We start from the raw sequence: 115,011 nt of genomic DNA, 5'->3' as shown, positions 1-115,011 counted from the left end.
CGATGATGCCACCCCCGATCACCACCACATCAGCCGCGGCCGGCAGCGTGGGCGAGGTTTGAATGTGTTGCAACGGAGGGGACATGATCAGTTTCGCTCGATCGGAGCCTGGAGGTTTTGAATCGCGTAAAACTTCGCCACGCGCTCGCGGCTTTCCCATCCGATCGGTGCGCCTTGCGGTACGAAGAGCGCGTCGCCGGCCCCGAGCGACAGCACGCTGCCATCAGGCGCCGCGAACCTCACGCTGCCGGCCAGCAGATGCATGAACTCGTTCACGCGATGCGGGCGAACGATCCGATGGTAGGGCGTCGAATCCCACGTGCCCGCGAGGTACTCTGCGCCATCGTCGGTGAAGACATTGTCGCTACGGCATTGCGGCGCGGGGCCCAGCAGTATTTCCGCCGGTAGCGACGCGGAGGGCTTGAAGTCGGCCTCGGCCCGCAAAGGGATGAGTCCGCGCTTGGTCGGTTTCTCGCAAGCGGCCGCGCAATACACGAAACGCACGCGGGACTCGGCCTGGACGCGAAGCGCTGTACCGGCCGCGATGACTGCACCCGCCTGCGGACCGAGCACCAGCGGGGCTTCTCCGGCGGCGTGTAGCGTGAGATTTCCTTCGACTACGACGAGAGTTTCGATATGAGGAAACCTTGCGACGTCGAGCTCGCCAATGAAGCTGACGCGACCCGCGACCATCGAGTCCGGTCCTTCCCACGCGATCTCGCGATGTCGTGCAAAGGGGTCGTCGTTGCCGAACGCCGCCCTGCGGAACGAGGTTGAAAGCGGTGCGCCGTCCCCACGGTGCAGCACGAGTGCCACGGTCATTTTTGCTCCTCTGTATTGCGCGATTTCCGGACCTTGCTAGCCTGATCTAGCTCGTATCTGTAAAGCGAAGTCAATTTATCGCGTAACAGGCGGGACGTGCGGTTGTTCGCGGCGAACAAACCGCATGGACATTACGTTTTTGCCGGTGCATGCGGAATTTTGTGCTGCGCCGCCGTCGGTGCCCCGGCTCGCGGGGGAACCGCTCCGAGTCGGGGATCGGATGAAGAACGAAATAGCAAATTTCGGAGCGTGGGCAGCGCGCCCGAGCGTTACATTGAATCCTTCCGGCAATTCTTGGAGGCTGCATTGGCCACGCCACCGTACACGCCCGCCGCTGCCGTGGCAGCGCTGGATGCCGACGACAAAGTTCCCGGCGAATGCCCCGCAACGCAATTGCGCATCCAAACGCTCGACTGGCCCGCACTTTCGGAAACGCTCGACGAAGCGGGTGTTGCAGTCGTCCCCCGCCTGCTGTCGCCGTCGCAATGCGAGGCGTTACGTGGCCTATATGACAACGCGGCGCACTTCAGAAGTCGTGTCGTGATGACGCGCCATGGGTTCGGTCGCGGCGAATATCAGTATTTCAGCTACCCGTTGCCCCCTCTCCTCCAGATGTTGCGCGAGACGCTTTACGCCTTTTTGGCCCCGATCGCGAACCGCTGGAACGAGCGGCTCGGAATCGACACCCGTTATCCTCGCACGCACGCGGCGTTCATCGGTCGCTGCCACCACGCGGGTCAAGTGCGCCCCACTCCCTTGCTACTGCAATATGCCGAGGGCGACTACAATTGTCTGCATCAGGATCTCTATGGCGAGCATGTTTTTCCGCTTCAGGTTGCGATTCTGTTGTCGCAGCCCGGGCGAGATTTCACCGGCGGAGAGTTTGTGCTGACCGAACAGCGTCCGCGCATGCAGTCGCGCGTCGAGGTCGCTCCGCTCGCGCAGGGCGACGCCGCAATATTCGCTGTCAGCCATCGCCCTGCAAACGGCTCCCGCGGCGCTTATCGGGTCAATATGCGTCACGGGGTAAGCCGCTTGCGATCGGGGCACCGGCATACGGTCGGCATCATCTTTCATGACGCGCTCTGAGCGTCATGCGTTCATGCTGCAAAAGCCGATCGACGGATGGTCCGATGTTCATGCACGCTTTGTTCAAAAATCGCGCCGAAGCCGGCCGTATGTTGGCCGATCGTTTGAAAGGCAATACGGCCCACGACGCGGTGGTGCTCGCCCTGCCGCGCGGCGGCGTGCCAGTCGGCGCCGAGATTGCTCGCGCGCTCGGCCTTGAACTCGACGTGATGCCCGTGCGCAAATTGGGCGTGCCAGGGCAACGCGAACTCGCGATGGGCGCGATTGCGCCTGGTGGCGCGCAGTTCGTCGATCGCGAGATCATGCACTCGGCGCACGTGTCGCACGCTGCATTCGAAAAGGTGTTGGAAGAAGAACGGGTAGAACTCGCTCGCCGGGAAACGCACTATCGCGAGCATCGCCCGCCCGCTTCCGTGGAAGGAAGAACCGTCATCCTCGTGGATGACGGCATGGCGACCGGCGCCACGATGCGAGCCGCCTTGAGCGCCCTGCGGCAACGCAACCCGGCCCATGTGATCGTTGCGCTGCCCGTTGCGCCGCCGGGCGCCGAGTCGGAGTTGACCGATCTCGCGGACGAATTCGTCTGCATTGCCCAGCCGGCTCTCTTTTTCAGCGTCGGGCAACACTACGACGAATTCGATCAAACGAGCGACGAGGAGGTCCGCCGGCTCCTCGTCGATGCCAACGAGCGCATGTCAGACAGTTAGTCCGTCGCGTTCCGGAAATGAGCGGCCATCAGAGCCTGAGCTCCGGCGCCGTATATCGGCACTCGTACCGTTTGCGCACGGTCCCGTTCTCGTCGACGCTTTCCAGATAGACGTCGAACTGCCAAAGCCGGGCCATGTGTCTGAGCACTTCCTCGCTGTCCCCGGACAAGTGCCGGTTATCGCTCATGAAGTGTCGCAGCGTCAAACTCCGGTCTCCCCGGGTGTTGACCGACCAAACCTGGATGTTCGGCTCGCGGTGGTGCATGTCGTATTGCCGCGACAATGACTGGCGCACGTGTTGATAGCCGCTCTCGTCGTGAATCGCCGACACTTCCAGCGTCTCGCGCGTATCGTCGTCGAGCACCGAGAAGAGCCGCATATCGCGGATCAGTTGCGGCGAGAGGTATTGCGCGATGAAACTCTCGTCCTTGAAATTGCGCATCGCGTAGTGCAGCGTCTGCAGCCACGGCGATCCGGCGATGTCCGGAAACCACTTGCGGTCTTCTTCGGTGGGCGACTCGCAGATGCGGCGTATGTCGCTCATCATCGAGAAACCCAGTGCGTAAGGGTTGATCCCGCTGTAATACGGTTTCGTGACCGGGGGCTGATAGATGACGTTGCTATGCGAATGGAGGAACTCCATCATGAAGCCGTCTTCGAGCAACCCCTGGTTGTACATCGTGTTGAGCAGCGTGTAGTGCCAAAACGTGGCCCAGCCCTCGTTCATGACCTGGGTTTGACGCTGCGGGTAGAAGTACTGCCCGATCTTGCGCACGATGCGGATCACTTCCCGCTCCCACGGTTCGAGCAGCGGCGCGTTCTTTTCGGCGAAATAGAGCAGATTCTCCTGCGGCTCAGGCGGATAGCGCTCCTCTTCTTCCGCTGCAAGCGGCGTGTGATGCGCGGGCAGCGTCCGCCACAGCTCGTTCACCTGCGATTGCAAGTACGCTTCGCGATCGCGGCGCAATTCGGCTTCCTTCGCAAGCGAGGGTTTCTGGGGCCGTTTATAGCGATCGACGCCATAGTTCATCAGTGCATGGCACGAATCGAGCAGCTCCTCCACGCGGTCGAGCCCGTAACGCTCTTCGCACTCGGCGATGTAGTTCTTCGCGTAGACGAGGTAATCGATGATCGCGTGCGCGTCGGTCCAGAGCTTGAAGAGGTAGTTGCCCTTGAAGAACGAGTTGTGCCCGTAGGCGGCGTGGGCGATCACGAGCGCCTGCATCGTCATCGTGTTCTCTTCCATCAGATACGCGATGCAAGGGTTCGAATTGATGACGATCTCGTAGGCAAGCCCCATCTGTCCCCGGCGATAGCTCTTTTCCGTCGAGAGGAAGTGCTTGCCGAACGACCAATGGCGATAATTGACCGGCATGCCGACGGACGCGTAGGCGTCCATCATCTGCTCGGCGCTGATGAGCTCCAACTGGATCGGATAGACATCGAGCTGATACTGCTCGGCGACCTGCGCAATATGCGTGTCGTACTCTTCGATCAGCTCGAACGTCCAATCGGACGGCCACGGCAGAGGTCTGCGGTCGGCAACGTTCATGCGAGGTTCCTTCGGCTGCACAACGGGCGCCTCGACCGGGCGGCGCGCCGGCTCGGTCTCGGCGTGCTGCTTGCCTTGCTCGTGCGACCCGCTTGCATGCGAGCCTTTGCGGCGACGCTCCGGCTGATATCCGCGCGATTCGTTATGCAGATGCTTAGTAGTCATGCGATGCCACCTGCTTTTCGAACAGCTCCCTGAACACAGGATAGATATCGGCGGCGGCATCCACCTTCTTCATTGCAAGATGCGGCTGCGTCATGGCCAGCTGCGCATACTCCACCCAGAGATTCTGCTCTTCGGGTGCGACTTGAATATACGCGAAGTAGCGGACCTTTTGCAGGATGTCGTCCTGCAAAATTCGACGGCATTTCGGCGAATCGTCCGTCCAATTGTCGCCGTCCGACGCCTGTGCGCCGTAAATGTTCCATTCGGTCGGCGAATAGCGCTCGTCCATGATCTTGCGCATGAGCTCGAGCGCGCTCGATACGACGGTGCCGCCGCTTTCCGTCGAATGGAAGAACGTGTCCTCATCGACTTCTTCCGCCCGTGTATGGTGCCGGATGAAGACGACTTCGATCTTTTCGTAGTTCCGCTTCAAGAAGAGGTAAAGCAGGATGAAGAACCGTTTGGCGAGATCCTTGCGCTGCTCGTCCATCGACCCGGAGACATCCATGAGGCAAAACATGACCGCCTGACTCGAGGGCTGCGGCTGTTTGACGCGATTGATATAACGCAGGTCGAACGGATCGATGAACGGGATGCGCCAGATGCGGCCCCGCAAATGATGGACCGCTTCCTCGAGGAGCTGGATTTCCTCGCTGTTGTCTCCCGGCTCGTTCTTCAGCGCTTCGAGCTGCTGCTCGAGCTCGCGGAGCTGATTGACGAGCGGTGCGCCAAGGGCAATGCGGCGCCCGAGCGCACTGCGCAGCGAGCGAACGACATCGATGTTGTTCGGCGTTCCCTCCGCCGCCCAGCCCGCGCGGATGTTCTTCCACGTGGGCACGGCAAGCAGATGCGTTTTGACGAGCCGCGGCAGCTCGAGATCGTCGAAGAAGTACTGCATGAATTCTTCTCGCGAAAGCTCGAAGACGAAGTCGTCCTGCCCCTCGCCCTCGTTGCTGGCCTGGCTGCCACCGCCTCCGCTGCCGCCGTTCGGGCGCGGAATCTTGTCGCCGCGCACATAGTCTTCATTGCCGGGATGCACGAGCTCGCGCTTGCCGGCCGAGCCGTGCCGGAACATGGGTTCGGCGATATCCTTGCGCGGAATCGTGATGCTCTGCGTGCTTTGAATATCCTTGATGCTGCGATCGCGCACCGCCTCCGAAACAGCTCGCCGAATGTAGTTCTTTACACGGCGCAAAAAGCGTTCGCGGTTCGCAATGCTCTTGTTCTTTCCTGCCAGCCTGCGGTCGATGATTTGGTGAAGCACATCCAGTCTCCCGCTTCAATTCCTCAAAGCGGTGCGCGCACCCGCCGGGCAGACCGCATGCCTGCCCACCGCGCGTACCGCGAAACGCCCGGCCGACGTCGGCCCGCCGGGCGCTGCGCCCTTCGTTACGAGGACTTGCGCACCCGCAAGTACCAGTCGCACAACAGGCGTACTTGTTTCGGCGTATAGCCTTTCGCAACCATCCGATTGACGAAGTCTTCGTGCTTGCGCTGCTCCTCGGCCGAGCCCTTTGCATTGAACGAAATGACCGGCAACAGTTCCTCGGTGTTCGAGAACATTTTCTTCTCGATCACCACGCGCAGCTTCTCGTAGCTGATCCACGCCGGATTCTTGCCGCCGTTTGCCGCCCGTGCCCGCAACACGAAATTGACGATTTCGTTGCGGAAATCTTTCGGATTGCTGATGCCGGCCGGCTTTTCGATCTTTTCCAGCTCGGCGTTCAGCGCGGCGCGATCGAAGCTTTCGCCCGTGTCGTGATCGCGGAATTCCTGATCCTGAATCCAGAAGTCGGCATACGTGACGTAGCGGTCGAAGATGTTCTGACCGTACTCCGAATACGATTCGAGGTATGCGGTCTGAATCTCTTTGCCGATGAATTCCGCGTAGCGCGACGCCAGCACGTCCTTCACGAACGACAGATATTTCTGTTCGGTCTCCGGTGGGAACTGCTCCCGCTCGACCTGCTGCTCGAGCACGTACATGAGGTGAACGGGGTTCGCCGCGACCTCGGTCGTATCGAAGTTGAACACGCGCGAGAGAATCTTGAATGCAAAGCGCGTGGACACCCCTGTCATCCCTTCGTCGACCCCGGCGTAGTCCCGGTATTCCTGATAGGACTTCGCCTTCGGGTCGGTGTCCTTCAGGTTCTCGCCGTCGTAGACCTGCATCTTCGAGAAGAGATTCGAGTTCTCGGGCTCCTGCAAGCGCGTCAGCACGGAGAACTGCGCCATCATCTTCAGCGTGCCGGGCGCGCATACGGCGTCGGCCAGCGAGGAGTTGCGAATCAGCTTCTCGTAAATCTTGATCTCTTCCGACACCCGCAGGCAATACGGCACCTTCACGACGAAAATCCGGTCGAGCAATGCCTCGTTGTTGCGGTTGTTCCTGAACGCCTTCCATTCGGACTCGTTCGAGTGCGCCAGAATGATGCCGTCGAACGGTATCGCCCCGAAGCCTTCCGTACCCTTGAAGTTGCCTTCTTGAGTCGCAGTCAGCAGCGGGTGCAGCACTTTGATCGGCGCCTTGAACATTTCGACGAATTCAAGCAACCCTTGATTCGCGAGACACAGACCGCCCGAGTAGCTGTAGGCGTCTGCATCGTCCTGCGCATACTGCTCGAGCTTGCGGATGTCCACTTTGCCGACGAGCGAGGAGATATCCTGGTTGTTCTCGTCGCCCGGCTCGGTCTTCGCGATGCCGATCTGGCGGAGCACCGACGGATACCGGCGTACGACGCGGAACTTGCGGATGTCCCCGTTGTACTCGTGCAGGCGCTTGACCGCCCACGGGCTCAGAATGCTTTTGAGGTAGCGGCGAGGAATGCCGTACTGCTCTTCGAGGATCGGGCCGTCCTCGTCGTAGTCGAAGAGCCCGAGCGGCGACTCGTTAACCGGCGAGCCCTTGATCGAATAGAACGGCACGCGTTCCATCAGTTGCTTGAGCCGCTCGGCGATGGACGATTTGCCGCCGCCCACCGGCCCGAGCAAGTACAGAATCTGCTTTTTCTCTTCGAGGCCTTGTGCCGCGTGACGGAAGTACGCGACGACCTGCTCGATCACATCCTCCATCCCGTAGAACTCCCGGAATGCCGGATAGACCTTGATGACCTTGTTCGCGAAGATCCGCGACAGCCGCGGGTCGTTGCGTGTATCGACCTGCTCCGGCTCCCCGATAGCCGTCAACATGCGTTCGCTGGCAGTGGCGTACGCGGCGGGATTGTCTTTGCAGAGCGCGAGGTACTCCTCAAGCGAGAACTCTTCCTCTCGCGTTTTTTCGAAGCGGTTCGCGAAACTGCTGTAAATATCCATGCTCCCTCCTCGCCAAGTATGCGGTCGATGTCGTCTCCAGGCCACTATACCGAAACGACCTCGCTCGAATTCATCCTAAACCCTTTTAAATTATTTTTCACGGCTTACGTTGTTCACGTGACTACTAACTTGGAGATGCGACCGCGCTCGCCTACAATCTACGTCCGCGATGTGCGTGCCTCTCGTTCCTCTTTCTCCCCCACCTTCGTATACGTTGCAGGTGTCGCGTTCGTCGACACGTGTACGCTTCCGTTACAACTTTTCGCGTTGGAGCACCATCCGCAAAAATGGCGGGCGGTGCCGCGCTGCTTGCGTCCCCATTTAGAGCGGACGCGAAATGCGAAAGCGTCGTGTGGCGGTGTGAGCCAACAGGTTTCGTGCTGCCTGCGCGTGCGTTGCACTATCTGATTTAACGGCCGGCGCGAACCAGCGCTTGAGCGATTTCCGAGGACGCGCCCCCCCGGAGGAAACCCGCGGCGGGGCGGTATTGGCGAGGGGGAATCAGCAAGCCGCTGCGTCGAGCTCGGCGCGCGTTGGAATCGACGGCTGGGCGCCCGCGCGTGTCACGGAGATCGCAGCGGCGCGTTGGGCAAAACGCAGTGCTGCATCCGTGCTGGCGCCTTGCGCGAGCTGCGCGGCGAATGCGCCGATGAATGTGTCGCCCGCCGCCGTGGTGTCGACCGCGGCCACCCGCGGCGCCGGTACGTGCACCGGCTCCTCGCCGCCGACTGCCGCCACCACGCCCGCGGAACCCAGGGTGATCAATACATTGCGCGCACCTTGCGCCACGAGCGCCTGCGCCGCCACGACCGCGTCGTGAGGCGAGCCGATCGGCAAGCCCGTGAGGGTTGCCGCCTCCAGCTCGTTCGGAACGAGGTAATCGACGAGTGGCAGCCACTGCGCCGGCAAAGGCCCGGTGACGGGCGCGGGATTCAGAATGACCGTCTTGCCGAGCCGGCGAGCTGCCGCAAGGGCGGCCAAGACGGTGGCAGGCGGAGTTTCGAGTTGGCACATGACGACATCCGCCTGGGCCAGCACCGCTTCGTGCCGGGCAATATCGTCGGGCGTCAGCGCGCCGTTGCTGCCGGCCACGATGACGATCGAATTGCGGCCGTCATCGTCGACCAGAATCAGCGCGACGCCGGTAGGCGTCGAAGGCGTCTCGGCAAGTGCGGCGCAGTCGATTCCTTCGGATTCGAGGCCCGCGCGCAGCGTGGCGCCATTCGCATCGCCGCCGATTCGCCCGATCATCGAAACCTGCGCGCCGAGTCGCGCCGCCGCGACGGCCTGGTTGCCGCCCTTGCCGCCCGGGACCTGCGCGAACGTCTGTCCGGCGAGCGTTTCGCCCGGGAGCGGCATGCGCGCAACCCGGGCGACCAGATCCATATTGAGGCTGCCGACCACCGCCACGCGCGCCGTGGCGCGCGCCTGGCCCGGCAAAACGCCTGCGCTCGCCGGCCCGTTCGCTGCTGTCATCCTGTTGTTCTCCGTCGAGATTGGCGGGGCTATACGTACTGCGCCGCGCCCGCATAGACCGCGGTCGATTCGCGCAGCACGAGGCGAGGCGAAACGACGCGACGCTGAATCGGCCCCGACATCGAACCGTTGATCCGAGCAATCAGCATCTTGGACGCGGCCTCGCCGAGCGCACGCACCGAATGCCCCACCGTCGAAAGCGACGGATAAGTATAAGCGGCGAGTTCGATATCATCGAAGCCGATGATCGAGCATTGCCGCGGCACCGCAATACCGCGTTCCGCCGCGACACGCAATGCGCCGATGCCCATCATGTCATTACAGGCGAAGATCGCGCTCGGCCGCACGGTATCGAAAAGCCGCCCCGCCGCATCTTGGCCGCCCGGGCCCGAGAAATCGCTTTCGACGATGGCCGAAGGCTCGATATCGATACCGCGCTCGGACATCGCCCGAATGAAGCCATGCACACGCATGGCGCTGACCGCCGTCGAAACCGGCCCCGAGATGCATCCAATCCTGACGTGTCCGAGTTCGAGCAAGTGACGGGTCGCGAGATAGGCACCGCGTTCGTGATCGATCTGGACGAGATCGGCGGCGAGCCCCTGGATGTTCCGATCGACGATGACGAGCGGCTCGCGCGCGTCGGCAAGACTCGCCGCCAGCACCGCATCTTCGCCGGCCGATGCGATGATGAGTCCGTCGATGCGCTTTTCCTGCAACACGCGCAGATAGTTGCGCTGTTTGGCCGGATCGTCGTCCGAATTGCAGAAGAACATGCAGTAGCCTTCGCGCGCGCAGCCGTCCTGGATTCCGCGCGCCAGTTCGGCAAAGTACGGATCGCTGCTGTTGGGCACGACGAGCCCGATCGTGGCGGTGGTCTTGGCCTTCAGGGAACGCGCCACGGCAGAGGGCACGTAGTTGAGTTGGCTGATCGCGCGCTCCACTTTCGCGCGCACATCCGCGGACACCGGCCGCGTGTTGTTGACCACGTGCGATACCGTGGTGAACGACACGCCGGCGATGGCCGCCACATCCTTGATCGTTGCCATAACCCGTTTCTCTCTCGCTTGTTTTTCTTCGCCGCGGCCAAACCGCTTTTGTGCCCTGTTCCGTTCGCTCCGCCGCGCATCGCCTGCCGCGGCAGAACACGCGCTCTCAACTGCGTTTGCGGCTTCGGTAGGTGTCGAGCACGACCGCAACCACGATGACGGCCCCCGTGATGATCCGCTTCGTCGGCTCGTTCGCACCCACTTGCGCGAGACCGGCCGCCAGCACCGAAATGATCAGCACGCCGAAGAACGTGCTGATAACGGAACCGCGTCCGCCCATCAGGCTCGTGCCGCCTATCACCACGGCCGCGATGACCTGCAACTCCGCGCCGGCGCCCGCATTGGGATCGGCCGCTTCCAGCCGGGACACCTGAAAGAGCGCGGCCAGCCCGGAAAGTGCGCCCATCAGCGCAAACACCGCGACCTTGTAGGGCCGCGGATCGACGCCGGCCAGCCGCACCGCCTCCTCGTTCGTGCCGATGCCCACGAGGTGGCGGCCGAAAACAGTGCGCGTGAGCACGACCTGCGCGGCGATCATCACCGCCACCGCGATCAGGAACGCCGGCGATATGCCGACGGCGATCGGGTTCGACAGGAAATCGAACGCATCGCCGATATACGCCGTGCGCGAATTCGTCATCTGATAAGCCAGGCCGCGCGCCGCTTCCAGCACGCCGAGCGAGACGATGAACGACGGAATCCGCCAGCCGACCGTCACCCCGCCGGTGACCGCGCCTGTCAATGCCGCGGCCGCCATACCGGCGAGCGCGGCCGGCACTGGCGGCCAGTGCCATTGGAGCGCGGCGACGCTGACGACCGATGCGGACAGCGCCAGCACCGAGCCGACCGACAAATCGATGCCCGCGACGATCAGCACGAACGTCATACCGACCGACATGACGACGAGGTCGGGAATCTGGTTGGCGATCGTGCTGAACGTATCGTATGTCAGGAAGTGCGAGCTCAGCAGCGAAAAGAGCGCAACCATCACGGCTAGCGCACCCGCCAGGCCGAGGTAATTCGAAAGTCCGAGCCGAGTGCCGCCCGGCTTTACGCTCGGCGTCTCGTCGGCAAGGACAGGCGCACCATCGGGGCGCGCGGATGGATCGGTCATGAAGCACTCCGTGCGTTTGGTTCATGATCGGGGGCCGTTGGACGAGTCCCCTTCATATGTCCTGCGAACGCTGCGGCGAGCAGCGCGTCCTGGCTCCATTCGTCGCGCTCGAATACGCCGGTCAAGCGCCCCGCCGACATGACGGCGATTCGGTCGCAGATCAGCATCAATTCGCGCAGATCGCTCGAAACGACGACGAGCGCGCGACCTTCGCGCGCGAGCGCCCCCATCAAGCCGTAGATATCGAACTTCGCGCCGACGTCGATGCCCCGCGTCGGTTCGTCGAAAAGCAGCACATCCGCCTCGCGCGCGAGCCAGCGCCCGATCACGACCTTTTGCTGATTGCCGCCCGAGAGCTCGCCCACGGGCTGCGTCGGCCCGCTCGCGCGCACGCGAAGCGCATCCATCTGGGTGCGCGCGAGCGCCTGCTCGCGCCGCGCGTCGATGAAACCCCAGCGTGCCACGCTTCCAATATTGCCGAGCGACACATTGGCGGCGATCGAATGCGGCAGCAGCAGGCCCTCGCCCTTGCGGTCCTCGGTGATCAGCGCAATGCCGTGCCGTACCGCGTCGGCTGGCGAACCGATATGCACGGGTGTCGGGGGCCGCCCCACGGCGATCGTGCCGGAATCGGCCCGGTCCGCGCCGTAGATGAGCCGCATGAGCTCCGTCCGGCCGGCACCGATCAGGCCGCTCACGCCCAGGATCTCGCCTTCCCGGACCTCGAACGACACGTCGTGCACGACGTCGCCGCGTCCGAGCCCTTGCACCTTCAAGAGCGGCGCGCCGATCCGGCGCTCGCCGAGGTCGATGCGCTCGCCGATGACCCGCCCGACCATCAGCGTCACGAGCCGCTCGCTCGAGACGTCGGCCATCCGGGCGGTATGGACAAGTCTGCCATCGCGCAGCACCGCCACGCGATCGGCAATGCGCGCGAGCTCTTCGAGCCTATGCGAAATGTAGACGATCGCGACGCCATTCGCCTTCAGCCGCGCAATCTGATCGAACAGCAGGTCGACTTCGCGATCCGTCAGCATGGCGGTCGGCTCGTCGAAGATCAGCACACGCGTGTCGCCGATCAGATTGCGCGCGATCTCGACCATTTGCTGGTGGCCGATGCCGAGCGCGCCCACGGGCGTGTCGGGATCGATCGAATCGAGTCCGACTCGCGCCATCGCGCGGTGTGCGTCCCCAGCCAGGCGCCGGCGGTCGATCCAGCCGAGGGCACGCGGCCCGCGGCGCGGCAAGTTGTCGAAAAAGAGGTTCTCGGCAACCGTCAGCGTCGGCAGCAGGTTCAACTCCTGCATGACCATACGCACGCCGAGCGCCTCGGCTTCGCCGCGGCTTGCCGGCGCATAGGGCTTGCCGCCGAGCCGCATGACTCCGCCCGTAGGGGCGACGAGCCCACCGATGATTTTCGAGAGCGTGCTTTTACCGGCACCGTTCTCGCCGGTCAAGGCCAAGACCTCGCCCGAGCGAAGCGCAAGCGTCACATCGGACAGCACCGGCTCGGCATAGGTCTTGCCGATGCCGCTCACCGCAAGCACTGCATCCGTATCGTCTGCGTCGGTCGAATCCATCGCGATCCTGTTCTCGAGGCCGCCCATCCCATTCCGGCGACATCGCACGCCGCGCTGGCCTGTCGCATCACGCCTATTCTCACGGATAACGGCACCGGCGCGCGATACTTGAATATTCGACTGAGGAGTGGGCCGGGCCGCGACGGCGGCCCGCTGAGGCTTGCGCTGCTTTACTGTTACTTGACGACGCCGGCTTTGGTCACCAGGTCGACCGGCGTTTCGACGACGCTCGAGAGGTCGGCCTGCTTCTTGTGCTCGGCAATCGCCTTGAGCGCCGTGTCGATGCCGAATACGGCCTGCTTGGCGGCGTATTGGTCGGCAGTCGCGAGGATCCGGCCATCCTTGAGCATCGGCTTGATGGCGCCGATGTTGTCGTAGCCCACCACGTAGACCTTGCCTTGCTTGCCTGCCGCGCGCACGGCCGAGACGGCCCCGATCGCCATGTTGTCGTTGCCGCACAGCAGCGCTTTCAGATTCGGATACTGATTCAGCATGGCCGACGCGATGGCGTTGCCCTTGTCGATCTCCCATTCGCCGGACTGGACCGAGACGACCTTGGCGCCCACTTTTTGCATCGCGGCCTTGAACCCTGCGGTGCGTTGCTGAGCGTTGGTGGTCGTCGAAACGCCTTCGACGATGCCGACTTCGTCACCCGCCTTGAGTTTCTTCGCGAGTTCGTCGCCGACCTTCTCGGCGCCCTTCGCGTTGTCCGGACCGACGAACGGTACATTCAGGTCCTTGGACTTCAGTACGTCGGGATCGAGCCGATTATCGATATTGACGACGATGATTCCCGCGTCGACGGCCTTTTTGACAACCGGCACGAGCGCCTTCGAGTCGGCCGGTGCGAGCACGATCGCATCGACCTTCGAATTGATCATCTGCTCCACGATGTTGATCTGCGCCGCCGTATCGGTCTCGTTCTTGATACCGTTCGTAATGAGCTCGAACTTGCCGGCATTGTGCTTTTGATAGTCCTTCGCGCCAGTTTCCATGGTCAGGAAGAACTCGTTCGCGAGCGATTTCATCACGAGCGCCACTTTCGGCTTATGGGCCGTTTGCGCGGCTGCATCGGTGGCAGCGAACGGCGCGGCGGCGACAGCAACGAGGCTGGCCGCGACGGCGAGCATGCGGCGACGGGTGCGATGAACCATGAGCTTCTCCTTTTTTTCGCATATTGTGATCGGGCTCGCTAAAGCCTGAATTTTCGATTCGAACATACGCTCGAGATCACCGGTATCGCCGTGCGATACGCGGGCGATGATATTTTGCGCTAAATACCGCGCGCCGCGCGCGATCCGGACCCCATATGCTGGACCGTTCCGCGGGCGCGCGCAAGGAGAAAGGGAAAGAAGCCTCGCTAAAGCCGAAGCTTGCTTAAAGCTTATCGACGGACGAGCCCTCGACTTTGCCGTCGATGATGTCGCGGGCGTATTGCAAGCCGATCTTGTGGGCGGCGATCTGATCGTCGAGCGGTTCGTGCTCCGGCACGCCGAACATTTCGGATTTGCCGCGCTCCCCGCTCGCATTGCGAGAAATCATCACGACGATATCGAAATGTCGCGGCGCGCTTGGCGCCTCGTCCGGCTCTTTTGCACGCCGCAATGCCTGCACGCCGATCGAAAACCCTTTGTACTGTTCTGTGAATGGTTCCGACATGGACCGAACCCCCGTGCGGATGCACATAGGTTAAGGGCGACTGCCCGCCGAGCCCGCGAACGCTCGCGCAGGCTTCCAGTGTAGGCCCTACGCAAAAGCCGTTCCGCGTGTCGATGAAGGCTGGGCTGTGCGCGGCGCCCCGATGACTGCGTCCTGCAAGCGGTAAATGACAGAGAATTTGAAGAAATTACGCACCCTTTCGCGAAGCGGTTCGACTCCCGCGACGATTCGTCGCATTTCTTCTATGATGGCTGCCAAGACGGCCCGCTATCCCCTACATCGATAAAGACGCCATGGGCCGACGTCTCGTCGTTGATGCGTAAAGCATAGCGGAGGCAACGAATGGCATGGAGACAGAACCGGTGGCTCAAACGCTGGGTCGTCACGATCCTGATTTGGGCCGTACCGGTGGCGCTCGTGGCAGTACATGAGATTCGCGAAGAGATGGCTTACAACGTCGTCGATCGCGACCGTGCTCTGACCACCTGGGTGCTCAACGACGCGCAACGCGCGGCCGGCGCTGAGGCCCGCTGTCGCGGCACGCCGGACGAGGCGCGCGCCGCCGGCTGCCCGAGCGACGTCCTGGCGGGCAACGCGCCGCGCCAGCAAGCCGCGATCGACGAATATATCGTGCGGCGCAACACGCTTGCCAGTTATCTTTGGCACGCTTTCGTCGGCTACTGGGTCGTGCCGGCAGCCTTTCTCTTCGCATTGGGTCTCGTCGTGGCCGGCGTCAGGCGCGCACTGCGCCGTCCGCCGGTGCCCAAACGCCCGGTGGCTCACTGACGTGAAATCGGGACAGGTACGGGCATGCACCGTGCTTGTTACCTCGACACGCGCGGAATGCGTGGGATCGACGCTTCGTCCAAACCTGCCGTCGAAGGTTTGACCGACGGATCAATACGGAGAAAGAGCCATGAACAAACAACAACGCTTCATGCTGAAGGCGGCAACCGCGGTGGTGGCCGGCGGCCTTGCCCTCGCGGGCTGTACCACGACCACGAACAACGGCAGCCCGACGGCGCAAAGTCCAGGCAGCACGTCGTCGAAGCGCCAGGAGATCAATAGCGGCGTCGATGCGGCGTTGTCGCGGATGTACGCGCAGGTACCCGGCTCCCGTGACCTGGTCTCGAGGGCGCGCGGCGTCCTGGTATTCCCGAAGGTCCTGCAAGCAGGCTTCGTGGTCGGCGGCGAATTCGGCGAAGGAGCGTTGCGCACCGGCGGTACAACCCAGGGCTACTACAACCTGGTGTCGGGTTCGTTCGGGCTGCAGGCCGGGGCTCAATCGAAAACGGTCGTGTTTCTCTTCATGACCGATGACGCGCTGAAGGCGTTCCAGCAGCGCCAGGGATGGTCCGTAGGAGGCGACGCCTCGGTCGCCCTCCTGAAGATGGGGGCCAACGGCGCGGTTGATACCACCACCGCCACCAAGCCCGTCCAGGTCATCGTCATGACCAATGCAGGCCTGATGGGCGATCTCTCCCTGCAGGGCATGAAGATTTCCCGCATCAACCTCTGAAGCAGGCGTTTTGCCCTGGCGCGGCGCACTCGCGCCGCGCTTGTCCGGTCCTCGCCGCCTTTTGCGCTCAGCTTGTTTTCGAATCGATCACCTTGAAGCGCGAGCGCTTCTGCGCCCGGATGACCGTCTGATAAGCGTCCAGATATTGCCTGGCCATGAAATGCGAGGTGAAGCGTTCCTCGAAGCGTCTGCGCACTCCCGCGCGGGAGACCGTATGCAGCCGGTTGACCGCGGCGACGGCGCTGATCTCGTCTTCGACGATGAATCCCGACACCCCTTCGTCGACCACCTCAGGCACCGAGCCGCGATTGAACGCGATCACGGGCGTGCCGCAGGCCATGGCCTCGATCATGACGAGACCGAACGGCTCCGGCCAATCGACCGGGAACAGCAAAGCGTGCGCACCCGACAGAAACGTCGCCTTCTCGTCATCGGCGATTTCACCGATGAATTCGACGTGCGGCAAGTCGAAAAGCGGCTTGATCTCGCGCTCGAAATACTCGCGGTCGGCCGAGTCGATCTTGGCCGCGATGCGAATGGGCAAGCCGCAATGCGAGGCGATCCGTATCGCCGTGTCGACGCGCTTTTCGGGTGAAATACGGCCCAAAAATGCGAGGTACCGCTGTTCGACCGGCTGCGGCTCGTAAAGCGTGCCCGGCAGACCGTGGTAGACCGTCCTCAGCCATTTCGCCTGCGGCATCGGATGGCGCTGGGCATTGGAGATCGAGATGACGGGTGCCGTATCGAACGTGTCGAACACGGGCTGCTGCTCGGGCAGATCGAGACGGCCGTGCAGCGTCGTGACGAACGGCGTGTCCTGCCGGTTGAACAGCGAAAACGAGTAGTAGTCCATATGGAAATGCAGGACGTCGAACTCGTCCGCGCGTCGTCTCACGAGCTCCATCAACAGCATATGCGGAGCAATGCGGTCGCGAATAGCCGGGTCGAGCCGCAGCGCCCGCGGCCAGACGGCCTCGAGCTTCGCACTCGTTTTGGAATCGCCGCTCGCGAAAAGCGTGACGTCGTGGCCCAAATCCACGAGCGCCTCGGTGATGTATGAGACGACGCGTTCCGTGCCGCCGTAAAGCTTCGGCGGAACGGATTCGGTCAAAGGTGCGATCTGCGCAATCTTCATTCGGTGAACTCCATGCAAGCGGGCGAGGTTCCGGACAAGGCGCCGCCCAGGCGCGCCGCGTCAGTTCGACCGATCAGGGCGAGACCCGGGCCGTTCGCATCGCGCCGGCACTCGAGCCTTCATTATTGAGTACGGCTCTCGGAAGGAAACGCGCCATTTTCACTTATTCCCGGCTGTTACAGTCGGGAAACATGCGTTCGGCGACTGTTTCAGTCGTGTTTGCAGGGAAAAGCCTTGCCGAGCCCGAGCGAAACACTCGTACTGGCGTTGTAATCGGCCAGTTTCGGGTTTTCGGCCACGTATTTACGGACCGCATCGACGAGCTGCTGGGGCTTCACGCCGCTCGGCAGGCAGAAATACTGGCCCACTCGCGGTCCCGTCGTGCCGCCGATCGCGTCGATCGTGTTATAGACGCCGTCGGCGACGCCGAGTACGTACGCCTTGCATGCCGCGCGCGAGACCGTATCGGTTCGGCCGCACAATCCGCTGAGCTCGCTCCCCGAAAATGCGAACGCCGCCACCGGCATGGCGAGTGCCCCAAGGCCAATCAAAGCCCGCAACATGGTTATCCTTTTCTCCGAGCGGTGAATCCGCGGGCTGCGAACCGGTCCCGTACTTCGCGACCGGTCGACCCGTCAGCCAGGCACGGCGCCAGCCGTGCCAAAAAACGCTTATTTTGCACCGTTTTGCCCGCTTGCAGGGGCCACAGCGGACGCACTCGCGGCGTCGCGGGCGAACATGGCCTCCAGCCCTTCGGTTGCGTCCTTCGCGTGGTATTGCTTCGCGAAGTCGAGCGCGGTCATGCCGATCTGGTTCTTGACCCGCGGGTCGGCCCCCGCATCGAGCAGCACTTTCATCGTCGTGATGTGATTGCCCCGCGCGGCCATCATGAGCGGCGTCGTGCCGTTCGGCGATGGCGTGTCCAGATAGGCGGAATGGTCGATCAGCAGTTGGACGATATCGTCGTGACCGTTCGCCGCGGCATAGTGCAACGGCGCCCAGCCTTTTTTGTTGACTTCGGCGTCCTTGTCGATCAGCAGCTTCACGAGATCGAGATCGCCGTTCAATGCGGCGAGCATCATGGCGTTTTCATCGGCGCTATCGACCTTGTCCAGATCGGTCTTGGGATTCGATGCGAGCACTTTGGCCACCTTGTCCGACTTCTCGCGTGCGGCGAGGACGATGAGTGGCATGTGCAGCTTGTCCGGCGTCGTCATGTTCGGATCGACGCCTTGCGCGAGCAGCTTCGCAATGCGCTTGTCATCGTCGAATTTGACGGCTTTCACGATGCTGTCGGTGTCGGCCCCGTAGGCCGGCGCGACGGCGGCCGCAGCCACGAGCGCGGTTGCACATGCCGCAAGCACCCGGCGCAGGCCACTGGCGGTTCTCAGGCGGGAGGCGGCGCGGCCGGGGCGTTGGATGAGCGGCAGGGTGAGCGTGTTCATAGGCAATATGGTTTTCCTTTCTGTTGCCTGACAAAGGCGAACGTGTGGTTCAGCTCGAGGATCGCGCGGCCGAGGCGAATAGCCGGAAGAAATTCCGGGTCGTCGCCTCGGCGAGCGCTTCCTTGGGCATATCGCGTATCTGTGCGATGAAAGCTCCGACATGGCTGACGTACGCAGGTTCATTGGGTTTGCCACGGTAGGGAACCGGTGCGAGGTACGGCGAATCGGTTTCGATCAGCAAGCGCTCGAGCGGCACACGCCGTGCGACGTCCTGCACGTCGGCAGCGCTCTTGAACGTGACGATGCCGGACAGCGAAATATGGAAGTTCTGCGCGAGCGCGCGCTCGGCGATCGGCCACGGCTCCGTGAAGCAATGCATGACGCCGCCCGGTACGTGAGCCGCTTCTTCCTCCATGATCCTCAGCGTATCGTCGGCCGACGCTCGCGTGTGGACGATGAGCGGCTTCATCGTCGCGCGCGCGGCGCGGATGTGCGTACGAAAGCGCTCGCGCTGCCATTCCATGTCGGCGATCGAGCGGCCTTCGAGCCGGTAGTAATCCAGTCCGGTCTCGCCGATCGCCACGACCTTCGGATGCTTCGCGAGCTCGACGAGTTCCGACACGGTGGGCTCGCGCGCGTCTTCATGGTCGGGATGCACGCCGACCGACGCAAACACGTTGTCATACGCCGAAGCAATGTCGAGCACGGCTGGCAGCGTCTCCAGATCGACGCTGACGCAAAGCGCGTGCGTCACTTGCTGAGCTCGCATGTTCTCGAGCACTTCGGGCAGGCGATCGGCCAGTCCTTCGAAGTTGATATGGCAATGAGAATCGACAAACATCCTGAGTTCCTTTGCGCAACGGGCGAACGAATTCGCTATGCGATTCGCTTGCCGAGAATGACGAGATCGCGCTCCACGCCGTCCAGCACCGCGACACGGGGCAGCATGCCCCAGTCTTCGAAGCCTGCCCGGCGAAACAAGGCCAGACTGGGCGCATTGTGGCCGAAGATGAATCCAAGCGCGGTATCGATCCGAAGGCCGGGCGCCGCTTCGAGCGCTTGCTCCAGCAGTTGCCTGCCGAGTCCACGGCCGCGTGCGCACTCGTCGAGGTAAATGCTGAGCTCCGCGGTGCGCGCATAGGCCGGGCGCCCGTAGAAGTCGGAAAAGCTCAGCCAGCCGATCACGCGCCCCGCGCCATCGCGCTCGTCGCGATCGTCGCGCTCCGTCTGCTCGGCGACCCACAATGGCCGATGCGCCGCGCCGTGGGCGTGGAACCACCGCAGGCGGCTCTCGACCGTCACGGGTTCGAGGTCGGCCGTGACGCTGCGCGAGGCGATCGTCGAATTGTAAATGGCGACGATCGCGGCAAGATCGTCGAGGGTTGCATCCCGAATGTGTATCGACATGGCGTGGGCTCGTATCAAGCGTGCGCGGACTGGACGAAGAGCTCGCGGTAACCGAGAAACAGCGCCTCGAAGACGAGACGCGCGTTGAGAGGATGGTTTTCGACCGCACGTTCACGTGCAACGGTTTTCATATAGCGCGCGAACGCATTGGCGTCGATCCGCTGCGCGCAATGCGCGAGATCGCGTGCCGCCGCTGGAAAGTAGCGCGGCCGATGGGCGGTGCGCTCGGCGAGCAAGTCGTAAAGCCAGCGCTGCAGCCAACCGAGCACGATGGGCACGGGAAGCTTTTGCAGCGCCTCGGCGCAAGCGAAGGCGTCGCATTGGGGGCCGGCCGCGAGCTGCTTGAGCGTGAACTCGCGCAGCGGCCGGTTTTCGTCCGCCGCGAGCGCGAGTGCGGCGAGCGGCGCGCCGCCCACCATGGCCAGTAGCGCGTCGGCGTCCGCCACGCCTTGCTGCGCCAGCCATTCGCGCGCGAGTTCAGGTGCGGGCGTCGGCATCGGCCATTGGCGGCACCGGCTGACGATCGTCGGCAAAAGCCTGTCGAGGCGTGCCGAGACGAGCAAAAAGACGACGCCGGCCGGCGGCTCCTCCAATGTCTTCAGGAGCGCGTTGGCCGCCGCCGCATTGAGCGCTTCGGCCGGATAGACGAGCACCACGCGCGCGCCGCCGCGATGGGCGCCCACGCCGCAGAAATCGAGCAGCGCCCGCACCTGCTCGATCTTGATTTCCTTGCTCAGCGTGCGCGTCTTTTTGCCGTCTTCGCTGTCCGCTTTCTCGTCGTGCTCAGCGGCAGGCGCCGACGAGCCCAGCTCCGAAGCCAGCGCTTCCGGGAACAGGGCCCGGTAGTCGGGGTGGTTGCCCTGGACGAACCAATTGCAGGCCGCGCAGGCCCCGCAAGGCTCGCCGTTGGCGCGCGGGGCCTCGCACAGCAGGCCTTGCGCGACGTGCTGCGCGAAACGGAGTTTGCCGATACCGGCTTGGCCGTACAGCAAAAGGGCGTGCGGCCACTGCCCGCGCAACGATTGCAAGCGGTTCCAGTCGTCCAGTTGCCAAGGATGAATCATCGTCGAATCGTCCAGACGTTGCGTTTCAATGAGAAGCGGGGCGCGGTGCCGCGTACGTCGCGGCGATTCGCCTCAAAGCGTCGACACCAGCCGCGCGAGCTGGTGACGGATTTCGTCGATGCCGAGCGTCGCATCGACAACCACGAACCGGTGCGGGGCTTCTTGCGCGCGCCGCAGATACTCGGCGCGCGTGCGCTCGAAAAAGGCGAGCGTCTCGCTCTCGAACTTGTCGGGCGAGCGCACCGCGCCGCGCCGCTCGCTGGCCGTTCGCGGCGGCACATCGAAAAGCACGGTCAGATCCGGCTGGAATCCGCCCTGCACCCAGCGTTCGAGCGCCTCGAGCTTATCGCGCGGCAAGCCGCGGCCGCCGCCCTGATAGGCGAACGTCGCATCGGTGAACCGGTCGCTCAGGACCCAGTCGCCGCGTGCGAGTGCCGGCTCGATGACCTGCGCGAGATGCTCCCGGCGTGCCGCGAACATCAGGAGCGCCTCGGTCTCGAGGTCCATCCGCTCGTGCAGCAGCAGCTCGCGCAAGGCTTCGCCGAGCGGTGTACCGCCGGGCTCGCGCGTCGTCACGACAGCGCTGCCCGCCGGGCTCAGCTTGTCTTCGAGACGTTCCCGAAACCATGCCAGATGCGTCGTTTTGCCTGCGCCGTCGATGCCTTCGAAGGTGATGAATTTGCCGCGCGCCATTTACTGTTGACCTCGAATATATTTATCGACCGCCTTGTTGTGATCGCCGAGCGTATCGGAGAAGACACTGGTGCCGTCGCCGCGCGAAACGAAATAGAGCGCGCCCGTGGGCGCCGGCTTCGTCGCCGCCTCGAGCGATGCCGCGCCCGCGAGCGCAATAGGCGTCGGCGGCAGACCGCGCCGCATATAGGTGTTATACGGGGTATCCGTTTGCAAGTCCCGCTTGCGCAGCCGGCCGGTATACGCGTCGCCCAGGCCGTAGATCACCGACGGATCGGTTTGCAACGGCATGCCGATACGCAACCGGTTGGCGAACACCGCCGCGACCAGCGGACGGTCCGCAGCCCTGCCCGTCTCCTTCTCGACGAGCGACGCCATCGTCAGCGCCTCATACGGCGTCTGGTACGGCAACCCAGGTGCGCGCTCGATCCAGACGCGCGCGAGCTGCTGCTGCATCAACCGGTACGCGCGCCGGTACACGTCGATATCGCTCGATCCCTTGTCGAACAGGTACGTATCCGGGAAGAAGAGCCCCTCGGCATTCGCGAGGTCCTTTTCCTGCGCCCCGATCGCAGCCAGCAACTGGGCGTCCGTCATCCCCACGGTGTCGTGCTTGAGTGACGGGTCGGCGTCGATTTCGGCGCGCATGCGCTTGAACGACCAGCCTTCGATGATCGTGACGACGTCCTCGTTCGTGTCGCCGAGCGCCAGCTTTTGCAGCACTTCGTACGGCGTCACGCCACTCTTGAACTCATAGTTGCCGGATTTCAGCCGCGTTTGCAGGCCCAGCGCGCGCGTCATCAGAACGAACGGTTCGGGGGCGAGCGTCACGCCTGCCCGCACGAGCTGCAACGCGACGCTGCGCACGCTGCTGTGCGGCTTGATCGTGACATCGACCACGGGAGCCGAGAGCGTGACGGGGCTCGTGGCCCAGAAATATCCGCCGCCCGCGGCGGCGGCAAGCAAAACGACGGCAACTGCACCGAGGGCGAAGCATTTCTTCAGAAGGGACATGCGAAACAAGGCTCGGGTAGACCCCATATAATAGCTTGCTCGCATCAGCCAAAGTCAGGATTGACCGGATATCGAATCCATGAATGCCCCCCACGCACCCGATTTGCCCCCCGCTTCGCCCGCACCGGGCCTATCCCGCCCCGCCCCGGTCGAATTCGACGCGGTCCTCGCGCGCGGCGCTTTCATGGCGCTCGATCAGTTCGGTGTGATCGAGGCCACGGGAGACGACGCCGCGAGCTTCCTTCATGGCCAGTTGACGAACGACGTTCAGCATCTGGATGCCGCGAGTGCGCGGCTGGCCGGCTACTGTTCGCCGAAAGGCCGGCTCATCGCCTCCATGCTCACGTGGCGCGCCGGGCAATCGATTCGGCTGCTCGTCGCGCGAACGGTTTGTGCGAATGTTCAAAAGCGGCTGTCGATGTTCGTGTTGCGCGCAAAGGCGAAGCTTGTCGATATCACGGACGCGGTCGCCGTGATCGGCTTCGCGGGCGATGTGCGCGAAGCGCTTTCGAGCGTATTCGAAGCGCTGCCGGACGGCGTGAACGTGCAGGTCGCCGGCCCGTTGGGCTCGCTCGTGCGTGTGCCCGACGCCAACGGCCGCGCCCGCTATTTGTGGATCGGCCCGAAAGCCGAGGTCGAGGCCTGCCTGCCGGGGCTCGAAGCCCGTCTCGCGCACGTTTCGTCGGCCGTTTGGGATTGGCTGGACATCCGCGCGGGCGAGCCGCGCATCACAGCGGACGTGGTCGAACAGTTCGTGCCGCAAATGGTCAATTTCGACGCGTTGGGCGCCGTCAACTTTCGTAAGGGCTGCTATCCGGGCCAGGAGGTCGTTGCTCGCAGCCAGTACCGCGGCACGATCAAGCGGCGCGTGGCACTCGCGCATATCGCCACCGATAGCGACCCGGTGCGCGCCGGCGCGGAACTCTTCCATTCCGCAGATCCTGGCCAGCCGTGCGGGATGATCGTCAATGTCGCGGCCGCGCCACGAGGCGGTTTCGACGCGCTCGTCGAGATCAAGCTTGCATCGCTCGACGAAGGCGTCGTTCGAGTCGGTACCGCCGAGGGGCCCGAACTGGCGTTCGAGCCGTTGCCGTACGCATTGCCCACGGAAGTCTGACGCGCCAGATGTGCCTCATCGTCTTCGACTGGCGGCCCGATGCGGCACACGGCCCTCTGTTCACGCTCGCCGCCAATCGCGACGAATATTTTCGCCGCGAGACCGCTCCCCTCGGATGGTGGACCGATCTTCCGCAAGTACTGGCCGGCCGCGATCTGGCGGGCGGCGGGACCTGGCTGGGTGTATCGCGCGACGGACGCTTCGCCGCGCTCACGAATTACCGCGCCCCGCTCGACACACGGCCCGATGCACCGACGCGCGGGATGCTCGTCGCGGAGTATCTCGCCGGCGAGCGTCTCGCCCCACTTGACTACCTCGCGCGGGTGGCCGAGCGCGGCGCAATCTACAACGGCTTCAATCTGCTGGCAGGCGATTTTGCCCGGCGCGAGCTCGCGTGGTACTGCAACCGCGGCGAAGCGCCGCCCGTCCTACTCCCGCCCGGCACACACGGTATTTCGAATGCGGTGCTCGACACGCCTTGGCCCAAGCTCGCGAGAAAGCGCGCCGAACTGGCTGCGCTGACGAGTGCTGGCAACGGGCAAGCCCCGCTTGCGGGCCTCATCGAACTGATGCTCGACAGACAGATCGCACCCGACGACACGCTGCCTTACACCGGCATCCCGCTCGAACGCGAACGCGCGCTGTCCGCGGCGTTCATCGAGACGCCCGATTACGGGACGCGCGGCACGACTGCCTTGCGCGTCGATACGGGGAGCACGGGCCTCCGGGCCCATCTCGCCGAGCGCAGCGACGATGACGGATCGCATCGCGTGCGCCGCCCGGGCGACGTCGAACGCATCTTCGATTTCTGGATCGACGGCGGCCCCTCGAACACCGGGGGCTGACGATTCACGCCGGACTGCTCGGATCGCTGGGCTGACGCTGCCTTTCGATATCTTCGTGCCGCAAGCGGATGCTCGGAACAATGGCCGGATGCGTAAACACATAAAAGCGTTCGTCGCGTATCGCGTCGAACGTCGCGTCGGCGATATCGGCGGCCGTGAGCCGTCCGGCACGCACGGCTTTGCGCAACTCGCGCGCAGCGAGGATCTGCGATGCCGTCGGTGCCGCGTCGTTGCGCAAGCGCGCGGGGCGCGCGCGCTCGGCATCAGCGATGTTTGTCGGTGCGAACGCCGGACTCAGCAGGGAGCACCCCACCGGGGCGCCGACCTTGCGCAAATCGTGATAAAGCGTTTCGGTCAGTCCGACGACGGCATGCTTCGAGGCGTTGTAGACGCTCATCAATGGCGGCGCGAGGAATCCCGCGACGGACGCGGTGTTCACGATATGCGCGGGCTCGTTCTGCCCGATCATGATCGGTGCGAATACGCGCACACCGTGCGCCACACCCATCACGTTCACGCCGAAGACCCACGCCCAATCGTTCGCGCTCATCTCCCAGGCGAGGCCGCTTGCACCCACGCCCGCATTGTTGAACAGCAGATGCGCTTTGCCATAGCTATCGAGCGTCTTGCGGGCGAGCGCTTCGACTGCGCCGGCGTCCGAGACATCGGTGGGCACAGCGACGACCTCTGCACCGGCCGCCCTCAGCGTCGCTGCCGTATCGGCCAGAGCATCGGAATCGATATCCGCGAGCACGAGTCTCATGCCGAGCGCGGCGCCCTGTTCGGCAAACGCGCGGCCCAATCCGCTCGCCGCGCCGGTAATCACGGCAACCTTGCCTTCGAACGCCTGCATGACGGACTCCGATTCCTCAAACGAGCTTGACGAGTTGCTTGCCGAAGTTGCGCCCCTTGAGAAGCCCCATCAAAGCGTCGGGCGCATGCTCGAGCCCCTCCATTACGCTTTCGCGATAGTTAAGCTTCTTTTGCGCAACGAGCGAGGCGAGCTCGGCCAACGCCCGCGGCCAGATATCCAGATGCTCGGACACGATGAAACCCTGCAATGTCAGGCGCATCGTCAGGATCAGCGCGGGCTGCCGAAGCGGCTGGGGCGCCCCGTCGTAACCCGCGATCATGCCGCATAACGCGATGCGCCCAAACGGGTTCATCCGCGTGAGCGTCGCATCGAGCGAGGCGCCGCCCACGTTTTCGAAGCAGCCGTCGACACCCTCGGGCGTGGCAGCCTCGAGGTCCTCCTGGAGCTTGCCGGCCTTATAGTCGACACAGGCATCGAAGCCGAGTGTCTGCGTCACGTAGCGGCACTTCTCGGCGCCGCCCGCAATCCCCACGGCACGGCATCCGGCCAGCTTCGCCAACTGGCCCACGACGCTGCCGACGGCACCGCTGGCCGCGCTGACGACGATCGTCTGCCCTGCCTGCGGCGCAATGATCTCGTTGAGCCCGTACCACGCCGTCACGCCCGGCATTCCCGCGACGCCGAGATAAGCCGAGAGCGGGATCGCCGTATCGTCGACCTTCGTCACGCCCGTGCCGTCCGATGTGCCGAATTCCTGCCAACCGAATACGCCCGTGACCTTGTCGCCCACCGCAAAGCGGGTGTTGCGCGATTCCACGACTTCTCCGGCCGTTGCGCCGATCATCACTTCGCCGAGCGGTTGCGGCGCGGCGTACGACTTCGTTTCGTTCATCCGGCCGCGCATGTACGGGTCGATCGACAGCCAATGATTGCGGACGCGAAACTGCCCGTCGGCAAGCGGCTCGAGCGGCGTGGCGACGAGCTGGAAGTTGTCGGCCGTCATGGCACCCTGTGGACGCGAGACGAGCAGCATGCGGCGGTTCATCTGAGTCATGGCGATTTTCTCCTTCGATAAGCGTCCGGCAAGCGCAAAGCCGAAAACGAAAAAATCCCCGTGGACGGCGGGAGCCCGGGGGGCCGTGGCCGCCCGAGCGGTAGGCGAGAGGATCAGCCGTCGCTGGGGCCTGGTTTGCCCGTCGGTATGCGCCGGGTTCGCTGCTCGACGATGTCCCGGCCGACGGCCAGGCGCCGCATGTATTTGAACGTCCCGAGTGCCTTGGCGACGAAATGGCCCTCGCTGTCGCGCACTTCGCCTTCGCAGTACGCCATCGTCGTCGAACGATGCAGCACGCGGCCGAACGCGCGCAACTCGCCGCGCCCGGGCTGCATGAAATTGACCTTCATTTCGACCGTGACGACGCCCATGCCGTCGCCGGCCAGGCTGCGCGCGGCCGTCGCGAGCGCGACATCGGCCAGCGTCATGGTGACGCCGCCGTGCGCGACCTGCCACGTGTTCATAAGGGTTGCGTCAAGCGGCAGTTCGACCTCGCTGACACCGTCGGCGGCCGATACGAGACGCACACCGAGGTGATCGACGAAGGGGCTTTCGATCACATTGGCATGACCGGCGGGAGGCGGAGTGTGCGGCATCGCGGTTTTTGCGGGGGGGCTGATGGGTCTCAGATTTCGTAGTCGATGCACTGGCGCGCTTCGCGCACGGCGCCGACGAACGACTTGAGCGCTTCGTGCGTGGGGTGAACCTGATACGCGTCGAGCGCGGTCTTGTCGGCGAAATCGGACACGAGCACGACGTCGTAGGTCGATTCGAGCCCCGGCTTCGCAATGCCGACTTCGATGCGCAGGATGCCCGGCACGATATCGCGGCAGCCTTCGAGCTTTTCCTTCAGCTTCAATGCGTTTTCCGCGCGCGTTGCACCTTCCGCCGTGTCCTTCAATTTCCACATTACGATGTGTCGAATCACGCTGAGCTCCGTTCGTTTGCGTTCGGCCGGCTGTCGCGCCGACGGTCGGCCTGTCAGATGTCAGCGACGGATGATACCCGTTTCGTTTCGAGCCCGTTCGAGGCCGATTACCGCAATGCGTCCTCGGCGCGAGCGCGCGCAATGCCAGCCGCATCCATGTCCCGCCACGCGCGTTCGAGCGAGCCCTCGAGGTCGATGGCTCGGCAGGCGTCTTCCACGACGACGGCTTCGAACCCCGCTGCCCGCGCATCGAGCGCGGTCCATGCCACGCAGTAGTCGGTTGCGAGACCGCAGCACCACACCCGCTTGACGCCCGACTCCCGCAAATAGCCGGCCAGTCCGGTCGGCGTTTCGCGATCCGCCTCGACGAAGGCCGAGTAACTGTCGATCGTGCGGCGATAGCCCTTGCGAATGACGAGCCTCGCATGGGCGATGTCGAGCGCCTCGTGCAGCGCCGCGCCCGCCGTGCCCTGCACGCAGTGCACGGGCCACAGCACCTGCTCGCCGTACGGCAACGCGATGCGCTCGAACGGTGACTTGCCCGCATGGCTCGCGGCGAACGAGATGTGGTCCCGCGGATGCCAGTCCTGGGTCACGATCACATGCTCGAACGCGCGTGCGAGCCGGTTCGCCACGGGCACGACTTCGTCACCGCGCGCGACGGCCAGGGCACCGCCCGGCATGAAGTCGTTTTGCAGATCGATTACGAGGAGGGCCTCGTCTTGCCCTTTCATGTTCGCTCCTTCGTCGGCCACACATGATCCCGGAACATATCGCGCAGCTTCATCTTCGACAGTTTGCCCGTCGCCGTATGGGGCAATTCGGGTACGAAAACGATGTCGTCGGGAATCCACCACTTCGCCAGTTTACCTTCGTAAAACGCGCGCAGCGCCTCGCGAGTCAGGCCATCGCCGGTCGGCCGTTTGACGACGACGAGCAGCGGACGTTCGCCCCATTTCGGATGCGGGCACGCGATGCACGCTGCCTCGGCGACGTCGGGATGGGCGACGGCGATGTTCTCCACCTCGCTCGAGCTGATCCATTCGCCGCCGGATTTGACGACGTCCTTGCTGCGATCGGTGATATGCAGGAAGCCTTCGCTGTCGATCGTCGCCACGTCGCCCGTCGGGAACCAGCCGTCGACGAGCGCGGACGTCTCGGTCGCGAAGTAGCGGTCGATCACCCATGGGCCGCGTACGTATAGATCGCCGAACGCCACGCCGTCGCGCGGCAATTCCGCGCCGTTCGCATCGACGATCTTCATGTCGACGCCGAAGATGACCGTGCCCTGCTTTTCAAGCAACCGCCGCTGTTCTTCGCGCGGGCGCTGCGATTGCTCCCAGTTGAGCCGCGCGAGCGTGCCGAGCGGCGAAAGCTCGGTCATGCCCCAGGCATGGATCACGCGCACGCCATAGTCGTCTTCGAAGCTGCGCAGCATCGCCGGGGGACAACTGGAGCCGCCGATGACCGTGCGTTCGAGCGACGAAAAGCGCTTGCCGCCTTCGCGCACGTGCGCGAGCAAGCCCATCCAGACCGTGGGCACGCCAGCCGAAAAGGTGACCCGCTCCGCCTCCATCAGCTCGTAAAGCGATTTGCCGTCGAGGTCCTTGCCCGGCAGCACGAGCTTTGCGCCGTTCAGCGGCGCCGCGTGAGGGATGCCCCAGGCGTTGACATGGAACATGGGCACGACGGGGAGCACCGAATCGCGCGCCGAAATTCCCATCGCGCCGGTCAGCGATGCGCCGTAGGCATGCAGCACCACGGATCTGTGCGAGTACAGCGCGCCTTTCGGATGCCCCGTCGTACCCGAGGTATAGCAAAGGTACGAGGCGAGCCGCTCGTCGAGTTCGGGCCACTCGAACTCACCATCCTCGGCCGCGAGCAGCGGCTCGTAGTACAGCAAAGGCACACTGTCCGGGGGGCTTTCCTTCGGGGCATCCGCGAGCGCGATCCAACCCTTCACGTTCGGGCAGCGCGGCGCGAGCTCGGCCACGAGCGGCGCGAACGTCGTATCGAACAGGATGTATCGATCGTCGGCATGCGCGACGATATAGGCGATCTGCTCTGGAAAAAGCCGCGGATTGATCGTATGGCAAACGGCACCGAACCCCGTCGCCCCATAATAGGCTTCGAGGTGACGGTAGCCGTTCCACGCCAGTGTACCGACGCGCTCTCCGGGCTGCACGCCCAGCCGGATCAGCGCCTGGGCGAGTTGCCGGGCGCGCTTTTCGCAATCGCGATAGGTGTAGCGGTGAATATCGCCCTCGATGCGCCGGGAAACGATCTCCGTATCCCCCGCATAACGCGCGGCATGCCGCAGCAGCATCGAAACGTTGAGCGGTATGTCCATCATCTGGCCCAACAAAGGCTCGGTCATGGCGGCGCCCTCCTATTTTCGTTGTCGTCCCGCGATCGCGTCCGGTGCGCTCGAGTGCCCGCAGCCCGGGCTCGCGCGGCTTGCGACGCGCCCTCGGCCGGCGCCTTACAATAGCGGGTAACTCAAAGGCACCTCAATATGTCGTTTTCCCCAAGCATCGCAGCACAGCTCGACACCGCCGATGAACTCGCGAGCGCGCTGGGCACCGCGCGCAGCGGTTCGTTCGCCGAACTCGGCTCCGCGTTTTTCACGCGGCTGCCTGCGGCCCCGCTACCCGCCCCTTATCTGGTGGCGTTTTCGGCCGACGCGGCAGCGCTCCTCGGGCTCGAGCCGCGCATCGCCGAGACGCCCGGCTTCGTCGAGCTTTTCAGCGGCAACGCCACGCGCGAATGGCCGCAGGCGGCGTTGCCGTACGCATCTGTCTACTCGGGGCACCAATTCGGCGTCTGGGCGGGACAGCTTGGCGACGGTCGCGCGCTCTCGCTCGGCGAGCTCGAGCACGGCGGTCTGCGCAACGAGCTGCAGCTGAAAGGCAGCGGCCGCACCCCCTACTCGCGTATGGGGGACGGACGCGCCGTCCTGCGCTCTTCGATCCGGGAATTTCTCTGCTCGGAGGCCATGCATCATCTCGGCATTCCGACGACGCGTGCACTATGCGTAATCGGATCCGATCAACCCGTGCGCCGCGAAGAGATCGAAACGGCGGCTGTCGTCACACGGGTGGCGCCGAGCTTCGTGCGCTTCGGACATTTCGAGCATTTCTATGCGGGCGAGAAGATCGACGCGCTGCGCGCGCTCGCGGATCATGTGATCGATCGCTTTTACCCGCAGTGCAGGGAAACGCCGGACCGCTATCTGGCCATGCTCCCACAGATAGTCGCCCGTACCGCCGACATGGTTGCGCAGTGGCAGGCAGTGGGCTTTTGCCACGGCGTCATGAACACGGACAACATGTCGGTAATGGGCCTCACCATCGACTACGGGCCGTTCGGTTTTCTCGATGCCTTCGACGCCAACCACATCTGCAACCATTCGGATACGCAGGGCCGCTACGCCTATCGTATGCAGCCGCAGATCGCCTATTGGAACTGCTTTTGCCTGGCCCAGGCGCTGCTGCCGCTCATCGGCGCGCATTACGAGGAGAGCGTGCGCGCCGAGCGCTCGGTCGCCGACGCGCAAGAGGCGCTCGAAGGATTCAAGGCCCGCTTTGCGCCGGCGTTCGAGCGCCGGATGTGCGACAAGCTCGGCTTGTCGGACGTGCGGCCGGGCGATGACAAGCTCGTCGACCGACTGCTCGAACTCATGCATGCCAGCCGAGCCGATTTCACGCTGACGTTCCGCCGCCTCGCGCAGGTCTCGAAGGACGATGCGCGCGGCGATGCGCCGGTGCGCGACATGTTCCTCGATCGGGAGGCGTTCGACCGATGGGCCGCGGACTATCGCGCGCGGCTTGCGTTGGACCCGCGCGACGACGCCACGCGGCGCGAGGCGATGAATCGCATCAACCCGAAGTACGTGCTGCGCAATCATCTGGCCGAAACCGCGATCAGGCGGGCGATGGAAAAGGACTTTTCCGAAGTGGCGCGCCTTGCCGCGGTGCTCTCGCGGCCATTCGACGAACAGCCGGAATTCGAGGACTACGCGGCGCTGCCGCCGGAGTGGGCGGGCACGCTCTCGGTGAGCTGCTCGTCTTAGCCCTCTTCACGCTCGCAACGAGCGCCCGCCAAGCGGGCGCCATTCGATGGAGACATCATCCCATGAACCGTCATACCGATCATCCTCACGATCCGCTCGCCTCCCCGGCCCCCACCGACGAAGACTATCCGCTGGGCAAACCCGACGAGGCGTGGCGCGGTCAGCTTTCCGAAACCGAGTACGTGGTTACGCGCCACGCCGCCACCGAGCGCCCTTTCACGGGCCGGTACTGGGATCACTGGGAACGCGGCATTTACGATTGCGTGTGCTGCGGAACGCCGCTTTTCGAGTCGTCGACGAAATTCGACGCTGGCTGCGGCTGGCCCAGCTATTTCAAGCCCATCGACGGCGAGGTCATCGAAGAACGTACCGATCGCTCGCATGGCATGCTGCGCATCGAAGTGCGTTGCAAGCACTGCGGCGCACACCTGGGCCACGTATTCGAGGATGGCCCGGCACCGACGGGCCTGCGTTACTGCATCAATTCGGCTGCGCTACAATTCGACCCCAAGTAGCGCCGCCCGGCGTGCCGTCCCTGGTTCTCGAGCGGGGCCGAACCGGGGCGGCCGCGTTCGCCGACATTTCGTCGCCTTCTTCCGACACCCTCGGCCATTCATGAAATTTCTCTTCGACCTTTTCCCGATCATCCTCTTTTTCGTCGCATTCAAGGTCTGGGGCATCTTCACGGCGACCGCCGTCGCCATTGCCGCGACCTTGCTGCAAGTTGCCTGGGTGGCGTTTCGCCATCGCAAGGTCGATACGATGCTGTGGGTCAGTCTCGGCGTCATCGTCGTCTTTGGGGGTGCGACGCTCGTCTTGCACGATCAGAAATTCATTCAGTGGAAACCGACCGCGCTTTACTGGCTCTTCGCGTCGGGCCTGCTTGTCGCGCGCTACGCCTTTCGCAAGAATCTGATCGAGACCATGATGGGCAAACAGTTGAGCCTGCCCGACGGCGTCTGGGATAAGCTCAACGTGGCATGGGCGCTCTTCTTCGTGGCGCTCGGTGTGGCCAACCTCTATGTGGTCGGCAATTTCACGGAGTCGCAGTGGGTCAACTTCAAGCTGTTCGGCACGACGGGGGCGATGGTCGTCTTCATCGTCGCGCAAAGTCTGTGGCTCGCGAAGTATTTGAAGGAGGAGTGAGCGATGAGTGAACTGTCGAGCAGCGCTTTCGTCGAAGCGGGACCGGCCGCACGGATTGCCTTCATCGAGGCGCGCCTGAATGCGGCGCTGCCCGTCTCGTCGCTGTCGGTTCGCGATGACAGCGCGCTGCATGCGGGCCATGCCGGTGCGGCCGCCGGCGGGCACTATGCGGTGACGCTCGTATCGTCCGCGTTTGCGGGCAAACCCCGGCTGGCGCGGCATCGGCTGGTGTATGATGCGCTGGCCGACGTGATGCAGCGCGGCATTCACGCGCTCGCCATCACGGCCTATACGCCCGAAGAATTCACGCGGCTCGGCGATGCGCCGTCTTCGACGTCCTGAATGCGACGCTCCGAACGATAAACACGCATCGTGTCGAACCCGTGCGGAGCCTTCGCGGCGCAACGATTGACCGAACCCTTCCCGTTAGGAAACGTTAGGAACTCTCGATGACCTTTAACCAACCCCGTCTTTGGGTGCTGCTGGCTGCGTTCGCCGCCGCCCCGGCTTTTGCGCAAAATGTTGCCGTCGTGAACGGAACGCCGATTCCGAAATCGCGCGCGGATGCGCTCGTGGGTCAGCTCGTCAAGCAGGGGCAGCAGGATTCGCCGCAATTGCAACAAGCTGTACGCGATGAACTGATCAATCGCGAAATTCTGATGCAGGAAGCCGTACGCGAAGGGATCCCGTCACACCCCGACGTCAAGGCCCAGATCGCCGTCGCTCAGCAGACGGTCGTCCTGCGTGCGCTCATCGAGGACTTCGTCAAGAAGCACGCACCGAGCGATGCCGAGGTCAAGGCGCGCTATGACGAACTCGTCAAGCAAGCCGCCGGCAACGAACTGCACTTGCATCACATCCTCGTCGAGAACGAACAGCAGGCAAAAGACCTGATCGCCAAGATCAAGGGCGGTGCAAGTTTCGAAGACCTGGCGAAGCAGTATTCGAAAGACCCCGGTTCGGCGAAAAACGGCGGGGACCTCGATTGGTCGAATCCGAAGGCCTATGTGCCGGAATTCGCGCAGGCCGCGGAACACCTGAAGAAAGGCCAGATGACGGACGCGCCCGTCCATACGCAGTTCGGCTGGCACATCATCCGGCTCGACGATACGCGAGCCATCGCCCCGCCGCCGCTCGATCAGGTCAAGCCGCAGATCGTTCAGCAGATGCAGCAGGAAAAACTGCAGGCGTTCGAGCAGAACCTGCGCGCCCAGGCCAAGATCCAGTAATCGCAGGCCGCGCCTCAAGCGACAAAGCCGCCCTTCTTCATCGGGCGGCTTTGTCGTTTCTGGAGCCAGCGTGCCGCAGCGAGGCGGGGAGGCGGCGCCTTGCGCTCAGCCGAGCCAGCGCCGTGCGTTACGGAACACGCGCATCCACGGACTCGCCTCGCCCCACCCCTCGGGGTGCCAGCTCATCTGCACCGTGCGATGCACGCGCTCCATGTGCGGCATCAGCACGGTGAAGCGGCCATCGGGCGTCGTCACCGAAGTGATGCCGTTCGGCGATCCGTTGGGATTGAACGGATACCGCTCCGTGGCCTCGCCGCGATGATCGATATAGCGCATCGCGACGCTTACGCGGGACGCATCGCCTTGCTGCGAGAAGTCTGCAAAGCCTTCGCCGTGTGCGACGGCAACCGGAAGGCGCGATCCTTCCATGCCCGCAAAGAAAATCGACGGCGAAGAGTCGACGCGCACGAGCGAAAAGCGCGCTTCGAACTGCTCGGACTTGTTGCGCGTGAACTTTGGCCACGCTTCGGCGCCGGGGATCATCGAAGCGAGACTGCTGAGCATCTGGCAGCCGTTGCAGATACCGAGCGCGAACGTCTCGCCACGGCCGAAGAATGCGGCGAACATGTCCGCGAGCCGCGGATTGAAGCGGATCGTCTTTGCCCAGCCTTCGCCGGCGCCCAGCACATCGCCATACGAAAAGCCGCCGCATGCCACAGCGCCCGCGAAGTCGGCAAGCGTCGTGCGGCCCGAGAGCAGATCGCTCATATGGACGTCATAAGCGTCGAAACCGGCGCGATCGAATGCGTAGGCCGTTTCGAGATGCGAGTTCACGCCCTGCTCGCGCAGGATCGCCACGCGCGGGCGTGCGCCCGTGCCGATGAACGGCGCGGCAATGTCCTCGCTCGGATCGAACGTCACATGGGGCGCGATTCCCGGGTCCGCCGCATCGAGCAACGTCTCGTACTCGGCGTCGGCGCAGGCGGGATTGTCGCGCAGCCGTGCGATGCGCCAGCTCACCTCGGTCCACGCCCGCTGCAGCTCGGTGCGCGGCGCGTCATAGATCTTCCTGGCGTCGCGGTAGATTTCCACGATGTCGCGCTCGTTCGGCTTGCCGATCACATGCGAGCACGCACCCAGCCCATGCTGGCGCAACAGCGCGAGCACGGTGTCGCGCTCGCTCGCACGCACTTGCACGACGGCGCCCAGTTCCTCGTTGAGCAGCGCATGCAGCGTGCGGTCGTCGCGACGCCCGCTCGTTTGCTTCGCCCAATCCTTGGCGTCCCCGTAATCGAACTCATGACCGGCATCGAGCGCGAGCATGTCCACGTTCAACGAGACGCCCACATGCCCGGCAAATGCCATTTCGCAAACCGTGGCCCACAGTCCGCCATCGGAGCGATCGTGATAGGCCAGCAGCAAGCCGTCGGCATTGAGCGTTTGAATCGCCGTGAAAAAGCGCTTGAGATCTTCGGGATCGTCGACGTCCGGCACAGTGTCGCCGACTTGCTGCGTGACCTGCGCGAGGATGCTGCCGCCGAGCCGATGCTTGCCGCGGCCCAAATCGATTGCGATCAGGACACTGTCGCCCACCTCGGCCGCACGCCGCAACTGCGGCGTCAGATGCCGGCGTACGTCGTCGACAGGCGCAAATGCCGAAATGATCAGCGAGACGGGCGCCGTGACTTCCTTTGCCACCCCGCGCTCGTCCCATTTCGTTTTCATCGACAGCGAATCCTTGCCGACCGGAATGCTGATACCGAGCGCCGGGCACAGTTCCATGCCGATCGCCTTGACGGTATCGAACAGCGCCGCATCCTCGCCAGGACTACCGCAAGCGGCCATCCAGTTGGCCGACAGCTTGAGCTTGTCGAGCGAAGCGATGGGCGCAGCGGCGATGTTCGTGATGGCCTCGCCGACGGCCATCCGGCCGGACGCCGGTGCATCGATGACGGCCAGCGGCGCGCGCTCCGCCATGGTCATGGCTTCGCCGCGAAAACCCGCGTAGTCGAGCGCCGTGATCGCGCAGTCCGCCACCGGTACTTGCCACGGGCCGACCATCTGGTCGCGCACGCTCGTGCCGCCGACCGTACGGTCGCCGATCGTGATCAGGAAGGACTTGCTTGCCACGCTCGGATGCTTGAGCACCGCCACCGCCATCTCGGCGAGCGACAAACCGGTCACGTCGACCGGTACCCGCGCAGCACCCACGCGCGCGACATCGCGGTGCATGCGCGGGGGCTTGCCCAGCAGCACATCCATCGGCATATCGACGGGATGCTGCGCCGGGCCCTCGCCTTGCGTGTCGACCAGTTGGAGCTGGCGCGCCTCGGTCGCGACACCGACGACGGCGAGCGGGCAGCGCTCGCGGACGCAGATGGCTTCGAAACGCGGCAGATCGGCCGGCGCAATCGCCAGCACATAGCGTTCTTGCGCTTCGTTCGACCAGATTTCGCGCGGCGACAGTCCACTCTCTTCGAGCGGCACGCGGCGCAGTTCGAAACGCGCGCCTTTGCCCGCGCCATCGACGAGCTCGGGGAACGCGTTGGACAGACCGCCCGCGCCGACGTCGTGAATGCTGAGAATCGGGTTGCCGGCGCCCAACTGCCAGCAGGCGTTGATGACTTCCTGCGCACGACGCTCGATTTCCGGATTGCCGCGTTGGACCGAGTCGAAATCGAGTTCCGCCGTGTTCGCGCCCGTTGCCATCGAACTCGCGGCGCCACCGCCCATGCCGATGCGCATGCCGGGGCCGCCGATCTGAATCAGCAGCGAGCCTGCCGGCAGGTCGTGCTTGTGCGTGTGGGCATCCGAGATGTTGCCGATGCCGCCCGCGATCATGATCGGTTTGTGGTAGCCCCGTACCTGGCCGCCGACGTTTTGCTCGTAGACGCGGAAGTAGCCGCCAAGATTCGGCCGCCCGAATTCGTTATTGAACGCGGCGCCGCCGAGCGGACCGTCGATCATGATCTGCAACGGCGATGCGATGCGATCCGGGCGGCCGTAGGCGCCGTATGTGTCCGCGGGATTGCGCTCGGCGAGCGGCACGGCGGCGTCACGGGCGCTTTCCCAAGGTTCGAGCGCATCCGGCAGTGCCAGGTTCGACACCGAGAATCCGGTGAGCCCCGCCTTCGGCCGCGCGCCGCGTCCCGTCGCGCCTTCATCGCGAATTTCGCCGCCCGCGCCCGTCGCGGCGCCCGCGAACGGCGAGATGGCGGTCGGGTGGTTATGCGTTTCGACCTTCATCAGCGTGTGCGTGAGCTCGACGTGGCGGCTGTACCGCTCGTCGAACATGCCCGCGCCGTCACCGCCGGCATCGGCGGCCTGCCGCGGGAACCAGCGCTCGGCCGGGCCGCCCGCCATGATCGCCGAATTGTCCGAGTAGGCGACGATCGTGCCTTGGGGATTCAGCTTTTCCGTGTTCTTGATCATCGCGAAAAGCGACATGTCTTGCGGCTCGCCGTCGATCGTCCATTGCGCGTTGAAGATCTTGTGCCGGCAGTGCTCGCTGTTCGCCTGTGCGAACATCATCAGCTCGACGTCGCTCGGGTTGCGCGCGAGCTTCGTGAAGGCATCGACGAGATAATCGATCTCGTCATCCGCCAGCGCGAGGCCCAGCTCGCTATTGGCCTGCTCGAGCGCGGCCCGGCCCGCTGCGAGGACATCGACCGTCGCAAGCGGCTTGGCGGGCAATTCGTCGAACAGATGGTGCGCATCCCCGCGCGAGCCCACGATACTTTCGGTCATCCTGTCGTGCAGCGCCGCCGCGACCGCGGCGCGCGCCTCGTCCGAAAGTCCTTTTTTGGCCCCCACTCCCAGAAAGCCCGCTTTGAGCGTCACCGTGTACTCGATTCCGCGCTCGATACGCCGCACGTGATCGAGACCGCAGTGATGAGCGATGTCGGTCGCCTTGCTGGCCCACGGCGAAATCGTGCCGAAGCGGGGCACGACGAGAAACGTTTCGCCCGCGCCGCGCCCTTCGCCGGCAGCGAACGGCGCGCCATAGTGGAGGAGCGCCTCGATGCGATCGTTATCCTCGCGCGAGAGCGGCTCGGCCGAACTGACGAAGTGCAGGTATTGCCCGCGGACATCGACGATGTTCGCGTCGATGCGGCCGAGCGTGTCGATGAGACGGGATTGACGGAAGTCGGAGAGCGCCGAAGCACCGGGAAAGCACGAGAAGTGAGCCATGAAAGGACGTGGGCGTCGATGGGTCGGGCACGCGCGTCACTGGCCACGCGTGCGGACGACATGAAGCGAAAGGAAGACCAGGATTATACCCGGAAGTCGGCCCCCAATAAGCCGCTCCGATCCAAGCCGCGATGCCGCCACGGCGGAGCTGCGGCGGGGGCCCGGGACCGGTTTCGCTCGCGCGGGTGAGGCGTGCAGGCACGATTGGCGCTATCATCCGCGGTTTGCTTCCTCGACGCGAAGGCGCAATGCGAGCGCGCCTCGCGGTTTGCACGGCTCCGAGCAATCATTCAATGGATGTCATCGTCATAGGCGGCGGGGTCGTCGGCGTCGCCACCGCATATCAGCTGCATTCGGCCGGACACCGCGTCTGCGTCATCGAGCGCCATGCAACCGTTGCGCAGGGTGCCACCTATGGGCATGGCGGCGCGCTCCTGCCCACGCCGCTCGACGTATGGTTCGGCCCCACATTCGTGCCCAATGCGCGGATACCGCGCAGCGGTCTCGTCTACAAGCCGGGCTTCAACGGCACCACGCGGCGCTTCATGCAGCGCCTCGCCGCCTTTCAGGAGCCGGATGCGTTTCGGGACCAGTATCGGCGCCTCGGGCCGCTCGTCGATCTGTCGCGCGAGACGCTCGCGGCGCTCGAGACGCGCTTCGATTTCGAGTTCGAGCAGCGCAGCGGAATGCTTCACGTCGTGCGGCACCCGCGCGAGTGGGAGCTTGCGCAAAGCGCGCTCGATTTGCTGCGCGAGTTCGAAGTCCAGCATCAGGTGCTCACGGCGCGCGAATGTGCCGATCTCGAGCATTCGATACCCACCGATCCCGAGTTTGCGGGCGGCGTGTTCTTCGAGCATGAGCGCCTAGGCAACTGCCCGCTGTTCACGAAGCTCGTCAAACAAGTGCTCGAGGAGCAAGCCGGTGTCCGGTTCATGTTCGGCCGCGCGGTCGAAGCCTTGCGGCTCGACGAGCAGCGCGCGGCGGTGGAACTCGCGCCTGCGCCGAGCGAACGCGCGAGCGCACGGGAAGTCGATGTCGTATCGGCCGACGCGATCGTCGTTGCCGCGGGCGCCGGCAGCCTCCCCCTCATCGAACGGGCCACAACGAATCTGCCCTTGCACCCGGCCCGCTTTTTCGCATTGACGGCACCGATCGCTTACGAGGAGTGTGTGCCGCATGTCGCGGTCGTCGATACGGTCCGGCGCATTACGATGACGCGCGTGAATCAGAGGGTGCGCGTGGCGGGTGCGGCACTCGTGCAGCCGGAGCGCGAAATCGCAAAACCGGCCCCGGAACCGCTTGCCACCGCGGCAACGGCGCTGCTTGCGCAAGCCACGCATGACTGGATACCGGGCGCCGCCAAGATTTCGGCCGCGCACTCATGGGATGGCGTCCAGTTGCTTTCGCCGGACGGGTTGCCCGTCGTCGGCCGGGCGTCGCATCCGCGGCTCTTCGTGAATCTCGCGCACGGCCCGGCCGGTTGGGGGCTCGCCTGCGGGTCTGCTAAAGTGCTTGCTGAAATCATCAGCGGCACCGAGCCCAGTGTTCCGCCCGATACGCTTGCCGCGTTGCGCGCCGATCGTTTCGCGAGCTGAGCGAACCCCCGCATGGCCGCAAGCGTGCGGCCACCCACCGCCGAGGCACGCCACGGGTGGCGATCGATCGGTCTCGCGCCCGTTGCCGCTGCGATGCTCCCGGATATCCGAGACCCATGACAGAAGCCGCCTCGCCCCCGCCGCGTTCCAGTTTTGTCCATCCGCACGAGCGGCCGCTGCCGCTTTATTCGGTGGCGCAAGTGCGCGAAATCGAGCATCGTGCGGCGGCAAGCTTGCCGGCCAACACGCTGATGGCGCGCGCCGGTGCGGCAGCGGCGCGATGCCTGCTCGAGCAGGCCGGACACGACGGTTCCCTGGCGGGCGGATGGCCCGTCTGGCTCGCGGCAGGTCCCGGTAACAACGGCGGCGACGCGCTCATGTGCGCAACGGGGCTGCACCAGGCCGGCGTGCCTGTCGAAGTGTGCATGCCGGTGGAGGTCAAACCCGACGATGCGCGGTGGGCGCTCGGTACGGCGCGCTCGGCCGGCGTGCCGATCTCGCATGTGCCGCCGGCCTCGTTCGAGCGCTACGGTTGGATCGTCGACGGTCTGTTCGGGATCGGGCTCGCGCGTCCGCTCGAGGGCATGTTCGCCGAACTGGCCGGCCGCATCGGCGCGCACGCCCGTCGATGCGGCCGCGTGCTCGCGCTCGACGTGCCGAGCGGGCTGGACAGCGACTCGGGCACCATCGTCGGCGGCGCCGTCGCCGCTTGCGCTTCGCACACGATCACGTTCATCGGCGCGAAACCGGGCCTTTACATGGGCCACGGCCGCGATTTGAGCGGCACTTTATGGGTTGCGCCGCTCGACATCGACGCTGACGCCATCGAGCTGTCGACGCCTGTCGCTCGGCTGAACGCGCCAGATCTCTTCACCGACGTTTTTCCCGCGCGCACATTCGCATCGCACAAGGGGACGTTCGGCAGCCTTGCGGTGGTCGGTGGCGACACCGGTATGTGCGGCGCACCGATTCTCGCGGCGCGGGCCGCGCTGCATGCCGGGGCGGGCAAAGTGCATGTCGCCTTTCTCGGCAGCGGCGCGCCGCCTTACGATCCGCCCTACCCCGAATTGATGCTGCATCCGCTGGATACGCTTCGCCTCGCGAGCATGGACGCGCTGGCGATCGGCTGCGGCATGGGGACCAGCGAACGCGCGGCCGATGTGCTTGCCGACGCTATCGCGCTCGATATGCCCAAACTGCTGGATGCGGACGCGCTCAATTTGCTGGCGCAGCAGGCCCCTCTCGCGCAAGCGCTCGTCGAGCGCGGCGCGGCGGGCGCAGCGACTGTCCTGACGCCGCATCCGCTCGAGGCGGCGCGCCTGATGGGCTGTGACGCGGCGATGGTGCAGCGCGATCGCGTCGCAGCCGCGCGAACGCTCGCTTCCAGGTTCGGTGCAGTTGTCGTCCTGAAAGGCGCAGGGACCGTCATTGCGGCTCCCGATGCGCGTGTGGCGATCAACCCCACCGGCGGCGCGGCGTTGGCCACCGGAGGCACGGGGGACGTTCTCGGCGGCATCATCGGCGCCTTGCTCGCTCAGCGCCTGCCGGCCTTCGAGGCCGCGCTCGCGGGCGTCTACTTCCATGGTCTTGCCGCGGATACGCTGACGGCCCACGGGATCGGGCCGGCCGGGTTGACGGCGGGAGAGCTCGCCGCGACGGTGCGCGCTTCCATCAATCGGCTGATTTATCCGGCGCGCGAGTGACGCGTGCTGGTAATGCGAGCCACCCTCCAACGCCGCTATACTGTTCGACCCCGCCGCATTTCTTGAGAGGCGCCACCGCCATCGCGGCCGGCGGCGCACAGCGGGTCGCAGCAGCAAGCGAAAGCCGGCCCGGCCAGCTGTGCCGCGGCCTTCGTTCGAGCCCCCAACGATCGACCGACAGCCATGACGACGAACTCGCTTTCCTCCTGGTCCGCGCTGCAAGCGCATTACGACACGATTCGCGAAGCGCGGCTGCGCGACTGGTTCGCCGCCGACACCAGCCCCACCCGCGCCGAGCGCTTCACCTTCGCGGGAGGGGGCCTCGCCGCCGACTTCTCGAAAAACCGGATCACCGACGACACACTGCGCCTGCTCGTTGCGCTCGCGCGCGAAGCGGGCGTCGAAGCGCGTCGCGACGCCATGTTCGAGGGTGCCATCGTCAACCCCACGGAGGGCCGTGCGGCGTTGCATACCGCGTTGCGAGCCACGCGCGCCGATGCCCCCTACCACGAGCAAATCCGCGCCGAGCGCGCCAAGATGGCCGCCTTTGCCGAACGCGTGAGGAGCGGCGCGTGGACCGGCTACTCCGGCAAGCGCATCCGTCATGTCGTCAATATCGGGATCGGCGGTTCGGATCTCGGTCCGAAAATGGTCGTCCATGCACTCGATCATCTCGCGCATCCCGAGATCGCCAGCTACTTCGTTTCCAACGTCGACGGTGCCGACCTCGCTCGCGTCCTTGCGCGCATCGATCCCGAGGAGACGCTCGCGATCGTCGTTTCGAAGACCTTCACGACGCTCGAGACCATGACGAACGCGCGCTCGCTGCGCGACTGGTTCGTGCAACGAGGCTGCCCCGAGCAGGCGCTCGCCAAGCATTTCGTCGGCGTGTCCGCCAATCCGGCCGAAGTCGTCAAGTTCGGCATCGATGAAAAGAACGTCTTTGAAATGTGGGACTGGGTGGGTGGGCGCTATTCGCTGTGGTCGGCTGTCGGTCTTTCGATCATGATCGCCGTCGGGCCCGAGCATTTCGACGCGCTGCTAGCCGGCGCCGACGCCATGGACACCCACTTCCGGCAAGCCCCGCTCGAGCGCAACCTGCCCGTCCTGATGGGACTCGTCGGCATCTGGTACCGCAATTTCTTCGGCTCGCAAAGCTATCTCGTCGCACCGTATTCCGAGGCGCTGCACTACTTGCCGTCGTATTTGCAGCAGCTCGAAATGGAGAGCAACGGCAAGTCCGCGCGGCTCGACGGACAATTCGTCGACTACGCGACTGCGGCCGTCACGTGGGGCGAACCGGGCACGAACGGGCAGCACGCGTTCTTTCAGATGCTGCATCAAGGCCCGACCATCGTGCCGATCGACTTCATCGCGGTGCTCACGCCCGAGCATCCGCTCGCGAGCCATCATCCGAAGCTGCTCGCCAATTGCTTCGCGCAGAGCGAAGCGCTCATGCTCGGGCGGACGGTCGAGGAAGCACGCAAGGTCGCCGGCCCCGACAAGCCGGAACTCGTACCGCACCTCGTCTTTCCGGGCAACCGGCCATCGACGACACTGCTTGTCGACGCATTGACGCCCCACTCGCTGGGTGCGCTCATTGCACTTTATGAGCACAAGGTGCTCGTGCAAGCCACGATCTGGAACATCAACCCGTTCGATCAATGGGGCGTGGAGCTCGGCAAGATACTCGGCAAAGTCGTGGAGGCGGACCTCGTCGCACCGCAATTCGACCCATCGAAGCACGATTCGTCCACTTCCGCGCTGATCGCGCGAGCGCGCGAAGCCAGCAAGCGTTGAACCTAAACGGGGTGGGCCCGGCTTGTTGGCGGGGCTCGCCTACCGATGCGCCACCCGTCCCGCGTCGAGCGTCACGATGCGCGCGCAACGATGCGCAAGTTCGAGATCGTGCGTGACGAGCACGAGCGTGGCCCCGTGTGCCGCGTTCATCTCGAACATGAGATCGATGACCGCGTGCCCGGTCGCGGCATCGAGACTGCCCGTCGGCTCGTCTGCGAACAGGATCGCCGGGTGGGTGACGAAGGCGCGCGCGAGCGCGACACGCTGCTGCTCGCCGCCGGACAGGACCTTCGGATAGTGCCCAGTGCGCGCCCCGAGGCCGACTTGATCGAGCAGCGCGCGGGCACGGCCCGTTGCCTCGTGCGAGGTGACGCCGCCTTGCAACTCGAGCGGCAAGCGCACGTTCTCGAGAGCGGTCAGATGCGGCATCAGCTGAAACGATTGAAAGACGAACCCGACCATGCCGTTTCGGAGATTCGCCCGTTCATCCTCCGACAACGTTTCGAGCGCCTTTCCGAACAATCGAACCGAGCCCGACGTGGCATTGTCCAATCCGGCGAGCAAGCCCAGCAGCGTCGACTTACCCGAGCCGGAGGCACCGACGATTGCCACGCTGCTGCCGGGCGTGACCTCGAGTGTGATGTCCTCGAGTATCGTCAGCTCGCCCGTTGCGTTCTTAACCCGCTTGGATAAATTGCGTACTTCGATGATGGGATCGGTATTTTTATGCATGAGGAAGGCGCGTCGCTCGAAAGTAGGTGCGCTCGCCGGCAATCTGCACCGAGCGTTGCTGGCTATCGCGCTCGCCGTGGTCGCGACCTCGGCCGGTGCAACGGCGGATGCCGCCGCGCCGGCCAAGCCGGTCATCGTCGTGCTCGGCGACAGTCTTTCGGCCGAGTACGGCCTGCCCAGAGATTCAGGATGGGTCGCGCTGCTGAGGCGCCGCCTGGCGAACGAGCGCATCGATTATAGCGTCGCCAATGCAAGCATCAGCGGAGACACGACGAGCGGCGGCCGCGCGCGGCTGCCCGAATTGATATCCCGCCTCAAGCCGTCGATCGTGATCGTCGAGCTGGGCGCCAACGACGCGTTGCGCGGTGTCCCGCTCTCGACGACGGAAGACAATCTGCGCACGATCGTCAAGGACGCGCAGCAGAGCAAGGCGAAAGTGGTGCTCGTCGGGATGTATGTGCCGGCCAATTACGGCCCCGCCTATACGGAGCAGTTCCATCGAATCTACGGCTCGCTCGCCAAGGAACTCGATGTACGGCTCGTCCCTTTTCTGCTCGCCGGCATCGAAAACAAGCCGGACATGTTCCAGAGCGATCAGATGCACCCGACCGAGCAAGCGCAGCCGGTACTGCTCGACAATGTCTGGCCGGTTCTCGCGCCGCTCCTTCAGCGCCGGCAAGTCCGCTAAGTCGGACCTGCCGGCAATCGCTCAATCGGTACTGCCTGACTTGCCGTCCGCCGCTCCGTAGAACTTCACCTTCGAGCGCGCGCGCAGCGCATCGATATAAGCCTGCATATCGGTCTGTCCGCTCATCTGCGAAAGTTGCTGTTGCGCTCCCGCAAGCCGGGCGGGGTCGATCGGCGCACCGGGCAGCACGGCATTCACACGATAGATGGCGTAACCGGCCTCGCCAAGATCGACGCCGGTGTAGACGGGCGGCTTGCTGGCATCGGCTTTGAAGATCGCGCTCAACGCTGCGGGCGGGACGCTTTGCGCATCCGTGCGCGAGAGCTTCATCTCGGCGCCGAAGCCCGCGGTCGACTTCGACTTTTGCAAGTCTGCAAGCTTGGCGGCGCCGTCCTTGCGGGCGAGCTCGGCAGCCTGCTCGGCCACGTAGCGGGCGCGCACGGCATCCTTGATCGATGCCAGCGGCGGCGTGGCAGCCGGTTTGAAGTCGGTCACGCGAGCCGAGATCAGCATGTTATTGCCGACGTCGATCGCCTGCGTGTTGTTATGGTCCTTGACGGCATCGTTGGCGAAGACAGCAGCCAGGAACTTGGGATTGTTGAGCGGGCTGTCGGGCGGCAGCGACGCGCTGGGCTTGTTGGTGACCGTGGCCGTTTGCAGCGTCAACTTGAACTTGTCGGCAACCGGCTGCAGGCTCTTCGCCTGTTCGTAGACTGTCGACGTGAACGCGTCCGAGCCGTCGCTGAAAGCCTTGGCGGCCTGCTGCGACTTGAGTTCCTTCTCGATCTGGTCCTTCACGCTGGCGAACGGCTTGACGACGGGCGGCTTTTCGTCGGTCAGCATGATCACGTGGTATCCGAACGCCGAACGCACCACATCGCTGACATCGCCCTTTTTCTTCAACCCGAGCGCGGCCGCGTCGAATGCCTTGTCGCCCGTGATCACACCACCGGTCGACCAGCCGAGGTCACCGCCCTTCGATGCGGAGCCCGGGTCCTTCGATTCTTTCTGAGCGATCTGCGCAAACTGATCGGGATGCGCCTTCACCTGCGCCAGTACGTCCTGCGCCGTTTTCTTCGCGGCCGCGTCCTCGTCGGGCTTCGCACCGCTCGGCGACGGAATCAGAATCTGGCTCACGCGCACTTCACGCGGTGTCGTGAAACGCGCCGTGTTGTCGTCGTAGTACTTCTTCGCATCGGCTTCGGTCGGGTTGATCCCGGCGCCCAGCGTAGCCGGGGAGAACACGACGTATTGGATGGACGCCGTCGGCGGCGTCGCGAAATCGGCGCGATGCGCATCGTAGTACGCGGCGAGCTGCGCATCGTCCACCTTGACCTTCGAGGCGTAATCGCTGGTATGCAGCACCAGCGGCTGCACCGAGCGCTGTTGCTCGGCAAGCTGGGCCAGGTGCTCGGCAACGCTCTTGGGCACGAACGCGCTCGCCTGGATGCTATCGGGGATCTGGTCCATCGCCAGGCCGTAACGGACACGCTCCTGGTATTGATCGGGTGTCATGCCCTGCATCGCGAGCAACTGGGTATAGCGATCGACGTCGATCGACCCATCGGGTTTGCGCAGCGACGCAATCACCGGATCGGCCAAGAGCGCTCGACGCACCGCGTCATCCGATGCGCTCAGGTGCTCGCGCTGCGCCTCGTCGGCCAGCACGCGCTGCTGAATCAGGCTGTCGAGCAATTCGCGGCGCCGCTCGGGCGTATCGAACATCTTCGCGTCGAAGCGCGCGCCGAGCACCTGCCGCGCCTGATCGAGTTGCCGACGCATCGCGTCGTCGAATTCGGCACGGGTGATTTTATGGCCGTTGACGCTCGCCACATTGGCGCTTTCGTCGAAGAACCCGCGGAAACCCTGGATACCGATGAAGCCCAGCCCCGGCACGATGACGAGGACGAGCATGAACATCATCAGGCGCTTGTGGTTGCGAAAGAAATCGAGCATGCGTGACTGGTTACGTTGGACAAAAACGTCCAATAGTACAACAGCTGCAACCGGCGGCGACAAATCCGGTTCTGGCGGAAAGACGGGCTTGCCAGCCGGCATGCCGCGTCGGCACAATAGCCGGGCACTGTCGCGCTGCGTGGGCCCCACGCTGGCGAGCGCGGCGTGCCGCGGGAGGCGGTCATGCTCTACGACTGGCTGGAAGCGCAGCGCGCGCTGGCGCGCTCCGTTGGCGCGTGGACCGAATATGCCGGGCGCCTTTTCGGATTACCGGTGGCGCCTGGCGATAGCGGCGTTCCGGGCAGCGACTGGTTCGGCCGCTTCATTCAGACCGCCGCCCAAGCGCCGGGCTTCGATATTCATTCGGTGACGATCGGCGAACGCCAGGTGAGCGTGAAAGAAACCATCGTCGCGGCAACGCCGTTTTGCGCACTCCGTCACTTCGCCCGCGAAGGCATGGTCCTTCGCTCATCCCCGTATCCCGTTCTGGTCTGCGCGCCGCTGGCCGGCCATCACGCCGTCATGATGCGCGAGACGGTCGAGACGCTGCTGGAGGACACCGACGTCTATGTGACCGATTGGGCCAACGCACGAGACGTTCCGATAACGGCCGGCAGGTTCGGCCTCGACGACTACGTCCAGACCATCGAACGGTTTTTGCGCATGCTCGGCGGCGCCGGACTGCATGTCCTGGCCGTATGCCAGGCCACCGCACCTGCCGCCGCCGCGGCCGCCCTCGTCGCCGCGTGCGGCGAGCCGGCTCCGCTCAGCCTCACGCTGATGGGCGGTCCCATCGATGCACGCATCAATCCGACGGCCGTCGGCCGCTTCGCGCTCGCGCACAGCATCGGCTGGTTCCGAGCCACTCTCATCGATATCGTCCCGCCGGGTTACGCTGGCGCAGGCCGACGGGTCTATCCAGGCTATATTCAACATGCGGCGCTGATGGCCGTGCATCCGGACCGCCAGCTCGCACTCGAATCGCGGTACTGGGCGCACCGGTGGCGCGCAGACAAGACAAAAGCGGCGGAAAGCCGACGCGCGCTCGACGAGTACGCCGCCGTGCTCGACATGACCGAGGACTATTTCCTCGATACCCTGCGGGTCCTCTTTCGCGAGCACCGGCTCGCGCACGGTATTTGGCAGATTGCAGGACGCCGCATCGATGGCTCGGCGCTTGCTAGCACCGCCCTTTGTACGGTCGAGGGCGATCGCGACGATATCACCGGCGCGGGCCAGACGCATGCCGCCCATACCGTTCTAGCGTCCGTGCCGCAGCGCTCGAGAATGCGCCTGACGATCGCCGATTGCGATCACTACGATCTTTTTACCGGAGCCCGCTGGCGCGAAGCGATCCACCCCGAGCTGGCCCGTTTCTGGCGTTCGGCGTCCTCCGCGCGTCGGCGTGGCTCCCGGGTCCGGCCACCCCCGACGGCCAGATCGCGCGCACTTGATTCAGATCAGGCTGCAACGATGAGCGTGCGCCGATGATGTCCGAAAAACGGATCGACTTCGCGGAAGGCCCAAATGTACCGACACATCCTCGCCCCTATCGACGGTAGTGCCACGTCCACGCGCGCGCTCGAGGCCGCGCTCCGGTTCGCCAGCGGTTCGGGCGCCGAATTGCTTGCACTTTTTGTCGTGGACGTGCCGGTCATCGGCTCGGAGGCGCCTGGCTACGATCCGAACCTGGTGCGCGATGCGCTTTTCGAGCAGGGAGCGCGCGTGGTCGACGAAGCGATCGAGAAAATGAAAGCGGCCGACGTTACCGGCACGCCGCGCGTGGTCGAGACCAACCCGCTTCGCGACGATATTGCGCATACGATCTTGCGTGTCGCCGAGGAGTGGCCGGCCGATCTGATTGTCATGGGTACACATGGGCGGCGCGGGTTCCAACGCCTCATGCTCGGCAGCGTAGCGGAACGCTTCCTGCGCATTTCGTGCTGTCCGGTTCTCCTCGTTCCGGCCAGCGATGCGGCGGCCGGTGAAAGTTGAGTGCCGGCCCGACGGCACGGCGGCATCGATCCGGCACGCCGAGGCACCGACGAGCCGCGGACTCCCGTCAGAGTTTGCCCGTTGCGCCGCGGGCCACTTCATCGTGGCGCACGAGCAATACCGGCAGTTCCACCGAGCGCAGCAACGATTCGGCAACGCTGCCCAGCAACACGCGGCGCACGCCATGGCGACCATGCGTTCCAATGACGATGAGTTCCGCCTCACATTCCGCGGCGACGCGAGCAATGACCGAGGCCACGCTTTCGCCGTACGCGTCGACGACACGCGGCGTGCCCTCGACCCCTCCCGCCTTGAAGACTTCTTCGGCTTCCTCGAGCGCCGCGGTCGCCGCCTCGATCGCCTCGGGGCTCGCGCCCTCACCGCCCTGATAGACCGCACCAACGTCCACCAGTTGCGGTGCGTGCTCCACGACGCAGACCGCGACGATCGACGCGCCCGAAGCGCTGGCAATCTTTACGGCCTCGTCGAGCGCAAGACGCGCTGCGCGGCTGCCGTCGATGGCAGCCAGAATACGTGTGTACATGATGGTTCTCCGGGGCACAGGCCCACTGCATCGATCATTGATGCAATAAGTGTGCGACCCGCCAGGCCTGCGCGCCTTGATGCCGATCAACGAGCGATCGGGGGGCGTCGGCAGGCCTGACGAATGAGCCGATTCCTGGCGCGACCGTAGGAAAATGCTTACAAAGCGCCGTCGATACCTACCCCAGTTTCGTATCGCGCTGATATTTTTTTCGCGGGGCGCTGGCCATACTCACTGCCATGAAGGATCACGTGCGTGCTGCCGCGCGCGCGTCACTGGCGGAGGCCACCATGTTGCTCGAACTGGATTTCCCCCGACAAGAAGGCCCATCCCCGGCCCCGCAGGAGACGTCCGGGGGTGCCCACAGTCGAAAGCTACCGTCGCCTGCCAAGGAGGGCTGCGCGTCCTGCTCGCTGCGCTCGGCCTGCGTCCCGGATGGGTTGACCGCTCAGGAAATCGCGCGCTTCGATGCGATCGTCAACACGACGCGGACCATCAAGCGCGGCGAAGCGCTGTACCGTACCCACGATCCGTTCGAGAGCATTTATGCCGTGCGGGCCGGTTCGTTCAAGACCGTCGTCATGCACCGCGATGGCCGAGAGCAGGTCACGGGTTTTCACCTTGCGGGCGAAGTGCTCGGGCTCGACGGTGTCTGTGCCGAACGACACAGCAGCGATGCGATAGCCCTCGAAGACAGCAGCGTATGCATCATGCCTTATTCGCTACTCGAGTCGATGTGCACGGAATCGAAGCAGTTGCAGCGGCAAATGCTGCGCACGATGAGCAGCGAAATCGTGCGCGAATCGTCGCTGATGATGCTGCTCGGCACGATGAGCGCCGAGCAGCGCGTCGCCACGTTCCTGCTCAATCTATCGAGCCGCATGAAGGCGCGCGGCTACTCGGCCGCCGAATTCAACTTGCGCATGACGCGCGAGGAAATGGGCAATTACCTCGGCATGAAGCTCGAGACAGTCAGCCGTATGTTCTCCAAATTCCAGCGCGACGGGCTGCTCGAAACTCACGGCAAAAAAATCCGCATCGTCGATCTGACCGCGCTCGAAGCGGTTTGAGCCCGCCGATATACGCCCTGGGGTTGCGTCAATCGCCGGTCGTCAACACCGCGGCGCCGGTGAGGCGGCCCTCGCGCAAGTCGGACAGCGCCCGGTTGGCCTCGCGCAACGGATAGAGCGTCGTCTCGATGCGCAGCGGCACCTGGCCCGCGATCCGCATGAACGCGTGTCCATCTTCGCGCGTCAGATTTGCGACCGATACAAGGCGCCGTTCGCCCCAGAGCAGGTCGTACGGAAAGGACGGAATCGCGCTCATGTGGATGCCGCCGCAGACCACGATGCCGCCTTTGACGACGGCGGCCAGTGCGGCGGGCACGAGCGCACCGACCGGTGCAAAAATAAGTGCCGCGTCGAGCGGTTCGGGCGGTGCGGCATCGCTGCCGCCGGCCCAATGTGCGCCGAGTCGGCGAGCGAGCTGCTGCGCGGCCGCGTCGCCGGGCCGCGTGAACGCATAGACGATCCGCTGCTGATGGCTGGCCACTTGCGCCACGATGTGTGCGGCCGCTCCGAAACCGTAGATGCCGATGCGCCGGGCGTCGCCGGCCATCGCGAGCGTGCGATATCCGATGAGGCCCGCGCACAATAGCGGCGCGGCTTCCGCGTCGGAGTAACGAGCCGGTATGGGCAGACAATAGCGGCTATCCGCGGCAACCCACTCGGCATACCCACCATCGAGCGTGTAGCCCGTGAACGCCGGCCGATCGCACAGATTTTCTCGGCCGCCGCGGCAGTAGCGGCATTGCCCGCACGTATGGCCGAGCCAGGGCACCCCGACGCGCTCGCCCAGCCGGAATTCGGTGACGCCCTCACCCAGGCCCGCGACGACACCGACGATTTCGTGCCCCGGTACGACGGGCGTCTTGGGATGGGCCAATTCCCCGTCGACCACATGCAAGTCGGTGCGGCACACCCCGCATGCGCGAATGCGGATCAACAATTGCCCGGGGCCGGGCGTCGGATCCGGCAACTCGCGCTCGCTCAAGTGCGGGGACCGGCCGTCGAATACCATCGCGCGCACGTCGTTGTCTCCCGGTGCGAGTCAAGCGTCGTGAAAACGGAAAAACCCGCTATGCAGCAGCACCGGCTTCTTGCCGAGTTCTTGCAACAATTCGCGAGCGGCTCGTTCGATGGCATGCCGATGCTTTTCGAACGCCGCAAGGACATCCTCTTCCCGGAGCGACTGGGCGCCAAAGTGGTCTTCGAGCGCCTCCGCGGTAATTGCGCATTGGACGCGCTCGCCATCGACGAGCGCCGGGAACGCGAGCACCAGGTCGCGGCCGCAGTACTCCGGAGCCTCGATCGGAAAAGAGATATGCATAGCGCCCCCTTTGCGGCAACCGTGCCGCGGCGAATCCATCCGGCAACCTTACGACAAAAGGCGCGGACGTGCCACGCGCCCTTGCCATCAGGATAGTCGATGGCAAGCGTCGTCCTGCTTGACTTGGATCAACGCTTGCGGGGCTCGGATCACTCCGCGGCGACCGTGCGTTGCCGCTGCTCGCCGAGCCCCTCGATGCCGAGGCGGATCGTCTGGCCCGCTTTCAAGTAAACGGGCTCCGGCTTGATGCCCAGACCGACGCCCGGCGGCGTGCCGGTCGAAATTACATCGCCAGGCTGCAGGCTCATGCACTGCGAAAGATACGAGACGAGCTTCGCGACCGTAAAGATCATCGTGCGCGTATTGCCGTTCTGATAGCGGTGCCCGTCGACTTCGAGCCAAAGATGAAGCTGCTGCGGATCGGCGATTTCGTCGCGCGTGACCAGCCACGGGCCCAGGGGGCCGAACGTGTCGAAGCCCTTGCCCTTGTCCCACTGCCCGCCGCGCTCGATTTGCCACTCGCGCTCGGACACATCGTTGATGACGCAAAAACCGGCCACGTAATCGAGGGCGTTCGCTTCGTCGACATACTTGCATGGCCGCCCGATGACGACACCGAGTTCCACCTCCCAGTCGGTCTTTTTCGATCCACGCGGGATCTCGATATCGTCGTTCGGGCCGACGATCGCGCTCGTCCATTTATTGAAGACCACAGGTTCGCTCGGAATCGGCATGTTCGATTCCGCCGCGTGATCCGCATAGTTCAAACCGATACATACCATCTTCCCGACCCGGCCGACGCAGGCACCGATCCGCGGTTCGCCCCGCACGACCGGCAGTGTCGCCGGATCGATCGCCCGCAGCCGCGCAAGGCTCGCATCGGAAAGCGCATCGCCGGCGATGTCGTCGACGTGGGTCGACAAGTCTCGAATGTTGCCCTCGGCATCGACGAGGCCCGGCTTTTCCTGACCTTTCGGCCCATAACGAAGCAGTTTCATATCAGTGGATTGCGATAAGAGAAAGTGGGAAGGATCAATTGGACCAGCCGCCGTCGATGAGATGCACCTGCCCTGTCGTGAACCCCGCTTCGTCCGATGCGAGATAGGCGGCGAGCGCGGCGATCTCTTCGGGTTTGCCGATGCGGCCCATGGGCTGACGCGCGACGAATGCCGCCTCGACTTCGGCGACCGACTTGCCTTGCGTGCCCGCCTGCTCGGCAATGCGCGCCGTCAACGAGGGCGAAGCCACGGTTCCCGGGCAGATCGCGTTGCATCGCACGCCGCGAGTCACGAAGTCCGCGGCGACCGACTTCGTGAGCCCGATCACCGCGGCTTTCGACGCGCCGTAGACGAAGCGGTTCGGCACGCCTTTGACGCTCGAGGCCGCCGACGCCATATTGACGATCGAGCCGCCGCCGCGCTCGAGCATCCCCGGTAAAAACGCGCGGATCGTCCGGTACATCGACTTCACGTTCAGATCGAACGAGAAATCCCAGTCGTGCTCTTCGCATTCGAGCACGCTGCCCGCATGCACGAAACCGGCGCAATTGAGCAGGATATCGATGCTGCCGAGTTCGCTCGCGAGCTCCGCGATCGCAGCCGTATCGCGCACGTCGAGCGGGCGCGCCTCGAACGGTACGTCGCCGAATAGATCGAGCCGGATATCGGTCGCGACGACGCGCGCGCCCTCACGCGCGAATCGCTCCGCGCAGGCGCGGCCAATGCCCTGCGCGGCCGCGGTCACGACCGCGACTTTGCCGGCGAGCCTGCCCGCGAGCGGATGCTCCGGTGATGTTGCCGTGGGATTCATAAACGCTCCGTTTGATGTCCGCCAGCTCGCGCCGCGGGCATGATCGGCAAACAGGCCGGCCCAACCGGCTCGAATGCCTTGTAGGTCAGAATGAATTCCTGGTGGCCGAGCATCTCCGACTTCGACCGCGTGCCGTTGGCGACATCGACGGTCAAATCGAATACTTCGCGCCCGAGCTCGTCGAGCGTGCCGCGTCCCTCGAGGATGCGCCCCGCATCAGCGTCCATGTCGCCCGATAGTTTGCGGTAGGTGTCTGGATTGGCGCAAACCTTGATGACCGGCGACACCGCCGAGCCGACGACCGAACCGCGGCCCGTCGTGAACAAGATCAGGTGGCAGCCGCAGGCGATCAGCTCGCCGATTTCGGCATTGTCGCTGATGTTCGGAAAACCGAAGCGCGGCTCGCCGTCGGGCACGACATCGAGCAGGTAAAGCCCGCCCGTCGGCGGCACGTCGCCCGGCTTGACGATGCCGACGATCGGCGATGCACCGCTTTTCGCATAGGCGCCGAGCGACTTCTCCTCCTGCGTCGTGAGCCCGCCGTCGGCATTGCCGACCGCGAAGCTGCCGTGTCCCATGATCGTGTAATAGCGCGCCGCTTTCGCCACGCATTCGACGATCGCGTCGCCGAGTTCGGGCCGCGCTGCGCGCGACTTCATATGGTATTCGCACCCGACGAGTTCGCCCGTCTCTTCGAAGACGCAGGTCGCGCCGCGTTCGATGAGCGCATCGAACGCGCGCCCCACGGCCGGGTTGGCCGTCATGCCGCTCGTGCCATCCGAACCGCCGCAGACCGTGCCGACGATGAGCTCGGAAAGCTGCATCGGCACGGTGCCCTGCGCGCGCAAAGCCTGCCGCGTGCGCTTCACCCAGTCGACGCCGCGCATCACCGTGCTGCGCGTGCCGCCCGTTTCCTGGATCGTCAACACCTCGACCGGCCGTCCGCTATCGCGCACGAGATCGGCCAGATAGTGCTTGTTCATGCTTTCGCAGCCGAGCGAGACGAACAACACCGCGCCGACGTTCGGATGTGTGGCGATACGCGCGAGCATTTTCTCCGCGTAGGCGTTCGGATAGCAGCCGGGAAAGCCGATCAGATGGACATCGGGTTGTTCGTCGTGGGCGTTGGCGACGTCGAAGTCGCCCGCCACGGCGTCGGCGTCGGACTCGTCGTAGCGCGGCCCGAAGCGCGTGACGATTTCGCGCGCCACGTGATGGGCGCATTCGACGAGATACGCGACTGCGATCACGTTGCGAATGCCCTTGCGGCCGTCACTGCGCAAGTAACCGCGAAGCGGGGCCGGTTCGGAAGAGAGCTCGTTCATCGAAGTATCCGTCGAAAAGGGACAGGTGCTCAACGCTTGTCGTGGGAGACGAAACTGTGGCCTTCGTCGTGGGTGTACGTGGGCAGATAGTCGCTCACGAGATTGTGCATGTGCAGATGCTCGCCGCGTGCGACGCTCGCCGTCACATGGCCGATCGGCGCGCCGTAGCGGACGACCTTCTCGCCAGCTGCGAGCGGACGGCGCGCGAGCTTGTGCGCGAGCGGGATCGTCGTCGCGAGGACGACGGTTTCGCCGTCGATGGCGAGCGCCGTACCGGCTTCGAGCGTCGTCGCGGCGATCACGCAGTTGTCCTCCGGCGCGAGCAGAATCAGGCGGGGATCGAATGTCGGAGAAGTCATCGTCGTCATGCGTCACCGCCGGCCCGTTTCGTCAACATCAGCGCTGCAAGGATCACCGCACCGTAAATCGCTTGAACCCAGAACGACGGCACGTGCGCGAGCATCAGGAGATTCTGCGCTACGCCCAGCAGCATTGCGCCCGCGAGCGCACCCAGTATCGACCCTTTGCCACCATCGAGCGAAATCCCGCCAATGACCGCGGCGGCGACGACGGTGAAGATCATGCCGCCGCCGCTCGCGTCGATCGCACCGCCGCAGCCCACGGCCGCCATACCGCCGACGGCCGCAAGGACCCCGCCGATCACGAACACACCCCATACGATACGCTCGACGCGAATGCCCGCCGCGCGCGCCGCCTCGCGGCTGCCGCCTATCGCGTAAAGGGCGCGCCCCAGCCGGTGATAGCGCAGTATGAACGCAGCCGCGGCGAACGATGCGGCGGCGAACCATACCGAAATTGGCAGCCCGAGCGCACTCGCCGCCGCGAGCGTGTGAAGCGACGGGGGCAGCGCGAACGTGGCCCCCCCTCGCGTCACACCGGCCAGCACGCCGCGCAATACGATCAGCATCGCAAGCGTCGCGACGAAAGCGTTCAGGCGCAGTCTGACGACGAGCAGTCCGTTGATCCAGCCGATCACGGCACCCACGGCCACAACGACCGCAAGCGCCGCCGCGGGCCACGCCCAGCCCGGGCCGCCGGAACCGGCTGAGATGACGAGCATGACGCCCACCGCCGGGGCCAGTCCGAAGGTCGACTCGAGCGACAAGTCGAACTGCCCGACGAGCACGATCAGCGACTCGGCAAGCACGACGAGCGCCAAGGCTGACGTTGCACCGAGCAGGTTGACGAGATTCGCGCGCGTGAGGAAATCGGGATTGAGGAGCGCGCCTATCGCGACGAGCAGCGCAAGCGCTGAGAAGCGCGCCACTTCGCGCCGGCGCGCCACTTCCCAGCGTACGGGCGACGGGAGGGGCTGCCCCGTCGAAAACGGGAACCCGGCCGCGCGGACTTCGACGGCGGCGCCGGACAGACTAGGCTTCATCAAGATCGACTCCTTCGATTGCTGCAATCAGTTCACGGTCGGCCCAGAAGGCCGGAAACGTTTTGACGATGCGGCCACGGAACATCGCGAATACGCGGTCGCAGCTGCGCAGATCGTCGAGCTCGCCGCTCGAGACGATCACCGCGCGGCCGGCGTCGCGGGCGAGGTCGATCTGGGCGAGCAATATCTCTTTCGACTTCACGTCGACGCCAAGCGTCGGATCGACGAGTACGAGCACATCGGGATTCGTCGCCAGCGCGCGCGCCATGACGACTTTTTGCCGGTTGCCGCTGGAGAGCGCCGCCACTGGCACCTGCGGCCCGCGCGCAACGATGCCGAGCGACGCAATGGCCTCGGCGCCCAGCCGGCTTTTGACGGCATCGCGCACGATGCCCCAGGGGCCGAGCCGTCGAGCCAGTGTCATCGTCACGTTCTCGGCGATCGATTGGCCCGGCACGAGACCTTCGCGGTGGCGCGCCTTCGGCATGCAGCCCACACCCGCATCGAGCGCGGCCTCGACATCGCCGCAGGGAAGCGTGATTGCACCCGTCCCGCCTCGTGCGTGAACGCGGACCGCGCCCGAGCGCGGCTTGCGCAGGCCGGCGATCGCCTCGGCGAGTTCCACGCGCCCGCTCGTCGACGCTCCGACCAGACCGACGACCTCACCGCGTCGAACCGCGAACGAAACAGCATCGAAATCCGTGCCCGCGAGCCCCGCCACTTCCAACGCGAGCGGTTCGGCAGTCGGCATCTTTCGCATGCCGATGTCGGCGATGCCATCGCCTCCTGTCTCGCCTGTCATCGCATCGATGAGGGTCTCGCGCGGCAGTCCCTCGACAGGCGCCGTCAGCACACGCCGCCCATCGCGCAATACCGTCACCATCTGGCAGATGTCGTAGACCTCCTGCAATCGATGCGAGATGAACAGAAACGTCGCACCTTCGCGCCGCATCGCCTCGATGCGACTGAACAGCCGCCGGATCTCGCCCCGATCGAGCTGGGCGGTCGGCTCGTCGAGCACGATCAGACGGGCGCCCTGCGACAAAGCCCGCGCGATTTCGACGAGTTGAAGCGCCGATGCGTCGAGCTCCGCGCAGCGGGTGTCCTCGTGCACATCGATATGCCAGCGGTCGAGCAATGCACGGGCCTCGCACCGCATCGTGCGCCAGTCGATCGCGCCGCGCGCGTACGGCTGCCGATTGAGGAACAGGTTTTCAGCGATGGACAGCTCGCGAATTGCCGTCGAGTGCTGGTGAACGCAGGCGACGCTCGGGCACCCCGGGCTGCGCCCGGCGAGGCCGGGCGCAGGCTCGCCCGCGAAACGGATCTGCCCGGCGTCGGGCCGCGCCAGCCCCGCGAGCAGCGAAACGAGCGTCGATTTGCCCGCGCCGTTGCGGCCAACGAGCGCATGCACTTCGCCCGGCATGACGGCAAGGTCCACGCCGGCCAGCGCCGTCGTGGCACCGAAGCGCTTGACCACACCGCGCACGTCCACAACGGGCACGGCAGCGACGCCGGCAGCCGCGCTCCCGAGGTGCAGCGAATGGCCTTGCACATCGCCGCTTCGCGCCAACGCCGGACCGTACGCCATCGTCTCCTCCTCGTTGAGCGTCGGTGCGACGCAACAGCCGGCAGATCGACCGGCATCTTTTGCTCCGCTCGTCGGCGGCTTGGTTATCCTGCGGGGGCAGCCGCGCGCACCGTTCCCGGTCCGCGCCACCAAGTTCATTGATGAATGTATTATTCATATACGGATGATTGACCGCAAGCACCGCGATGACCGGTGTTTTCCCTAACCTTCGCCCGAGGGCAGATCAATTGAAGTCCGAGAAAAACGCGACCGCGGCCGACGAGGCCACCGATATTTCAGCCGCCGACGAAGCCGAGCGCTACCGTGCGCCTGCGCTCGACAAGGGCCTGGACATACTCGAGCTGCTGTCGGAACAAAAAGAGGGACTGACGCGGGCCGAGATCATGAAAGCGCTGGGCCGCAATGCGAGCGAGATTTACCGGATGCTCGAGCGCCTCGTCGCCCGCCAATACGTCATGCGCTCGCCGGGCGGCGACCGCTATACGCTGAGCCTGAAGCTGTTCGCGCTGGCGCACCGCCACCCTCCGATGCACCGCTTCCTGACCGAGGCCGTGCCCGAAATGCAGCGCTTCGCCGATACCGCCGAGCAGTCGTGTCATCTGACCGTCTACGATCGGGGCAATCTGCTCGTCATCGCGCAAGTGGACGGTCCCGGCACATGGGGATTGTCGATTCGCCTGGGCTCGCGCGTCGGTCTCGTCGATACGGCATCGGGGCAAGTCATGCTTGCCTTTCAAACCGAGGATGAACGCGCGCGCATGCTCGCCGAGCACACTCGCGTAAAAGGCGAGATCGCACGCTCGTCGAACGAGCTCGCAACGATGTTCGAAGCGATCCGCGCGCAGGGGCATCTGCGTAAGGAGAGCGCTCAGACGTTCGGCGTCACGGACGTCACGTTTCCGATTCTCGGACCGTCGGGTCAGGCCATCGCCTCGCTGACGAGTCCCTATATGCGTCGTATCGACAGCTACGTCGCCCCTTCGCTCGACGAGGTCACCGCGATGCTTGCGGCTACGGCAAGCAAACTCTCGATGTCTCGCCGCCCATGAACAAAAAAGCCCAGACAAACGTCTGGGCAAAAACCACCGGGCAATTCAGCGGCTCGGCGCCGCACGCGACGCTCAATACCGTTTGTAGATCGGCGGCGAATACGAGCTCACGGATCCTTCAGCGGCATGGCCCGATTCCGCGGCATTGACTGCGCCGCCGACGCCGCTCGTATTGGCTTGGGCAGCCGCTTGCCGCGAGGCATTCTCGGCGGCGATACGCGCCTGCGCAGCCTGAATATTCTCCGGATAATGCATACGGTCCGACGGGTTGAAGCCGGCCTTCATGGCGCGCTCGAGGTCGGCGCGTACTTGAGCGCGCGTGAGCGGTTGATTATCCGATTGCGCGAACGAAAGGGCCGGTACGGCCAATGCGAGGGCAACCGCGGCTGCCTTGATCAATGCTTTCATGATGAGCTCCAAAAAGTTGTGCGATACGTCGCTGCGAATGTCGATCTGCAGCAGGTAGAATCAGTTTAGAAGGGCTCAATCAGCGGATAAATAGTCGATTCCAGAATTCACTGGTGCGCCTGACAGAACAATGACCGCCGGGCGGGCAACGGTTTCGCTGTTCCAACAACGATCGGAGGATGCCGCCATGGATCGCTTTGCGGCAATGAAAGTGTTTACGCGCGTGGTCGAATCGCGCAGCTTCGTCAAAGCAGGGGAATCGCTGCAGCTTGCCACCCCGCAAGTATCGAGAATGGTCGCGGCGCTCGAAGCGCATCTCGGCGCACGGCTTCTCAATCGCACGACGCGCAGCATCAGCCTCACCGAAGACGGCGAGGCTTATTACGAACGTTGCCTGCGCGTGCTGGCCGAAGTCGACGAAATGGAGGCCGAACTCACGCACGCGAAGCTCAATCCGCAAGGCAGGATCAAGGTCAATCTGCCGTCGTTGATCGCGAAGACTGCGATCATTCCGGCACTGCCCGAGTTCTTTGCGCTCTATCCCGACATCCAGGTGGAAATGGGACTCAGCGATCGGCAAGTCGATGTCATTGAAGAAGGTGTGGACTGTGTGATTCGCACCGGCGAGCTCGAGGATTCAGGACTCGTCGCGAGGCGCCTCGGCAATCTGCCGCGCATCACCTGTGCCGCGCCGTCGTATCTCGAGAAATTCGGCGAGCCGAAAACGCTGGAAGCGCTACGCGAACATGTCGCCGTCAACTATGTCTCGAGCAACACCGGCCGCATAAGAAGCTGGGATTTCCTCGTTGGAGACAGGATCGAGACGATCGACATGCGCAGCATGATCGCAGTCAATGAAGTCGATGCGTACGTGACATGCGGCCTGCATGGTTTGGGTATTCTCAAAGGCGCGGTCTTCCCGCTTTGGCCTTATATCCAGAGCGGCGCGCTATGCGAAATTCTTAAAGACTACCCCTGTCCGCCCCGGCCCATCTCGATCATGTATCCGCGCAATCGGCATCTGCCGCGCAAGATCAGGATCTTTGCCGACTGGGTCGCCGATGTATTCGCGCGCACCCCGCTGCTGCAAACGCAAGAGGCCGATATCGAGGCGAAGGCGATCGCCGATTGAGCGTTACGCCGCCGCAATAGTTGCGCGCAAAACGCGCTATCGGCGCGCCGGGCCTCGCGTGCGCCCTCGCATCCGCACCGGGAACGAACCATGCTACTCACGTGGGAGCCATTGTTATTTTCTCCCGGACCCCGGAGACGTAGAGTGAGGGCGAAATGCCATGACGATCGGTTGCCCGGAATGCGGCACGCTCGCGGATCTCTCGCCGCTCGACGCGCGCTCGGTCGCACGGTGCAGAGTCTGCCATTATCCGCTCGAGCGTCGCAGCGGACGTAGCACGCAAGCAGCGCTGGCTTGCACCGCGACCACGTTTATTCTGTTACTGCCCGCCAATTTCGCGCCGCTGATGACCGTCCAAATACTCGGTACTCAGCACTCTTCCGTCCTTGCGTCCGGCATCGCGGCAATGTGGGACGACGGTTGGGTGTTGCTCGCCCTGTTGCTCGGCATGTTCGGCATCGTTTTGCCGTTCGTGCGTTTCGGCGGCCTCGCGCTCGTGCTCGCTGCGGTGTACGCGGGACGACGCTTCAGGGGCATTGGCCGGCTTTTCCGTTGGACGTTGGCGCTCGACGTCTGGGCCATGCCGGACGTCTACCTCGTTGGGTGCTTCGTCGGATACGCCCGCGTGACACAGAATCTGACCGGCAGAATCGGCGCCGGCGGCTACTGTTTCATTGCCGCCGCCCTCTTGTCGATGGTCACGCGCGCGTTGCTCGATCGGAGAACCGTCTGGCGAGCCATCGCCCCGGAACGCGAACCGGCGGGGGATGGGCCCGTGGTGTCCTGCCTCGCATGCGACCTCGTTCAACCGGCTTCACAGGTTGGCCACCGGTGTCCCCGATGCGGATTGAAGCTCAATACGCGCAAAACGGATGCGCTCGTGCGGGCAAGCGCGCTATCGTTGGCCGCGCTCGTCCTGACAGTGCCCGCGAATCTCTATCCGATGACAGCTTCGACGCAATTCGGCCGGCACATGTCCCATCGAATCATCGACGGCGTCTACCAACTCTTTCATGTCGGCCTTTGGCCGTTCGGCATTTTGATCTTTTGCACGAGCATCGTCATTCCGGTCGCCAAAGTCGCTGGAATGGCCTGGTTCATCGGTTCGGTGAGACGCCGCTCGCATAAGCATCTGCGTCTGAAGACCCACATCTATCACTGGATCGACGAGTTGGGACGATGGTCGAACGTCGACGTCTTCACGATCGCGGCGTTCGTTCCGTTGATTCACTTCGATGGCATTGCCTCGGCGAGTCCCGCGATAGGCGCCACGGCCTTCGCGCTCGTCGTGCTGTTGACGATGGCGGCATCGCGCGCGTTCGATCCGCGGATGATGTGGGATGTTCGCGATAGGAAGCGTCCGTGAACAGGCCGAAATCGAGGCGTACGCAGGCCGACGTCCGGCGCAGCGCTTGGCCCGGTTGGATCTGGGCAGTGCCGATCGCCGCGCTGGGCGTATCGATCTGGCTCGGCGTGCGTGCGCTGGTTCAGGAAGGCGAGACCGTCACGGTGACATTCGCCAATGCATATGGAATGAAGGCGGACGATACGGACGTCACGCTAAGGGGCGTCAAAGTCGGCAACGTCTCGGACGTCACCCTCGCACCTGACGGGCAGCACGTCGAAGCGACGCTCAAGATCGATCACGCCGAAAAGCGGTATCTGCTCAGCGGCACCCGATTTTTTCTGCGTGGTGCGAAACCCGATATCGACGATCTCGCCTCGCTCAAGGCGCTTTTGGCCGGGCCTGAAATCGTCATGGAGCCCGGGCCTGGCAAGCCAACGACTCACTTCGTCGGCGACGATAGCCGGCCTGCCCTGCCTCCGCGGCACGGCCCCATCGTCACCTACGCCGTTCGCTTCGAAGGCGCGGCGGGTGCGCTCAAAGACGGGGCCGCCGTTGAGTTGCGCGGCTTCCAGGTGGGTACCGTCGTCGATGTGCACTTGCGCTACGACGCCGCGACCGGTGCATTGGATACACCGGTGCAGATCGCACTCGATCCGTCCGCGCTCGGCATCGTCGGTTCTCCGCCGCCGGCCAACGGCGATTGGCGGCCCGCGGTGGACGGCATGCTGCGGCGCCTCATCGCCCAGGGCTTGCGTGCACGGCTCACACAGGACCCACCGCTCGTCGGACCTCGCAAGGTCGGCCTCGATTTCGTGGCGAACGCACCCGCCGCCACACTGGCGCTCGATAACGGCACACCCGTGATCCCGAGCGTCGCGTCCGCCGACATGGATACGATCGCGTCCAAAGCGAATGACATCGTCGACAAAATGGACAGCCTTCCCATCAAGGAAACGGGCGAGCGCGTGCGCAGCATCGCGGCACACATCGATGCCCTGAGTTCATCGCCGCGCATCGGCGACTCGCTCGAGCATATCGATCGCGCGGTCACGCAGATCGATCGCACGTTGCAGCAGGTATCGCCGCAAGTCGCTCCGCTGGTGGCGCAGCTGCGCGATGTGGCGAACTCCGCCGATCAGGCCGCCGCCGCGGCCAACCATACGCTCGGAGGCGATGCGACGAGCCAGAACGATCTGCCGGCGGCATTGCGCGAGCTCACCGACGCCGCACGCTCGATTCGCGCATTGGCCGATTATCTCGATCAGCATCCCGAGGCGCTCGTTCGGGGCAGGCAGGAGAAAACACCATGACACGCACTGCCGGAAACCGGACAAGGCGCCGCTTGCCGCGGACGAACGCGATGCGGCTGGCGGCGATCGTCATCGGTTCGTCGCTCGCGGGCGCCATGACGATCGCCGGCTGCAGTCATAGCCCGCCCATGCGCTACGTGACGCTGAGCGCAGCGCCAGCTGCGACGCCGCTCGCCACCGGCCGAATCGAGCCGGTGCAGCTCACCGCCCTGCATATTCCCGGCGAACTCGACCGGCCCGAAGTCGTCACGCAGATATCGGGGAACCAATTGTCGGTCGATGAAGGTACCCGCTGGGGCGCGCCGCTTGCGCGCATGATGCGCCGCACGCTCGCGGAGGATCTTCTATCGCGCTTGCCCGAAGGCGCGTTCGTCCTGCCGGACTCGCCCGCACCGACCGAGACACGCGCGCTCGTAGTGACCGTCCTCGATCTCGAAATCGATACGAGCAAGACATTGAGGATGCAGGCCGCCTGGACGTTATCGACGGGGCGCCCCGATCGCGTGGTGCTGACACGGCAGGCCACGCTTTCCGTAGAGATGCCGGACAGCAACGCGGCGAGCCAGGCGGCATCGTTGAGCCGCGCTCTTGGGCAGTTGGCTGACCGCATTGCTGCGTCGATTCCATCGCGGTGATGGGCGTGTTCTCCATGCTGCGCGTCGTCCTCTGACCAAGGGCTTCCCTCGCCGTTCATAGCGGCCTCATTCGTTCATTTCGTGGGTGGCGACTCGTTTTCGCCAGCATTTGCCTGAAAACGCGCAGGCGCGCTCTACGCTCTTGCTGAACGAGTTGTTGTCTGTCCACGCCGACTGCGTTTCCCCGGGCTACGCGCTGCGACCCGCATGAGCGCCACGCGCGCGGAGTTCCGTCACGGTCTCAACCTTGAACAGAAGAGGCTCCCCATGCCCTTGAGTCATACCTCCTCGTCGAATCGAACATCCGAGCTTCCAACGTCGCCCTCTTCTGACGGGACGACGAAGCGACGCTCTTCGGGCCAAGGACTGCTCGGCTCGGGGGCCGCCGGAGCGGCCGCCGGCGGCGCTGCGTTTATCGGCGCCGGCGTTGCCGGCCAAGTATCGGATCCCGTGCTGCAAAACGTCTACACGGAGTTGGAGAAGATGCTGTCCAACTCCCTGGGCACGCTCGTAGGCAGCGATAGTGAATCCGACGACAAAAAGTCACGCGGTCAAGACAGCCAGGCCGCTCAGGCGGCACAGCCCGACGGCCAAGTGCCGGCCGACCCATCAGCCAATCCGCAGGCCGACTCGAGTGCAGCCTACAAGGCGTTGCTGGACAACATTGCATCCGGGCACGGCGGCGGTGTTTTCGGCGGCCTGTCCGCACAGAAGATCATGGAAAACGCGCCACCCGGGTCTTCGAATCTGACCTGGAACAGCGGGACGCTGAGCGACACCGAGTTGCAAATCGTATCCGTGCTCGACCGTCACAAGGATCAATGCCCACTGAGCTGGGGATCGCTGCAGGACAAGGCCAACGATCCTTCCACCCCGCCGGACCTGAAGGCCGCGATCCAGGGATTGCAGAACGACCCGCAGCTGTTCTATGCGATCGGTTCGCAAGGCGATGGCCGGTGCGGCGGAAAAATCAAGGCTGGCGACCTCTCGAGTTTCTCGGCCAACCACCAGCAGGTCGCGTCGTTCAAAGAGGATCAGGCGAGCAGTTACGAGCAGAATTACGTCCCATCCGACGCCACCGGAAACGTTCAACCGTCGGAAATGACGGAAAGCGATGCCATGCGAGAGCTCTATCGCTATTCCGACAATTTGCCGAAGAATCTGGGCTTGGCCGATTTCAAGCAGATCGTGGACGGCGACGCGAAGACCGGAAAGACGCCGCCCCAGGTCATTGCGGCCGCCAAATACTTCATCGACCACCCGGATCAATGGAAGCAAGTGTCCGGCGGCAACGACGAGATGAGCACGGCTGATTTTCTGCAAGCCGCGTCATCGTCGATGCACATGACGCAGGACGAATTGAATACGCTCGACACCATCAACAAGAATCAGAAGGCCTTCTTCGGCGACGGCGACCTCACGCGCGACAAACTCACGAGCATGGTCAACGACAAGAGCCTCGATCCGAAGGTCAAGCAAGCCGCGTCTCAGTTGCTTTCGGACCCATTGCTGTTCGGCGTGCTCAACAACTCGATCACGGGCTACAAAACCCATCACGGGTTCTTCGATTTCGGCGGCGGGCATACGGTCGATTCGGGCAACATCAGCAATGATGACTTCAAGCACTTCTACGACAACATGTCCGAGGCCAACCGGACAGTGCAAAAGCCGGTGACGCACGCACCAAAAACGGCCGCCGATCAGGATGCCGTAGCCGACATGATGATGGGAACCGCCGATCAGCCGAACATCAAGACGCCGAAACACAACGGCGGCGCACTGATGCATGCACTCGACGAAGGGCTGAAGATCGGATCGATGGTGCTCGACTGGGGCGCGACGGCGCTCGGCGCACTCAGCTTCATTCCGGGTATCGGCGAGTTGGCGGACATGGGATCGGCAGTGCTCGAGGGCGAATCACAAGCGATGAACGTTGCCCGCACGGTGCTCGACGGAGGTAACCTGAAGAAGGCGCTCGAAGAAGCGGGCCTGAGTATGGCGGCCCAAGCCGTGGGCGACATCGCCGGGCCGGAGGCGAAGATTGCCATGCGCGACGGTCTCGCCAAAACGCTGATTGAAAAGGCTGCGACCGTGGGCATGAACATGCCTGTTCAGGCAGCGCAATACTATGCCGTTAGCGCGATGAACAATATGAAGTCGAGATTGGAAGGTAATCCGACGCCGGGCATCTTCAACTTCACGCAGTCGATGGCGGAAGGCGGACTCGGCAGCGTGGGCGAAGCATTGGACGGCATCGGTGGGCATAAGGTCAAGTTCGACTCGATGTCCGACGGCATCACCAAGAAGGTGATGGAAAAGGCGACGACGGCAACCGTCAATGCGCCGCTGACCGTGGCGAAGGGGTATGCCGGTAGCTACTTAGGCAATGTGCAAGCGCAAGTGGGAGCGGGTCCCGCGCAACCGACCGCGGAGCCGATTCAGCCTACCGTCGTGCCCACTCAGACAACGCCGGTCTGAGCGCAGTGTCGACGCTCACCGAGCGTTATACCGTTCGCCCTCGGTGCGCCGAGGGCGGTTGACACTACGAGGCGCAGCCCGTAGCGTCATCGAATCTTTTCCTCTGCTCCGGTGCTAGCCCATTCGCGCATCATCGCTCCGACTTCCTCGCAGAGCCACTCGCGGAACTGCAGATACTCGGGGCGAACCTTGGCGTTCTTGCGCGTGATCAGATAGTGATAGCGGTCGTTGAATACGAGCGCATCCTGGACCGGTCGGACCAACTGTCCCAATTCAACCTGGCGATGCACCAGGTGATGCCAGCCGAGCAGCGTGCCCTCGCCCGCTTCGGCCTGGGCGACGAGCAGCCGATAGTCGTTGCTTTCCAGATGGTCGTTTTCGACGAGCATGTCGGAGCCGTCGCTGTGCTGAAACCAGTTGCGCCACACGCGCCAGTCGACGTGCTCGCAAACCTGCGCTCGTCCCAGCAACGATAGATTCAACGTCGGATGCGAGAGCAGATCCAGCGGCTTCAGCGACTTGCCGTGAAAACGGCGCTCGCGAAACGACGGACTGCACACCGGATACACCACGTCGTGAAAGAGCGGCTCCACTTCATACTCAGCCTCGCGCGGCGGAATCTTGGTGATGATGACGTCAGGTTCCATCAGCCCGTCGATCTCCATGAAATGCTCGGTGACCATCACGTGCAGCTTGATATCCGGATACCGTTTGCGGAACTGAGGCAATCTGAACGACAACCATAATGCGGAAAACGTATGCGAGACGCAAACGGTCAGCGCGTGCCTGTCGGACCGGCGAACGGCCTCCGCGGCTTCCGCGATGTTCATGATCGACAGATACGACGCGTTGTAGAGAATGCGTCCTGCGTCGGTCAGCGCGATGTGTCTTCCCGTGCGCTCGAACAGCGCAACATCGAGCGAATCCTCGAGTTCCTTGATTTGCCGGCTGATCGCGGCCTGCGTCACGCACAGCACTTCCGCGGCCTGCGTGAAGCTCTCGTATCGCGCCGCCGTGACGAAGCACCTCAGCGCCCTGAGCGATGGCATCTGGGCGAGGAGTCTATCGGCGAACAACTGCTTCTTTTGCATTGCCTTCACCTTTCACGCGGACGCTTCAGATATAACAGTTTGCTAGCGCCGCCACTCGCTGACAAGAGCGCGCTACCCTCGGTGTCCCTCCCCGCTATGCGGCGCCGGTGATCCGCTCGAAGCGCTCCGTCAATCGAGCTTCAGCCAAGTCGTCTTCAGTTCGCAGTACTGATCATGAGCGTAAATCGATTTGTCGCGGCCGCCGAAGCCCGATTGCTTGAAACCGCCGAACGGCGTCGACAAATCGCCCTCGCCGAAGCAATTGACGGTGACCGTGCCCGCCCGGATGCGCGCCGCGATCTTGTGGGCCTGATTGACGTTGTCCGTCCAAAGCGATGCTGCCAGACCATAGCAGGTGTCGTTGGCGATTCGGACGGCCTCTTCGACGTCGCCGTATTCGATGAAGCAAAGCACGGGGCCGAACACTTCTTCGCGCGCGATCGCCATGTCGGGTTTCACGTTGTCGAAAATCGTCGGCTCGACGAACCAGCCGCCGCTCTCGGTGAGCGTCGCCTTACCGCCACACACCAGGCGCGCGCCTTCGGCCCTCGCCGTCTCGATGTGCGCAAGCACCTTCTCATAGTGCGGGCGTTCGATCAACGAGCCCAGTTTCACGTCCGGGTCGAGCGGATCGCCTGTCTTCCAGCTCTCCAGCACCGATCGGACTTTTTGCAGCAGCTCAGCCTTCATCGACGCCGGGACGAGAATGCGCGATCCCGCGCTGCAGTTCTCACCCATGTTCCAGAAGGCAGCGGCAACCGCATTCTCCGCAACAGCGTCGAGATTGGCAACGTCGGGTAGCACGACCTGCGGGTTCTTGCCACCGCATTCCAATACGACACGCTTCAAGTTCGTGTCGGCCGAGTAGCGCAGAAAGCGTTTGCCCGTTTCCGTCGAGCCCGTAAAGGCGACCAGGTCTATATCGGCATGCTGCCCGATGGCCTGGCCGGCCTGCTCACCAAAGCCCGTGACCACGCTGAAAACACCGGCGGGCACACCCGCTTCCAGTGCGAGATCGGCGATGCGCAGCGTCGAAAGCGACGTCTGCTCGGCAGGTTTGACGATCACGCTGTTGCCGACGGATAGCGCCGGGCCGATTTTCCATGCGAGCATGAGCGCCGGAAAATTCCACGGCAGCACCGCTCCGACCACACCGATCGGTTCGCGCGTGATCATACTGACGACACTCGGGCCCGATGGCGACAGCGCGTCGTAGCGCTTGTCCGTCGCCTCGGCATGCCAGCGGATGCAGGCCGCCGATTCGGGGATGTCGAGCCCGAGGCATTCGCTGATCGGCTTGCCTGCTTCGAGCGCTTCGAGCAGCGCGAGTTCTTCTGCGTTTTCGTCGATCAACTGGGCGAGGCGCAGCAGGACGCCCTTGCGCTGGGCCGGCGTCGCCTTCGACCACACGCCGCTTTCGAACGCCGCTCTCGCCGCGACGACGGCGCGATCGACATCCTTGGCGTCGCACTTGGCCACATCGGCCAATACCTTCCCGGTCGAGGGATTGAGCGTTTCGAACGTCTCATTCGACGCAGCGGGGCATCGCTCGCCCGCGATGAATGCCCGGCCGTCGAGCCGCAACGCTTGCGCCCTGTTCTTCCATTCCTGATACGTTGCCATGGTCTAGTCCTTGAAAGTTAGAGCTCGGCGCCCGCCGCGAATTCCTTGACCCAGATCGCGGCCGATACGGCCACGTCCGCGATGGGACGTGCGGGTAGCGAGCGCGGATGCGGTTGATTCAGTAGCTGATGCACGAGGTCGCTCGACTGACCGAGCGCATACTCCGCGATGAGCTTGCCGGATGCGGAACCTCTGCTCAAACCGAGTCCGTTACATCCGATCGCTTCGAACACCCCGTCGTTTCGTTGTCCGAATAGCGCGCCGTTGTTGGCGGACAGACACAACGGCCCACCCCACGTATATTCGAGCTCGAGGTTTCCGAGCATCGGAAAGCGCCGATCGAACGAGCGCTGGTGCAAGCTCTTCGCCTTCGCGAGATCGGATTGAGACACCTCGAGCCCCGGCCGGAAAGCGAAGTGATTGCGCACGCAAATGCGATTGCTGCTCAACCGGCGTACGGTCGTGCCCATCGGATCCGCGGGAATGAGCGCCCATGATTGCGCGCCGCCGAGCTCGGCGATTTCGCGAGGTGTCATCACACGTGTCATCGATGCGAACGTATAGACGGGCAGCAAGCCGTTGGGATGCCCCCCAAACCTCGCCGCGTAGGCATTCGTGCAGAGAATCACGCCTTTCGCGCTGATCGTTCCATGAGCGAACGTCAGCACCTTCATATCGCGGCGATCGTCGATGTCTCTCACCGCACTCATTTCGAAAACCTTCGCGTTCGGCGGCAGCGTCTTGGCGAGACCCCGCATCAGCGCGGCCGGTTGAACGGTACTGCAGCCCGGTGTAAACAGCGCACCGTGATAGAAACCCGTCCCGGTGACCTTGCCGATCGCGGCCTCGTCGAGCCATTGGAAAGGCTCGTCGATGCGGGACAAACCTTCCGCGAAGTGCGAAAGTGCCGCGTGGCCCTTCTTGTTGACCGACGCATGAAACTTGCCGTCGTCACGCCAATCGCACTCGATGTCGTGCCGACGCACGACTGAACGCACATAGTCGATACCATGGCGTTGCAGCCGAACGTCGGCTTTGTCCGCTTCCACGCTGCGGGAGTAACTCTCGCTGCTGATGTCGTGCGGCAAATCGACGAAGAAACCGGAATTGCGTCCCGCGGTCGTACGTCCGATACGGTCCGCTTCCACCAAGGCAATCGACGCGTCGGGCGCGAGTTCGGCCAGGCGGCGCGCGGCGCACAATCCGGTGATGCCTCCACCGATGACCACCCAGTCGAATCGTTGCTCGGACGTTACCGTGGCCTGTGGCGGCGCCGCTGGAGGCAGGCACTCCCACCAACCGTTCACGCCGTCGGGAGCGGGAAACCGCGCGAATTCCAGTTTCGAGGTCATACGCGTTACCGGGCGTTGCCCAACATCGGCTCGACAAGCTGTGCGAATGCACTGCGTTCGTTGTCTGAGAGGCGGCCAAGGGGTGCCCGCGCCACGCCGACCGGCAGGCCCGCCAATTCGCAGCCATAGCGAACGTATTGGATGAACTTGCCGCTGCGCTCGAGCAGTTCGAGCACGGGCAGAAGCTGCGCCATCAGCTTGCGGCCCAACGTGAAATCGCCCTTGTCGACGCACGCGTCGAACAGCGCCACGTGCGCTTCCGGCAAGAAATTCGAGGCGCCGCCGACCCAGCTTTTCGCGCCCCACGCGAAGAATTCGAGCGCCTGGTCGTCCATGCCGCAGCTGAACGTCAGCCGGTCCTTGAAGTACGTGGCGAGGTGGTGCAGGTGCGCAATGTCTCCGGTGCTCTCCTTCATCGCGAGGAAGTTCGGGCGCTCGAGCAGTTTTTCGAGGACGTCGTCGCTGATTTCCGTTCCCGTGCGAGCCGGAAAGTTATAAAGCATGACCGGCATGTCGAGCGCGTCGTCCACCTTCAGCAGGTGAGCCAGCAACTCTTCCTGCGTCGGCTGCACGTAGTACGGCGCCGCAACCAGTAGCGCCTGCATGCCCGCCCGCTTTGCTTCCTGACCGAGGCGAATCACCTCTCGCGTCGTCGTTGCGTTGATTCCGGCGGTGAGATACGTCTTGCCGCCAGCCGCCTGTGCAACCGTGTTGAACGTCTGCACACGCTCGTCGAAACTCAACGCGTAGTATTCGCCCGTCGTTCCGCCCACGCCCAGGCCCGAGACGCGGCCGGCCAGATTGGCGGCATGCTTGCCGAGCAATTCATGATCGATCTCGCCGTCCGCCTTGAACGGGGTCACGAGCGGAGTATGCACACCCTCGAAGCTCATTTCGTTTCTCTCATCAGTTATCTGCAACCAGGTAAATCGGATGGGTTTACCAGCAATCACGCTCGATCGCCGGTCATACGACGTCCACCGCATGCGAATAAATCGGGAACTGGCCGCACAGCTCTCTCACGCGCGTGCGCACTGCGCGCTCCACCTGCTCGTCGCCGTTGGGGTTGCGCTCCAGCGCCGACAACACTTCCAGAATCATTTCGCCGACCTGCTCGAATTGAGCCGTGCCGAATCCGCGCGTCGTGCCCGCCGGCGTGCCAAGCCGAATGCCGGAGGTCACCGTCGGGTTCTCGGTATCGAACGGAATACCGTTCTTGTTGCATGTGATGCCGGCGCGTTCCAGCGCCTTCTCCGCCTGCGCTCCCGTCAGCCTCTTCGGTCGCAAATCGACTAACTGCAGATGGTTGTCGGTCCCGCCTGTCGCGAGACTCAGGCCGCCGGCCTTCAGTACATTGCCGAGCGCCTGTGCGTTGCGCAGCATTTGATCGATGTACGCCGTGAACTCGGGACGAAGCGCTTCGCCGAACGCCACCGCTTTGCCGGCGATGACGTGCATGAGCGGGCCGCCCTGCAACCCCGGGAACACGGCAGAATTGATTTTCTTGGCAATGTCGCCGTTGTTCGTGAGGATGAAGCCGCCGCGCGGTCCGCGCAGTGTCTTGTGCGTCGTCGACGTCACCACGTCGGCAAAGCGAACGGGGTTCTCATGCCGGCCGACTGCGACGATGCCCGCGATATGCGCCATGTCGACCATCAACAGCGCGCCGACGCTGTCCGCGATGTCGCGGAACGCAGCGAAATCGAGCGCGCGCGGATAAGCCGAATACCCCGCGATGATCAGCTTCGGACGATGCGCTTGCGCGAGCGCGCGCAGCTTGTCGTAATCGATGCGGAAGGTTTCCGGGCTCACGCCATACTGCACCGCGTTGAACCATTTGCCCGACAGGGCGGGACGAGCGCCATGCGTCAGATGGCCGCCGGCGTCGAGCGACATGCCCATGACCGTCTCGCCCGGCTTGACCAGCGCCAGCATGACCGCGCCATTTGCCTGCGCGCCCGAGTGCGGCTGGACGTTCGCATACTCGGCTTCGAACAGCGCCTTCACGCGATCGATGGCCAGCGCTTCGATCCGGTCGACATGGTCACAACCGCCGTAATAGCGTTTCGAGGGATAGCCTTCGGCATATTTGTTGGTCAATACCGTCCCTTGCGCCTCCATCACCGCAGCGGAGACGATGTTCTCGGAGGCGATCAGCTCGATCTGAGTTTGCTGGCGGCGCAACTCGAGCGCGATTTCCGAGGCGATGACGGGGTCTCGGCTCTGGAGCGTTTCCGAAAAAAAGCGCGAGTGTTCGTTCACGGGTCACTCCCAAAAGCGTTGGTGTAACGCAGCCCTACAGGACTGCGGCCCTCATTGAGTCGGCGGGCACACCGTCGCGCCCGCCGGAAGAAATATCGAAGAAGCGTCCGTGAACATCCGCAACGTCCGCTGCCGCCAGGCGTGCGTCGACCGGACACGACCCTCGGCCAACCTTCGACTCATTGCTGCAACCAGGCCTTGAGCTCGTCCGGATGCGAGTCGACGAACTTCTTCGCCGCGGTGGCGTAGTCGTTCGTGGCATTGCCTTCGAATTCGATGGCCTCGACATCAGCGAGCTTCAGCTTGAAATGCTTGAAGAACACATCGGCACGCGGAAATTTGCTGGCGAATTGCTTGGAAGCGAACGCGTGAACCTGCTCTTCCCCGCCCAACGTGCCCTTCGGGTCTTTCAGGTAGCGCATCTTCCATTTCTGCCAGAGCCAATGCGGGCTCCAGACCGTGGCGACGACCCATTGCTTCGACTGATTGGCTCGCGACACCGCTGCCAGCATCCCGGCTTCGCTCGACGATTGAAGGTGATAGTTGGATAAGCCGTAGGCTTGGAGCGTCTTTTCGGACGCTTGCATCAGGCCTGCACCGGGGCCGATGCCCTGGACCGTGCCGTCGAGCTTGCTCTTGACGTCGGGCTTGCTCAGATCGGAAATCGACGACAGTTCGGACTCCGGAACGTAGGCCGGCACGGCCCAGCCATTCTTGCCGCCGGTATAGATGACGCCGACGTCGTCCATGTCGTTCTTGTATTTCGCGTAGTACACCGCATGCGTGACGGGGAGCCAGCCGCCGACCATGATGTCGAGGTCGCCACGCGCGACGCCTTCGTACTGAATACCGATGTCGGCGTTGACGAACTTGACGGGCTGGTTAAGCTTGGTCTCGAGCACATATTTCGCGACGTTCGCCGTGGCCAACACGTCGGCCCAATCCGTGATCGCCAACTTGATCGGCTCCGCAGCCGAGGCGACACCTACGCCAAGACTCAAAGCAGCAACCGCCGATAGCGCAACTTTGGCAATAAGTGCCTTGAAAACATTGCAGTTCATTTAGGACTCCTAATCTACTTCGTGTCGTTTTGAACCATGTCACAGGTGCTGCCACGTAGCGTACGCAGTCTCCCCGCCCCTTTTACTTCCCCGGCTGTCCAACCTCGCGGCTATGACAGACTGTCCGTCAGACTCGATCGGTACTTGCCTGTCGCATCGACGACGCCGGGTCGATCGTCGGATCCGTTACGTACGCGCTGCCACGTCGTTTGCGCCGGCCTTCCCTGCCTTGGCAGCGGGCCGAGCTTTCTTCTTTTTCGATTTGCCGAACGTCTCGGTCAAGCGATCGAGCACGATCGCAAGCAATACGACGCCAAGCCCGCCTTCGAAACCGATGCCGATGTCCAGCCGCTGGATGCCGCTCAGCACATACTCGCCGAGTCCGCCGGCGCCGATCATCGATGCGATGACGACCATCGAAAGCGACATCATGATCGTCTGATTGACGCCGGCCATGATCGACGGCATGGCGTTCGGCAATTGGATTTTCCAAAGCAGTTGCGCATCGGTGCTCCCGAACGAACGCCCCGCTTCGAGCAGTTCCTCTCGAACCTGCCGAATACCGAGCGTCGTCAGACGCACGACCGGCGGCATCGCGAAAACCACCGTGGCAATCACGGCGGGCACGCGGCCGAGTCCGAACAGGATGACGGCGGGAATCAGATAGACGAATGCCGGCATCGTCTGCATGAAATCGAGCAGCGATCGCAAGACCAGCTCGACCCCGTTGTTGCGGGCACCCCAGATGCCGAGCGGCACACCGATGATCAGGCTGAAGCACGTGGCCGCCACGACGAGCGCCAGCGTAGACACCGTTTGCGGCCACAGCCCCATGTAATGGATCGCCCAGAGTGCCAAGCCGACGAAGACTGAGAAGACGATACCGCGGCGCCACAACGCGAAGGCCACGAGGATGACGAGCATCGCGATGAATGGAATCGCAGCCAGACCGTCCTCGAGCAGTCTGATCACCGCGCCCAATGCTGAGGAAAACGCGTTGAAGCCGCCTTGGAAATGATTGAAAAGGAAAGTGACGGCGTTTTCCGCAAACTGGCCGAAGATCGACGACGAGGTACTCATACTGCCCTCCGCTCCATAACCTGCTTCAGTATCGTTCTGCACGACACGACGCCCGCCAGCTTCCCGCCCATATCGACAACCGGCACGTCGTGTTCCTGGCTCAAGGCAATGGTGGCAAGTTCGTGCAAGTCAGACTCGGGCGAAACCGTCTTCAAGTCCTGCAGCAATGCTTCACGCAGAGGACGCGCACCGGCCTTGTGCAGCGACGTGGGGGTGACGCAACCTTGGAATCGGCCCGCTTGATCGCACACATAGGCGCACTCCAGCCCGCCGTCGATCATCTGGTTGACGTAGTGCTCCGCGGGCGCACCGATATCCGCCGCAATCACGCCGCGTTCGACTCTGGTGAGCAGTCTTTCGGCTTTGAGAAAGCGCGAGACGTCGACGTGGTGGAAGAAGTCCCGCACGTAGTCGTCGGCCGGCGATTGGATCAGCTCGGCAGGCGTGCCAACCTGAATCAGGCAACCGTCCTTCATGATGCCGATGCGACCGCCGATCTTGATGGCTTCTTCGATATCGTGCGAGATGAAGACGATGGTGCGCTGCTCCTGCTTTTGAAGCCGCAGCAGTTCGCTCTGCATCTCATGCCGAATCAACGGGTCCAGCGCGGAGAACGCTTCGTCCATCAACAGCACGGAAGGATTCACCGCCAGCGCACGAGCAAGGCCGACGCGTTGCTGCATGCCCCCCGATAACTCGCCGGGCAGCAGTTTTTCGTATGAACCGAGACCGACTCGCGTGAGTGCGGCTCGAGCGATTTCGTAGCGCTCGGCCTTTTTCATTCCCGCGACTTCGAGCCCGTATGAGATGTTGTCGAGCACCGTGCGATTGGGCAGCAGCGCGAACGACTGGAATACCATTGCCATCTTCTCGCGGCGAACGTCGCGCAACTCGACCGTCGACATCGGCGCGATATCGCGGCCTTCGAGAATGACCTGGCCTGATGTCGGCTCGATCAATCGGTTGAGGAGCCGGACCAGCGTCGACTTGCCGGAACCCGATAGGCCCATGATGACGAAAATCTCGCCTGCCTTGACGCTGAGGCTGACGTCGTTGACGGCAACCATACTGCCCGTGCGTTCGAAGACTTCGTCTCGACCGAGGCCTTGCCTGACCAACTCGGCTGCACGTTCGGGTTTCGGACCGAAGATTTTCGACAGGTTTCGGACCGTCAGAATATCGGTGCCGCCAACTGCGATCGGGTTTGCAACCGATGAGGCGGCTTTCGCATCGATCACGCCGGACGGAACCACATCCTGCGGTGCGAACGTCAGATTCGGGGGCATGCTTTCATTCCAACTGGCAAGTTCAAGAAATCGAAGGCCGCGATCGGATAGCCCTCGGTCCAAGTGACCGTTCTTGGTCTCGTCGGTTTTTCTAATCCACCCGGCGGCAGTTTTCAGTGCGTATTGCGCTATCCGTGCCGGGGAGATTTCCGACGCGCCAGTCGCGTCAGTCGTCATTCGTTGCATCCCGGCACGCTAGTTCCGCTGAGGGCCAATCGCTGATCGATATCTATTGCATGGATCGAAGCGTACCAAGCCAATTCGACGCATCCCGATACATTTTCTGCGCCCTTTCCGATACCTGAGGTTATGAAGCCGAGGGATGCAGCGTTCGCTGAAAAACACGAGAGGATGCGCGATGTGCGCAAAGCCAATGGTGACGGGGGATTCGAGGGAGGAACGCGTCGGGTCGCGCCAATATCGGCGCGCTGCGCCTCCCGCGCAAAACGCATCGACGTAGGGAATTTACCGATGAGCGCCTGCTTTTCGAGGGCGATTGCGACGAATCGTCCGCCTGGCGACGGGATTGAACGACAACAGCCCGGATACAGGCGGCAGCCGGCGGACGTTCCCGGGCGCCGGAAGGACGACAAAAAACCCGCAGAGCTAAAAGCTGTGCGGGTCTTCGGTATTACACAGGCTACTGCGGCAGGCCACTGCGGCAGGTACTGCGGAACTGCCTGAAAGCGAATCGCGAAACGGAATGGTGGGTGCTGAGAGGCTCGAACTCCCGACCTACGCCTTGTAAGGGCGCCGCTCTACCAACTGAGCTAAGCACCCGTTCGCGCTACATCCGTTGACTGGTAGCCGTACGATTCAACGCTTGCCAGCCAACGAGCCCGCTAGTTTAGCGCATCTTTCAGCGCTTTGCCAGGCTTGAATTTCGGAACCTTAGCTGCCTTGATCTTGATGGCTGCGCCCGTGCGCGGATTGCGGCCCGTGCGCGCCGTGCGCTTGCCGACGGCGAACGTGCCAAAACCGACCAACGTCACCGAGCCGCCCTTTTTCAACACGCTTTTGACGCCGCCGATCACGGCCTCGAGCGCCCGTCCGGCCGCCGCCTTCGACAGATCTGCTTGTTCTGCAATGTGGTCGATCAATTCCGTCTTGTTCATCCGAGTCCCCGATGATGATTGTTGGGCTGCAGTTGTGAGAGCACCGTAAAGTGCCCGAAAGAAAGCGCAGGCGATGCTGCGCTGGCCCATTAAAGATGGCCGAAACTGGAGTGTCAACCAGGGTTGCGCCGGATGCGGAAGGTTTTGCTAGCCGCACGACAGCCGTTTCCGTGTGTCGATTTCCGGGTTTTCGACAAAGGAAAGAGCTTTGCCTTGCGGCGTCAGGCATTGATCGCCCTGAAAAATCTGCCAGGCGAAAAACGGAATGATTTGCGCCTGAGGAGTGAAAGGCGCTGTGTCGTATCCGGCATAGTCGGCAGTAAAGGAATCTCCGTTTTGAAATTCAAAATGAAGCGCACCGATATGTCTTGTCGGGCCGCTGGCGCCATCGTTACTGACGTTGAAGCCAATCACGTTTTTGGCATGAATAAAGCGTTTCTCGCGCACAGGCGGAAGCACGAAATCAACCGGGGTGTTGTCGTGAAAGCTTACCCTCAACGCTTCTTCACCCACCCTGACAAGTTGCGCACTGAGCCTGCAAGGCTTTTTCCCAACATTCAGGATGGCGAAAAAAGCATTGGATTTGCTCATGCCAGGGGCATCGCCCGCGATTTGGCGGATATCAAGCTGATTCGACGTGCAATCGATGCTCTGTGAAAACGCTACTTGATGTCCCAGCAGCAATGAGAAGATAACAAGACGAGAAACTTTCAAAGGTTCTCACCTCCACGTTGATGCGCCCTACCGGGCGCAAAAAAAGCCGCGAGAAGCGCATTGCGCGCCTCTCGCGGCTTTTCACAGCCGCTTATCTGCGGCCGTCATCTTTCAATGCTTGACGACTTCCGTCGTAGCCGCATCCTTCGCCGCTTCGGCAACGGGCTCAGCCTTCGGCTCTTCTTCCGGCAGTGCCTCAGGCACCCGCTCCAGCGCAAGCTCCAACACCTTGTCGATCCACCTGACCGGCACGATCTCGATCGAGTTCTTCACGTTGTCGGGAATCTCGGTCAGATCCTTGACGTTTTCCTCGGGGATCAACACGAGCTTGATGCCACCGCGGTGTGCAGCCAGCATCTTCTCCTTGAGCCCGCCGATCGGCAGTACTTCGCCACGCAGCGTGATCTCACCCGTCATCGCGACATCGGCCCGCACGGGGATACCCGTGAGCACCGACACCAGCGCCGTCGTCATCGCGATACCGGCGGACGGACCGTCCTTCGGTGTCGCACCTTCCGGCACGTGGATGTGGATATCCTGCTTCTCGAACGCCTCGTCCCTGACCCCGAGACGCCGCGAGCGGGAGCGGACCACCGAACGCGCAGCCTCGACCGACTCCTTCATCACATCGCCGAGCGAACCCGTGCGAATGACGTTGCCCTTGCCGGGCATGACCGCGGCTTCGATCGTCAGCAGGTCGCCACCGACTTCCGTCCAAGCCAAACCCGTCACCTGGCCCGTCTGATTCTGCTTGGCCGCCAAACCGAAGTCGTACTTGCGCACGCCGAGGAACGTATCGAGGTTGCTGCCCTCGACCCTGACCGCACCCTCCGCCTTTTTCAGCAGCAGCATCTTCACGACTTTGCGGCAGATCTTCGATATTTCACGCTCGAGCGAACGCACACCCGCTTCGCGCGTGTAGTAACGAATGATGTCGCGAATCGCCTGCTCCGCAACCTCGATCTCGCCTTCCTTCAAGCCGTTGTTCTTCTTCTGCTTCGGCAACAGATAACGCTGCGCAATGCTGACCTTTTCGTCCTCGGTGTAACCCGACAAGCGGATCACTTCCATCCGGTCGAGCAACGGAGGCGGAATATTGAGCGAGTTCGATGTCGCCACGAACATCACATCCGACAGATCGAAGTCCACTTCGACATAGTGATCGGCGAACGTGTGGTTCTGCTCGGGATCGAGCACTTCCAGCAACGCCGACGACGGATCGCCGCGGAAATCCATGCCCATCTTGTCGACTTCGTCGAGCAGGAAGAGCGGATTGCGCACGCCGACCTTCGTCAAGCTCTGCAAAATCTTGCCCGGCATCGAACCGATATAAGTACGGCGATGGCCGCGGATCTCGGCTTCGTCACGCACGCCGCCCAGCGCCATGCGCACGAACTTACGGTTCGTCGCACGCGCGATCGACTGACCGAGCGAAGTCTTCCCTACCCCCGGCGGCCCCACGAGGCACAGGATCGGCGCTTTCACCTTGTCGACGCGCTGTTGGACCGCGAGATACTCGAGAATCCGCTCTTTGACCTTTTCGAGGCCGAAGTGGTCTTCATCGAGCACGCGCTCTGCGTTCGAGAGGTCATTGTTGACCTTGCTCTTCTTGCGCCACGGCAGCCCGATGAGCGTATCGATGTAGTTGCGCACGACCGTCGCTTCGGCCGACATCGGCGACATCAGCTTGAGCTTCTTGAGTTCCGAATCGGCCTTCTTCTTGGCTTCCTTCGGCATGCGTGCGGCTTCGATGCGCTTTTCCAGCTCTTCGAGATCGGCACCCTCTTCGCCTTCGCCAAGTTCCTTCTGGATCGCCTTGACCTGTTCGTTCAGGTAGTACTCGCGCTGGCTCTTCTCCATCTGACGCTTGACGCGCCCACGGATGCGCTTTTCGACCTGGAGGATGTCGATTTCAGCTTCGAGCTGGGCAAGCAGGTGCTCGAGCCGCTCCACGACCGGGAACATCTCGAGAATGTGCTGCTTTTGATCGAGCTTGAGCGGCAAGTGTGCGGCAATCGTATCGGCCAGACGCCCCGCTTCATCGATACCGGCAAGCGACGTGAGAATCTCGGGCGGAATCTTCTTGTTGAGTTTCACGTACTGGTCGAACTGCGACACGATCGCACGGCGCAGCGCCTCGGTTTCGGCGCTGTCCGCATGGTCGGGTTCGAGCGGCATGACTTCGCAGGAAAACTGCGTCTCCTGCTCTTCGATCGTCAGCGTCTTGGCACGCTGCAAACCCTCCACGAGCACTTTTACGGTGCCGTCGGGCAGCTTGAGCATTTGCAGGATGTTTGCGATACATCCTACTTCGTACATGTCCTTTTCGGTCGGCTCGTCCTTGGCCGCCGTTTTTTGTGCGACAAGCATGATGTGCTTGCCACCCTCCATCGCCACTTCGAGCGCCTTGATCGATTTGGGGCGCCCCACGAAAAGGGGGATCACCATATGTGGGAAAACAACCACATCTCGCAAGGGCAGCAGCGGGAGCGTCGTGCGCTCGGAAGGGAGGAGTTGGGTTCCTGACATTTCATTTCCCCATTAGTGGATTCAGAACGTTCGGTAGTTGAGGCCCGCTACATCGATTGCAAGCCTTCGCGCGTGGGAAAAAGTTCAGTGAAAGTGTCGAAGTCGTCAGTGCTAACCCACAAGATAAACGAAAAAAGCCGTTCACGTCGCCATGAACGGCCTATGTCAAAGAAAACCCTAGGCCCAGCAGGTCCATCGCTCAGTTGGAACCCGCTACCTTCGGGGCTTCCTCGTAAATCAGCAACGGCTTTCCGTCGCCCTCGATTACGTTGTCGTCGATAATCACTTTGCTGACCCCTTTCATTGCCGGCAATTCGTACATCACATCGAGCAACGCCTGTTCCAAAATCGAGCGAAGGCCACGCGCGCCGGTCTTGCGGCGGATTGCCTTGCGCGCCACGGCTTGCAACGCCGCGGGACGAATCTCGAGTTCGACGCGTTCCATCGCGAAAAGCTTGTTGTACTGCTTGACGAGCGCATTCTTCGGTTCGACGAGAATCTTCATCAGCGCCGTTTCGTCGAGTTTGCCGAGCGTCGCTACGACGGGCAGGCGGCCGATCAACTCGGGAATCAACCCGAATTTGATCAGATCCTCGGGCTCGACTTCGCGCAGCACCTCGCCGGCGTCGCGCTCCTGCTTGCTCTTGACCGTCGCGCCGAAACCGATACCGGTCTTTTCGGTCCGGTCGGTGATGACTTTCTCGAGTCCGTCGAAGGCGCCACCGCAAACGAACAGGATGTTGGTCGTGTCGACCTGGATGAAATCCTGGTTCGGGTGCTTGCGGCCGCCCTGCGGCGGCACCGACGCCATCGTGCCCTCGACGAGCTTGAGCAATGCCTGCTGCACGCCCTCGCCAGACACGTCGCGCGTGATCGACGGGTTGTCGGACTTACGGCTGATCTTGTCGATCTCGTCGATATAAACGATGCCGCGCTGAGCCTTCTCGACTTCGTAGTTGCAGTTTTGCAGCAACTTTTGAATGATGTTCTCGACATCCTCGCCGACGTAGCCCGCTTCGGTCAGCGTCGTGGCGTCCGCAATGACGAACGGTACGTTCAGCAGCCGCGCGAGCGTCTGGGCGAGCAACGTCTTGCCCGAGCCCGTGGGCCCGATCAGCAGGATATTGCTCTTCGAGAGCTCGATGTCGTCTTTCTTGTCGAGGTGCTTGAGCCGCTTGTAGTGGTTGTACACCGCCACGGCCAGGATCTTTTTCGCCCGTTCCTGACCAATCACGTATTGATCGAGAATGTCGCGAATTTCTTGCGGACTCGGCAGGTCGGATTTGGACAAGCCTGCGTCCGTGCCTGCGCCCGCGGCTTCGTCGCGAATGATCTCGTTGCACAGGTCGATACATTCATCGCAGATGAACACCGACGGGCCCGCAATGAGCTTTTTCACCTCATGCTGGCTTTTGCCGCAAAACGAGCAATACAACAGCTTTTCGCTGTTCGAACCTTTTTTGTCCGCCATGGATATACGAGCCTCCGGACACTCGAAAAACTAGGTACGCTGTTCGTCGGCTTTCGACTTTAGGGTCGGATTCTACAGACGAAACATGGGGCGGCGTCTCCGCCGTCGACGCCCTGAACTTTATTATCGACCATTTATAGCATCGCTTGAGCCGGCATCCGCACCTACGAGCGAAAGAATGCCGGCTGCCGCGAGATGGTCCGTCACGATTAGGGGCGCTTTTGCAGCACCTGGTCGACGAGGCCGTAAGCCTGGGCGTCCTCCCCCGACATGAAATTGTCACGGTCGGTGTCGCGGGCGATACGTTCCACGGGCTGACCGGTGTGGTGCGCGAGCAAGTGATTCAACCGGTCTTTCAGGTAGAGAATTTCGCGTGCCTGGATTTCGATATCGGAAGCCTGGCCGCGCGCGCCGCCGAGCGGCTGATGGATCATGACCCGTGCGTTCGGCAGCGCGAAGCGCTTGCCCTTGGCACCGGAGGCCAGCAGGAATGCGCCCATGCTCGCCGCAAGACCCATGCACAGCGTCGAAACGTCCGGCTTGATGAACTGCATCGTATCGTAGATCGCCATGCCGGCCGACACCGACCCGCCCGGACTGTTGATGTAGAGGCTGATGTCCTTATCCGGGTTTTCGCTTTCGAGGAACAGCAGCTGTGCGACCACCAGATTCGCCGTCTGATCGTTGACTTCGCCGACCATGAAGACGACACGCTCCTTCAGCAGCCGCGAATAGATGTCGTACGAACGCTCGCCCCGGCCGCTCGTTTCCACGACGATCGGGACGAGGCCGAGCGCCTGCGTCTCGAGATCCCGCGGCGCGTTCGAGGCCAAGGTGTCCAGCAATTGAGCGCGAAAGGTCATGCAATGGTTCCTTTTCGGAATAGGTCTTGGATGGCAACGGCACCGGGAACGCGCACCCGTCAGCAAAAACGGCGTGCGCCCGTCGCTCCGACAGCCTGCACGCCGTTCGCGGCGAGACCTTACGCTTGCGCCGAGGCGCTTGCCAGTGCTTCGAAGCTGACTTCCTTGTCCGTCACCTGCGCCTTGCCGAGCACGAATTCGACGACGTTGCTTTCCACGACGTACGCTTCCATTTCGGCCAGACGCTGCTGGTTCGAATAATACCAGCGGATGACTTCTTTCGGGTCCTCGTAGCTCTTGGCGAATTCCTCGACCTCGGCGCGGATCTGCTCGGGCTTCGCCTCGAGGCCGTTGGCCTTCACGAGTTCTGCCAGCACGAGGCCCAGCTTGACGCGACGCTCGGCCTGCTCCTTGAACATTTCCGCCGGAATCGGGGCGTTCGCCGCATTCGGCACGCCGCGCTGGGTCAAGTCCTGGCGCGCCATTTCGACGAGCCGCTCTTGATCCTGCTCGATCAGTGCCTTCGGAACTTCGAGTTCGGAAATGGAGAGCAGCGCGTCCATTACCTGGTTCTTGACGATGGCCTGCGTCCGGCGCTTGGCCTCGCGCTCGAGGTTCTCCTTGATCTCGGCGCGCATCTTCGTCAAATCGCCGTCGGCAATGCCGAGCGATTTGGCGAATTCCGCGTCGACTTCCGGCTGATGCGGCCATTCGACCTTTTTCATCGTGATCGTGAACTGCGCCGTCTTGCCGGCCACTTCCTTGCCGTGATAGTCGTCCGGGAATTTCAAGTCGAATTCGCGCGTTTCGCCGACTTTCAAGCCCGTTGCGGCCTGCTCGAATTCGGGCAGCATGCGGCCCTCGCCCAGCACGAACGCAAAGTCTTCGGCACTGCCGCCCTGGAACGGCTCGCCATCGAGCTTGCCGACGAAATCGACGGTCACCCGGTCGCCGGTTTGGGCAGCTTGATCGCCGCCGCCGTCACCGTGCTCGCCCGCCTCGCCACGCGCATGGTAGTGCACGCGCTGCTTGCGCAGAATATCGAGCGTGCGGTCGACTTCCGCGTCCGCGATCGTCGTGACCGAGCGTTCGACCTTCGCGGTCGACAAATCGCCGAGCTTCACTTCCGGGTAGACCTCGAACGTCGCATCGAACGCGTAGGCCTCCTCGCCCGTGCCCTCTTTCGGGCTGAAGCTCGGCTGGCCCGCCACGCGCAGATTCTCGGCACGGCTGATGTCGAAGAACTGCTTGCCGACCTTGTCGCTCAACACTTCCGCCTCGACCTGCCCCGCATACTGCTGCGTCACCATCTTGAGCGGCACCTTGCCGGGGCGAAAGCCCGGCATGCGCACGTTCTTCGCAATCTGACGGATACGCGACTCGATTTCCTTTTGCACCGCTTCCTTCGGCAGGGAAATGGTCACGCGGCGTTCCAGCTTGCCGAGGTTTTCAACAACGTTAGCCATGGCTTCAATCGTCCTAAATTGATCTAGCGAATCGGGTTACCTTCTCCGTGCCAGGGGCGGCGCATCTCTCGCAAAAAGGCGCCGCATCACCTTTTCGGCCCGACGCGCGCGTCGCCCTGCTCCGTGCCCGCATGCCTGCAGGGAGGCGACGGCACGGGTTGGATCGGAAGAATCGAGCATTCTAGCAAATTATTGGTCCAGCAAGCCCCGAATCGCGGTTTTTCAAGGCACATTTCAGGATATATCGCGTCCGCTCGCGCGCGCCGCTTCGAATGTCCCGCGTCCGCCGCCGGCTACCCGTCGGCGCCGGGGCGCTGATATGCTGTCGACCGACGCTGGCGGCCCGCTCGCCCGGCACATGAAAAAAACTGACAGGAGACGTCATGCCCAACCTCTCGCCCGCCCCGGTCGTCGTCATCGCGCCCGATTCGTTCAAAGGATCGCTGAGCGCGCAGGCCGTGGCCGCCGCCATCGCCGCCGGCATCAAGCGCGCACGACCCGACGCCGTCGTTCGCCTCGCGCCGATGGCCGATGGCGGTGAAGGCACGCTCGACGCCATGCTCGCTCACGGCGGCGAACGCCGCGTCGTACAAGTGAGCGGCGCAGCCGGCGCAGTGCGCGAGGCGGCGCTCGGGCTCTTGCCCGACGGCAGCGCGATCGTCGAGACCGCGGAGATCGTCGGCATCACCGATGCGGTCGCGATGCGCACGCCCGTCGAGGCGCGCAGCACGCGCGGCATGGGTGAGGCGATTCGTTCGCTGCTCGACCTCGGCGTGCGCCGGTTTTTCGTCGCGCTCGGGGGCAGCAGCACCAACGACGCCGGCGCAGGCCTGCTCGCGAGCCTTGGGCTCGTCCTGCTCGACGCCGAGGGGCGCGAGCTCGAGCCGACGCCCGAATCGCTCGCACGCCTCGCGCGCATCGATGCGGCCGGGCTCGATACGCGGCTTCGCGAAGTCTCGTTCGTCGCCATGTCCGACGTCGACAATCCGCTCTCGGGCGAGCAAGGTGCCACGGCCGTCTTCGGTCCGCAAAAAGGCGTCGCGCCCGCTCAGGTCGCGCCGCTCGATGCCGTGCTCGAACGCTTCGCGACGATGCTCGAAACGGCTTTGGGCCGGACCGCACGCGCGCTGCCCGGCGCCGGTGCGGCAGGCGGCCTCGGCTTCGCGCTGCATATGCTCGGCGCACAATTCCAACCCGGCGCGGAAGTCGTGGCGGTTCAACAGGGACTCGATGTGGCGCTGAGCGGAGCGAACTGGCTCATTACCGGCGAAGGCCGTTCCGATACGCAAACGCTGCGGGGCAAAGCGCCGTTCATCGCCTGCCAGCACGCGCGCGCCGCGGGGGTGCCCGCCTCGCTGCTGTCGGGCGCCGTCGATCCGTCGGCGCTTGCGCACTTGTCCGCGCATTTCGATGGCTGCTTCTCGCCGGCGCCCGGCCCGATCACGCTGGAAGCGGCGATCCGCGATGCCGCAATGTTGCTCGCCAACGCGGCCGAGCAGCTGACGCGCATAAAATACGGCGCATGAACCTCGCGCGCGGTGCCCGCGCGGGCTTCGCCTCACTGTGCCGATAACCAAAAGGACCGCTATGAAGGCCGCCGCCAAACTCGGGCTCGAGCAGTTTTTGACCTACCGCATGCACGTGCTCAACAAACTGTCCGATCGCGGCATCAGCGAACGCTACCATGCCAAGCTCGATATCACGCTGCCCGAAGCGCGCGTCATCGCGGCGGTCGGCTCCTTCGGTCCGTTTTCGATCATGGATCTCGCGCGGCGCGCCAATCTCGACAAAAGTCAGGCAAGCCGCGCCGCGGAAGCGCTGATCCAGCGCGGACTCGTTCGGCGGGAGGCCAGCAGCGAGGACGGGCGCGTCGTGCTCGTTTCGCTGACGAGCGAAGGCCGGGCGCTGTATCGCAAGGTCATGCCGATTGCGCGCAAATGGAACGCGGAGCTCTTCGCATGTCTCGACGATGCGGAAAAAGCCAGCCTCGGCCGTGTGCTCGACAAGGTGATCGCGAATGCGCTCGCGGAGCGTGAATGACCGCGGCGAGCGACAGGCAGCAAAGCGCTTAAAGCAGACGGAACGAATCGGCGCGGACGCGGCGAAAGACGCCAGCCGGGAACTTCAGAGGCCGCTCGATGCGGCGCGCTGACGCAGCAAGCCGAGCACAGCGTCGCAAAACGGCGTCGGCACGCCGAGCTTGCGGCCCAGCTCGGGAAACACCCCTAGAATCGGGCCGATCTCGAGCGGCCTGCCCGCCTCCATGTCCTGCAACATCGAAGTCTTGAATGCGCCGAGCTCGCGCGTGACGGCGAGACGCGCTTCGATCGTCATGCCGCTCGAGAAGCCCAATTTGCCGCCGATCGCGGCGGCTTCCTCCATCATGCGCACGGTGAGCGCGTGCGTGTAGGGATCGTCGAGCAGACGATCGGCCGTCGAGCCGGTCAGCGCGCTCAACGGGTTCATATTCATGTTGCCCCAGAGTTTCGCCCAGATGTCGCCGCGGATCGCATCGGTGCATTCGGCGTCGAACCCGCCTTCGCGCAGCGCTTGCGCGAAGGCGGGGGCGCTCGGGCCGAGCGCCGCCTGAGCGGCACCGACGATGAGACGGTTGCCTTTTCCGCGCCGGACGACGCCGGGCGCGTCGGTCGACGCCGAGAGGTGGACGACGCAGCCGATCGAGCGTGCCGCGGGCAAGATACGACCGATGCAACCACCGGGATCGACGGCTTCGAGGCGGCTGTCGGCAAGCGGCGTATCCATACCGTCGAGAAACCACCACGGCAATCCGTTGGTCGCGCTCACCACGGCCGTGCACGCGCCAACGAGCGGCGCAAGCGCTGCCGCCACGGCAGGCAATGCCTGAGCCTTGAGCGCGATGACGACGAAATCCTGCTCGCCGAGCTCGCTCGGGTCGTCGCTCGCGCGGACCGTTGCGGCCCGCCCGGTGTCGCTCGCGGTGGCGGCGTCCACCATGCGGATGCCATGTTGGCGAATAGCCGCAAGGGTCGCACCGCGCGCAAGCACGCTGACCGCGTGCCCCGCCTGGGCCAGTGCGATCGCAAGGGCTCCGCCGATCGCGCCGGCACCGACGATAGCCGTGCGTACGGGCCGATCAGTGCCGTGCGTCGTGTCGTGGATGGTGTTCATGTCTCGCCGAGTGAAGGCATCGAGCCGAGGCCGGGTGCCTGTGGCGAAAGCCTGGCCGGTGAACGAAAAAGAAGTGGTGCGAGGAAGGGGACTCGAACCCCTACACCCTTGCGGGCGTCAGGACCTAAACCTGGTGCGTCTACCAATTTCGCCATCCTCGCAGCCGGACGCGCGCGCGATGCGCGCTCCGATATCCGGCACACCGAGGCATCGCGCCCGTGATGTGTGCACGGTGCACACGGTGCGAACGCCCCGAAGCGTAAGCGCGGGATTTTAACCGATTCGCCCGCGGATGTCTTTCCCTGCATGACGATTCACGATTCGGGCGGCGGCTGTTCCGCACCGTTTCGACATGCGCAGGCCATCCGCCCAAGCGACACACGCGGACGGGCGCCGCCCACGGCGCTCCTCAACTGTCGGCAAGATTGGCCGGCGCGCCGTGCCGCGGGTTGCGCGCGGCGCCGGTCCGCTCGGTCCGCGCATCGGGGGTTGGCACCGGCGAGCCCGCGGGCAGCGGCTCCGCGTTGATACGCGAGATCAGTTCGCGCGCCTGTTCCACTTGCGTCGACGAGCAAGGATCGAATGAAAACGGGAGCGCACGATCGATATTGCCGAACGAACGCAGGCTGCTGCGTGCATAGGCCGGATCGTAGTGCGCCTCGACCAGTTCGGTGAAAAGCCGCTCGCGTTCGTTCGCGTCGACGAGCGCATGCCAATGCCCGACCGTCTGACGGCTGTGGAGTCCGACGAGACGCGCGAGTTGGTCCTTGAAGTATTGCGGCGTATCGAAGAGATGTCCGTAATCCTCCAGCAGGAATTTCACTCTGATCGGCAACGGCGTGCACACGCGCACACATCGCCCGGCGTGAAACGCATCGAGCAGCGAACTCGGCAACGTGATCTGACCGATGCGGCGGCTTTCCGCCTCGATGAACACAGGCCGCTCCGGACTCAAGCGCGAGAACGCCGCCACGAGCGCCGTATCGAACGCCTTCTGGGTCGGCTGGGGCTCGCCCGGCAGCGCGCCGAGCAAAGAGCCGCGATGCCGGGCCAGGCCTTCGAGATCGAGCACCTGCGCACCTGCCTCGGCGAGCGCATGCAGCAGCCGCGTCTTGCCCGTACCGGTGTGCCCCGTCAACGCAACATAGCGAAAGCGCGACGGCCATCGTTCCAGATCGTCGAGCACCCGCTGACGGTAAGCCTTGTAGCCGCCGTCGAGTTGCCGCGCCTGCCAGCCGATCAGGTTGAACCATGTCGTCATCGAGCCCGAGCGTTTGCCTCCGCGCCAGCAATAGACGAGCGGACGCCAGTTGCGCGGACGATCGGCAAACGTGGTTTCCAGATGATGGGCGATGTTGCGCGCGACCATGGCGGCGCCGAGCCGCGTCGCTTCGAATGGAGATTGCTTGTACAGCGTCCCGACGATGACGCGCTCTTCATTGCTCAACACGGGCGCGCTCACTGCGCCCGGGATATGGTCTTCGGCGAATTCGAGCGGCGTTCGCACGTCGACGATCTCGTCGAACGAAGCGAGCGCATCGATTGGGACAACGAAATTTTTCACGAGGGCTGCGAGGCCGGATGAGCACGAGGAGATAGCGACGAAAAGCGTTGCGGTTCGATCGACTGCGCGGCCCGGCTGGAAAGAGATGTGCGGCATTATCGCATGGGCGGCGCCCGATCGCGCTTGCCGCTGGCTGACACATCGCATGCGGCGCACGGGCTTATTGCTGCCCCAACCCGCGCGCGAAACGCTGACGCAGGAACTGCGTGAACGAGCGCACCGTGATCGAGTGCTCGCGGTGCTGCGGGTAGACCGCATAGAGCGCGAGCGACGGCGCGGCGAATTCGGAAAGGACTTCCACGAGCGCCCCGCTCGCCAGCGCAGGGGAAACGATGAACTCCGGCAACAGTGCAATCCCAAGGCCGGCAATGGCCGCATCGCGAACGACTTCGCCATTGTCGGCACGCAACGGTCCGCTGACCTCGAAAACGCGCTTTTCTCCGTCGACGGTCAGCGTCCATCCGGTCACCCCTTCCCGCCCATAAAGCAGACAGGCATGACGGGCGAGATCGGCGGGGGTCGCCGGCAAACGCTCGGCCGGGCGATAGCGTGGCGAGCAGCAGGCGATCATCCGTATTTCGGCAAGCTGCTGAGCGATCAGCGTCGAATCCGTCAACGTGCCGATGCGCAGGGCCATATCGAAGCCGTCGCCGATCACGTCGACGGTGCGATCGCTCAGCTCGATATCGATGCGCACGTCGGGGTTCGCGCGCATGAAGTCCGCGACGAGCGGCGATAGGTGGGCAGTGCTGAACGACAGCGGCGCGCTCACGCGCAGGAGACCGCGCGGCCGCGTTCGCCCGAGCGACAGCGCCGCTTGCGCATCCGCCACTTCGGCAAGAATCCGTTTCGCGCGTTCATACAAGTCCTGGCCGAGGTCCGTCACTGCCAGCTTGCGCGTGTTGCGCACGAGCAACCGCACGCCGAGCGACGACTCCAGCGCCATGACCCGGCGGCTCACGAACTGCTTCGAAAGCTGCAGGCGATTTGCCGCCGACGTGAAGTTCCGCGCATCCACGGTGGCGACAAAAATGCGGAGGTCATCGAGTTGCATGCGAATGTCCACCATGACGTGACAGTGAGTCTCATTTTCACATGATTTTGCACGTCCCGGTTGACCTAGACTGTCGTTACGGTGAACGGCGGCGGAGCGTCCGCTGCCGGACTAACGATTTGACGGAGGTCGACATGGTTGAAATCAGAAATGCCAACGAGCGCGGACGCGCCGAACACGGATGGCTCAGCTCGCGCCACTCATTCTCGTTCGCCGGCTATTACGATCCTGAGCAGATGGGCTTCTCGGATCTCCTCGTCATCAACGACGATCGCGTGATGCCCGGCCGGGGCTTCGGCAAGCATCCGCACCGCGATGTCGAGATCTTCTCGTATGTCCTGGAGGGCGCGCTCGAGCATCAGGATTCGCTGGGCACGGGTTCGGTCATTCGCCCCGGCGATGTGCAATTGATGAGCGCGGGTACCGGCGTGCTGCACAGCGAGTTCAATCCCTCGCCCTCGGAGCGGGTGCATTTTCTGCAGATATGGATCGCCACTGCGCGCAACGGCGCCGAGCCGCGCTATCAACAGCGCACGTTCGAGCCGGCGGAAAAACGCGGCAAGCTGCGGTTGATCCTCTCGCCCGACGGCGCGCAGGAATCCCTGGAGCTACGCCAGGATGCGCGTGTTTATGCCGGGCTCTTCGACGGCGACGAAGCCGCGCAACTGACGTTGGACGAGCACCGCTTCGCTTACGTCCATGTCGCGCGCGGCAGCGTAACCGTCAACGGACAAGTGCTCGGCGAAGGCGACGGGATGCGTTTGCGCGATGAGCGCAATCTGAGCTTCAGCAACGGGCGCGATGCCGAAGTGCTCGTCTTCGATTTGCGCAATATCGAAATGTCGGAGTTCTGGCAGTAAGCGGCCGCGGCGCGAGCGCTGACGTGTGGTCACGCGCCCGCGTCGGCATTGCGGTCGTTCGGATCCCTTACCAACTGCCGCTCCACTTTTCCGGCGACGGCTATCGGGATATCGCGTTTCGGGGCTGTTTCGCGGGGCGGGATGCCAAGCGCCGATCCAGAAACGCCTATCCATGAGCGCCGTCGTGCTCCAGCGTCGAACGTTCGGAGAGACGCGGAGAGGCGCCCCGACAACTCGAACCGCGCGTTGCCCGTCAGCGAGTCGATCATCCGGTCCAGGCGATAATAGTCGCCGGCCTGGGCGGCCTCCGGGAGACGTGACAGGTCCCACTTCACGATCGCACCCAACAGCATCGCGCGAGCATCGTCGGGCAGCGTCGAACACTCCATGAGCGCCCGCTCGATATTGGCGTGCATCATGTCGGGCGGCTGCTTCGACCATGAGCCGACGGCGTCCAACAGCAAGGCGCATTGCTCGCGCTGCCCCGGGGATAGAGGCTTGCCGTCTTGCTCCGTCATGAGCGCGCGCACGACCCTCATCACCGTCGAAAACTCTTCGCTCATAGCGGGACCGGGCTCCTTACCGTGTTGCCTGACCGAATGCAGCAACGCGCGATAGTCGATGGCTTCCGTTGTCACGAAGCTCGTCGTCGGCACATGTGAACGAAGCGGCGCACACACAAGACCCGCGGAGCGTTCAGCCTCGCAATCGACTACTTCACCGGAACGCGTAACGGCAAATCGGTACAGAGGGGCCAATCTACCGAAAGCCGCCAATTCGCGCGCTCCCACCGGAGTATTCCGCGGTAGGTTCACGCCAGACTCATCTTGGCCGGAGCACGGATGAGATCCGGTGGATTCCGCAGAAACGAACAGCGAAGACATAACGATTCTCCTGAAGCGCGAACAAGTGCATGCAGCATAGCGATCGGCCGCATCCGAAGAATCGAATGTACGAAGAAGCAATCCGCAAACCGAATGCACGCATACGGCATGCATATCCGTATGCGCCGCGCGACGACTGTCTCGCGCAAAATCGCCGCCCGCACAGGCGATATCAGCCCTGCTTGCGCTGCGCCATCACGCGCTCGAGCGATGCCTTGATATGGCGTTGCATCGCTGCTTGCGCTTGTACCGGGTCGCGCGCCTCGAGCGCTTCGAGAATCTCCTTGTGCTCGCCCAGCGCCGCGCGCCATGTGCCGTCGTTTTCGAAGTGATCCCGCAATTTCGTCGAAAGCGGACTGTGCCGCTCGTCGAAGAGCGATGCGATCAGTCGAATCAACACCTCGTTGCCGGACATTTGCGCGATTGCCGCATGAAACGCACGATCGGGGCCGATCGGTATTTGCCCCGCCGCGACTTCGCGCGCCATGTCGTCGTAAATGCCCCGCAGCGCCTTGAGTGCTTTCGGCTTCGCAAACGGCGCCACGCTCGCGACGATCGCCCCCTCGATGAGCGAGCGAGCCGCCATGTTGTCGACGAGGCTGTCGCCGAGTTCATCCTCGTTCGGCACGGCGCTCGGTGCTTCGCCCTGTGTTGCGCAAACATAGACGCCCGAGCCCATGCGAATCTCGACGCGCCCCTCGAGTTCCAGTGCGACGAGCGCCTCGCGTACCGTGGGGCGCGATACACCCAGCCGCTCGGCCAGTTCCCGCTCGGGCGGCAATCGCCCATTGCGCGCGAAATCAGGCTGCTCCATCAATGCACGCAGCTTGTCGGCAATCTGAAGATAAAGACGACGCGTCTCGGCGGGTTTGGCTGCCACGTGTACATCCTGTCGATGAGACCCCGGCGGACTCCAGCGCCCGCCAACGAGCCGCGATTGTAAATCGAAGCCGCACCTCGGCACATACCCTCGACGGGCACCTCGGTGCATTCGACAGACCAATGCGCCCTCGCAAAATTGGCTTGACCAATTCGCTCAATTTTTATATTTTGCACGCTGGTAAGGCCAAATGTCTCTCAGCAGGTCGCCGCACAGGCCGCCGAGTTCGGCGGCAATCCGTCCCCTAACCCTTCTGCCTTCGATGAAAACCGTCATTTGCGAACAACCGGGCAAGCTTACCGTTTCCGAGCGCCCGCGGCCCGAAGCCGGCCCGGACGACGTCCTGATCCGTATCAAGCGAGTGGGCGTGTGCGGTACCGACCTGCACATCTTTACCGGCAACCAGCCTTACCTCGCCTATCCGCGCGTGATGGGCCACGAATTGGCCGGCATCGTCGAATCCGCGCCTGCGAGCGCGTCGGTCAAGGCCGGCGACCAGGTCTATGTGATGCCTTATCTGTCCTGCGGCCACTGCGTCGCATGCCGTGCAGGCAAGACCAACTGCTGCGTCAATATCCGCGTGCTCGGGGTTCATGCGGACGGCGGGATGACCGAATATCTCGCCGTGCCCCAGGGCTTCGTCTTCAAGGCCGACGGCGTGACGCTCGATCAGGCCGCGATGCTCGAATTTCTCGCGATCGGCGCCCATGCCGCGGCGCGTGCCGAGGTGAAGCACGGACAACGCGTCCTCGTCGTCGGCGCGGGGCCGATCGGCATGGCCGCATCGATTTTCGCCAAGCTTCGCGGCGCGCAAGTCACCGTGCTCGATGGCCGCGCAGACCGGCTCGAGGTCTGTTCGAAGGCGCTGCACGCGGACCACACGGTGCTGCTCGATACGAGCGACGCGGCCACGGACGCAAAGGCGCTCGCACAGGTCACCGGCGATGAGTTCTTCGACGTCGTCTTCGACGCGACGGGCAATATCAAAGCCATGGAGCGCGGGCTCGAATTCGTCGCGCACGGCGGCAAGTATGTGTTGATCTCGATCGTGCGGGATCGGATTTCTTTCTCGGATCCCGAATTCCATAAGCGGGAGACAACGCTGTTGGCAAGCCGTAACGCGACACCGGCCGATTTCGAGACCGTGCTCGACGCCATGCGCGCAGGCAAGATTCCGACGGAAGCCCTCAACACGCACCGGCTGACGCTTGCCGAACTGCCGGAGACGTTTCCGAAGCTGCTCGATCCGAACGCCGGCGTCATCAAAGCCCTCGTTGCCTGCTGAAACTCCACCGTCATCGATAATGGGTAATCCGATTATTCAATTCGGCACGAGCCGCTTTTTACAGGCGCATGCCGATCTGTTCATCTCCGAGGCGTTGAAAACGGGTCGTGCACTGGGTCACGTCACCGTGGTCCAGACGACGAGCAATCCCGAAAGCCGTGCGCGAATCGAAGCGTTGCGCGCCGCGAAGCGCTATCCCGTTCGAGTGCGCGGGCTGCAACGCGAGACCGTCGTCGACACGACGATCGAATGCGATGCCGTCGACGAAGCGCTCGATGCCAATAGCGACTGGGCGACGGTGCGCGAGCGCTTCGTCCGCGATGCGCGCGTCGTGATCTCGAACACCGGCGACAGCGGCTATCGATGCGACGACGAGGACACAGCGGAACTGCTGCACGAGGAGACGCGCGTGCCGCGCGGTTTCGCCGCCAAACTCGCCGTGCTGCTACATGCGCGCTTCGCGGCCTCAGGCGCACCGCTCACGTTGCTGCCGTGCGAGCTCGTCAGCCAGAACGGCGATACGCTGCGCGCGCTCGTCGCCGGCCTCGCGCGGCAATGGCATGGCGATGCCGCATTCGTGCGCTATATCGAAGAGACTTGCGTCTGGGTGAATTCGCTCGTCGACCGCATCGTCTCCGAGCCGATCCGGCCCGTCGGCGCCATCGCCGAACCTTACGCCCTTTGGGCGATCGAGCGGCGCGCGGGCATGGTACTGCCGTGCGAGCACGACGCCATGATCGTCACTGACGAGTTGCACCGCTACGAGAGCTTGAAGTTGTTCCTGCTGAACCTCGGGCATACCTATCTCGCCGAGCGTTGGCAAACCGACGGGCGCCCCGCCGACGAAAACACGCTGCATGCGATGCGCGACGCCGCCTTGCGCGCCGATCTCGAGTCCGTCTGGCGTGACGAAGTGCTGCCGGTGTTCGATGCGCAGGGCCAGGGCGAAGCGGCACGCCGGTATCTGGAGGACGTGCGCGAGCGGTTCCTGAACCCGTTTCTGGACCACCGGCTCGCCGATATCGCCCGCAACCACGGCGAAAAGAAGGAACGGCGCTTGCGCCCCGTCGTCGCGATGGCCGCCGAACTCAGCCTCGGGCTGGCGCAACCGCGACTCAACGAAGCACTGCGTACGGCCACCGCAGTTTGAGTAGCCGCCGCCGTCTCGTTTCAAAGCCGGTATTCATATCACTGGAGCGGGCACAAAGCACCCGCTCCGGCAAGCAACCAGGAGACAAGCAATGAGGAAAATGCGTTGGGTCGTGATTTTGTTGTGCTTTCTAGCGATCGCCGTGAATTACATCGATCGCGCCAATCTTGCGGTCGCCGCGCCTGAAATCGAAAAGGCGCTCGGCATCGGACCGGCACAGATGGGGCTCATTCTGAGCGGATTTTTCTGGACCTACGCATTGATGCAGATTCCGTTCGGCTGGTTCGTCGATCGCGTCGGCGCGCGCATCGCCTTGCCGCTCGCGGTCGGCTGGTGGTCGATTTTCACCGCCGCGACGGCGGGCGTCACGAGCGTGGCCGGCATGTTCGGCTGCCGCCTGCTGCTCGGCATCGGCGAAGCCGGCGCCTACCCTTCGTGCGCCAAACTCGTGAGCCAGTGGTTCCGGCCCAGCGAGCGGGCGCTCGCCACGAGCATCTTCGACAGCGGCTCGCGCGTGGGATCGGCACTGTCGATCCCCGTCGTCGCGCTCATCATCGGCACGCTCGGTTGGAAAGCCGCGTTCGTCATCACGGGCGCGCTCGGCGCACTCTGGATCGTGGGCTGGTTCGTCATCTATCGCAGCCCCGCGCATGCCGACATGACGGGCGAACATGACGCCGTCTACGAAGCGCCGGCCCGGACGGGCAACGAGGTCACCTGGGCGTCGCTGTTCAAGCACCGCACGCTCTGGGGCATGATGCTCGGCTTTTTCTGCTTGAACTTCGTCATCTACTTCTTCATCACCTGGTTTCCGAGCTACCTCGTGCAAACGCGGGGCTTCTCGCTCAAGTCGCTCGGCACGCTGGGGATGATCCCGGCGCTGATGGCGATTCCGGGCGGCTGGATCGGCGGCCTCGTGTCCGACGCGCTCTATCGCCGCGGCTGGAGCCTCACGGCGGCGCGCAAGACCTGCATGGTCGGCGGTATGCTGATGTCGTCGGTCATCACCCTTTCGACGCTCACATCGAACGTCTATCTGATGCTTGCGTTCTTCGGCATCGCATACGGCAGCCTGGCCTTCGCCGCGGCCAGCATCTGGTCCCTGCCGGCCGACGTCGCGCCCACCCCGCGACACGTCGCTTCGATCGGCGGGATCCAGAACTTCGCATCGAATCTCGCCGGCATCGTCATCACGACGTTCACGGGCGTCATGGTCGCGATGACCAAGGGCTCGTTCACGATCCCGCTCGTCGTGGCCGGGGGATTCTGCTTTCTCGGCGCATTCAGCTATCTGGTGATCGTCGGCAAAATCGAGCCGCTGCCGGTCGAGCCCGACGCACGCAGCGTCGACGCCGGCGCGCGCTCCGCGGTGTGAGCTCGCTCGCGCACCCGTCATTCGTCATTCGAGGCATGCCATGTCTTCACTCGCTTCTCAGGATCACCTCGTGATCCGCCTTCATCCGAACGACGATGTCGTCATCGCCACGCGTCAGCTGATGTCCGGCGCGCGCATCGCGAGCGAAGACCTCGTGGTGTCGGGGCTGATCCCGCCCGGCCACAAGATCGCCACGCGTGCCATCGCCGCGGGCGCGCCGGTCAAACGCTACAACCAGGTCATCGGCGTGGCGCGCGAGGACATCGCGCGCGGGCAGCATGTGCATGTCCATAACCTCGGCATGGCCGAATTCGCGCGCGAGCACGCATTCGGCGCCGATGTCCACCCGACCGCCTATGTCCCCGAACCCGCCAGCTTCATGGGCATTCGCCGGGACGACGGCCGCGTTGCCACGCGCAACTACATCGGCATCCTGACGAGCGTCAACTGCTCGGCCACGGTGGCCCGCGCCATCGCCGATCATTTCCGGCGCGACGTCCATCCCGAGGCACTGGCCGACTACCCCAACGTCGACGGCGTGGTTGCGCTCACGCACGGGCTCGGCTGCGGCATCGATATGCATGGCGAAGGCATCGGCATCTTGCGGCGCACATTGGCGGGCTACGCTCTCCATCCGAACTTCGCATCGGTGCTCTTCGTCGGACTCGGTTGCGAGACGAACCAGATCGAGGGCGTACTGGAAGCCGGCGGTCTGCGCGGCGATGCGCCCAAGCTGCGCAGCTTCACGATCCAGGACAGCGGGGGCACCCGCAAGACGGTCGAACGCGGCATTGCGATGGTGCGCGAGATGCTCGGCGACGCGAATCGGGCCACGCGTGTGAGCGTGCCGGCAGCGCATCTCGTCGTCGGGCTTCAATGCGGCGGCTCGGACGGCTACTCCGGCATTTCCGCGAACCCTGCGCTGGGTGCGGCCGTCGATCGTCTCGTGCGGCATGGCGGGACGGCGATACTCTCGGAAACACCGGAGATCTACGGCGCCGAACATTTGTTGACGCGCCGCGCGGTGAGCAGGGAAGTCGGAGAAAAGCTCCTGGCACGTATTGCGTGGTGGCAGGAGTACTGTGCGCGCAATCACGCCGCGCTCGACAACAATCCCTCGGCCGGCAACAAGGCGGGCGGATTGACGACGATTCTCGAAAAATCATTGGGCGCGGTCGCGAAAGGCGGCACGACGAACCTCGTCGAAGTCTATGAGTATGGCGAGCCGATTACCGCGAAGGGCTTCGTCTTCATGGATTCGCCCGGCTACGACCCCGTCTCGGCCACCGGGCAGGTGGCCTCGGGTGCGAACCTGATCTGCTTCACGACGGGACGCGGCTCGGCCTACGGCTGTTCGCCCGCACCGTCGCTGAAGCTCTCGACCAATACGGCCCTCTGGGAGCGGCAGGAGGACGATATGGATATCAACTGCGGAGGTGTCGTGGACGGCACCCACACGATCGACGCACTCGGCGAGAAGATCTTTCGCATGATGCTCGACTGCGCGTCGGGTACGCGTTCGAAGAGCGAGCTTTTGGGTTATGGGCAAAACGAATTCGTGCCCTGGCAAGTCGGCGTCATTACCTGAGCCGCACTTGCCGTTGCCAATGTGACGAGCGGAGGAAGTGCCGCTCGTTTCGAAATAGCTAGGATTCCTAACCAACATGAAGATGACGTTTCGCTGGTACGGCGAGAGCGATCCCGTGCCCCTCGCCTACATTCGCCAGATTCCCGGGATGTATGGGATCGTCTCGGCGATTTACGACGTTCCGGTCGGCGAGGTCTGGCCCGTCGAAAAGATCCGCGCGCTGAAAGACACGATCGAGGCGCACGGCTTGAAGCTCGAAGTCATCGAGAGCGTGCCGGTTCACGAGGACATCAAGCTCGGCAAGCCGTCGTGCGACCGGCTCATCGACAACTACGGCCAGAGCTTGCGCAATCTCGCCGCTTGCGGCATCGAGGTCGTCTGTTACAACTTCATGCCCGTTTTCGACTGGACACGCACGTCGCTCGACATGCGGTTGCCCGACGGCTCCACGACGCTCGCTTTCGACGCGCGGCAGGTCGACGCGCTCGACATCGGGCAAGGTATCGCACTGCCGGGCTGGGATACGAGCTACCGGCCCGACGAACTGAAAGCGCTGCTGGCCGAGTATGCCGCACTCGACGAGTCGGGCTTGTGGGCCAATCTCGCCTATTTCCTGCGCGCGGTCGTGCCCGTCGCGAAGGAGGCCGGCATCAAGATGGCCATCCATCCCGACGATCCTCCACGCCCGATTTTCGGTCTGCCTCGCATCGTCAAGAACCGCGACGATCTCGCACGCCTGCTCGCAATCGTCGACGACCCGGCCAACGGCTTGACACTGTGTTCGGGCTCGCTCGGCGCCGACGCACGCAACGATATCCCTTCGCTCGTGCGCGAGTTCGGTGCCCGGGGACGCATTCATTTCGCCCACCTGCGCAACGTTCATACGAACGCGGCCGGCGATTTTCACGAAACGTCTCACCGGTCGGCCGACGGTTCGCTCGATATGGCCGAGATCGTCAAGGCGTATTTCGAAGTCGGTTTCGACGGGTATGCACGACCGGACCATGGACGCATGATCTGGGGCGAAACCGGCCGCGCGGGCTACGGCCTCTACGATCGTGCCCTCGGAGCGGTCTATCTGAACGGCCTTTGGGAAGGCGTGCAGAAAACCAGGGAAACGACGTAGGAAACGCGGCGGCCGCCCGCGAAATGAGGCTGGAGCGACTCTGCTATTATCCTGTATGGATATACAGGTCGATCGCAATGCCGTGGAGCCCTCCCCCTCTTCCCCATCGCCCCTCTACTACCTGCTGAACTTCGAGCGTGCGCTCGCGTGGGTATCGGAACGCTACGACGATCTGCTCGACGCCATCGAGCGCGAATTCGCGTCCGCATTCGCTCGCTTGCCCCTCGCCTCGCGTGCCTTGCTCGTTCGCATGCTGATGCGCAACGGCCCGCGCTTTCGCACGAGCAAGCTGAATTACGCGGAGATCGGCTGCCCGCTGGCCGCGGCCGCGCCGCTGATCGCACTGGGCTGGATCGATCCCGAGCCGCACCTTTCGATCGACGATCTCTTCGCGCTCGCGACCCGCCCGGAGCTGGAGCGGATTTTTTCCGAAGCCGTTGCGTTACGCCGATGCAGCAAGTCGGAATTGCGCGAGCTGTTGCGCGAAGAGTATGGCGCCCAGACGCGCCCCTATCGAGCATGGGACGCCACGAGCGACGAACAGGTGTTCGAACTCGAAATCACGCCCGTTTGCGATCGGGTGAGGCTCATGTTTTTTGGCAATCTGCATCAGAGCTGGTCGGAGTTCGTGTTGGCGGACCTTGGCGTCTATCGATACGAGGCCGTGTCGTTCGAACCTTCCGCCCGTGCATTTCAACGTCGCTCGGATGTCGACGCCTACCTCGCGCTGCAGGCATGCCGCGAAGCGCTCGACGGCATCGACGGGGGCGACGGGATCGCGGCACTGCGCGAGCTGTTCGGCGCGGTGCTTGCCATGCCGATCGAGAACGCCTGGCTTGAAATGCGGCGCGCCAAACTGTTCTATGGAATCGGCTATCGCGCCGAACAACTGCGGGATTGGGAATTCGCGCTCGAAGTCTACGAGCGCAGCCAATGGCCCGAAGCCCGTCACCGGCGCATGCGTGTACTCGAACGTTGCGCACGCTTCGGCGATGCGTTCGCGCTCGTCACGCGCGCGCTCGAGGCGCCCGAAAACGAGGCGGAGTACCAGCGCGCCGCACGCATGATGCCACGCCTTGCACGCCGGCTCGGGCAGCCCGTCCAGCGTGCGGCCGAGCCGGCCGGTTTCGCACGCTCGACGCTCACGCTGATGCGCCCGGCCGTGCCCGTCGCGGTCGAATATGTCGTACAAGATCATCTCGATGCGCCGCAGGCGCCCGTGTTCTATGTCGAGAACACATTGATCAATTCACTGTTCGGGCTACTGTGCTGGGAAGCCGTGTTCGAACCCGTGCCGGGCTCGTTCTTTCACCCATTCCAGCGCGGGCCCGCCGATCTTCACGCACCCGACTTCCTGGCTCGCCGCGCCGAAACGTTCGCACGCTGCTTCGCGCAACTCGATAGCGGCGCCTATCACGACACCATTTGGCGCCACTACGAGCACAAAGCCGGTATGCAATCGCCCTTCGTCTTTTGGGGCGCACTGACGAGCTCACTGATGACGCTGGCACTCGACTGTCTGCCTGCCAGGCATTTGAAGCTCTGGTTCGCACGGCTTGTCAGCGATATTCGAGCGAATCGGTCGGGCCTTCCCGATCTCATTCGGTTCTGGCCCACCGACCGGCGCTACGAGTTGATCGAAGTCAAGGGCCCCGGCGACCGCCTGCAGGACAACCAGATCCGGTGGCTCGCCTATTGCGCGCAACATGGCATGCCGGCGCGCGTGCTCGACGTGCGCTGGGAGGGCGAAGTCGAGCCCGAGGTCGATGACGAGTGCGGTATCGATGGCTCAGACCGCGCCGTGGCCGGCGTCACGACACCGGGCGCCGGAGTCACCCCGTGAGCTTCGTGGTCGCCGTTCGAGCGCTGTGCGAGTTCACCGCGAAATGCGGCGACCTCGATTTGCGCTTCACGCCGGCACCGAGCGCGCTCGAAGGCATCGAAGGGCATGCCGTCGTTGCCAAACGGCGCGGCGCCGGCTACGAAGCCGAAATCGCGCTCGTCGGCGCCCATGGCGAGCTGACCGTGCGCGGGCGAGCCGACGGATACGATGCCTCGCTCAATCGGCTCGAGGAAGTAAAGACCTACCGGGGCGAGCTCGATGCCATGCCTGGCAATCATCGCGCACTCCACTGGGCTCAGGCGCGCCTATACGGCCATCTGCTCTGTCAGGCCCGCGGGCTCGAGCGGATCGAGGTCGCCCTCGTCTATTTCGACATCGGCAGCCAGAAGGAGACGGTGCTGACCGAGACGCATGACGCCTCGTCGCTCGAGGCATTTTTCAACGAGCAGTGCGAACGCTTCATGCAGTGGGCGGCACAGGAGCACGCGCATCGCACGGCCCGCGACGCGGCGCTGCGCGCGCTTCAATTTCCCCACGGCACCTTTCGGAGCGGGCAGCGCGAGCTGGCCGTCGCCGTCTATCGCGCGGCGCGCGATGGCGCGGTTCTGATGGCTCAGGCACCGACCGGCATCGGCAAGACACTGGCGACGATTTTTCCTGTGCTGAAGGCCTGCGCCGAACAGCATGTCGATCGCCTGTTCTTTTTGACGGCGAAAACGCCGGGTCGCGCACTGGCATTGGACGCGATCGATGCGTTGCGCTCGAATACCGGCGTCGAAACGTTACCGCTGCGCACGCTCGAGCTCGTCGCGCGCGACAAAGCGTGCGAGCATCCCGACAAAGCCTGCCACGGCGAGTCCTGTCCGCTTGCGCGCGGATTCTACGATCGCCTGCCGGCGGCACGCGAGGCCGCGCTGACCGAGCGCAGGCTGGACCGCCAGAGCGTGCGCGAGGTCGCACTGACTCACGACGTGTGCCCGTATTACCTCGCGCAGGAGCTTGCGCGATGGGTCGACATCGTCGTGGGCGACTACAACTACTACTACGACAGCAGCGCACTGCTTTATGCGCTCACCCGCGCCCAGGAATGGCGCGTGGCCGTACTCGTCGACGAAGCGCACAACCTGCTCGAGCGCGGCCGCAAGATGTACACGGCCTCACTCGAGCGGCCGGCGCTGCGCGCCGCATTGAAGGCGGCACCGGACAGCCTGAAAAAGCCGCTTCAGCGACTCCAACGCGAATGGAACGCGCTCGATCGCACGCAAGAGCAGCGCTATACGGTTCATGCCGAGATTCCGCCCAAGCTGGTGTTTGCAGCGCAAAACCTCATTGGCGCAGTGACCGATCAGCTTGCCGAGGATGCGTCCGCGATCGACGACGCAGTGCGGCGATTTTTCTTCGACGTGCTGCATTTCGTGACGCTGGCCGAACAGTTCGACGACCATTCGATCTTCGACAGCACGTTCTCGAGCGAGCCGCACGCCTCAGGGCGGCGTGCAGGAACGACGTCGACGCTGTGCGTGCGCAACGTCGTACCTGCCGCGTTTTTAGCGCAACGCCACGCCGCCGCGCACGCGACGGTGATGTTTTCCGGCACGCTGAGCCCGACGCATTTCTATCGCGACACGTTGGGGCTGCCCGACGCAACGCGCGTGCTCGATGTCGAGGGGCCGTTCCGGCCCGAGCAATTGACCGTGCGCGTATGCGCGCAGGTCTCGACCCGATGGCGCGACCGGGAAAGATCGCTTGCACCGATAGTCGAACTCATTGCCAAACAATACGAAACATTGCCAGGCAACTATCTGGGCTTCGTGAGCAGCTTCGACTATCTCGAGCGTGTCGGGGCGTTGTTGCGCGCGCAACATCCTGGTCTGCCGCTCTGGATGCAATCTCCCGGAATGAGCGAATCGCAACGGGACGCGTTTTTAGCCCGGTTCCGAAGCGGCGAATGCGGCGTGGGCCTCGCGGTACTGGGCGGGGCGTTTTCCGAGGGCGTGGACCTCGTGGGCGATCGTCTCATTGGCGTGTTCATCGCCACGCTCGGGCTGCCCCAGGTCAACGACGTCAACGAGCAAATGCGCCTGGCGATGCAAGCCAAGTTCGGCAATGGGTACGACTATGCATACCTCTTTCCGGGCCTGCAAAAAGTCGTCCAGGCCGCTGGCCGTGTCGTGCGCACCGAACAGGATGTCGGCGTACTTCATTTGATCGACGATCGGTATCGCCGCCCGGAGGTGCGGCGGCTCTTGCCACGCTGGTGGCGCGTTCAGTGATCAAGCGGCGAGGCCCTGCGTATTGACGCCCCAGGGGAACGATTCGATCGGCATCAGCAGCGGTTCGCGCTCGAGCGAATGCCGCATGCCCACCGTCCGCTTGTCGCGTAACTCCGGCAGCACGCTCGCCCAGTCGATGGGTTCGGACTCTTCGTCAGGGCGCAACAAGTGAACCCGCTTGTCGATGCCTAGCGCTTGCGCCATCGCGTTCATGGCCCGCACGATGCTGAGCGTGAAGGTCAGCATCCATGCCTCGCTGCCCGCGATTTGCCTGCCCTGCTTGAGCCGGCGCAGCGTATTGCCCGACAAGCCAAGCGCGCCTTCGAAGTTGGGGGAAACCAGCCCGTCGGGAAGGTAGTACTCTCCTGCGTTGAAGATGACGTTGCCGTCGCCTGCGATGTCGATCACCTCCCGCGTCTTGTTCATGAAGTCGATACCGTGCGGCAGGAAATCGCGAATGCTCTCGCGCAATCTCCTATCGGTCTTGCTGGCGTCGTACAGTTCGCTCAGCTTCGTCCCCGCGAAGCAATAATCGAAATGGTCTTCATTGAATGTGCCGGGACGATTCAGCACCAAACTGTCGTTGATATCGGCATAGCGGTCGTCGGGCGGCCGCTCGTCGAATTGCTCGACGTAATGCAGACTGAGGCTGAAGTGCATCGTGTCGGAATCCGATAGCTGCGGCAGAAAATCCTGATGCCTCACGAGCGCAGGCAGCCGGTAGATCGCATTGGGGTTGAGCTTGGGAATCGATCGATGCGGATCGACGAGCAAGCCGCCCTGCAACAGGAATTGCGCCACTTCGGCACGCACAGAGATTTCGTCGATCCCGATGGACTGACGCGGCACGGCTCGTGCGGGAAATTCCGCGCGCAGCCGCCCGTCGCGCCCGATCTCCATGCGAGCCAGTCTCTGCCCGGCGGCACGAATGGCTTGCGGCGTTCTCAGATCCTCGCCGCGACCGAACAGCATGAGCCACCTGATCAGACGTCCGAGCGTCTCGACACTGATTTTCGTCACTTGGCCCGGCCGGCTCGGATCGCGGTAGACGGCATGATCGGTGCCGTGACCGATCAGCTTCAACGGGCCGCCGGCCAGTGGATCCACATGCATCAACGTCCAATGATCCGCTTCATGCAGGCGATTTTCGAGCCCGCCCGATAAATCGAGCCTCCCTGTCCTCGCGCCACGCAGGTGCGCTGCGAATGCGGTTTTGTCGAATGCGTCGGGACCGATGACTTCGCGCGCCCGATCGCGCAATGCGCCGTACGTTCCCTCGATATCGACATGCATGCGCCTCGTCGGCAAACGCGGGGGGAGTCCGCGCAGCGCAGCGCTGCCGGCAGGCGCAGCCGTCGGTCGTGGCAAATTCGCCTGGTTGCCGCACTGACGCTCGACGGCGCACGGTGAATGCCTCGCTTCGTCAGGATCGTGCTGTGAAATACGATTGCTCATCGCCTCGCCCGCCTGTCCTCTCGGCGAAACAGTAAGCCGATATGCAACATGGTTTGCCACTCCTACGAAAATTCGACCATCGGGACGAATGCGCAACCCCAAAGTTGTCCCATAATGAGTACTGCTTTTCCGTCCCTCTGCGAGAACGGACCATCGCATGTCAATCAACGCTCTGTTCGATCCGTCGCCCGATGCGGCAGCCGGGCGGGTCTTGCTCGTCATGCTCCCTGGCGTCAACGACCGCGCCGCTTCCTTTTTTTCCAACGGGATCGTGCAGGCGCTGCGTGAGCGCCGACTGCCCGTCGATGCGCTCGGTATCGACGTCGATTTCCCAGCCTATGCCGATGGCTCACTACTGCCCCGATTGCACGGCGAGATCGATCGGATCGCTCATCGGCGCGACATCGAACGGCTCTGGTTCGTCGGCACCTCGCTCGGCGCCATGGGCGCCCTGATGTATTGCCGTGCGCACCCTGGCAGCACGGACGGCATCGTCCTGCTCGCCCCCTATCTCGCCAGTCGGCGGATGCTCGTGCAGATCGCCAAAGCGGGCGGGCTCGACGCATGGCGCCCCGAAGCGAACGAGCCGGGCGATATGGAGTGGCGCGTGCTCGACTGGCTACGCCGTGAAGTACGGGACGCGTCGAGCGGCCTGCGCGTGCATCTCGGTTATGGACGCAGCGATCCTTTCGCGCTGGGCAGCACGCTGCTGCAAGCGCTGTTGCCGGCGCAACGCAGCATCGACATTGCCGGCACCCACGATTGGCCGACCTGGTCCGCGCTATGGGCAAGCGTTCTCGACCAGGACCCTTTCGAGGCAAAAACGGCGCGGGCTACCTGATGCGAAGCTCGCGCCAAAATCTACGGCGCGGCAACGCAAACGCGGGCGGCAACCCCGCCCCGGGCGGCGGAAAATGACGTCCTTCGTCGCTCAAGCGCCGATGGGCCTCGTCCCAGGCCGGCAGCCGCGCCACGCTGTCGTGCCAATGAACGACCGAGCTTTCGTCGCACCATCTCAGCAGATGCCGCATGATCCGGCGATGGACCCCCGCACGCACGTAGGCCATCATGGCGGGCTCGTCCTGCCACACGGTTCGCGTCCAATAGGTATCGCAACTCGCGCTGAGCACCGATACCGCGAGGTTGCCAGGTGCCGCGCGCGCCTGCCAGGCGGCGGCCATCGTCGCGGCCAGCACGGATGGGATGTGCCGCCAGGCGCGCACATGCAAGCGCGTCACCGAAATCACCGGCATGGCGACGTGGCGCGCTCGAGCGCCTGCCGTTCGACCCATGTTCCATGCGCGCCATACGGCACGCGCTGCGGCAGCTCGATCGACGCCACTTCCTCGCCGGAGAACCGCTGAGCATCGAGCACGACCAGCCGGCTGCGATCGACGCGCGCGTCATAGACGAGACACAACACCCAGCCTTCGTCTTCCGCGCTGTCCTCGCTCGCCGGCACGAACTGCGCCTCGGACGCCGCTTCATACTCGCTGAAGCGACGATGTTCGACGGCGCCCTTCGCGAAGTCGTATTTGAAAAGGCCGCCACAGGCGAGCCAACCGTGACGAAGCACAATCTCCGTCGAATAGCCGTATCGATGCGCGCGGCCCGTCAACCGGTCGTCGAACCGCGGAAACTCGCCCGGCGAATCGGCGATGCAGGTGCTCGAGACGCGCCCCGTCAATGTGTCGATCCGCCACTCATGCATCGATAACGAAGCCGCGTGCGGCCGCGGCATACCGGTCAGGTAGTAAGGGTGACTGACAACCGCGCGCAGCACGACTTGCGCGCCGTCGTCGAATGCATTGAGCACATGCGAGATAAAGCAGGTATCGATCGCAAACCACCTCACCGGCACGCCTTCACGGTGCAAATCGAGCAAGCCGAGACGCGAACCGTACTCGGGTGCCCAGCGAAACGGCAATCCGCCTCCTGGGCGCGGTGGCCTCTCGAACAATAAAGGCTGGTCGATGAAAACTGCGAAGCGCTCGGAAACGGCGAAATCGTGCATGACCGTGGCGCCCGCGACATCGACCGGTTCGGCGCGCGCCATTCGTCCATCGGGGTCCACGCGAAAATAGGTCACGTAGGGACGCCGTGGCCAATAGCCGAAGCCGTGCAAGGCGCCGGTGGCGGGATCGCGCTTGGGATGTGCGGTCATGCTACGAGCCAGGCCGCCGCCGAAATCGCAGCGCCCCACTGTCTCCAATTGTTCGTTCAGCTCATAGGGCAGCCCTGTCTCGCCCAGTGCCAGCAATCGCCCCGCATGCGCGACGACGCTGACATTGGCCGCGTTCCCGAAGCTCCAGCGACGATCGGCGGGACCGCCCGGTGGCGCGCGGTTCGCTACCTGCGCAAGGCCATCGGTCGATACCCAGCGATTGCGATACCAGAGGGCACGGCCTTGCGCGATCCTCACACCGTGCACCATGCCATCTTCGAGAAACACGTGCGGCTGCGGTGTACGGCGAGACGGATGCGAATTGAAGCTGTTGCGCAGATACAAGCCGTCCAGCTCAGGCGGAATGACGCCGCGCACAGGCAGATCGGTGGCCTCCCGCTCGTCGTCGAGTGGGACGAACACGCCGTTCGCGCCGTAACCCGCGATATCGGCGAGCGCGCGGTGCGTCGCCTCACGCAACATGCGCGGAACGCCGTGCGGCGCGGTAGCGCTTTTTCATGCCCGCGTAGACCTCATAGAACGCGTCGACGCCCGGGATCTCGAGATCGAGCATCTTCGCGATCCGGCTCACGATATGTTCGCGGTAGCGCCGCTCCACTTCCTTCATGTCGAGACATTTCATCTTGAGCAATGTCAGGAACACGGGGTGCTGCGTGACGCCGTCGCTTGCCGGCTGCAAGAGGAACCATGCCGTGCGCAGTGCGACGAGGCGGTCCCGCTCGGGGTCGTCGGATCGCTCGATCGCTTGCCGACAGTAGTGTTCGAAGCCGACCGAATGCCGCATTTCGTCGCGCGCAAGGTGCTTCACGATTTCGACGAGCACCGGCTCTTCCACGGTCTTCGCGAACTGGTTGTATGCGGTGTTGGCCGCGATCTCGGAGCAGATATTGGATGTCAGCATTTCCACGCGCGAGTGGGTCATCGGCTCGATCTTCCTGCCGCGATGGATGAAATCCTGCGCGGTCGGCACGCCGAGTTTGCCGAGCCAGCGAATCAGCGCGAGCGGATGCTTGGTCTCTTCGAAGAACCACACGGAAAGCCATTGAGTGAAGTCGACATCGTCGTGCAGCAGCTTCATGAATGCTTCCGTCGCGGAGAACGTCGTCAGCTCGGCATAGGCCGCGATCTTTACATCCTCGATCAGCTCGGCGCTCACCTTGCTCTCGTCGATCTCGTCCCACCGCTGGTCGCGGAAGATCCAGCGCGCTTTTTCCGATGTCTCGAGCAGGCGGAAATAGCCGAGCTGGTTACTGAGGTCGTCGATCTGAAATGCCATCGTTTGCGCTCCATCGAAAAAATTCACTCTGGCATCGCAACGGTCATCGTGCCGCGAGCGATACAGACTGCGCCGCACACCACGGAAAACCCATAGCGCGCGGCTGTCGCGCCCGCCGCAGTCAATTGCGCTCGAATCTCCAGAGGACTCCGAATCATTTCATCGTGGTCGAGCGAGTGTGAACAGAGCTCGACTGCATGCAGCGCAGCAATGTACGCGCGCCGCAGCGCGCGAGCCTCGCCGGTCCCGACGGTCTCGCCGGTCTCGCCGGTGAGACTCGCGTGAAGCGCCGCGGCCTGCGCCGCATACTCGATCGCATGCATGCTGCTCAATCGACCGTCTTCGCGCAGCGGGTGGTCGGCCTGCGCATGCGAATGCGCCGTGCAGACAATTCCGCTCGCATCCCACTCCCGAACGGCCGCCAGCAGGCACATGGCTCCCGCATGGGGAATCCGGCGATAGATGTCTGGACCGTCAAGCCGGTTCGACATGAATGGCCACGCTCGTTCGCGCGCCTTCCGGCGCCGTTGCGAGAAAGACGCGCTCGTCGCTGCGGCATGCGAGCCGGGCGAGCAGCGGCAATGCGCGAGCGGCTGCATTACCGCTGCGCAAGCGTTCGAGCGCGTCGTCCGCCATAGCCGTAACGTCCCGCCTCGCGACATGCTCGATATGCATCGCGAAACAATCGGGGCCGGCGCGCTCGCGATGAATCGTCATCGCCGCCGCGAACGGTGCGACGATGGGCAGATGCGCTCCGATCGGCGCAGGCGCCGGCTGCTCGTAGCAGACGAAGAGCACGGGTGCACGCTCGGTCAGTACCAGGCAGCCGGCCTCGAGCAGACCCGCGACAAACGTTGTCTCGCCCGCGCTGAGGCTCGTCGAGCCGCCGCACGCGTGCGCACCGATAGACCAATAGCCGGCGCTCGCGTTGTGCACGATGTTGTGGAAATGGAACGGAGACACAGGTACTCCCGGTCGACCCAGCGCAACGCAAACGCGATCGGTCACGTGAAGATCGCCCGCTGAAGACGCGAACACCGAAGGCAGCGCGGCCAGATCGAGCGACGAGCGCTTCGCGAGTTGTTCGGTGACACGCAACGCAAGACGAATCGCGGCTGTCGCGCGCCGCCTTTCGTTCGGCGCCAGCATTTCCGGTTCGCCGGCCTCGAATTCGCACGGGGCATAGCGCTTCTCGCCCCGCAGCGTGGCGGCAGCCTCGTCCCAGCCGGACAGTCCGGGGCCCAGTACCTCGAGCGCTTCGACGAAGAGTGTCTTCATTGGACCGCCTCGAAAATGAGCGCGCAGTTGTTGCCGCCGAAGCCGAATGAATTGCTGAGCACGCGGCGCAACGGCCTCTCCTGGTTCTCGAGCGCGACGTCTGTTCGCAGGTCCGGATCGGGATCGGTCGTGTTCAATGTCGATGGAACGAGGTTCGCGCGCATGCACAGAAACGACAGCACCGCTTCGGTGATACCGGCAGCCCCCTGGGTATGACCGGTCCAGCCCTTGGTCGAACTGCTAGCGCATGCGCCGCCGAACACCGAGGCGATCGCGGCATCTTCGGACCGATCGTTCGAGGGCGTTCCGCTGCCGTGAAGATTGACGTAGTCGATGTCGGCCGCAGCGAGACCGGCGCGGCGCAACGCCTGCTCGATCGCGACGCGCGCGCCTTCGCCTTCCGGGTGTGGCGCGGTCATATGGTAGGCGTCGCTACTCTCCCCGAAGCCCGTCAACGCCACGGCGCCATGGCCGCGCGGCGCGCGTTCGAGCAAGGCGAAGCCGGCTGCTTCGCCGATGCTGATACCGTCGCGATTGCGGTCCCACGGCCGGCACGGTTGCGCCGACAGCAAGCCCAAGGAGTGAAAACCGTAAATGAATCCTTCGTTCGCGCAATCGATGCCTGCCACGACCGCCGCATCGCACAGACCCGCCGCGATATGACGGTATGCGGTAGCGAACACCTTGGCGCTCGACGAGCATGCCGTCGAGATCGTGGCCGACGGCCCGTCGAGACCAAGCACACGCATGACGTATTCCGTTGCCGAGAAAAGGTGCGCGGTATGACGCACGCGGACATCCGAACCGAGATCGTCGGTGCTCGGGGCATGACGGACATAGCACGCTTCGAGATGTGCCAGTCCCGACGCGATCGTACCGACGAAACATCCGACACGCTCGGCGCCATACCGCTCGCGGGCACCGGCCACGGCGAGCGGAAAGCCGTCGCGCTCGACGCCCCGGCCAAGCATGCGATGCGCGCGGCAATCGAAGCCCGCAAACTCGCCACGGAGCGAACCGCCGATGGCCTCGTCATCCACGAGACCGAGCCATGTCTTGCGGCCGGTGCGCAACTCGAGTTCGCGCAGCCCGCCCCGACCCGAGCGCAACGCGGCCAACGCAGCCTCGTTGCCTGCACCGAGCGCACTGGTCAGGGTATAGGCGTTCACGTAAAGCGGCGCGATCGGCGCCGATGCGTTCGTCATGCTGCATTGACCTCCGCGCGGAGCCTGCCGGCCGCGAAAAGCGAACCGGCGTCCTTCACGCATTGAAAAGAGACGACGTCGTCATCGATCGAGAGCACGATCTCGAACGGTTCGCCGGGGCGCAGTACCTCCATGAATTTCACGTGCTCGATGCGCGTAATCGCGGCGCCGGCATACGATTGCGCGACGGCACGGCTGACGCGCTCGAGCAGGACGACGGCCGGCACGACCGGATGGCCGGGAAAATGGCCGGGTATCGCCGCATGGCTGGCACCCACGGTATCGCGAATCACGCATCTCGCCCCTCCCGTCACCGTCATCGTGGAGCCTTCTACCCTCGTGACGGCTGGCATCAATGAGTCTGTGCGGCCCGATGCTGCTCGACATGACGGCCGAGCGCCCTCAGCGAGCGGAATATCTCGTGGTTCTTCTGGTCGCCCGGCGTGATGGTGATCCGATAGGTCGACGACAACAGCAGACCAAGCTCGAGTGCATCGATCGAATCGAGACCGAGACCCTCGCCGAAAATGGGCGTCGCGGGGTCGATGCTCTGCGGGTCGATGTCCAGATCGAGTCCCTCGGTGATCAGCTTGGCCAGCTCGCGTTCGATTTCATCCATGACGTCAACGTCTCCCTCGAAGATCGGTCACCGAAACTGCATAGCTTCAGGTTAGCGCGGGAACGGAGGCAGATCGGCGCTAGATTTCGTAGACTCCACTTTCGCCTGAACGCCCGGGCGAAAGCGCCATGAGGCTTATCGGATAAGGCCTGCATGCGTACGCCAGCAGATGGATCGCCGCAAGAGCGACTACGGAATCCTGCAGCTCGCCGCATCGGCTGCCAATGCGTCGAGCGACGCAAACTCGAGTATCAACGCGCGCAACGCGCGATGTTCGTTTAGCCGGGGCGTAACGGTGAACTACGGAAACTTGCGCGAACTACGAGAATCAGCGTGTCGCAATCACGACGGCAGCGCCGGCCATCATGGTCGCGCTCGCGCGATTCGAGATCTTCACGGCGCGCCGGCTCGTCAACAGCTTGCGCGCACGGGCCGCGACGAGGACCCAGAAGGAATCGGTGCTCGCGAGCACGACGAGCATCGTCGCCACGAGTTCGAACCATGCATGCAGGCTCACGCGAGATAGATCGACGATCGTCGGCAACAGCGCCAGATAGAAAATCATGATCTTCGGATTGCCGAGGGTGACCGTCAGGCCGGCAGTGAACATGCGAACGGGCGACCTGGCGCTCGGCAATGCATCGTCACGAACCTGCGCCGGCGCAGACCACATTTTCCAGGCGAGAAACAGCAGATAGGCGACGCCGGCAAATTTGATGACGACAAAGACTGCCTCGAACGTGCGCGCGAGCACCGCGAGTCCCGTCACGGCACACGTCAGCCACAACGCTTCACCGAACCACATCGCCACGAGAAACGGCAGCACGTCGCGCACGCCGTTGGTCAGCACGCGCGCGACGAGTGCGGCGACGCTTGGGCCGGGCGAGCCAGCCGTCACGACCAGCGCCAGCGCGAATACGGACAAACCTGAAGCGGTCATCGCATCCTCCTTTCTCCCGGATTGCCGCCAATTCTAGCGAGGCCGCGTCTGTCACGCCGCCATGGGCGCGAAGGACCGTTCAGCTACCCGTATCCGCCGCTTCGTCTTCGAAACGGACCGTGGGTTCGACGACCATCTCGAACGTAACCGAATTGGCCAGGAAGCACATGTGGTGTGCCGCTTCGTGCAACTCGATCGCGCGTTGCCGCGTGTGCTCGTCGATGCCGGCGGCGAGCACGACCTCCGGTGCCAGTGTCACGTTCGAGAATGCGCCGGAACCGTCGGCCTTCAACGAAAGCGTGCCTGATGCAGCGTCGCGATAACGATTGACGACAAGCCCGTTGGCCGAGCACAGATGCAAATACCAGAGCATGTGGCACGCGCTCAAACTGGCGACAAACAGGTCCTCGGGGTTGTGCCGCGTGGCGTCGCCGCGAAATGCCGGATCGCTCGATCCGTCGATCGACGGCTTACCCGAAACATGGACCACGTGATCCCGGCTGTACGCCTGGTAGCTGCGCGTACCCACGCCGAGGTTTCCGGTCCATTCCACCGTCAACGCGTATCGGTGCTGACTCATCAGTGCCCTCCTCCCTTGTTGTTCTCATGCTCGGCACGCTCCCGCTCCCACGCCTCCGAAACCTCTCGTCCCGCCGCATAGTTGTCGACCACCAGGATCAGTCGATGGTCGTGATCGCTATACATCGCTTCGATATTGACGCCGGCATCCGCCATGCGCCGGGCGATCTTGCCCAGTTGGCCCGGGACGTCCTGCTTCAGCCGCTGGACGAGCACGTCATTGACAGCATGGACGACCATGCCGGCCTCCCGCAGCGCATGCGCCGCCGCTGCGCCATCTTCAAAGAGGAAATGTGCGGTCGCACGTCCGTCGACGCTCCATACGCCGCCGCCCTCCACGCTCAGGCCTTTGGCGCCGAGCACTTCCCCCATGCGCGCCAAGGCGCCGGGCTGATGGTCGAGTTCGATACACAGGTCGTTCATTGCCGTTCTCCATATCATGCTGTTGGTCTTGGCGCGACTATATCCGCAACGCTGCATTCAAGGGTTCAGCAAAAGGGAAAACGTGCGTGACATCATCCGGCCTTGCCGTCCACCCGCGGCGCCGTGAGAAACGGTCCGTACTTGATCAGATAGACGAACAGCGACAGGCACCAGCATACGCCGGCCGCATCGATCCAAACGCCCGTCGCGCCAGGCGCGGCCAGCGGTCCAAGGACGCGCAATGCCGCGGCGGCCATCATCAGCCAATAGCTCAGCACTTCGTGACGCTTGGCCACGAGCATCCGTCCGGTATGACCGAGCGCGGTGCGCGTCACCATTGCGATGATCGCGCCGCCCATCGCGCCCACCGTCAACGCGTGGATCGCGAGCGAATGCGGCGCGCGACCGAGCGCGGAGCATGCCAGCAGCACGAAGCCGATCGGTATCCAGAGACAAGCCGCATGCAGGATCCAGAGTATCGGGCGCGCTCCGACGCGCCAGGAGCGCCAACCGATCATACGGATGGCGTGAATCACTGCGGCAGCGAGTGCGAAGACGAAGACCGCGACGGCCGGCGCATTCACGGCATCGAGCACGAGCGCGACGAGCGGAACAGGGTAGGCGAGCGCGTCGATCCACTTCCAACGGCGCACAGTGAACCCGGGAATGGCGTTCATCGTAAACATCGGGACGACGCGGCCGGTAATGACGGCGACGAACAGGATGATGAGCCCGGTCGCCGCATACGCCGTACGGAGCGCGAGATCGAATCGTCCCTGCCAGGCCCACATCTGAAACAGCACATTCAAAATCCCGAGCAGTCCCAACGCGACGGGCAGAAAAACGTTGTGCCGGTTGCCCGCACGCAGCAATACACGCGCAAGCACGAACGCCACCAGCGGCAAAAAGACGCAGTCCACGACGGCGGCTACGAGCGGCGGCCCGGTCCAGACGAGGATACGTCCCGCGGCCCAGAGCAGCCAAACAAGCGCGAGCGGTATGCCGTGCAGCGTTTCGCGCGAGGTCCACGCACGCACCGCGGTCAGCAAAAAGCCGACGACGATGGCCGCCACGAACCCGAAAAGCATCTCGTGAACATGCCAGATCACGCCCGTCATCGTCGGCTCTCGCCCGGCGACCGGATAGCCATGCAAGCCGGCGAGCCAGAGCCCGACGGCAAGGAGACCGAAAGCGGTACCTCCCAGATAGAAAGGCCTGAATCCGAGCCTCAGCACCGGCCAGCCGGCCGCTCGTTGGTCAGTGATACGTTGCTCCGGTTCGCCGATCTTCATCTTGGTTTCCGTATGCCGCTTCTCGCGTGTGGTCGATCATGGTGCAGCCGCAGATCACAAAGGCCCTATCCGCCAGGGCAACGGTGACGTGCGTGCACTTACCTCATAGCGTGATATAAGCACAGTCCCGGATCGAATGTCTGAGCAGGATCAAGGTTTGTACCGATTCGTCGGCAATGCACGCCTAGGCGCGAGTCGATCCCTGCCTTCCCGCCCCCCCCTCTACCGGGCCCGAACATTGCACAGCGTTCGATGCGGCGTCCTGCTTCCAAGCGCTACTTTTGTCTCGAGCATGGCGCGCTACCGCTCGCTCATCGTGAATTTGTGCTGCGCAGCTTCGCCCCCGGCGCTACCCTCTTTGTCATCGAGTGCACACCTGCGCGAGTACCGATGTCGCGCCGGAGACCGAGAGAATTCCCATCGGGAGGTTCGCATTGATGAAGCGCCCATCGCGTCTCGCGCTGTTGTCGGCTGCCGGCGTTGCCGGGCTCGGCGTCGGTTCCGCCTTGGCAGCTGTGCTCTGGCTCCAGGGCCGGCTCATTTATCCACTCGAAAAGATTCGCGGGCTCGCCCCCAACCCCGCCGCGGACCGACTCGAACGCGTCACGCTGAAAACGCAGGACGGACTCGCGCTGAGCGTTCGCTATAAGCCGCCTGCGCAAACCGACGGCCGCGTCGTCGTGCTCTTTCACGGCAACGGCGAGGATCTTTCGCAGCGCGTGCATATC

106 protein-coding genes and 2 tRNA genes (2 of these 108 running past the window's edge) are annotated in these 115,011 nt (G+C 63.7%); 36 read left to right on the top strand and 72 right to left on the bottom strand.

Translation table 11 applies throughout. The annotated features are described in order from the left end of the window. Both ACO1XS_RS23060 and ACO1XS_RS23055 read right to left on the bottom strand, forming a co-directional pair. On the bottom strand, positions 1-85 hold part of the coding region annotated (locus ACO1XS_RS23060) for an NAD(P)/FAD-dependent oxidoreductase (RefSeq protein ID WP_486391767.1) (this coding region is incomplete at its 3' end). The annotated region extends 302 nt beyond the left edge of the window; 85 of 387 annotated nt are visible. A 2-nt stretch (positions 86-87) separates the two neighbouring features. Then, positions 88-822 carry a cupin domain-containing protein gene (locus ACO1XS_RS23055; protein ID WP_486391766.1) on the bottom strand — a complete coding sequence of 245 codons (735 nt, stop codon included), beginning with the start codon at positions 820-822 and terminating at the stop codon, positions 88-90. Positions 823-1,170: 348 nt separating this feature from the next. Between ACO1XS_RS23055 and ACO1XS_RS23050 the strand changes: the two genes are divergently transcribed. Both ACO1XS_RS23050 and ACO1XS_RS23045 read left to right on the top strand, forming a co-directional pair. Next, positions 1,171-1,911 (top strand): 2OG-Fe(II) oxygenase, encoded by a 741-nt coding sequence (locus ACO1XS_RS23050; RefSeq protein WP_486391772.1) that lies wholly within the window; start codon positions 1,171-1,173, stop codon positions 1,909-1,911. A gap of 44 nt (positions 1,912-1,955) precedes the next feature. Next, positions 1,956-2,618: a phosphoribosyltransferase gene (locus ACO1XS_RS23045; protein WP_486391765.1), complete on the top strand. Its 663-nt coding sequence runs from the start codon at positions 1,956-1,958 to the stop codon at positions 2,616-2,618. A 28-nt stretch (positions 2,619-2,646) separates the two neighbouring features. Here ACO1XS_RS23045 and ACO1XS_RS23040 read toward each other — a convergent pair whose 3' ends face one another. The 9 genes from ACO1XS_RS23040 to ACO1XS_RS23000 form a co-directional block, all read right to left on the bottom strand. Next, on the bottom strand, positions 2,647-4,335 hold the full coding sequence (locus tag ACO1XS_RS23040) for a SpoVR family protein (RefSeq protein WP_486391764.1): 1,689 nt from the start codon (positions 4,333-4,335) through the stop codon (positions 2,647-2,649). Beyond that, on the bottom strand, positions 4,325-5,599 hold the full coding sequence (locus ACO1XS_RS23035; RefSeq protein ID WP_331572504.1) for a YeaH/YhbH family protein: 1,275 nt from the start codon (positions 5,597-5,599) through the stop codon (positions 4,325-4,327). Before ACO1XS_RS23035 ends, ACO1XS_RS23040 begins: the two co-directional genes overlap by 11 nt. 125 nt (positions 5,600-5,724) lie before the next feature. Beyond that, positions 5,725-7,647, bottom strand: coding sequence for a PrkA family serine protein kinase (locus ACO1XS_RS23030; RefSeq protein WP_173258615.1), 1,923 nt, complete (start codon positions 7,645-7,647; stop codon positions 5,725-5,727). 501 nt (positions 7,648-8,148) lie between these two features. Further along, on the bottom strand, positions 8,149-9,123 hold the full coding sequence (gene rbsK, locus ACO1XS_RS23025; RefSeq protein ID WP_331572506.1) for a ribokinase: 975 nt from the start codon (positions 9,121-9,123) through the stop codon (positions 8,149-8,151). A 29-nt stretch (positions 9,124-9,152) separates the two neighbouring features. Further along, complete coding sequence (locus tag ACO1XS_RS23020; RefSeq protein ID WP_331572508.1) at positions 9,153-10,172, bottom strand: LacI family DNA-binding transcriptional regulator; 1,020 nt, start codon at positions 10,170-10,172, stop codon at positions 9,153-9,155. A gap of 106 nt (positions 10,173-10,278) precedes the next feature. Further along, positions 10,279-11,286, bottom strand: a complete 1,008-nt coding sequence (locus tag ACO1XS_RS23015; RefSeq protein ID WP_331572510.1) for an ABC transporter permease — start codon at positions 11,284-11,286, stop codon at positions 10,279-10,281. Next, positions 11,283-12,866, bottom strand: a complete 1,584-nt coding sequence (locus tag ACO1XS_RS23010) for a sugar ABC transporter ATP-binding protein (protein WP_331572512.1) — start codon at positions 12,864-12,866, stop codon at positions 11,283-11,285. Before ACO1XS_RS23010 ends, ACO1XS_RS23015 begins: the two co-directional genes overlap by 4 nt. A 176-nt stretch (positions 12,867-13,042) precedes the next feature. Next, on the bottom strand, positions 13,043-14,020 hold the full coding sequence (locus ACO1XS_RS23005; protein ID WP_331572514.1) for a sugar ABC transporter substrate-binding protein: 978 nt from the start codon (positions 14,018-14,020) through the stop codon (positions 13,043-13,045). 223 nt (positions 14,021-14,243) lie between these two features. Beyond that, on the bottom strand, positions 14,244-14,525 hold the full coding sequence (locus ACO1XS_RS23000) for a hypothetical protein (protein WP_173258626.1): 282 nt from the start codon (positions 14,523-14,525) through the stop codon (positions 14,244-14,246). A gap of 342 nt (positions 14,526-14,867) precedes the next feature. Here ACO1XS_RS23000 and ACO1XS_RS22995 point away from each other — a divergent pair, with 342 nt between their 5' ends. Continuing rightward, positions 14,868-15,311, top strand: a complete 444-nt coding sequence (locus tag ACO1XS_RS22995; RefSeq protein ID WP_331572516.1) for a hypothetical protein — start codon at positions 14,868-14,870, stop codon at positions 15,309-15,311. A 130-nt stretch (positions 15,312-15,441) separates the two neighbouring features. Then, the gene (locus tag ACO1XS_RS22990; RefSeq protein WP_331572518.1) at positions 15,442-16,044 is read left to right on the top strand and encodes a BPSL1445 family SYLF domain-containing lipoprotein; all 603 of its coding nucleotides are present in this window, start codon (positions 15,442-15,444) and stop codon (positions 16,042-16,044) included. 67 nt (positions 16,045-16,111) lie between these two features. On the opposite strand, the gene ACO1XS_RS22985 is transcribed toward ACO1XS_RS22990, so the two are convergent. The 8 genes from ACO1XS_RS22985 to mltG form a co-directional block, all read right to left on the bottom strand. After that, positions 16,112-17,179, bottom strand: coding sequence for a glycosyltransferase family 4 protein (locus ACO1XS_RS22985; protein ID WP_331572520.1), 1,068 nt, complete (start codon positions 17,177-17,179; stop codon positions 16,112-16,114). Between the two features lie 209 nt (positions 17,180-17,388). Beyond that, complete coding sequence (locus tag ACO1XS_RS22980; RefSeq protein ID WP_331572522.1) at positions 17,389-17,742, bottom strand: Rap1a/Tai family immunity protein; 354 nt, start codon at positions 17,740-17,742, stop codon at positions 17,389-17,391. A gap of 108 nt (positions 17,743-17,850) precedes the next feature. Further along, positions 17,851-18,624 carry an ankyrin repeat domain-containing protein gene (locus ACO1XS_RS22975; RefSeq protein WP_331572524.1) on the bottom strand — a complete coding sequence of 258 codons (774 nt, stop codon included), beginning with the start codon at positions 18,622-18,624 and terminating at the stop codon, positions 17,851-17,853. Positions 18,625-18,673: 49 nt separating this feature from the next. Beyond that, positions 18,674-19,465, bottom strand: a complete 792-nt coding sequence (locus ACO1XS_RS22970; RefSeq protein ID WP_331572526.1) for a TatD family hydrolase — start codon at positions 19,463-19,465, stop codon at positions 18,674-18,676. Between the two features lie 35 nt (positions 19,466-19,500). Next, positions 19,501-20,031: a GNAT family N-acetyltransferase gene (locus ACO1XS_RS22965; protein WP_486391763.1), complete on the bottom strand. Its 531-nt coding sequence runs from the start codon at positions 20,029-20,031 to the stop codon at positions 19,501-19,503. A 14-nt stretch (positions 20,032-20,045) separates the two neighbouring features. Beyond that, positions 20,046-21,095, bottom strand: coding sequence for a DNA polymerase III subunit delta' (locus tag ACO1XS_RS22960; protein WP_331572530.1), 1,050 nt, complete (start codon positions 21,093-21,095; stop codon positions 20,046-20,048). A 72-nt stretch (positions 21,096-21,167) separates the two neighbouring features. Continuing rightward, positions 21,168-21,788: a dTMP kinase gene (tmk, locus tag ACO1XS_RS22955; protein WP_331572532.1), complete on the bottom strand. Its 621-nt coding sequence runs from the start codon at positions 21,786-21,788 to the stop codon at positions 21,168-21,170. Then, complete coding sequence (gene mltG / locus ACO1XS_RS22950; RefSeq protein ID WP_331572534.1) at positions 21,789-22,802, bottom strand: endolytic transglycosylase MltG; 1,014 nt, start codon at positions 22,800-22,802, stop codon at positions 21,789-21,791. A 79-nt stretch (positions 22,803-22,881) separates the two neighbouring features. On the opposite strand from mltG, the gene ygfZ reads away from it, so the two are divergent. Together ygfZ and ACO1XS_RS22940 are read left to right on the top strand one after the other, a co-directional pair. Next, entirely contained in the window at positions 22,882-23,919 is a 1,038-nt protein-coding gene (ygfZ, locus tag ACO1XS_RS22945; RefSeq protein WP_486391762.1) for a CAF17-like 4Fe-4S cluster assembly/insertion protein YgfZ, read from the top strand. An 8-nt stretch (positions 23,920-23,927) separates the two neighbouring features. Then, entirely contained in the window at positions 23,928-24,764 is an 837-nt protein-coding gene (locus ACO1XS_RS22940) for an NRDE family protein (protein ID WP_331572538.1), read from the top strand. Positions 24,765-24,768: 4 nt separating this feature from the next. Here ACO1XS_RS22940 and ACO1XS_RS22935 read toward each other — a convergent pair whose 3' ends face one another. The 6 genes from ACO1XS_RS22935 to ACO1XS_RS22910 form a co-directional block, all read right to left on the bottom strand. Continuing rightward, positions 24,769-25,617: an SDR family oxidoreductase gene (locus tag ACO1XS_RS22935; RefSeq protein WP_486391761.1), complete on the bottom strand. Its 849-nt coding sequence runs from the start codon at positions 25,615-25,617 to the stop codon at positions 24,769-24,771. A 16-nt stretch (positions 25,618-25,633) separates the two neighbouring features. Continuing rightward, positions 25,634-26,632 (bottom strand): NADP-dependent oxidoreductase, encoded by a 999-nt coding sequence (locus ACO1XS_RS22930; protein ID WP_486391760.1) that lies wholly within the window; start codon positions 26,630-26,632, stop codon positions 25,634-25,636. A gap of 113 nt (positions 26,633-26,745) precedes the next feature. Next, positions 26,746-27,228 carry a PaaI family thioesterase gene (locus tag ACO1XS_RS22925; protein ID WP_331572544.1) on the bottom strand — a complete coding sequence of 161 codons (483 nt, stop codon included), beginning with the start codon at positions 27,226-27,228 and terminating at the stop codon, positions 26,746-26,748. Between the two features lie 29 nt (positions 27,229-27,257). Then, positions 27,258-27,560, bottom strand: coding sequence for a Dabb family protein (locus tag ACO1XS_RS22920; protein ID WP_331572546.1), 303 nt, complete (start codon positions 27,558-27,560; stop codon positions 27,258-27,260). Between the two features lie 107 nt (positions 27,561-27,667). After that, a complete protein-coding gene (gene pncA, locus ACO1XS_RS22915) occupies positions 27,668-28,294 on the bottom strand; it encodes a bifunctional nicotinamidase/pyrazinamidase (RefSeq protein WP_486391759.1) in 627 nt (208 codons plus the stop codon). Beyond that, positions 28,291-29,937: a 3-(methylthio)propionyl-CoA ligase gene (locus tag ACO1XS_RS22910; protein ID WP_486391758.1), complete on the bottom strand. Its 1,647-nt coding sequence runs from the start codon at positions 29,935-29,937 to the stop codon at positions 28,291-28,293. Before ACO1XS_RS22910 ends, pncA begins: the two co-directional genes overlap by 4 nt. A gap of 138 nt (positions 29,938-30,075) precedes the next feature. Between ACO1XS_RS22910 and ACO1XS_RS22905 the strand changes: the two genes are divergently transcribed. From ACO1XS_RS22905 to ACO1XS_RS22885, 5 genes are all read left to right on the top strand, one after another. Continuing rightward, positions 30,076-31,632 carry a protein adenylyltransferase SelO gene (locus ACO1XS_RS22905; RefSeq protein WP_486391757.1) on the top strand — a complete coding sequence of 519 codons (1,557 nt, stop codon included), beginning with the start codon at positions 30,076-30,078 and terminating at the stop codon, positions 31,630-31,632. Between the two features lie 62 nt (positions 31,633-31,694). Next, positions 31,695-32,147: a peptide-methionine (R)-S-oxide reductase MsrB gene (gene msrB, locus ACO1XS_RS22900; RefSeq protein WP_486391756.1), complete on the top strand. Its 453-nt coding sequence runs from the start codon at positions 31,695-31,697 to the stop codon at positions 32,145-32,147. Between the two features lie 100 nt (positions 32,148-32,247). Beyond that, on the top strand, positions 32,248-32,778 hold the full coding sequence (locus ACO1XS_RS22895) for a septation protein A (protein WP_331572557.1): 531 nt from the start codon (positions 32,248-32,250) through the stop codon (positions 32,776-32,778). Between the two features lie 3 nt (positions 32,779-32,781). Further along, complete coding sequence (locus ACO1XS_RS22890) at positions 32,782-33,120, top strand: BolA family protein (protein WP_331572559.1); 339 nt, start codon at positions 32,782-32,784, stop codon at positions 33,118-33,120. Between the two features lie 107 nt (positions 33,121-33,227). Next, complete coding sequence (locus ACO1XS_RS22885) at positions 33,228-34,007, top strand: peptidylprolyl isomerase (protein WP_173258662.1); 780 nt, start codon at positions 33,228-33,230, stop codon at positions 34,005-34,007. Between the two features lie 105 nt (positions 34,008-34,112). Here the strand turns inward: ACO1XS_RS22885 and purL are convergent, their stop codons facing one another. Next, a complete protein-coding gene (gene purL, locus ACO1XS_RS22880) occupies positions 34,113-38,198 on the bottom strand; it encodes a phosphoribosylformylglycinamidine synthase (RefSeq protein ID WP_486391755.1) in 4,086 nt (1,361 codons plus the stop codon). Positions 38,199-38,491: 293 nt separating this feature from the next. Here purL and ACO1XS_RS22875 point away from each other — a divergent pair, with 293 nt between their 5' ends. The 3 genes from ACO1XS_RS22875 to pgi all read left to right on the top strand — a co-directional run bounded on the left by ACO1XS_RS22875 (position 38,492) and on the right by pgi (position 43,296). Continuing rightward, a complete protein-coding gene (locus tag ACO1XS_RS22875) occupies positions 38,492-39,793 on the top strand; it encodes an FAD-dependent oxidoreductase (protein ID WP_331572563.1) in 1,302 nt (433 codons plus the stop codon). 116 nt (positions 39,794-39,909) lie between these two features. Then, entirely contained in the window at positions 39,910-41,496 is a 1,587-nt protein-coding gene (locus tag ACO1XS_RS22870; RefSeq protein WP_486391754.1) for an NAD(P)H-hydrate dehydratase, read from the top strand. Positions 41,497-41,679: 183 nt separating this feature from the next. After that, on the top strand, positions 41,680-43,296 hold the full coding sequence (pgi, locus tag ACO1XS_RS22865) for a glucose-6-phosphate isomerase (RefSeq protein WP_486391753.1): 1,617 nt from the start codon (positions 41,680-41,682) through the stop codon (positions 43,294-43,296). Between the two features lie 39 nt (positions 43,297-43,335). Here the strand turns inward: pgi and ACO1XS_RS22860 are convergent, their stop codons facing one another. Next, on the bottom strand, positions 43,336-44,028 hold the full coding sequence (locus ACO1XS_RS22860; protein WP_331572569.1) for an ABC transporter ATP-binding protein: 693 nt from the start codon (positions 44,026-44,028) through the stop codon (positions 43,336-43,338). Between ACO1XS_RS22860 and ACO1XS_RS22855 the strand changes: the two genes are divergently transcribed. Then, positions 44,027-44,716, top strand: coding sequence for an arylesterase (locus ACO1XS_RS22855; protein WP_331572571.1), 690 nt, complete (start codon positions 44,027-44,029; stop codon positions 44,714-44,716). The genes ACO1XS_RS22860 and ACO1XS_RS22855 overlap by 2 nt on opposite strands. A 21-nt stretch (positions 44,717-44,737) precedes the next feature. On the opposite strand, the gene ACO1XS_RS22850 is transcribed toward ACO1XS_RS22855, so the two are convergent. Continuing rightward, on the bottom strand, positions 44,738-46,672 hold the full coding sequence (locus ACO1XS_RS22850; RefSeq protein WP_486391752.1) for a SurA N-terminal domain-containing protein: 1,935 nt from the start codon (positions 46,670-46,672) through the stop codon (positions 44,738-44,740). Positions 46,673-46,855: 183 nt separating this feature from the next. Here ACO1XS_RS22850 and phaZ point away from each other — a divergent pair, with 183 nt between their 5' ends. Together phaZ and ACO1XS_RS22840 are read left to right on the top strand one after the other, a co-directional pair. Next, positions 46,856-48,163, top strand: a complete 1,308-nt coding sequence (phaZ, locus tag ACO1XS_RS22845) for a polyhydroxyalkanoate depolymerase (protein WP_331572575.1) — start codon at positions 46,856-46,858, stop codon at positions 48,161-48,163. Positions 48,164-48,199: 36 nt separating this feature from the next. Beyond that, on the top strand, positions 48,200-48,667 hold the full coding sequence (locus ACO1XS_RS22840) for a universal stress protein (protein WP_331572577.1): 468 nt from the start codon (positions 48,200-48,202) through the stop codon (positions 48,665-48,667). 67 nt (positions 48,668-48,734) lie between these two features. Here ACO1XS_RS22840 and ACO1XS_RS22835 read toward each other — a convergent pair whose 3' ends face one another. Next, positions 48,735-49,211: a universal stress protein gene (locus ACO1XS_RS22835; RefSeq protein ID WP_331572579.1), complete on the bottom strand. Its 477-nt coding sequence runs from the start codon at positions 49,209-49,211 to the stop codon at positions 48,735-48,737. 290 nt (positions 49,212-49,501) lie between these two features. On the opposite strand from ACO1XS_RS22835, the gene fnr reads away from it, so the two are divergent. Continuing rightward, positions 49,502-50,281 carry a fumarate/nitrate reduction transcriptional regulator Fnr gene (gene fnr / locus ACO1XS_RS22830; RefSeq protein ID WP_331572580.1) on the top strand — a complete coding sequence of 260 codons (780 nt, stop codon included), beginning with the start codon at positions 49,502-49,504 and terminating at the stop codon, positions 50,279-50,281. Positions 50,282-50,309: 28 nt separating this feature from the next. Here the strand turns inward: fnr and ACO1XS_RS22825 are convergent, their stop codons facing one another. The 8 genes from ACO1XS_RS22825 to ACO1XS_RS22790 all read right to left on the bottom strand — a co-directional run bounded on the left by ACO1XS_RS22825 (position 50,310) and on the right by ACO1XS_RS22790 (position 57,726). Then, positions 50,310-51,299: a zinc-dependent alcohol dehydrogenase family protein gene (locus tag ACO1XS_RS22825; protein ID WP_486391751.1), complete on the bottom strand. Its 990-nt coding sequence runs from the start codon at positions 51,297-51,299 to the stop codon at positions 50,310-50,312. A 21-nt stretch (positions 51,300-51,320) separates the two neighbouring features. Further along, positions 51,321-51,599 (bottom strand): DUF1488 family protein, encoded by a 279-nt coding sequence (locus ACO1XS_RS22820; protein ID WP_331572585.1) that lies wholly within the window; start codon positions 51,597-51,599, stop codon positions 51,321-51,323. A gap of 149 nt (positions 51,600-51,748) precedes the next feature. Then, positions 51,749-52,597, bottom strand: coding sequence for an ureidoglycolate lyase (locus ACO1XS_RS22815; RefSeq protein ID WP_331572587.1), 849 nt, complete (start codon positions 52,595-52,597; stop codon positions 51,749-51,751). Positions 52,598-52,631: 34 nt separating this feature from the next. Continuing rightward, on the bottom strand, positions 52,632-53,408 hold the full coding sequence (locus ACO1XS_RS22810) for an SDR family oxidoreductase (RefSeq protein ID WP_486391750.1): 777 nt from the start codon (positions 53,406-53,408) through the stop codon (positions 52,632-52,634). Further along, positions 53,405-54,733, bottom strand: coding sequence for a UxaA family hydrolase (locus ACO1XS_RS22805; RefSeq protein WP_486391749.1), 1,329 nt, complete (start codon positions 54,731-54,733; stop codon positions 53,405-53,407). Before ACO1XS_RS22805 ends, ACO1XS_RS22810 begins: the two co-directional genes overlap by 4 nt. 29 nt (positions 54,734-54,762) lie before the next feature. Beyond that, positions 54,763-55,092, bottom strand: coding sequence for a UxaA family hydrolase (locus ACO1XS_RS22800; protein WP_440563345.1), 330 nt, complete (start codon positions 55,090-55,092; stop codon positions 54,763-54,765). Between the two features lie 5 nt (positions 55,093-55,097). Then, positions 55,098-56,135, bottom strand: coding sequence for an ABC transporter permease (locus tag ACO1XS_RS22795; protein ID WP_486391748.1), 1,038 nt, complete (start codon positions 56,133-56,135; stop codon positions 55,098-55,100). Further along, on the bottom strand, positions 56,125-57,726 hold the full coding sequence (locus tag ACO1XS_RS22790) for a sugar ABC transporter ATP-binding protein (RefSeq protein ID WP_486391747.1): 1,602 nt from the start codon (positions 57,724-57,726) through the stop codon (positions 56,125-56,127). Before ACO1XS_RS22790 ends, ACO1XS_RS22795 begins: the two co-directional genes overlap by 11 nt. 185 nt (positions 57,727-57,911) lie before the next feature. On the opposite strand from ACO1XS_RS22790, the gene ACO1XS_RS22785 reads away from it, so the two are divergent. Further along, positions 57,912-58,775: an IclR family transcriptional regulator gene (locus ACO1XS_RS22785; protein ID WP_414720306.1), complete on the top strand. Its 864-nt coding sequence runs from the start codon at positions 57,912-57,914 to the stop codon at positions 58,773-58,775. A 72-nt stretch (positions 58,776-58,847) separates the two neighbouring features. Here ACO1XS_RS22785 and ACO1XS_RS22780 read toward each other — a convergent pair whose 3' ends face one another. Then, positions 58,848-59,183: a DUF4148 domain-containing protein gene (locus ACO1XS_RS22780; RefSeq protein ID WP_331572320.1), complete on the bottom strand. Its 336-nt coding sequence runs from the start codon at positions 59,181-59,183 to the stop codon at positions 58,848-58,850. Positions 59,184-59,370: 187 nt separating this feature from the next. Here ACO1XS_RS22780 and ACO1XS_RS22775 point away from each other — a divergent pair, with 187 nt between their 5' ends. The 5 genes from ACO1XS_RS22775 (at position 59,371) to ACO1XS_RS22755 (ending at position 66,086) form a co-directional block, all read left to right on the top strand. Continuing rightward, complete coding sequence (locus tag ACO1XS_RS22775) at positions 59,371-60,315, top strand: LysR family transcriptional regulator (protein WP_331572318.1); 945 nt, start codon at positions 59,371-59,373, stop codon at positions 60,313-60,315. 160 nt (positions 60,316-60,475) lie between these two features. Continuing rightward, positions 60,476-61,681 (top strand): paraquat-inducible protein A, encoded by a 1,206-nt coding sequence (locus tag ACO1XS_RS22770; protein ID WP_331572316.1) that lies wholly within the window; start codon positions 60,476-60,478, stop codon positions 61,679-61,681. Then, on the top strand, positions 61,678-62,973 hold the full coding sequence (locus tag ACO1XS_RS22765; protein ID WP_486391746.1) for an MlaD family protein: 1,296 nt from the start codon (positions 61,678-61,680) through the stop codon (positions 62,971-62,973). Before ACO1XS_RS22770 ends, ACO1XS_RS22765 begins: the two co-directional genes overlap by 4 nt. Further along, a complete protein-coding gene (locus ACO1XS_RS22760) occupies positions 62,970-63,608 on the top strand; it encodes a PqiC family protein (protein WP_486391745.1) in 639 nt (212 codons plus the stop codon). The genes ACO1XS_RS22765 and ACO1XS_RS22760 overlap by 4 nt, the downstream gene beginning before the upstream one ends. Positions 63,609-64,091: 483 nt before the next feature. Next, positions 64,092-66,086 (top strand): HrpF/NolX family T3SS translocon protein, encoded by a 1,995-nt coding sequence (locus ACO1XS_RS22755; RefSeq protein ID WP_331572310.1) that lies wholly within the window; start codon positions 64,092-64,094, stop codon positions 66,084-66,086. An 86-nt stretch (positions 66,087-66,172) separates the two neighbouring features. Here the strand turns inward: ACO1XS_RS22755 and ACO1XS_RS22750 are convergent, their stop codons facing one another. The 15 genes from ACO1XS_RS22750 to tig form a co-directional block, all read right to left on the bottom strand. Then, positions 66,173-67,177, bottom strand: coding sequence for a LysR substrate-binding domain-containing protein (locus ACO1XS_RS22750; RefSeq protein WP_331572308.1), 1,005 nt, complete (start codon positions 67,175-67,177; stop codon positions 66,173-66,175). 129 nt (positions 67,178-67,306) lie between these two features. Beyond that, the gene (locus ACO1XS_RS22745) at positions 67,307-68,800 is read right to left on the bottom strand and encodes an aldehyde dehydrogenase (RefSeq protein WP_331572306.1); all 1,494 of its coding nucleotides are present in this window, start codon (positions 68,798-68,800) and stop codon (positions 67,307-67,309) included. A 17-nt stretch (positions 68,801-68,817) separates the two neighbouring features. Next, positions 68,818-70,152: an NAD(P)/FAD-dependent oxidoreductase gene (locus tag ACO1XS_RS22740; protein WP_331572304.1), complete on the bottom strand. Its 1,335-nt coding sequence runs from the start codon at positions 70,150-70,152 to the stop codon at positions 68,818-68,820. Between the two features lie 5 nt (positions 70,153-70,157). After that, on the bottom strand, positions 70,158-71,045 hold the full coding sequence (locus ACO1XS_RS22735; RefSeq protein ID WP_331572303.1) for a dihydrodipicolinate synthase family protein: 888 nt from the start codon (positions 71,043-71,045) through the stop codon (positions 70,158-70,160). Positions 71,046-71,118: 73 nt separating this feature from the next. Then, positions 71,119-72,414, bottom strand: a complete 1,296-nt coding sequence (gene glyA / locus ACO1XS_RS22730; RefSeq protein ID WP_331572302.1) for a serine hydroxymethyltransferase — start codon at positions 72,412-72,414, stop codon at positions 71,119-71,121. 179 nt (positions 72,415-72,593) lie between these two features. Then, positions 72,594-73,475: a glycine betaine ABC transporter substrate-binding protein gene (locus tag ACO1XS_RS22725; protein ID WP_331572300.1), complete on the bottom strand. Its 882-nt coding sequence runs from the start codon at positions 73,473-73,475 to the stop codon at positions 72,594-72,596. A gap of 186 nt (positions 73,476-73,661) precedes the next feature. Further along, the gene (locus tag ACO1XS_RS22720) at positions 73,662-74,555 is read right to left on the bottom strand and encodes an ABC transporter permease (protein ID WP_331572298.1); all 894 of its coding nucleotides are present in this window, start codon (positions 74,553-74,555) and stop codon (positions 73,662-73,664) included. Continuing rightward, positions 74,552-75,841 carry a quaternary amine ABC transporter ATP-binding protein gene (locus ACO1XS_RS22715; RefSeq protein WP_331572296.1) on the bottom strand — a complete coding sequence of 430 codons (1,290 nt, stop codon included), beginning with the start codon at positions 75,839-75,841 and terminating at the stop codon, positions 74,552-74,554. Before ACO1XS_RS22715 ends, ACO1XS_RS22720 begins: the two co-directional genes overlap by 4 nt. 704 nt (positions 75,842-76,545) lie before the next feature. Continuing rightward, positions 76,546-76,621: transfer RNA gene (locus tag ACO1XS_RS22710), tRNA-Val, on the bottom strand. A 62-nt stretch (positions 76,622-76,683) separates the two neighbouring features. Continuing rightward, positions 76,684-76,956, bottom strand: coding sequence for an HU family DNA-binding protein (locus ACO1XS_RS22705; RefSeq protein WP_173260119.1), 273 nt, complete (start codon positions 76,954-76,956; stop codon positions 76,684-76,686). A gap of 147 nt (positions 76,957-77,103) precedes the next feature. Then, positions 77,104-77,670 carry a hypothetical protein gene (locus tag ACO1XS_RS22700; protein ID WP_486391744.1) on the bottom strand — a complete coding sequence of 189 codons (567 nt, stop codon included), beginning with the start codon at positions 77,668-77,670 and terminating at the stop codon, positions 77,104-77,106. Between the two features lie 111 nt (positions 77,671-77,781). Further along, entirely contained in the window at positions 77,782-80,199 is a 2,418-nt protein-coding gene (lon, locus tag ACO1XS_RS22695; protein WP_486391743.1) for an endopeptidase La, read from the bottom strand. 199 nt (positions 80,200-80,398) lie between these two features. Beyond that, entirely contained in the window at positions 80,399-81,670 is a 1,272-nt protein-coding gene (gene clpX / locus ACO1XS_RS22690) for an ATP-dependent Clp protease ATP-binding subunit ClpX (RefSeq protein ID WP_173260087.1), read from the bottom strand. Positions 81,671-81,879: 209 nt separating this feature from the next. Then, positions 81,880-82,533: an ATP-dependent Clp endopeptidase proteolytic subunit ClpP gene (gene clpP / locus ACO1XS_RS22685; protein ID WP_173260088.1), complete on the bottom strand. Its 654-nt coding sequence runs from the start codon at positions 82,531-82,533 to the stop codon at positions 81,880-81,882. Positions 82,534-82,652: 119 nt separating this feature from the next. Next, complete coding sequence (tig, locus tag ACO1XS_RS22680) at positions 82,653-83,999, bottom strand: trigger factor (RefSeq protein ID WP_331572290.1); 1,347 nt, start codon at positions 83,997-83,999, stop codon at positions 82,653-82,655. Between the two features lie 383 nt (positions 84,000-84,382). Here tig and ACO1XS_RS22675 point away from each other — a divergent pair, with 383 nt between their 5' ends. Then, positions 84,383-85,525: a glycerate kinase gene (locus ACO1XS_RS22675; RefSeq protein WP_486391742.1), complete on the top strand. Its 1,143-nt coding sequence runs from the start codon at positions 84,383-84,385 to the stop codon at positions 85,523-85,525. A gap of 61 nt (positions 85,526-85,586) precedes the next feature. Continuing rightward, entirely contained in the window at positions 85,587-86,039 is a 453-nt protein-coding gene (locus tag ACO1XS_RS22670; protein WP_331572286.1) for a MarR family winged helix-turn-helix transcriptional regulator, read from the top strand. Positions 86,040-86,123: 84 nt separating this feature from the next. Here ACO1XS_RS22670 and ACO1XS_RS22665 read toward each other — a convergent pair whose 3' ends face one another. The 4 genes from ACO1XS_RS22665 to ACO1XS_RS22650 all read right to left on the bottom strand — a co-directional run bounded on the left by ACO1XS_RS22665 (position 86,124) and on the right by ACO1XS_RS22650 (position 89,767). Beyond that, positions 86,124-87,140, bottom strand: a complete 1,017-nt coding sequence (locus tag ACO1XS_RS22665; protein ID WP_486391771.1) for a 2-dehydropantoate 2-reductase — start codon at positions 87,138-87,140, stop codon at positions 86,124-86,126. An 83-nt stretch (positions 87,141-87,223) separates the two neighbouring features. Further along, positions 87,224-87,310, bottom strand: a tRNA-Leu gene (locus ACO1XS_RS22660). 248 nt (positions 87,311-87,558) lie between these two features. Further along, positions 87,559-88,713: a tRNA 2-selenouridine(34) synthase MnmH gene (mnmH, locus tag ACO1XS_RS22655; RefSeq protein ID WP_331572282.1), complete on the bottom strand. Its 1,155-nt coding sequence runs from the start codon at positions 88,711-88,713 to the stop codon at positions 87,559-87,561. Between the two features lie 160 nt (positions 88,714-88,873). Then, positions 88,874-89,767: a LysR family transcriptional regulator gene (locus tag ACO1XS_RS22650; RefSeq protein ID WP_331572280.1), complete on the bottom strand. Its 894-nt coding sequence runs from the start codon at positions 89,765-89,767 to the stop codon at positions 88,874-88,876. 134 nt (positions 89,768-89,901) lie between these two features. On the opposite strand from ACO1XS_RS22650, the gene ACO1XS_RS22645 reads away from it, so the two are divergent. Continuing rightward, the gene (locus ACO1XS_RS22645; protein WP_331572276.1) at positions 89,902-90,627 is read left to right on the top strand and encodes a pirin family protein; all 726 of its coding nucleotides are present in this window, start codon (positions 89,902-89,904) and stop codon (positions 90,625-90,627) included. A 29-nt stretch (positions 90,628-90,656) separates the two neighbouring features. Here the strand turns inward: ACO1XS_RS22645 and ACO1XS_RS22640 are convergent, their stop codons facing one another. Next, positions 90,657-91,511: a hypothetical protein gene (locus ACO1XS_RS22640; protein ID WP_486391741.1), complete on the bottom strand. Its 855-nt coding sequence runs from the start codon at positions 91,509-91,511 to the stop codon at positions 90,657-90,659. Between the two features lie 172 nt (positions 91,512-91,683). Beyond that, the gene (locus ACO1XS_RS22635; protein WP_331572272.1) at positions 91,684-92,391 is read right to left on the bottom strand and encodes a FadR/GntR family transcriptional regulator; all 708 of its coding nucleotides are present in this window, start codon (positions 92,389-92,391) and stop codon (positions 91,684-91,686) included. A gap of 262 nt (positions 92,392-92,653) precedes the next feature. Between ACO1XS_RS22635 and ACO1XS_RS22630 the strand changes: the two genes are divergently transcribed. From ACO1XS_RS22630 to ACO1XS_RS22600, 7 genes are all read left to right on the top strand, one after another. Further along, the gene (locus ACO1XS_RS22630; protein ID WP_331572270.1) at positions 92,654-93,676 is read left to right on the top strand and encodes a zinc-binding alcohol dehydrogenase family protein; all 1,023 of its coding nucleotides are present in this window, start codon (positions 92,654-92,656) and stop codon (positions 93,674-93,676) included. Between the two features lie 19 nt (positions 93,677-93,695). Further along, positions 93,696-94,826, top strand: a complete 1,131-nt coding sequence (locus ACO1XS_RS22625; protein WP_486391740.1) for a mannitol dehydrogenase family protein — start codon at positions 93,696-93,698, stop codon at positions 94,824-94,826. 91 nt (positions 94,827-94,917) lie between these two features. Further along, entirely contained in the window at positions 94,918-96,201 is a 1,284-nt protein-coding gene (locus ACO1XS_RS22620; protein WP_331572266.1) for an MFS transporter, read from the top strand. 40 nt (positions 96,202-96,241) lie between these two features. Continuing rightward, on the top strand, positions 96,242-97,789 hold the full coding sequence (locus ACO1XS_RS22615; RefSeq protein ID WP_486391739.1) for a UxaA family hydrolase: 1,548 nt from the start codon (positions 96,242-96,244) through the stop codon (positions 97,787-97,789). Between the two features lie 76 nt (positions 97,790-97,865). Further along, on the top strand, positions 97,866-98,915 hold the full coding sequence (uxuA, locus tag ACO1XS_RS22610) for a mannonate dehydratase (protein ID WP_331572262.1): 1,050 nt from the start codon (positions 97,866-97,868) through the stop codon (positions 98,913-98,915). A 55-nt stretch (positions 98,916-98,970) separates the two neighbouring features. Beyond that, positions 98,971-100,758 (top strand): VRR-NUC domain-containing protein, encoded by a 1,788-nt coding sequence (locus tag ACO1XS_RS22605; RefSeq protein ID WP_331572260.1) that lies wholly within the window; start codon positions 98,971-98,973, stop codon positions 100,756-100,758. Beyond that, positions 100,755-103,031 carry an ATP-dependent DNA helicase gene (locus ACO1XS_RS22600; RefSeq protein ID WP_331572258.1) on the top strand — a complete coding sequence of 759 codons (2,277 nt, stop codon included), beginning with the start codon at positions 100,755-100,757 and terminating at the stop codon, positions 103,029-103,031. The genes ACO1XS_RS22605 and ACO1XS_RS22600 overlap by 4 nt, the downstream gene beginning before the upstream one ends. Here ACO1XS_RS22600 and ACO1XS_RS22595 read toward each other — a convergent pair whose 3' ends face one another. After that, the gene (locus ACO1XS_RS22595) at positions 103,032-104,324 is read right to left on the bottom strand and encodes a hypothetical protein (RefSeq protein ID WP_331572256.1); all 1,293 of its coding nucleotides are present in this window, start codon (positions 104,322-104,324) and stop codon (positions 103,032-103,034) included. A gap of 319 nt (positions 104,325-104,643) precedes the next feature. Here ACO1XS_RS22595 and ACO1XS_RS22590 point away from each other — a divergent pair, with 319 nt between their 5' ends. Next, positions 104,644-105,327 carry an alpha/beta hydrolase-fold protein gene (locus tag ACO1XS_RS22590; protein ID WP_331572254.1) on the top strand — a complete coding sequence of 228 codons (684 nt, stop codon included), beginning with the start codon at positions 104,644-104,646 and terminating at the stop codon, positions 105,325-105,327. Here ACO1XS_RS22590 and ACO1XS_RS22585 read toward each other — a convergent pair. From ACO1XS_RS22585 to ACO1XS_RS22530, 12 genes are all read right to left on the bottom strand, one after another. Next, complete coding sequence (locus ACO1XS_RS22585; protein ID WP_331572252.1) at positions 105,320-105,739, bottom strand: DUF3291 domain-containing protein; 420 nt, start codon at positions 105,737-105,739, stop codon at positions 105,320-105,322. The genes ACO1XS_RS22590 and ACO1XS_RS22585 overlap by 8 nt on opposite strands. Continuing rightward, on the bottom strand, positions 105,730-107,133 hold the full coding sequence (locus ACO1XS_RS22580) for a carotenoid oxygenase family protein (RefSeq protein WP_331572250.1): 1,404 nt from the start codon (positions 107,131-107,133) through the stop codon (positions 105,730-105,732). The genes ACO1XS_RS22585 and ACO1XS_RS22580 overlap by 10 nt, the downstream gene beginning before the upstream one ends. Continuing rightward, positions 107,123-107,947 carry a ferritin-like domain-containing protein gene (locus ACO1XS_RS22575; protein WP_331572248.1) on the bottom strand — a complete coding sequence of 275 codons (825 nt, stop codon included), beginning with the start codon at positions 107,945-107,947 and terminating at the stop codon, positions 107,123-107,125. The genes ACO1XS_RS22580 and ACO1XS_RS22575 overlap by 11 nt, the downstream gene beginning before the upstream one ends. A 23-nt stretch (positions 107,948-107,970) precedes the next feature. Beyond that, positions 107,971-108,438: an ApeP family dehydratase gene (locus ACO1XS_RS22570; protein ID WP_331572246.1), complete on the bottom strand. Its 468-nt coding sequence runs from the start codon at positions 108,436-108,438 to the stop codon at positions 107,971-107,973. Then, complete coding sequence (locus tag ACO1XS_RS22565; protein ID WP_331572244.1) at positions 108,422-109,225, bottom strand: beta-ketoacyl synthase chain length factor; 804 nt, start codon at positions 109,223-109,225, stop codon at positions 108,422-108,424. The genes ACO1XS_RS22570 and ACO1XS_RS22565 overlap by 17 nt, the downstream gene beginning before the upstream one ends. After that, positions 109,222-110,430 carry a beta-ketoacyl-ACP synthase gene (locus tag ACO1XS_RS22560; protein ID WP_414720302.1) on the bottom strand — a complete coding sequence of 403 codons (1,209 nt, stop codon included), beginning with the start codon at positions 110,428-110,430 and terminating at the stop codon, positions 109,222-109,224. The genes ACO1XS_RS22565 and ACO1XS_RS22560 overlap by 4 nt, the downstream gene beginning before the upstream one ends. Beyond that, complete coding sequence (locus ACO1XS_RS22555; protein WP_331572242.1) at positions 110,427-110,750, bottom strand: ApeI family dehydratase; 324 nt, start codon at positions 110,748-110,750, stop codon at positions 110,427-110,429. The genes ACO1XS_RS22560 and ACO1XS_RS22555 overlap by 4 nt, the downstream gene beginning before the upstream one ends. A gap of 32 nt (positions 110,751-110,782) precedes the next feature. Further along, entirely contained in the window at positions 110,783-111,049 is a 267-nt protein-coding gene (locus ACO1XS_RS22550) for a phosphopantetheine-binding protein (protein WP_331572240.1), read from the bottom strand. Between the two features lie 328 nt (positions 111,050-111,377). Beyond that, positions 111,378-111,989, bottom strand: a complete 612-nt coding sequence (locus ACO1XS_RS22545; protein ID WP_331572238.1) for a LysE family translocator — start codon at positions 111,987-111,989, stop codon at positions 111,378-111,380. Positions 111,990-112,068: 79 nt separating this feature from the next. Beyond that, positions 112,069-112,572 carry an OsmC family protein gene (locus ACO1XS_RS22540; RefSeq protein ID WP_331572331.1) on the bottom strand — a complete coding sequence of 168 codons (504 nt, stop codon included), beginning with the start codon at positions 112,570-112,572 and terminating at the stop codon, positions 112,069-112,071. Beyond that, entirely contained in the window at positions 112,569-112,991 is a 423-nt protein-coding gene (locus ACO1XS_RS22535) for an amino acid-binding protein (protein ID WP_331572236.1), read from the bottom strand. The genes ACO1XS_RS22540 and ACO1XS_RS22535 overlap by 4 nt, the downstream gene beginning before the upstream one ends. Positions 112,992-113,083: 92 nt before the next feature. Continuing rightward, positions 113,084-114,283, bottom strand: a complete 1,200-nt coding sequence (locus tag ACO1XS_RS22530; RefSeq protein WP_331572234.1) for an NnrS family protein — start codon at positions 114,281-114,283, stop codon at positions 113,084-113,086. A gap of 437 nt (positions 114,284-114,720) precedes the next feature. On the opposite strand from ACO1XS_RS22530, the gene ACO1XS_RS22525 reads away from it, so the two are divergent. Next, on the top strand, positions 114,721-115,011 hold the beginning of the coding sequence (locus ACO1XS_RS22525) for an alpha/beta hydrolase (protein WP_331572232.1). It continues 564 nt past the right edge of the window; only the first 291 of its 855 coding nucleotides appear in the window; it begins with the start codon at positions 114,721-114,723; its stop codon lies off the right edge, out of view.

Source organism: Trinickia sp., from assembly GCF_057351765.1.
This window is presented reverse-complemented; position numbering and strand designations above follow the sequence as displayed.

Coding starts and splice junctions, on each gene's coding strand:
- ACO1XS_RS22980 (WP_331572522.1), bottom strand. CDS start 17,742: ATGTTGCGGGCTTTGATTGGCCTTGGGGCACTCGCCATGCCGGTGGCG.
- ACO1XS_RS22800 (WP_440563345.1), bottom strand. CDS start 55,092: ATGACTTCTCCGACATTCGATCCCCGCCTGATTCTGCTCGCGCCGGAG.
- ACO1XS_RS22860 (WP_331572569.1), bottom strand. CDS start 44,028: ATGCATAAAAATACCGATCCCATCATCGAAGTACGCAATTTATCCAAG.
- ACO1XS_RS22750 (WP_331572308.1), bottom strand. CDS start 67,177: ATGCAAAAGAAGCAGTTGTTCGCCGATAGACTCCTCGCCCAGATGCCA.
- pncA (WP_486391759.1), bottom strand. CDS start 28,294: ATGAAAGGGCAAGACGAGGCCCTCCTCGTAATCGATCTGCAAAACGAC.
- ACO1XS_RS22850 (WP_486391752.1), bottom strand. CDS start 46,672: ATGCTCGATTTCTTTCGCAACCACAAGCGCCTGATGATGTTCATGCTC.
- ACO1XS_RS22675 (WP_486391742.1), top strand. CDS start 84,383: ATGCCCAACCTCTCGCCCGCCCCGGTCGTCGTCATCGCGCCCGATTCG.
- ACO1XS_RS22615 (WP_486391739.1), top strand. CDS start 96,242: ATGTCTTCACTCGCTTCTCAGGATCACCTCGTGATCCGCCTTCATCCG.
- ACO1XS_RS22855 (WP_331572571.1), top strand. CDS start 44,027: ATGAGGAAGGCGCGTCGCTCGAAAGTAGGTGCGCTCGCCGGCAATCTG.
- ACO1XS_RS22805 (WP_486391749.1), bottom strand. CDS start 54,733: ATGAACGAGCTCTCTTCCGAACCGGCCCCGCTTCGCGGTTACTTGCGC.
- ACO1XS_RS22770 (WP_331572316.1), top strand. CDS start 60,476: ATGACGATCGGTTGCCCGGAATGCGGCACGCTCGCGGATCTCTCGCCG.
- tig (WP_331572290.1), bottom strand. CDS start 83,999: ATGGCTAACGTTGTTGAAAACCTCGGCAAGCTGGAACGCCGCGTGACC.
- ACO1XS_RS23040 (WP_486391764.1), bottom strand. CDS start 4,335: ATGACTACTAAGCATCTGCATAACGAATCGCGCGGATATCAGCCGGAG.
- ACO1XS_RS22995 (WP_331572516.1), top strand. CDS start 14,868: ATGGCATGGAGACAGAACCGGTGGCTCAAACGCTGGGTCGTCACGATC.
- ACO1XS_RS22840 (WP_331572577.1), top strand. CDS start 48,200: ATGTACCGACACATCCTCGCCCCTATCGACGGTAGTGCCACGTCCACG.
- ACO1XS_RS22575 (WP_331572248.1), bottom strand. CDS start 107,947: ATGGCATTTCAGATCGACGACCTCAGTAACCAGCTCGGCTATTTCCGC.
- ACO1XS_RS22810 (WP_486391750.1), bottom strand. CDS start 53,408: ATGAATCCCACGGCAACATCACCGGAGCATCCGCTCGCGGGCAGGCTC.
- ACO1XS_RS22925 (WP_331572544.1), bottom strand. CDS start 27,228: ATGCCGCACACTCCGCCTCCCGCCGGTCATGCCAATGTGATCGAAAGC.
- ACO1XS_RS22875 (WP_331572563.1), top strand. CDS start 38,492: ATGGATGTCATCGTCATAGGCGGCGGGGTCGTCGGCGTCGCCACCGCA.
- ACO1XS_RS22590 (WP_331572254.1), top strand. CDS start 104,644: ATGTCAATCAACGCTCTGTTCGATCCGTCGCCCGATGCGGCAGCCGGG.
- ACO1XS_RS22785 (WP_414720306.1), top strand. CDS start 57,912: ATGACCGGTGTTTTCCCTAACCTTCGCCCGAGGGCAGATCAATTGAAG.
- clpP (WP_173260088.1), bottom strand. CDS start 82,533: ATGACCTTTCGCGCTCAATTGCTGGACACCTTGGCCTCGAACGCGCCG.
- ACO1XS_RS22815 (WP_331572587.1), bottom strand. CDS start 52,597: ATGAAACTGCTTCGTTATGGGCCGAAAGGTCAGGAAAAGCCGGGCCTC.
- ACO1XS_RS22565 (WP_331572244.1), bottom strand. CDS start 109,225: ATGAAGACACTCTTCGTCGAAGCGCTCGAGGTACTGGGCCCCGGACTG.
- ACO1XS_RS22870 (WP_486391754.1), top strand. CDS start 39,910: ATGACAGAAGCCGCCTCGCCCCCGCCGCGTTCCAGTTTTGTCCATCCG.
- ACO1XS_RS23000 (WP_173258626.1), bottom strand. CDS start 14,525: ATGTCGGAACCATTCACAGAACAGTACAAAGGGTTTTCGATCGGCGTG.
- ACO1XS_RS23030 (WP_173258615.1), bottom strand. CDS start 7,647: ATGGATATTTACAGCAGTTTCGCGAACCGCTTCGAAAAAACGCGAGAG.
- phaZ (WP_331572575.1), top strand. CDS start 46,856: ATGCTCTACGACTGGCTGGAAGCGCAGCGCGCGCTGGCGCGCTCCGTT.
- ACO1XS_RS22545 (WP_331572238.1), bottom strand. CDS start 111,989: ATGACCGCTTCAGGTTTGTCCGTATTCGCGCTGGCGCTGGTCGTGACG.
- ACO1XS_RS22625 (WP_486391740.1), top strand. CDS start 93,696: ATGGGTAATCCGATTATTCAATTCGGCACGAGCCGCTTTTTACAGGCG.
- ACO1XS_RS22555 (WP_331572242.1), bottom strand. CDS start 110,750: ATGACGGTGACGGGAGGGGCGAGATGCGTGATTCGCGATACCGTGGGT.
- purL (WP_486391755.1), bottom strand. CDS start 38,198: ATGGCTCACTTCTCGTGCTTTCCCGGTGCTTCGGCGCTCTCCGACTTC.
- ACO1XS_RS22740 (WP_331572304.1), bottom strand. CDS start 70,152: ATGACCTCGAAACTGGAATTCGCGCGGTTTCCCGCTCCCGACGGCGTG.
- msrB (WP_486391756.1), top strand. CDS start 31,695: ATGAACCGTCATACCGATCATCCTCACGATCCGCTCGCCTCCCCGGCC.
- ACO1XS_RS22890 (WP_331572559.1), top strand. CDS start 32,782: ATGAGTGAACTGTCGAGCAGCGCTTTCGTCGAAGCGGGACCGGCCGCA.
- ACO1XS_RS22645 (WP_331572276.1), top strand. CDS start 89,902: ATGGTTGAAATCAGAAATGCCAACGAGCGCGGACGCGCCGAACACGGA.
- ygfZ (WP_486391762.1), top strand. CDS start 22,882: ATGAATGCCCCCCACGCACCCGATTTGCCCCCCGCTTCGCCCGCACCG.
- ACO1XS_RS22795 (WP_486391748.1), bottom strand. CDS start 56,135: ATGAAGCCTAGTCTGTCCGGCGCCGCCGTCGAAGTCCGCGCGGCCGGG.
- ACO1XS_RS22885 (WP_173258662.1), top strand. CDS start 33,228: ATGACCTTTAACCAACCCCGTCTTTGGGTGCTGCTGGCTGCGTTCGCC.
- ACO1XS_RS22965 (WP_486391763.1), bottom strand. CDS start 20,031: ATGTCGATACACATTCGGGATGCAACCCTCGACGATCTTGCCGCGATC.
- ACO1XS_RS23015 (WP_331572510.1), bottom strand. CDS start 11,286: ATGACCGATCCATCCGCGCGCCCCGATGGTGCGCCTGTCCTTGCCGAC.
- ACO1XS_RS22905 (WP_486391757.1), top strand. CDS start 30,076: ATGTCGTTTTCCCCAAGCATCGCAGCACAGCTCGACACCGCCGATGAA.
- ACO1XS_RS22930 (WP_486391760.1), bottom strand. CDS start 26,632: ATGACTCAGATGAACCGCCGCATGCTGCTCGTCTCGCGTCCACAGGGT.
- tmk (WP_331572532.1), bottom strand. CDS start 21,788: ATGGCGCGCGGCAAATTCATCACCTTCGAAGGCATCGACGGCGCAGGC.
- ACO1XS_RS22720 (WP_331572298.1), bottom strand. CDS start 74,555: ATGAGTACCTCGTCGTCGATCTTCGGCCAGTTTGCGGAAAACGCCGTC.
- ACO1XS_RS22755 (WP_331572310.1), top strand. CDS start 64,092: ATGCTGTCCAACTCCCTGGGCACGCTCGTAGGCAGCGATAGTGAATCC.
- ACO1XS_RS22940 (WP_331572538.1), top strand. CDS start 23,928: ATGTGCCTCATCGTCTTCGACTGGCGGCCCGATGCGGCACACGGCCCT.
- ACO1XS_RS22745 (WP_331572306.1), bottom strand. CDS start 68,800: ATGGCAACGTATCAGGAATGGAAGAACAGGGCGCAAGCGTTGCGGCTC.
- rbsK (WP_331572506.1), bottom strand. CDS start 9,123: ATGACAGCAGCGAACGGGCCGGCGAGCGCAGGCGTTTTGCCGGGCCAG.
- ACO1XS_RS23005 (WP_331572514.1), bottom strand. CDS start 14,020: ATGGTTCATCGCACCCGTCGCCGCATGCTCGCCGTCGCGGCCAGCCTC.
- ACO1XS_RS22735 (WP_331572303.1), bottom strand. CDS start 71,045: ATGAGCTTCGAGGGTGTGCATACTCCGCTCGTGACCCCGTTCAAGGCG.
- ACO1XS_RS22650 (WP_331572280.1), bottom strand. CDS start 89,767: ATGCAACTCGATGACCTCCGCATTTTTGTCGCCACCGTGGATGCGCGG.
- ACO1XS_RS22570 (WP_331572246.1), bottom strand. CDS start 108,438: ATGTCGAACCGGCTTGACGGTCCAGACATCTATCGCCGGATTCCCCAT.
- ACO1XS_RS22990 (WP_331572518.1), top strand. CDS start 15,442: ATGAACAAACAACAACGCTTCATGCTGAAGGCGGCAACCGCGGTGGTG.
- ACO1XS_RS22640 (WP_486391741.1), bottom strand. CDS start 91,511: ATGTCTTCGCTGTTCGTTTCTGCGGAATCCACCGGATCTCATCCGTGC.
- uxuA (WP_331572262.1), top strand. CDS start 97,866: ATGAAGATGACGTTTCGCTGGTACGGCGAGAGCGATCCCGTGCCCCTC.
- ACO1XS_RS23055 (WP_486391766.1), bottom strand. CDS start 822: ATGACCGTGGCACTCGTGCTGCACCGTGGGGACGGCGCACCGCTTTCA.
- ACO1XS_RS22595 (WP_331572256.1), bottom strand. CDS start 104,324: ATGCATGTCGATATCGAGGGAACGTACGGCGCATTGCGCGATCGGGCG.
- ACO1XS_RS22780 (WP_331572320.1), bottom strand. CDS start 59,183: ATGAAAGCATTGATCAAGGCAGCCGCGGTTGCCCTCGCATTGGCCGTA.
- ACO1XS_RS22820 (WP_331572585.1), bottom strand. CDS start 51,599: ATGCATATCTCTTTTCCGATCGAGGCTCCGGAGTACTGCGGCCGCGAC.
- ACO1XS_RS23020 (WP_331572508.1), bottom strand. CDS start 10,172: ATGGCAACGATCAAGGATGTGGCGGCCATCGCCGGCGTGTCGTTCACC.
- ACO1XS_RS22970 (WP_331572526.1), bottom strand. CDS start 19,465: ATGTTTGTCGATTCTCATTGCCATATCAACTTCGAAGGACTGGCCGAT.
- ACO1XS_RS22835 (WP_331572579.1), bottom strand. CDS start 49,211: ATGTACACACGTATTCTGGCTGCCATCGACGGCAGCCGCGCAGCGCGT.
- ACO1XS_RS22975 (WP_331572524.1), bottom strand. CDS start 18,624: ATGAACACGCTCACCCTGCCGCTCATCCAACGCCCCGGCCGCGCCGCC.
- ACO1XS_RS23010 (WP_331572512.1), bottom strand. CDS start 12,866: ATGGATTCGACCGACGCAGACGATACGGATGCAGTGCTTGCGGTGAGC.
- ACO1XS_RS22670 (WP_331572286.1), top strand. CDS start 85,587: ATGAAGGCCGCCGCCAAACTCGGGCTCGAGCAGTTTTTGACCTACCGC.
- ACO1XS_RS22775 (WP_331572318.1), top strand. CDS start 59,371: ATGGATCGCTTTGCGGCAATGAAAGTGTTTACGCGCGTGGTCGAATCG.
- ACO1XS_RS22910 (WP_486391758.1), bottom strand. CDS start 29,937: ATGACCGAGCCTTTGTTGGGCCAGATGATGGACATACCGCTCAACGTT.
- ACO1XS_RS22535 (WP_331572236.1), bottom strand. CDS start 112,991: ATGAACGACCTGTGTATCGAACTCGACCATCAGCCCGGCGCCTTGGCG.
- ACO1XS_RS22630 (WP_331572270.1), top strand. CDS start 92,654: ATGAAAACCGTCATTTGCGAACAACCGGGCAAGCTTACCGTTTCCGAG.
- ACO1XS_RS22960 (WP_331572530.1), bottom strand. CDS start 21,095: ATGATTCATCCTTGGCAACTGGACGACTGGAACCGCTTGCAATCGTTG.
- ACO1XS_RS22560 (WP_414720302.1), bottom strand. CDS start 110,430: ATGACGAACGCATCGGCGCCGATCGCGCCGCTTTACGTGAACGCCTAT.
- ACO1XS_RS23045 (WP_486391765.1), top strand. CDS start 1,956: ATGTTCATGCACGCTTTGTTCAAAAATCGCGCCGAAGCCGGCCGTATG.
- ACO1XS_RS22760 (WP_486391745.1), top strand. CDS start 62,970: ATGACACGCACTGCCGGAAACCGGACAAGGCGCCGCTTGCCGCGGACG.
- lon (WP_486391743.1), bottom strand. CDS start 80,199: ATGTCAGGAACCCAACTCCTCCCTTCCGAGCGCACGACGCTCCCGCTG.
- ACO1XS_RS22985 (WP_331572520.1), bottom strand. CDS start 17,179: ATGAAGATTGCGCAGATCGCACCTTTGACCGAATCCGTTCCGCCGAAG.
- pgi (WP_486391753.1), top strand. CDS start 41,680: ATGACGACGAACTCGCTTTCCTCCTGGTCCGCGCTGCAAGCGCATTAC.
- ACO1XS_RS22705 (WP_173260119.1), bottom strand. CDS start 76,956: ATGAACAAGACGGAATTGATCGACCACATTGCAGAACAAGCAGATCTG.
- ACO1XS_RS22585 (WP_331572252.1), bottom strand. CDS start 105,739: ATGCCGGTGATTTCGGTGACGCGCTTGCATGTGCGCGCCTGGCGGCAC.
- mltG (WP_331572534.1), bottom strand. CDS start 22,802: ATGTCCCTTCTGAAGAAATGCTTCGCCCTCGGTGCAGTTGCCGTCGTT.
- ACO1XS_RS22715 (WP_331572296.1), bottom strand. CDS start 75,841: ATGCCCCCGAATCTGACGTTCGCACCGCAGGATGTGGTTCCGTCCGGC.
- ACO1XS_RS22605 (WP_331572260.1), top strand. CDS start 98,971: ATGGATATACAGGTCGATCGCAATGCCGTGGAGCCCTCCCCCTCTTCC.
- fnr (WP_331572580.1), top strand. CDS start 49,502: ATGTTGCTCGAACTGGATTTCCCCCGACAAGAAGGCCCATCCCCGGCC.
- ACO1XS_RS22935 (WP_486391761.1), bottom strand. CDS start 25,617: ATGCAGGCGTTCGAAGGCAAGGTTGCCGTGATTACCGGCGCGGCGAGC.
- ACO1XS_RS22580 (WP_331572250.1), bottom strand. CDS start 107,133: ATGTTGCGTGAGGCGACGCACCGCGCGCTCGCCGATATCGCGGGTTAC.
- ACO1XS_RS22530 (WP_331572234.1), bottom strand. CDS start 114,283: ATGAAGATCGGCGAACCGGAGCAACGTATCACTGACCAACGAGCGGCC.
- ACO1XS_RS22725 (WP_331572300.1), bottom strand. CDS start 73,475: ATGAACTGCAATGTTTTCAAGGCACTTATTGCCAAAGTTGCGCTATCG.
- ACO1XS_RS22620 (WP_331572266.1), top strand. CDS start 94,918: ATGAGGAAAATGCGTTGGGTCGTGATTTTGTTGTGCTTTCTAGCGATC.
- clpX (WP_173260087.1), bottom strand. CDS start 81,670: ATGGCGGACAAAAAAGGTTCGAACAGCGAAAAGCTGTTGTATTGCTCG.
- ACO1XS_RS22550 (WP_331572240.1), bottom strand. CDS start 111,049: ATGGATGAAATCGAACGCGAGCTGGCCAAGCTGATCACCGAGGGACTC.
- ACO1XS_RS22790 (WP_486391747.1), bottom strand. CDS start 57,726: ATGGCGTACGGTCCGGCGTTGGCGCGAAGCGGCGATGTGCAAGGCCAT.
- ACO1XS_RS22895 (WP_331572557.1), top strand. CDS start 32,248: ATGAAATTTCTCTTCGACCTTTTCCCGATCATCCTCTTTTTCGTCGCA.